Genomic DNA, 115,343 nt, shown 5'->3' with positions numbered 1-115,343 from the left:
TATTTGGCTCATTTTTGGGTGTGGCTTTAGGTGGTGTACTCGCACAGCATTTCGGTTGGCGTTGGGCATTTGGAGGAATTGCTTTATTTGGTCTCATTTTGGCCTTTCTATATCCAATTTTAGTGAAAGAAAACAGAATAAACGCAGCACCTCAAAATAAAATTCGTAGTAAAACCCAGCACATTAAAAGCCCTTTAAAAACTTTATATTCAAGTCGTTCAGTCATTGCCACTTACATTGGTAGTGGTCTGCAAATATTTGTTGGTGGCACAGTGATTGTCTGGATGCCGAGTTATCTCAATCGCTATTACGGCATGAGTACCGACAAGGCAGGCGTGATGGCAGCGGTCATTTTGCTATGTAGTGCAGTAGGCACAATTCTATGCGGCATGTTGTGTGATTATTTGGGCCGTAATTGTCCAGATCGTAAGGTCAGTTTAGCGATTACATACTGCTTGCTCGGTTGTGTTCTTTTATTAATTGCTTTTGCTATGCCTGTGGGACGTAACCAGTTACTTCTCATCTGCCTCGGAATGTTTATTGCCCTAGGAACCAATGGGCCATCTAGTGCCATGGTGGCCAATCTCACACATAACTCAGTTCATGGCTCTGCATTTGCAACACTCACCTTAGCTAATAATTTTCTTGGTTTAGCTCTTGGTCCTTTAGTGGTTGGCAAAGTATCTGATGTGATTGGTTTACATAGCGCATTTCAACTCATGCCATTGGTCAGTATTGTAGCTGCAGTCGTATTTTTTTATGCCAAACGCCATTATCACAAAGATATCGCACGCTTTGAGCAGCAAGCAATAACTGAGCTTAAAAATCATTCAGGTAACCAAATACAAAAATGCGGGATGAATAACAAATGATGATTCGGCAATTACACATTGATGTATTTTTTGACTTTATTTGTCCTTGGTGTTTGATCGGAAAACGTCAGTTACTGATCGCTATAAATAGATTTTATCAGCTTCACCCCAAAGTCAAAGTTATCGTGCACTGGCGAGGTGTCCAGCTTATACCTGACTTAGCTGTTGAAGGGGTACCGTTTCAAACGTTTTATTTGAAACGGTTAGGTAGCTTGACGGCAGTTCGTATGAGACAAGAACAGGTCAATAAAGCTGCAAATAAAGTTGGGCTCAAGATCGATTTTGAGCAAATTAAACGAATGCCAAATACGGCCAAAGCTCATCGCTTATTTGATAAAGCTTTAAAGATAGGAACTCCTGAGCAGTGCAATGCGTTGTTAGAACAACTCTTTGCTGCATATTTTTATAATGGGTTAGACATCGGAAATACCACCACTTTATACAAAATCGCCAAACGCTGTGGTTTCCCGCGTGAACTGATCAAAGATTTGCTTATTCAAGATCATCAAGATTTTATCTCTGCAAGTACAGGAGGTAATGGCGTGCCTTACTTTATTTTTGATCGGGCTTCTGCCTTGGTAGGCGCGCAATCAGCAGATGCACTTTATCAAGCGATGCAAGAGGCAATGCTGGCACAAGGAGAGTTGATATGACCAACCGATTTCAAGTGCCTTTTGAAAAAATTCCAAATTCAGGTGAGCGGGCTTTTTTTAAAATTGGAGATAAAACTCTCGCACTATTTAACGTTGCGGCTCAATTTTATGCAATCGATGACAGTTGTCCTCATCAAGGCGCATCGCTATTTAGCGGACGTCTAGAAGGACGAGTGATTCAGTGCTGTGCCCATGGTCTACGTTTTGATTTAACAAATGGCTGTTTAGTTAATTCTTCTTTGCTCAAAGTTGCAACCTATCCCGTAGAAGTGATCGAGGACAAGGTATTTATTGTGATGGGCTGTGGGGAAAATCATGAGTAGTTTAGTTTTGAAAAATTTTTCCCAGCGTACAAGAGAATTAGCACCAGGTTTTGTGGTCAGTTCGGTCGTTGCAGCAGCCGCCTGTTTCTTATCAGAGCACTATGGCGCGCCAGTTATGCTATTTGCACTACTGCTCGGCATGAGCGTGAATTTTTTAGCTGCTGAAAGTAAATGTAAGGCAGGTATCGAGTTTACCGCACGTAGTGTGCTGCGGATGGGCATCGCGTTACTCGGCATGCGTATTACTTTAGGACAAATTACCGCACTAGGTTGGCAACCTGTTGCGTTAGTTGTCACTTTGGTTATTGTCACAATCGCCGTTTCTGTTATTGCCGCTAAAATTTTAGGTTTCCAAAAACTATTTGGCATGCTCACTGGTGGATCAACGGCAATCTGTGGTGCTTCAGCCGCATTGGCACTATCGGCTGCTTTTCCAAATCATCCGCAAAAAGAAAAAGCGACTTTATTTACCGTGATTGGCGTGTCGGCACTTTCAACCTTTGCAATGATTGTCTATCCGATGATTGCGAAGTGGCTAGAGCTATCTCCACAAGCGGCTGGTGTGTTTCTTGGTGCTACGATTCATGATGTGGCGCAAGTGGTCGGCGCTGGTTATAGCATGTCTACTCAAACTGGTGATACGGCGACTGTAGTTAAACTTATGCGTGTGGCCATGCTGCTTCCAGTAATCGTTTGTGCAGCCATGATTACCCGCATGCAAGGAGCAGATTCAACCGGAGAGCGACCACCATTACTGCCTTGGTTTGCCGTTGGCTTTCTACTACTCGCTTGTATTAACAGTACAGGATGGGTGCCAACGATGGTTCAAAATGGAATCAATGATTTATCGCGCTGGTTTTTAGTCATCGCAATAAGTGCTTTAGGAATGAAAACTCAGTTAAAAGAATTAGCATCGGTCGGCATTAAACCGATTCTTTTAATGATCGGCGAAAGCATCTTTTTAGTGGTATTGGTTCTTGGACTTATGCGCTTGTGGTTTTAATTTTACAAATTAAATTTTTAAAGAAGTTATGGAATAGTTCTCCAGCTTCCTTATGTTTTAAATGACTTTATTTGGCTTTAAATAAAGAGAAATTAATTGAGCAGGGCTTTATTGTGACTACGCCACATATTCGGTGACATACCAAATTGGCTAATGAACCAACGCGTAAAAGAACTCGGCATTGAGTAACCTAAAATATCAGACACTTGAGCAAGTGAATAATTTAGATTTTTTAAATAACGAAATACGAGATCTTTGCGTACTTCATTCATTAAATCACTAAAACTCGTCTGAGCTTCTTCTAATCGACGTTGTAAAGTCCGTACGTGAATACCATGTGTTTGAGCGACTTGATCAATCGTAGCGCGGCCCATTGGCAAAAGAAGATAAATACTTTTACGAATATCAAAAATCATGGTCGATTCATTATTATTCTGCAAAATATCTAAATAACGCTGTGCATGGTTAGCCATCGCCAGATTTGCTTGAGGGTTTGTTGTATCAAGTTCGGCCGCCGTACAAACAATACCATTAAAGTCACTACCGAACTCGAGCGCACAGCCAAAAATTCGCCGATGCAAAGTTAAATCACTGGGCGGGTTATGAGTGAAGTGTACACTTAACGGCCGCCATTTTTGCATCATGAGTGCTGCACAAAAACGATGGGTGATTCCTAAAGCAAGTTCCGTCGCTTGACGACTATATCCGCAAGTTGTTGTCACTACTTCTTCTCGAATAACAACCGTATCGTCAATTTCTTCTATATATATTTCAAGTGAGTTATTGAGTAAATTCCTATAACGAACAATCGTTTGTAGCGCTTCTCTCAAAGTATATTGGTAACTTAATAATAAGCTCAGTTCACCAAAATCCGCGATTTCGCGTTGCTCTGCCATATGTAAACCGAAAACATCGCAGTTACTCATCTGTGCTGAGTCTTCAAGCAAGGTAATGGCTTTATCTACAGGAATACGTTGTTTAAGATCATTCAATTGAGTTTGGCTAAGCCCAACACGTGATAATAAATGGTAGGGATTTAGATCTAATTGCTGAGCAACTGCCAAATAATTTTTTAAAGAGGCGGTATGCGCAAGAGGCACCATTTTATTATCTCCTGTTCTTAATCAGCCATATTCCTTACAGCTCATATCTAGTTATAACTAAAATATCTGCATTACAAAAGCTTTTATTTAAAAGCCTCATCGTGATGTCGAATCAATTTTAAATCTGTTCTTTTAATTCATTTGTAATTACAAAAACTAATTTAATTAATTTACGAAATTTTAAAAAGATGTGTCGTCAAATGAAAAGTCCGTGACGTCTTATGTACACCATTAACTGAAATGAGCCTTTATTGTGAATGGAGTTTTATAAAAATTCTTACGCATTCTAGATGGCAAAATTCACAGGCGTTGAAATGGAAAAAATACAAACCAAAGCAACAATTTTAATTATTCCAGGGTTACGCGATCATGTTCCCGAGCATTGGCAAACAATCTTAGAAACAAAGCTAGCAAAGGTTCGCTCTGTACCACCTGTGCAAATTAATAAACTCAATTGTGAAAATAGAGTTGCTGCTATTCAGGCACAACTAGAACAAATACAAGGGCCTGTCATTTTGGTTGCACACAGCGCAGGCGTGCTGATGACAATATACTGGGCTGCAAAATATCAAAGACCAATTCAGGGTGCTTTACTTGTGGCTCCCCCTGACTTAAACGAAAGCTGGCCAGAAAATTATCCAAGCCCAACCGTACTTCATCAAGAAGGATGGAGTCCTTTACCAGATCAAGAACTACCTTTTCCCAGCATTTTGGTTGCAAGCACCAATGACCATTTAGCTCGTTATGAAGCTGTCAGTGAAATGGCAGAAAAGTGGGGGAGTCAACTCGTAAATTTGGGTGAAGTGGGGCATTTAAACCCTGCATCTGGCTTTGGCTATTGGCCTTTAGCTGAGCAATTCATTCAACAGTTAGATCAGGTTGAACAACCAGACTAGGGCAAAAAATACCTGCTTATGTAAACCATTTAAAGCCAATGGATGGCTTTGAGTAATAAGCAATAAATAAAAAATCATATTTATAGGGAGATAATATGATGGGTCATTACGTCTATTTAAATCAAAGAAATAATCACATTTTATATATTCAAAAAATAGGGGTTTCATTAAGCCTAATTTTATTCATGTCTAAAGCAAATGCAGCCAGTTTTGATATTGATAAAGACTGGAAGTTCGATACAAAGACGACATTAAGCGTAGGAGCCAGTTGGAGTACGCAAGATCCATCCGTTTCATTACTTTATCGGCCTGACGCAAACAAAATAGGTAAACAAGGCGCTAGCATTGATGTGAATGGTGATGATGGGCGTATGAATTTTAGTAAATATGATGCTATTTCACAGATTATCAGAGGTATAACTGAAGTTAAACTAAATGGAAAACAGCAGGGTGCGGTCATTAGCACTAAATACTGGTATGACCATGCTTATGAGACAGGACACGGAGACTTTAAACCCTTTAATGATTCAGCATGGCCAAGGCTCGCAAAGTTCAAAGGTATCGATTTATGGAATGCCTATATATGGAAAGATTTTGAATTAAACGATGGAAAAAGCATCAATTTAAAATTAGGCAAACAGACTTTAAATTGGGGGAAATCTCAGTTTTTTCAAAACGGTTTAAATTCGGTGAATGCCTTTGACTTTGCTGCAATCAATCGACCGGGTGGTGATGCAAAAGAAAGAATCATTCCAACCGAAATGTTTTCATTCGACACAAGCATTAATAAAAATTTGAAAATAGAAGGGTTCTATCAATTTAAATTTAGACCTTCAGTTGTTGATGGTAGCGGAACTTTCTTTGAGATTTCAGACTTTGTGCCTGAAAATGCAGGTCCAGTTCTGATTGCTGGAGGTGGAGATAAATTATCAGATACCGCAATTCGTTTACGTACCTATATTCCACGTGCAGAAAGTAGAAAAGCAAAGGATAATGGCCAATATGGTATTGCTTTAAAACAGACATTAGCCAGTTTAAATAATGCTGAGTTAGGTATTTACTATGCGAACTACCATAGCCGTAATGCAAACTTTGATGGAACGGCTGTAACAGCAGCAGGACCCGAACATTTTAATAGCGCAAGTTATTTTTCTATCTATCCTGAAAATATCAAAATGTTTGGATTAAGTCTGTCTGGGAAAGTTGGAACAACAACCATTTTTAGTGAATTAACCCACAAACCTAATCAACCTTTGCAGCTAAACGGCACAGACATTGTCTATGCTCAAGTGCTATTGGAAGGAACACCATTTGCGCCGCCGGGAAAAACTGTTGGATTGGGTCAATATATCCAAGGATATGTACGTTTACCCGTAACACAATTTTCGGTTGGAGCAACTGATAGCATATTCAATATTTGGGGCGCGAATTCGATGACATGGTCTACAGAGTTTGCCTTAAACCATATTGCAGATATTGGTAATCATCGGATTGGTCGGACTGGTGCATTTGGCCGTAGTGAGCTTTCAACAGGTGCTTATAATCCTGAAACAGGCGACTTTAAATGTACGCCGTATGGTACAGCCCATCTTACCAATGCAGAAATAGACAATTTAAATGAACGCTTTTGTAATAAAAACGGTTTTTTTAATGAATGGTCATTTGGCTACCGATTACGTGGAGCATTAAATTACCAAGATATTTTACCTTCTACCGTGATTACGCCAAGTCTTAGTTTTAGACACGATGTTTATGGATATAGCCAAAACTTTCAAGAAGGGCAAATGAGTGTAACTGGGGCGTTATCTATGACTTATCAGCAAAAATATACAACAGAGATTGCCTATAATAACTTTTTTGGTTCTAATGAATTTAGCACGATAGATGATCGAGATTTTGTATCATTAACATTTAAAGCTAATTTTTAGTTCAATTATTTTATAAAAAATATAGAAAGGCTCGTTATAAATGATATTTATACGTGGAGGATAACTTTGAAATTTAGATCAAAAATTGATTGGTGGCTTTTATTAATATTTGTTGTTGTCACTGCCAATATCGTTATGAAAATTTATGAAGCAAATTATCATTATTCTTTAGCTTCAAATTTTCCGCACCTCGTCATTTACAGTTTAGTCATTTTGGTTATTTGGCTGCCCATCTTTAATACCTATTATCTAGTAGAAAACAACACCTTAATTATTAGGAGTTTAGTGTTTCGATGGAAAATTAATATTAATGATATTACTCGCATAGAACCTACCCATAATCCACTTTCTTCTCCAGCATTATCGCTAGATCGGCTTAAAATTTATTATATGAAAGATGGCAGAGTGGCTACAGTAATGATCTCGCCAAAAGATAAAGAGGGTTTCTTAAATATTTTACGCAATAATCCTAACGCCAAGTATTAATGTGTAGTTGATAAATAGAGTCTTTTAAATATCTAGAAAACACTAGTTATGTATTAAAATTTTGAAAATATAGACGGTAATCCTTAGTTTTGTTAAATAAATAAACTATAAGTCTCTCTTCTAAAGCATTAATCTGTGCTTATTGCGAAAAAATAAGAAATGGAGATAAAAGATGCTTACACGTTTTTTAATGCCAATTTTAGGCACTACAGTTGTAGTTCTTGTTGCAGGATGTGCTTCATCCTCTCAATATCCAATTACTGATAGTTATGGGCCAGACCCAAAACTTCCTGAACCTAAATCAAGCCTATTACCAACTGTTAATATAGCTCCAGCAGAAGGCTGGCCTAATGGCGCTATGCCAACTCCAGCAGAAGGTTTAAAGGTCAAAGCATTTGCCAAAGGACTTGAACACCCACGTTGGCTTTATGTATTACCAAATGGTGATGTATTGGTTGCTGAAACGGATGCCCCGCCTAAACCAGAAGACAGCAAAGGGATTAAAGGTAAAATTATGTCTTTTGTGATGAGACGTGCAGGATCATCTCATCCAAGTGCAAACCGTATTAGTTTACTTCGTGACACTAATGGAGACGGAGTTGCCGATCAGAAAACAGTATTTCTTCAAAACTTAAATTCTCCATTTGGTATGGCATTGGTCGGTAATAACTTATATATCGCCAATACAGATGCACTGTTGCGTTTTCCTTATCAAGAAGGTGAAACTCAAATTACGGCCAGTGGAACCAAAGTGTTGGACTTACCAGGTGGCCCTTTAAATCACCATTGGACCAAAAATGTGATTGCTAACCCAGCTGGTACCAAGCTGTACATTACCGTTGGTTCTAACAGTAATGTTGCTGAAAATGGTTTAGATCAAGAAAAAGGCCGAGCACAAATTACGGAGTTTGACATCGCAAGTGGTCAGTCACGCCCATTTGCAACAGGTCTGCGTAATCCAAATGGTATGGCTTGGCAGCCTCAAAGTGGAAAACTCTGGACGGTTGTTAATGAGCGCGATGAAATTGGGAGTGACCTAGTACCCGATTATATGACGTCAGTTCAAGATGGAGCTTTTTATGGCTGGCCTTACAGCTACTATGGTCAACATGTTGATGTACGAGTTAAACCACAAAATCCAGCAATGGTTGCCCGTGCAATTAAACCAGACTATGCACTAGGCAACCATACGGCTTCTTTAGGCCTCACATTTTATGCAGCAGAACTGATGCCACAATTTAGAGGAGGGGCATTGATCGGTCAGCATGGTTCTTGGAACCGTAAGCCTCACAGTGGTTATAAAGTCATTTTTGTACCATTTAGAAGTGGTCAACCCTCTGGTCCACCACAAGATATCTTGACAGGATTCCTTAGTGATAAAGGCAAAGCGTATGGTCGCCCTGTGGGTGTAGCAATTGATTTTTCAGGTGCTGTGTTAGTTGCAGATGATGTGGGCAATACGATTTGGCGAGTTTCGCCAGTTGCAGAGACAACTTATGAAGCTCCAATGAAATATGCTATTGGAACCCCACCAGGCACATCATAAAGTGTTTTAACAATCATTTATTAGCACGGGCGGCCTTTAGGCTTTATAGAGGCTCGCCCAAATGCCTATTATTTAATTTTTAAATAATTGAACAAAAAAAATACTAATTGGACTTTATAAGCCAACTTCTCAAAAATGAATATGTGAAAACGATAATGATGTTTAAGGAACAAACACATGAATACACATATTCGAATTGCCGTGGTCGGTGGTGGTATTGCTGGTCTGGCTTTAGCAAGTAATTTAAGTAAACACGCCCATTTAGATGTCCAAATGTTTGAATCTGCACCTCAGTTTTCTGAAATTGGGGCAGGGATTTCTTTTGGTGCCAATGCAGTTAAAGCTATTGAATTGTTAGGTTTAGCTAACGAATATCATGCAATTGCAGATCAAGTATCACCACCATTTCAAGATGTTTGGTTTCAATGGCGCAATGGTTATACCGATGAATATTTATCGGCATCTATTGCGACAGGTGTAGGGCAGTCATCTGTTCATCGTGCTGACTTTCTTGATGCCATTATTCCTCACATGCCTACGCAAAATGTCCACTTTTCTAAACGGCTAGAGGCGATTGAAGAACAAGATGATCAGGTGATTTTGCACTTTAATGATGGTAGTCAGCATGAGTGCGATTATTTGATCGGGGCTGACGGTATCCGCTCGGTGGCGCGCCAATATGTTTTAGCTTCTCATCATTTACCACCAGTTCATCCACGTTTTTCAGGAACTTGGGCATATCGTGGCATTATTTCTCACGCTTCATTTAAAGAAGCTTTGCAGCAAATAAATGGCGATACAGATTTAGCAGATATTCCTCAAATGTTATTGGGCAAAGACAAACATATTTTAACGTTCCCGATTCGTAAGGGGGAGCAAATTAATATTGTTGCTTTCTGCTCAAACCGTGAAGATACAATACTACCAGCCGATACACCGTGGACTAAGCCTGTCGATAAAGCTCATATGCTTTCCGATTTTTCAGACTGGAGTGAAAGCTGCCAAACATTACTCGGTTTAATTGAACAGCCTACCATTTGGGCCTTACATGAAATTGAAGAACTTTCGACTTATCAAAGTACCTCAGGTCATGTCATTGTCATGGGCGACGCTGCACATGCCATGTTACCTCATCAAGGTGCTGGAGCAGGCCAAGGTCTTGAAGATGCATTGATTCTTGCGGCCTTATTGTCGAAAAAAAACTTACAAGCAGATCAATTAACCGATGTGTCTTCGATATATGAAAAGCTGCGTTTAAAACGTGCTTGTCGTGTTCAGCAAACTTCTCGTGAGTCTGGCGAAATTTATGAGTGTTATTCGATTCAGTACCCAACGTTTGCCGAAATTGGCGAACATCTTGAGCATCGTTTTGACTGGTTATGGCAACACGATCTAGAACAGGATGTTGCAGAAGCACAGCAACAATTACATCAGCTAGGAATGGCAACCATTTAAATAAATTTTTGTTTTACACACAATTTGCTAAGGAAAGCAATTATGGAAAAACTAAATGCAAATCAATTGATTGATGATGCAAGATTAACACCATTACATTGGCGGGTGATCTTGCTGAGTGCGCTCATTATTATTTTTGATGGCTATGACTTAGTCATTTATGGTGTGGCATTGCCTAAGCTCATGCAACATTGGCAGTTAGATAGTATGACTGCTGGATTGCTGGGCAGTGTTGCATTATTTGGCATGATGTTTGGTGCAATGATTTTCGGTAGTTTGGCCGACAAATTAGAGTCCTATGGCTTTAGCCGTAAGCGTTTAATTATACTGTGTGTCTTCATTTTTAGCGGTTTTACGGTGTTATGTGGTTTTGCCAACAGTCCTAAAGAGTTTGCCATTTATCGTTTTATTGCCGGCCTAGGTTTGGGCGGCGTAATGCCAAATGTTATTGCCATAATGACCGAGTTTGCCCCAAAGAAATTACGATCAACTTTGGTATCGCTCATGTTTAGCGGCTATGCGATTGGTGGCATGAGCTCCGCGCTTTTAGGCATGTGGTTAGTTCCTAAATTTGGTTGGCAAATCATGTTTATTCTGGCGGGTATTCCACTTATTTCATTACCTATTATTTGGAAGTTTTTACCCGAATCAATTGATTATCTGGTTCGCCAGAAAAAATGGAATGAGGTACGTGACTTACTTCAACAATTAGCACCAGGACAAAGTATAACTGATCATACGGGCATCGTATTACATCAAGAAAATCAACAAACTGCTACTCGGCCTTTAGTTGCTCTATTTACCGAGAACCGTGCTTTAGTCACTGTATTTTTCTGGTTGAGTGTATTTATGGCTTTACTGATGGTGTACGCGCTCGGTAACTGGATACCCAAACTCATGGTCGAGGCGGGATATGATTTATCAACCAGTCTTGTCTTTTTACTGGCGCTAAACTTGGGTGGGATGTTGGGTGCAATCGGTGGCGGTTACTTTGCTGATCGTTTTCATTTAGGTAAGGTCATTTGTTCACTCTTCTTAGCGGGTGCAATTTCACTTTACTTGCTGAGCTATGCTTTACCTATGGTCATTTTATATCTCTGTATTGCCATTGCAGGAGCGGCGTCTATCGGCGGGCAAATTTTATTGCTCGCTTATATGGCTCAGTTTTATCCTTCACCAATTCGCAGTACTGGGATTGGTATGGCTTTGGGTGTAGGTCGTATTGGGGCGATTTTAGGTCCGATTTTATGCGGTTGGCTTTTAAGTTTGCATCTACCGATTGAATATAATTTTATCGCGTTAGCCATTCCTTGCGTGCTGGCAACCTTAAGTGTTATTGCCATAAGTATTTATAATCGAACTAAACGTGTAATGCTGAATTCAAGTATATCTTCATAAGAATTAAGCGCTTTTATTCCCGTAAAGGAACTAAACTCTAAGCAAAGAAGTTAAAGTCTTTGTTTAGAGTATTTAAAGGATCAGAACCATGGATTTAGGTTTGATTAAAGTTTTTGTCTGTATTTATGAGTCTCGGCATATTAGTAAAGCTGCTGATAAATTAAATTTGAGCCAGCCTTCTGTAACTTATAATTTGAACCGTTTACGCCGTCAGTTAAATGATGAATTGTTTACCCGAAGCAGAGGTGGCGTCGAACCTACAAAAGTTGCACATGAGCTTTATCCGATTTTTCATCAAGCAATTTTTAATATTGAGTCAGCGATTGCTCAAGCACAGGAATTTCATCCTGAAAACTCAAATAAAACTTTCCGAATTGGACTCTCGGACGCTGGGGAGATTTGCCTCTTACCTAGTCTTATGGCTTTTTTGCAGAAAACAGCACCCTATATTCAAATTGAGATTGAAGAGATTCAGTCGTCTAAGGTTGAACAGTGGCTTATTGATGGCTTTTTAGATCTAGCCGTATTTAATAGTACGCAGACCATAATGCCTAAAATAGAAACACGTACTTTATTTGAAGAAAGATATGTATGCATTGCTAGAGCTGACCATCCACGGCTACAGCAGCAACTGACGTTAGAGCAATATTTGCAAGAAGATCATGTTGCCATCAAGTCATCGACAGGGCACATCCAGGTTGAGCAATATTTAAAAACAATGGATTTGAAGCGACGAATTCGTTTAGAAGTTCCACATTTTAGCGTTTTACAAGGTGTTTTGCAGAGTTCAGATATGTTGGTGACTTTACCATCGCGAGCAGCTCGGCATTATCTAGCTCATGGTAATGTCCAAATGTTTGAATTACCTTTTGCTATGGATTCTTTTAAAGTGAGCTTGAATTGGTTTAATCGTAGTGATGATATTATTGCCAGAAAATGGCTGATTCAATCTGTCGGTCAAATATTTGAAGTTTTATAAGAACAATTTACATCTATTTAAAATTCATTTTCAGATTAAGCGCTTTGATCTGAGAACTTAAAGTTCTTTCCAATTTATTATCAAATTTTGATAGCATTCGCGTTATACACAATAAGAACTGTATATGAATTATGACTGATCAATTAAGAGCAAAATTTGAGAATTTAGAACTTAACGCAGGTTTAGGGAAAATTAGCGCCTTTATTTCCATGTCACTCAGCTTACTTTTCTTATTTGGTGCATTATGTTTTTTATTTCCCAGTGTATTAACCACCCCAGAACTCCGTCCTATTTACGCAAAACACTATCATCTTTTTTATTATGGCCTGATCACAGGCATTATTGTTAGTGCAGGTTTTGGAGCATTTAGTGCCATTATCCGTCAAAACCGATATGGATTTTACGGGCTGTGTTTTTCACTTGTAGCAGCAGTTTTGGGGTGTGGGGTAATTGAAGCACCCGTTTTACCAAGTGTACCGTTTTATGCAGGTATCGATTATTTTGTACTGACCTTATTCATTTTAGCGTTCATTTTTATCCCCCTTGAAGGTTTTTTTGCTAAAAATCCTGAACAGAAAATATTAAGGGTGGGCTGGGTGACTGATATGAAATATTTCATGGTTAGTCATATTGGCATTCAATTATTTAGCTTTTTAACCGTTATGCCGATTCAATATTGGATTACGCATCTACCTGATAATCCAATTGTGCCTTATGTACAAGCTCAGCCGATTTGGCTGCAATTTATTGAACTATTAATTGTGGTCGACTTTACGGTGTATTGGTTGCACCGCGCTATGCATGAAGTTAATTTCTTATGGCGCTTTCACGCGATTCATCATTCAACTGAATATATGGATTGGTTAGCATCCTCTCGTTTGCATGTCATTGAAGTGCTAATGACTCGCTTTATTGCGACATTACCTATTTTTCTATTGGGTTTTCATACTTCAGCTGTTTTTGCTTATTTAGTTTTTATTTCGTTTCACGCTATTTTCATTCATTCCAATGTACGTTTTCGTTTTCCATATTTGCGCTGGATTATCGCAACGCCAGAGTTTCACCATTGGCATCATTCTTCAGAAAAACCAGCCATTGATAAAAATTATGCTGCTTTTATTCCTCTATATGATGTCATCTTCAAAAGTGTATATATGCCAAATCATCTAGCAAGCGTGTATGGCACGGTGGGTTATAAAATTCCAAATAGTTTTATAAAACAATTTACATGGCCATTTAAAAAGTATGTAAAGCGATTTTTAAAACCTTGGCGTGATCAATGAAATAAACATAGCCTCTATAGAGGCTATTTTTTATAGGCTTATTTACTTTTAAAGTTTTTAAAAATCAGAAGAAGCGCGACAAACGATAGTAGAATAATAAAACTAATATAACTGTTTGCTGTACTCATCAGCCCAATTTTCCCAACAAAATAGCCAGCTAAAATTGCAGGAATACTAAATGCTAAATAACTTTCAACAAAAAATGCAGCCATAAGTCCTGCGCGTTCTTCTGGTAAAGCTAGCGGCATTACTGTGCGGATTGCGCCCATAAAAGCTGTACCAAAACCCACACCCGTAATAATAGAACCGAGAAATAAAACTACTGCACTTGTAAGATTAATTGCTAAAAATAAAATGGTTGAACCAATAGCAATTGAAAGAGTACCTGTTAATAAAATACTGTAATTTGTCGACTTTCTAAGCGTCAATATACCTGCCGCACCAGAAAGGGCGAGCGCCATAAACATAATACCGTTTAGCCATGCCGATGAAGTATGGAAAATTTTTGCCAGTAAAGAGGGCATAAGTGATAAGAAAAAACCACTGACCATCCAAAGAGCAATATTAATTGGACTAATACTCAATAAAGCACTTTTTGTTTGTGGCGGAATAGCCATATTGGGTTTTAAAAAGACAAGTGCACCCGATCTTTTTTGGGCTGTTTCAGGAGTAAAAAAACTTAAAATGAGTTCACAAATAAGAAGAAGACATAAAAATTCAAAAACAAGCTGTAATGGTTGGGCAGAGAATTGCAAAATAGAACAAGTTAGAAATATACCAACAGCCATGCCGACCATTGGTGCGATACTATTAATAAGCGAACCCTGAAGCTTACTAAAATCTAAAATTGCTGCGCCTATAGCCGAGACAGCAAGCCCTGTTGCGATTCCTTGTAAGCCACGCGCAATAAATAACATCGAAACATCTGAAGCAAATAAGAAAAAGCTCATCGAAATAATTTGCAGAAAAATGGCTGCAATAATGACAGGACGGCGTCCAATATAGTCAGACAAAGAACCAATAATCAGTAATGAACCGAGTAAAGTAAAAGCATAAGTTGCAAAAATTAAAGTCAAAGTGACAGGTGAAAATTGCCAAAGCTGTTGGTATAGACGATAAAGTGGAGTCGGTGCACTAGACGCCGCCATAAAAGTCATGAGCGTGATTGTATTAAGTGTCAATGCACTTGCACTATCTAACTGAAAAACTGATCCAGACCGTTTTGAACTTGAATTGTTCATATAAGATGAATAACATAAAAGCGAATATTTAGCTTTTATACATTATTTTCACACTAAAGCAAATCCTTAGCTTTAGTGTATTTTGTATATAGATATAAATATTTATAAATTTTTTGATTCCTTTTACAGAGTTTATAAATGGCAAAAGTTGTTACTGGCTTACGTCCTGGCGGTCGTAGTGAAAGAATTCAAACTGCGGTGCACCAAGCGGTAAAAGAGCTTCAAAAAACCTTAGAGCAAAGCCAAATTACTATACCTATGATCGCTCATGAGGCAGGAGTAACACCTTCGACAATTTACCGCCGTTGGGGCGATATTAATCAGCTATTTTCAGATGTAGCCCTAAATGAACTTAAACCTGATATGGAACCAAAAGATTTAGGTTCATTTCAGCTAGATATCACTGCATGGATTGAACAATATTTTGAGGAGTATTCTTCTGAAGTTGGTCAAACATTATTGCGTGATGTGCTATATACAGCCGATTCTTCAAATGCAAGAAAATGTGAAACCTTAATTATTCAACAACTTGATATTATTCAAGCCAGAGCTAAATCGCGTAATGAACCCACTATAAATAATGAAGAAATTATCGAAGCTGTTATTGCCCCTATGCTATTTCGCATCTTATTCACTGAACGGAACTTAAGCTTAGATTACGTCCACATTTTATTGGAACGGTTATTTAACGCTCCCTAATTTGAATTAATCTATCAAAGCCTATTAGTGGGATTTTTTAACAAGAACGAGACACTTTATCTTGTTAAAAAATTATATATCAATTTTTCTTATTATTTTTAAACTAAATTTTCATAATTTATAATTTACATGTTTTTTATAAAATCATTTATTTAATAAATGTTGTGCTGATATGAGACAATGAAATTGCTACAGCCATTTTTGTGCATGTTTTTACTTAAAATATTAAGATTAAATAATGCTTTATAGAGAATTTTGGTTGTTTTTTTATTTTTTAAAATTAGAAAATTAAAATGATTTTATATAATTTATTGCATGATTATTGAATTTGACATTTTTTAAATTTATAACACAGGCCGTTTTTTATTCTTTACAATGGCGTTTCCTTGATAAAGCAGCTTGTGGTGCACGCTTTATATTTTATTTTTTTATCCCCATCGAAAAGGTATTTAGATAATGGATTTCAATACCCTTGACCAAGAAACGGTACAGAAAAAACAGAAGTTTCACCAAATTTTGTATGTACAGGTCATCTTTGCAATTATTTTGGGCATTTTAATTGGTCATTTTTACCCAGAACTTGGCGAAAGTTTAAAACCGCTTGGTGATGCATTCATCAAGATCGTTAAAATGATTATTGCTCCCGTAATCTTTTTAACCGTTGTTACAGGCATTGCCAGTATGACAAACATGAGCCGAGTTGGCCGTGTAACTGGTAAAGCTATGCTTTATTTCCTTACCTTCTCAAGCTTGGCTCTTGTGGTTGGTATGATTGTGGCAAATATTATCCAACCGGGTAAAGGCCTTAACATCGATCCTGCTACCTTAGTCAACGACAAAGTAAATACTTATGTTGAGAAGGCACATGCAACAAATATTACCGACTTCTTCATGAATATTATCCCGCAAACCTTAGTCAGTCCTCTGGCAGGTGGCGAGATTTTGCAGGTTCTGTTTGTGGCGGTATTATTTGGTATTTCTTTGGCTGCATTGGGTGATCGTGCACGTCCAATTACCGACTTCTTAAATAACTTAACAGCTCCAGTTTTTTACCTTGTTGGTATGTTAATGAAGCTGGCTCCAATCGGTGCTTTTGGTGCAATGGCTTTTACCATCGGTGCGTATGGAATCGAGTCAATTGGTAATTTATTACTATTAATTATGACGTTCTATATTACAGCGGTATTGTTTGTCATAGTGATTTTAGGAGCCGTAGCCCGTTACAATGGCTTCTCAATTATTCATTTAATCCGTTATATCAAAGATGAACTTTGGTTAGTTTTAGGAACAAGTTCTTCTGAAGCAGCTTTACCATCTTTAATGGATAAAATGCAAAAAGCAGGTTGTGAAAAATCGGTGGTAGGTTTGGTGATTCCGACAGGTTATTCATTTAACCTCGATGGTACAAATATCTACATGACTATGGCGGCTCTGTTTATTGCGCAAGCGTGTAATGTTGACTTATCAATTAGTGAACAAATTGCATTGCTTCTTGTGGCAATGGTAAGTTCTAAAGGTGCAGCAGGGGTGACTGGTGCAGGCTTTATTACTCTGGCTGCAACTCTATCGGTTGTACCGGCGGTTCCTGTAGCAGGTATGGCTTTAATTCTTGGTATTGACCGTTTTATGTCTGAGTGCCGTGCATTAACAAATTTAGTTGGTAATGCTTGTGCAACAATTGTTGTAGCACGATGGGATAAAGCTTTAGATAAAGATCTTTTAGATAAAGCTTTAAAGAATCCTAAAGCAGAATAATCTTATAAAAAATCTGTAGCTGAGGGCAATTTGGGAGAGTAGCCCCGCTACAGATTTTTTGTTTAATGTCTAACAATATATTTTAATTAAACCATTCTAAAGTTCTGCAATATTACTTATCTTTCAAAAAGACAATACTGTAAATCAAGTCGTAAAAAATTATGCTTTTAAGTGATCCTCAAACTCTTCACCTAATTGCATCGCTAATGAATTACCTGCTAAATCACAGGTCACTAAACCATATTCTTTTTTAAAACTAAAAGTAAAACCTTTTCCATCAGCAAGATTTTTAACCGAATACCCTAACTTTTCTAACCAAATACGAAACGCAATCAAATTTTTAGCTTTAACAACCTTTTTCACGTGAGAACTCCTTCTATCTGTGGCATTACATCTTATTTATTAATAGGGTTTTAATTAGATTTTTTAAAGGGGGAAAACTTTGTTTTATTTTGCAACTTGTAAAAAAAGTAAGATAGATAAAGAACAGTTTTCATTTTTATAAAAATATGGTGATGTTATGTAACTAAAAAATAAATACTTTTTATTTAGTGGATTGTTTGTTGATGTGTTTTTAAAAAAATATAAATTCGAGGGAATTTTTAAAAATATTAATAACTATGAAGATAGTAAATGTAAAAAATAATTACGATCAACGTGCACTATGCAAAAAGATACAGTTCTTAAAATGAAACTGTATCTCTTAAAGGAAAAGCTTTAACTTTAAAAATTATCTTTAAGTGCACGTAAATGAGCAAAGTCTTCAGCACTTTCTGCACGAAGAAAAGGATTGGTTGCTAATTCGAGTTCAATCGTACTCGGAAGGGTGATTGATCCTTTCTTACGTAACTCACGGACTTCTTCAGCTCGTTCAGATAAAGCATGGTTATACGGTTCTACTGTTAAGGCAAATTCGGCATTTGAAAGCGTGTATTCATGCGTACAATAAACTTTGGTTTGTGTGGGTAGCGCTGCTAAACGACAAAGTGAGTGATACATTTGTTCAGCCGTACCTTCAAATAATCGTCCACATCCCATTGCAAACAAAGTGTCACCGCAGAATACAGCTTCTAACTCTTCAATAAAATACACAATGTGCCCTAAGGTGTGACCTGGGGTCGCGATAATCTCTACTTTTAAATCATTAAATTTTAAATGATCGTCATGTTGTAAGGGGTGAGTAATTCCCGGAATTTTTGAGAGCTCATCACGTGGACCATAGACAGTAATATTCTGAGCTGTTGTCAGATCCGCTACACCACCTATATGGTCTTTATGCCAATGAGTGAGCCAGATTTGTTTTAAAGTGAGTTGATGATTTTGACAAAATTGAGTCACAAGATCAGCTTCTGTTGGATCAACTGCAACAGCCTCTTGGGTTTCAGTATCTTCTAAAATCCAGATATAGTTTTGGAGGGCATTCTGTACATCAATAAAATGAATTCTATAACGCATTGTTTTATCCTAAAACCAAATCCAAAGAGTAAGTAATCACTGTTTTTGATAATAACAGAAAATGGTAGTAAGCCACTCACTCAACCTTTTTATGAAAATGATGTATATAAAACAAAAAAGCCCCCATTTAGGGAGCTTTTTATATGAGTAATTTAACGGATCTTAGAGAGCCAGTTACCTAGCGTTTGTACAATCTGTACTAAGAGCAATAGAACAATTACTGTTAAAATTACAACGCTTGTATCAAAACGTTGGTAACCATAAGAGATTGCTAAGTCACCAATACCACCTGCGCCCACTGCACCAGCCATTGCTGTTGCACCAATCAAACTGATTGTCGCTGTTGTGAGGTTTAAAATGAGTGAACTGCGTGCTTCTGGCAAAATAAAGCGGTAAATAATTTGCCAAGGTGTAGCACCCATCGCCTGAGCAGATTCAATAATTCCTTCATTTACTTCGAGTAGGGAAGTTTCAATCAGACGTCCCATATATGGACCAACGTAAATTGTTAAAGGGACAATCGCAGCCCATGTACCAATTGAAGTGCCTACCAATAACTTGGTAAGAGGAATCACTGCAATAAGTAAAATAATGAATGGGAGAGAGCGTAACGCATTTACAATTGGGTTGAGTAAATGATAGACGAATCTATTTGGCAAAATACCTTCTGGTCGAGTTACAAGCAGGATAACCCCTTGAATGAAACCCCAAATACCACCAAATAACAGCGCAAAAAACACCATGTGAAATGTTTCTTGTAGAGCTGTTACAAACTGGTCAATTGAAAGAGAACTGTGCCAGAAAGGTTGAGTAAGTTCAGTTAACCACTGTACGATTAAATCTCTCATACTTGATCTCCTGATTGAACTACACTCACTTCATTTTTCTCTAAAAACTCGATAGCCTGTTTAATCAACTGTGGCTCACCTAGAAGCTGTACAAACATTTGACCAATGACAGTACCGTTAATTTCAGTCATGTTAGCGAATAAGATATTTAAACTAATATCAAATTGTTTAATCAGTGACTGAATTACAGGTTCTTGAGCAGAACGGCCCAAAAACTGTAAACAGTAGATGCTATGGTGATGCTGATTTTCGAGTTGATTTAAAATATTCACAGGCAACTGTTGATGTAACACAGTTTGAATAAAGTTTTTAGTCGTCGGATGTTGAGGATTACTAAAGATATCAATCGTTGAACCTTGTTCAATGACTTTACCTGCTTCCATCACAGCTACATGATCACAAACAGTTTCAATGACATCCATTTCATGGGTCACCATAACGATTGTGATTTTTTGCTCTTGATTGATTTTCTTGAGTAACTCTAAAACAGACTTGGTTGTTTGCGGGTCTAGGGCAGAGGTTGCTTCATCACACAAAAGAATTTTTGGATGATTTGCCAAAGCACGAGCAATACCGACACGTTGCTTTTGGCCGCCAGAAAGTTCATCAGGATAAGCATCTTTTTTGTGCTTAAGATCAATGAACTCCAATAACTCATTTAAGCGCTTTTCACGTTCTGCTTTATTGTAATTCAGCAGACGCATTGGCATTTCGATATTTTCAGCAACCGTTTTGGTTTGTAGCAAATTGAAGTGCTGAAAAATCATACCAATATTTGCACGTTCCTGACGTAATAAACGCGCATCCAAAGCAGTGAAGTCCTTTTGATTAATGATAACCTGACCTTCATTTGGTCGTTCAAGTAAGTTAATCAGGCGGATTAAAGTACTTTTACCTGCACCACTATAGCCAATAATACCAAAAATACTCCCTTCAGGAATTTCCAAATTAATTTGGTCCAGAGCTCGTATGGTTTGGCCTTTAAGCTGATAGTGCTTTGAAATGTTTTTAAATTGAATCATGTCGTCAAAAACTATGCTAAAAAGAAAAAACAGGCAAAGAGTCTTTGCCTGTTTCGCGTTGCAGCTATTATATTACTATTTAGCTTCCGTGAGGTAGCTGATTGGCTGATTCACGTCAACTTTTGTACCACCAAAGTGTTGTTCAACGTATTTTTTAACAGCTTCAGTGTGGTATAGCTGACCAACTTTCTGAAGAATTGGGTCATCTTTGCGAGATTCAGCTGTTGCAAGGATGTTTACATTCAGTTTAGTGCTTTGGTCAACAGGTTCATAGTAGATAGAATCTTTAAGTACGTTTAGACCACCTTCTAAAGCTAATGTATTACCTAAAACAATTGCATCAACTTCATCTTTTACGCGTACAGCTGTCGCCATTTGGATTGGTTTGATATCAATTTTTTTACTGTTATCGATAATATCGCTTGGTGTGCCTTTAGCAGGGTCGAAGTCAGCTTTAAGTTTAATTAAGCCAGCACTTTGTAATAACAATAATGCACGAGCTTCATTCGCAGCATCATTAGGAATTGCAATGCTTGCACCTTGTTGGAATTCTTCTACTTTTTTATGTTTACTTGAGTAGATCCCCATTGGCTCAAGATAAGTTGTAGCAACTGGAGCAATTTTATCTTTATTTGATGCATTGAAAGCCACCAAATATGCATAAGATTGGAATGCATTTAAGTCAACTTCTTTATTTGCTACAGCTGTATTCATTGCAACATAATCAGTGAAATTTTTCACCTCAAGCTTAACACCAGCAGCTTTAGTTTCTGGTAAAGTCGAAATATAACGCCAGATATCAGCGTCAGAACCAGTTGAGGCAATAACCACAGTTTGAAGTTGTGATGAATCACCACTCTTTCCAGCTTGTGGTTCACTTTGTTGTTTCCCGCAAGCTGCAAGTAATAGCACAGACACGCTTAAAAAAAGACTGATCAGCTTTTTCATGTAAAAAAAGTCCTGATTAAGAGAGATATCAACTATTTAGCTGGCTCTCTAGAAAAGAAAATGAGTTTTGTTGTCACGTCACAAAGTTTTGAATGCTAAAAGTTATAGCTTTTAGCTCTTTTCTAATTCCTCAGATACTTGTTTTACCGTTTTTGATCTGTACTAAATAAAACTATTTTCACAACAGTTCTATCATGAGTTGACAGTCTTTAAGCGATTTCTAAAAGTATTCAATGTTAAAAATAACTATTATCCCTAACAGAATTAGATGATGAGCCTCAATATTTAAAGGCACAATAACTTTGTGGAAAGTTCCAACGCTTTATCTAATCATATCAATAAAAACATATTCAATATAGTGGACATGTTTCGATCTTATTGTTTGGAAGTGAATAAAAACTGGGATTTATATAAAATTTTCTGATAAATAAGAATGAAATATAAAAAGCCCTCTTTAATAGAGGGCTTTTTATCAGTTGAGTGTTTTTTACTCAGCTTTTTCTCGTGCAATTGCGCGATAGCCAATGTCACTACGATATTGCATACCTGTAAAGGTTACTTGTCCGCATACTTCAAGTGCATTAATTTGTGCTTCAAGCACGCTGTCGCCTAGCGCAGTTACACAAAGAACTCGACCACCAGAAGTCACGATGTGACCATCTTCACGAGTTGCAGTGCCTGCGTGGAAAATTTTAGTATCTTCAGGTGATTGTCCAATACCTGAAATTACATCACCTTTGCGTACGCTATCAGGATAGCCTTCGGCTGCAAGTACGATACCGATTGACTTACGCTCATCCCATTCAGCTTCTTTTGGCAAATTGCCAGCAATACCAGCTTCTACCAATTCAACAAGAGATGACTTTAAGCGCATCATGATTGGCTGAGTTTCAGGATCACCGAAACGACAGTTGAACTCGATCACACGCGGTTGACCTTGTTCATCAATCATTAAGCCAGCATATAAGAAACCAGTGTAGACATGTCCGTCAGCAGCCATACCTTCAACAGTCGGACGCATGATTTCAGTCATAACACGTTCGAAAATGTCAGAAGTTACCACCGGAGCAGGAGAGTAAGCACCCATACCGCCAGTATTAGGACCTTGGTCACCTTCAAAAATACGCTTGTGATCTTGTGAAGTTGCCATTGGTAAAATGTTTTTACCATCAATCATACAAATGAAAGAAGCTTCTTCACCTGCAAGGAACTGTTCAATTACAACACGTGAACCAGCATCACCGAATTTGTTGCCTGCAAGCATGTCATCAATTGCTGCAAAAGCTTCTTCGTTGGTCATTGCAACGATTACACCTTTACCAGCAGCAAGACCGTCTGCCTTAATTACAATTGGTGCACCATTTTTTTCAACATAAGCTTTAGCTGCATCAACTTCCGTAAATACTTCGTAAAAAGCAGTTGGAATGTTATGACGCTTTAAAAAATGTTTAGCAAATGCCTTTGAGCCTTCAAGCTGCGCAGCATATTGAGTTGGTCCCCAAATTTTTAGACCTGCTTCGCGAGCAGCATCTACCACACCATTCACTAAAGGTGCTTCTGGACCAACAATAATAAGTTCAACATTATTTTCTTTAGCAAAAGCGATAATTGCAGGATTGTCTAAAATATCAAGCTGAACATTAACGCATTTGTCTTCAGTTGCAGTTCCCGCATTTCCCGGTGCAACGAAAACTTGAGTAACTTTGGTATCTTGCGCGATTTTCCATGCCAAAGCATGTTCACGACCACCACTACCTAAAACTAAAATATTCATTTTTAATTTGTTCCTTAACTTTAATCCTTTTCATCCCCCTCTATTCCTCAAGGTGGAGTTTAGCTCCATTATTGTGGAAAACCCTCCTGAATGAAAGGAGGGTTAGGGAGGACTAAATTTAAATTAGTGGCGGAAATGGCGCATACCAGTGAACACCATTGCAATACCAGCTTCATCTGCTGCAGCGATTACTTCTTCATCACGCATAGAACCACCTGGTTGAATGATGCATTTAATGCCAGCTTTAGCAGCATTATCAATACCGTCACGGAACGGGAAGAATGCATCAGATGCCATTACAGCACCTTCAACAACCAAACCAGCATGTTCAGCTTTAATGGCAGCAATACGAGCTGAGTTAACGCGACTCATTTGACCTGCACCTACACCAATAGTTTGGCGGTTTTTAGCATAAACAATTGCGTTTGATTTTACGTATTTCGCAACTTTCCAAGCAAAGATAAGATCATCAATTTCTTGCTCAGTTGGCGCACGCTTAGTAACTACTTTAAGATCATCTTTAGTGATCATGCCCAAGTCTTGATCTTGAACAAGTAAGCCACCATTTACGCGTTTATAGTCAAGTTGCGGTGCACGTGCATCAATTGCAGGTAACTCACCACATACTAAAACACGTACATTTTTCTTAGCGCCAGTAACTTCAAGCACGCCATCAGCAATACTTGGAGCAATAATAACTTCAACGAATTGACGCTCTACAATTGCTTGAGCAGTTGCAACGTCTAATTCACGGTTGAATGCAATAATACCGCCAAAAGCAGATTCTGGATCAGTTGCATAAGCTAAATCATAAGCAGCTTTAATGCCGTCTAAAGAAACCGCAACACCACAAGGGTTAGCATGTTTCACGATGACACAAGCAGGTTTTGCGAATGATTTAACACATTCAAGTGCAGCATCTGTATCTGCAATGTTGTTATAAGACAATTCTTTGCCTTGTAACTGTTTTGCAGTAGAAACTGATGCTTCTTTTGCATTAGCTTCGACATAAAAAGCAGCCGATTGATGCGGGTTTTCACCGTAACGTAAATCTTGTGCTTTGTTCAATTGAGTATTGAATGTACGAGGGAATAAGTCAGCTTCACCTTCGGTCTTACCAACGCGAGCGCCTAAGTAAGAAGCGATCATGCCATCGTATTGAGCTGTATGTTCAAATGCTTTAACTGCTAAATCAAAACGCGTTTCATAAGAAAGTGAACCAGCAGTTTTTAGTTCATTAATTACAGTGTCGTAATCAGAAGCATTAACTACAATACCTACTGAAGCATGGTTTTTAGCAGCTGCACGAACCATTGTAGGACCACCGATGTCGATATTTTCGATTGCATCAGGAAGAGTACAGTCAGGTTTTGCAACAGTTGCAGCAAATGGATAAAGGTTTACAACAACAAGATCAATCGGATCGATGTTGTGTTCTTCCATAACTGCTTCATCTAAACCACGACGAGCAAGAATACCGCCATGAATTTTTGGATGTAATGTCTTAACACGACCATCCATCATTTCAGGGAAGCCAGTATGTTCAGATACTTCTACAACCGCGATATTATTATCTTTAAGCAACTTATATGTGCCGCCTGTAGATAATAGTTCTACCCCTAGAGCTGCAAGGTTTTGAGCAAATTCGACAATTCCTGTCTTATCAGATACAGAAATCAAAGCACGTTTAATAGTCATGATGTTTAATTCAACAATTTCAAGTCTACGGATTAAAACCAATAAGCATAAAAAAATGCCCACGACGTCGTGAGCATTTTATCATTTATTCACTCATTAAACCGTGAGCTTTTAACTTTTTACGTAAAGTGCCACGGTTGAGTCCAAGAATTTCTGCAGCACGCGTTTGATTACCACGTGTATATTCAAGAACTACAGATAAAAGAGGTTTCTCCATTTCTGCTAGCACCATGTCATATACCTGAGATGGTTGCTCACCTTGCAATTGTGCAAAATAATGGCGAACTGCGCGATCCACGTGGATGCGAAGAGCAACATCAGATTGTGCAGTAAAAATAGGAGATTTGCTATTCATGCGAGTTAATCCGAAAATCAAATACTAGCTTGGGTAAAGTAGTATATAAATGTGGTCTAAAAATACGGAGTCCTGTTTTAGATCCTAAAACAGTGACTCTAAAACATAAGAACAATTAGCTTGCCATATTTCTTCGTATTGAATAAAAAATAAGCGTAACAATAATTAAATATTTGTTACAGCCCCCTCAAAAACAAAAAAAGTTAGGCTATGCGCTTAAAGTAGAAAAGCACACATGCTTAACAGTATTTTTTTTGGATTGAGAGCGAGGAGTATATGAGTCAAAGCTTTCGTGGCGCGTATCATACCATTGTCTAGGAAAAAGTGAGCAAATTAACTGCATTTTTTTTTATTTTTTTTTCACTTTTTTTACATTTTAGGGGTGGACAATTTCTAATCGATAATTTACTAGCCTTTTTTTGCTTTTGTTTAGCTCAAATTGGAATCGGAATGGAGTGTTTGATGGAATGCGTTGAATACCCCGTAAGTTTTCAACTAGATATTGTTGAGGAGTTAATATGATTTCCTTTGTTTTGTCTGGCTCTGTTGCAAAAATCAACTTTAGGTTAGGAAGCTCAATACTTTTATCATTCTGGTTGAGCAATATGCCTGAGAACTGGGTATGGTTCGCATCGATCTTGCGGACTTTTAACTTTTCTATATAGATAAGTTGATAAAGTTCTGCTGATTTGTTGCAGTGTAGTATTTGGCAAACGTAATTAAAAGCATGGCTAACGGTTGGGCTTGCATGCATGAGCTTAGGGTTAAACCAGAGGATTTGAAAAGTAAAGACTAAAATTAAAATAAGGTTGGCAGAGCTCCAGAGCGTATAGTACAACCAACTATGCTTTTTATTATTGTCTTGTTCTTGTGGGGATGCCTGCTCAGCTAAATTAAGGTTTGGTAGAGCATTAATAGGTTCGTTGTGAAAGTAATTTAAGTTGTTGAGATAAGTTAAAAGATCAATATTAGAGTTTTCTACTTTTTGGTCAAAGATATCTAGTACGTGAGAATGCGTCATATATCTTGTCTGCATTGAACCATTGGCTAACGTCGTTGAGTTGACCATAACTGGCTGTTCAATATTGATTAGATGGGTTAAGGCATTAAAGCTTGAATTACATTTAGGGCAACAAACCATACCCTGAGCAACAGTCAATTGAGTAAGAGATACTTTATAAACTGTTAAACACTTAGGGCAGCGGGTTTGTTTTTCATTCATGAGTTAAAAATCTCAATTTATTGTTTTACGTTTTCCTGAAATGCGACACCAGTTTTCTTCGCGCTTTTCGACATCTAATATATCAAAAAAATCAGAATAAACACGTGAAACATCAGCAACTTGCTCTTCAATCACACCAGCAAGTGCGAACTCGCCCTCAGATTTGATTAAATTTGCAAATTCAGGCGCAAGCATCATTAAAGGTCCTGCTAAAATGTTTGCAACTAAAACATCGGCTTGTTTAGGTGTGAATTCTTGATCAAACTCTTCAGGAAGACCTACATATAGTCGATCTAATACACCATTAAGCTCTGCATTTTGTTTCGTTGCTAAAACAGCTTGCGGGTCAATATCTGTGGCATATACTTTTTTAGCGCCTAGTAATAAAGCTGCTACGCCTAAAATGCCTGAACCACAGCCATAATCAATCACGATTTTATCTTTAACGTCAGTTTTACCCAGCCATTGTAAGCATAGGAAAGTACTTGCGTGATTACCTGTACCAAATGCAAGACCTGGATCTAACTTAATATTAGTTGCATCCGCTTCTGGGGGCTCTAGCCATTCAGGCACAATCCAGAACTTTTCCCCAATCTGAATTGGCTCATAGTAATCCATCCATGCGCGTTCCCACACTTGATCTTCAAGTTCTTCATGACGCATAGGAACATCTGGAAGTTGAGCTTTTAAGAAAGCTTCTAAAGTGTCGACATCAATTGGGTCTTGTTCGTCTTGTTGATAGATGCCTGTCACAATAACTTTGTTCCATAAAGGTGTTTCACCCGGTAATGGTTCAAGTAAAGCCTGATCTTCAGCATCATCCAGCGTTACGCTTACCGCACCTAGAGACATTAAAAGTGTTTCTGTGAACTCAACTTGTTCTTGATCAACGGTAATGTGTATTTGTAACCACTTCACGAAAAGGACCTAAAAATTTTATTTAAAGGCGTATTGTAGCGGACTAGACCATTTTAAAAAAGAAAGCGGCCCATCTTTAATGGACCGTCTTTGAAAATACTGATGAGATATAGCGGAAAATAAATGACTTCTTCTATACCTATGTCAAAACAGATTAAGGAGCAGGGGCCTTAAATTGTAACTTGCCATTTTCATTTGGTTGGCAAGTACCGTTAAAGGTCACACCATTGTGATTGTAAGAAACCCATTCACCTTGCTGTTTTTTTGCACAGACTCGAATTTGTTTTTGCATTTCGGCTTTGCTCGTGTCAGCAGCATGGGTAAAAGTTACGCCTGAAAAACAAATTAGAGATGCAGTTAAGATTTTTAACATGGTCGTTTTCATTTTGTATTCCTTCTCGTTGCGTTAATTTTAAAGTCATAGAAGTGCTGTACATTTTTTATTCTAAGATGAATTAATTTTAAAAACATTCACTTTGTATTGAATTCATGAAACAAAATGTCAAATCATGTGGCATAGCGTAAATTATGTGAAGACAATTTTGTAATTATGTACATCAATAAGCAGATAATTTTGCTATAATGTTCCGTCTTTTTTTTCTGGTGTTTTTGTACTCATGCACTATCCTAAAGTTTATGATGTTATCGTTATCGGTGGCGGTCACGCAGGTACGGAAGCGGCCCTTGCTGCAGCGCGTATGGGACGACAGACTTTGCTTTTGACCCATAACATTGAGACTTTGGGCCAAATGAGTTGTAACCCAGCAATTGGTGGTATTGGTAAGTCTCACCTAGTCCGTGAAATTGATGCACTTGGTGGTGCAATGGCTCTGGCTGCCGATAAAGGTGGTATTCAGTTCCGTATTTTAAATTCGCGTAAAGGTGCAGCTGTGCGTGCAACACGTGCTCAAGCTGACCGCGTGCGCTATAAAGCTGCTATCCGTGATACTTTGGAAAATCAAGCAAATCTTGACATTTTCCAGCAAGCAGCTGATGATCTGATTGTTGAAGGCGATACCGTTAAAGGTGTTGTTACCCAAATGGGTATTCGCTTTGATGCAAAAACTGTTGTGTTGACTACAGGTACATTCTTGGGTGGTGTAATCCACGTTGGTTTAGAAAAATCAAGCGGTGGTCGTGCGGGAGATCCTCCTTCTATTGCACTTGCTCAACGTTTACGTGAGTTAAAATTACCAGTGGGACGTTTAAAGACTGGTACTCCACCACGTATTGATGCACGTTCAGTTGATTTTTCAGTCATGATTCCGCAGCCGGGTGATTTCCCATCTCCAGTGATGTCATTCATGGGTGATGCTTCTATGCACCCTGAACAAGTAAACTGTTATATCACGCATACAAATGAAAAAACACACGACATTATTCGTGGTGGTTTAGACCGTTCACCAATGTACACTGGTGTTATTGAAGGTGTAGGTCCGCGTTACTGCCCATCAATCGAAGATAAGATTCATCGTTTCGCTGATAAAGACTCACATCAAGTATTCTTGGAACCAGAAGGTCTAGATACACATGAGCTTTATCCAAACGGTATTTCGACTTCTTTACCGTTTGATGTTCAGTTCGAGCTTGTACGTTCAATCCGTGGTATGGAAAATGCCCATATCTTACGTCCAGGCTATGCAATTGAATATGACTATTTCAACCCGCAAGCTTTGAAATTTACACTTGAAACTAAAGCGATTAATGGCTTGTACTTTGCTGGTCAAATTAATGGTACAACAGGTTACGAAGAAGCTGGTGCCCAAGGTTTACTTGCAGGTTTAAATGCTGCGCGTCGTGCGTGGGAGCAAGAAGAATGGACGCCTAAACGTGATCAAGCTTACATGGGTGTGTTGGTTGATGATCTCATCACGTTAGGTACTAAAGAACCGTACCGTATGTTTACCTCACGTGCTGAATATCGTTTGATGTTACGTGAAGATAATGCGGATCAGCGCTTGACTTCTATTGGTCGTGAACTTGGTTTGGTTGATGATGTTCGTTGGGCTGCTTATTGTGAAAAAATGGAAGCGGTTGAGCGTGAAACCTCTCGTTTACAACATTTATGGGCAGCACCAAATAACCCTATGGGTAAAAAATTCGTTGAAATGACGGGTGCTGATTTGAGTAAGGAATGTAGTGCGATTGATTTGCTTAAGCGCCCTAATATCACCTTCGGTCAAATTGCTGAACTTACTGGTTCTGAAGTTTCAGAACAAGTGGGTGAGCAAATTGAAATTGCTGTGAAATATGAAGGTTATATTAACCGTCAGCATGAAGATGTTGCTCAATTAAAGCGTCTTGAAGAAACCAAAATTCCTGCCGATTTTGACTATGATGTAGTGTCAGGCTTATCACGCGAAATCACGCAGAAGTTGAAAACAGTTCTTCCAGAAACTTTAGCTCAAGCAAGTCGTATTCCTGGTGTTACACCAGCTGCAGTTCAACTCGTAATGATCACAATTCGTAAGAATAATATGATTAAGAAAACAGCTTAATCATTTAAATGGACAAAAAGCCCAGTTAAGACTGGGCTTTTTTATTTTCTGTTCAAAAAATATATGGAAACTTCCTAAGGAAGAAAAGAGATTTTGCTTCCTTTTTTTCTTATTTCACATATTTTAAGTCGCCAGTTATATTGAATTCACGTTCAAACAAGAGGGCTTTAATCATGACAATGAAATCAATTCGCTACAATGGATATGAAATGGCATGCCAATGCTCATGTTCAAAATAGCGCAAAAGAAAGGGCAGATCTGTTTTGATGGGGGAGAACACATTGATCTGAAAACAGTAAAAAAGTAAGAACAATATAAAATTAAGAAAATTATAATTCAAAATCTAAAGAGAACCTTATGGTTCTCTTTTTTATATCTACTTACTATCAGTTTCAATTTCACGTACAGCGTTGTGTACTTGAAGTGGCTCAATATGCAGTAATTTCTTACCAAAACTACGTAGCCACCATACTAGTTGAGATGTAAAAGGTACGGTTGCTGAAACTTCTACAATATTTTCTTCAAGCGGAGTAATTGTTTGGTCTTTACTTAACTGACTTTCATAAAAGGTTTTCGCAGTTTGCTCTGTCATGGTTAAGGTGAGCTGAATTGATTCAGTTGGTTGGTTATAGTCCACTCTAAAGCCTAAAGCCCCTGAATCAATATAATGATCAATATCAAAATTAACTGGATGCAGTGCTCGGCTGTCTAATACTTTTGCTGATTTAAAACGGTGCAGAGCAAATGTTTGCACTTCAGTTTTGTCATGTCGTGTGCAAATTAAATAAATGACTGCACCTTTTTGTACCAAAGCCAAAGGATTTAAAACATAAGTTCTGTCTTCACCCTGATTGACTCGTGCCCGATAAACACATTCTATTTGCTTGTCTTGGAGCAAACCTTCATAAATTGCTTGTTGAGCATTTCGGTCAACTACAGGTGGAATTAACGGTTGGCTTGCCGGAACAATACGTACACGGTTAATCCACTGTCTCACATTATTTTGAGTAGAGAGACTACGTTTGGCCAAATCGAACCATGGTCCCATCTCATCAAGCAGGCTCGGAGGAAGTAGGTGCTTAAGGTGCTCCTCAACCATCATAAAGGTTACCGCTTGAGAACTGGTCATGTGAGGTAAGCTTTGAATAGGCGCATCTGATTGCCACCGCCAGCCTTGAGGTACGGCTTTATTACTCTCTATCGGAAAACGCTGAGCAATTTGATTTAAGTCACGCTGAATAGTCCTTAAACTAATATCAATACCTTCACGCTCAAGCATTTCTTGCAATTCTCGAGTCCCGATCCATTTGCCGGTCGGTAGGCGAGACAAGATCTGCCATTGGCGATATAAACTATTCGAAGTTTCTTTTTCTATTACAGACATAAGCGTAATACATCTATATCCAATTGCTTTGGTGTCAACACAATAAAAAATCTTTACAGATTTAGCAAGTTTGTCAGATTCAGTTTATAGCCCATTGGGTAAACGATGATAAGATTTAGAAGAAAGTTATAACAATGATGCCGTACAAGTATTAAAGATATATAAGTGGCACTGAAATTGCTTATTTAAAAATGAAATATAGATAAATGATAAGACGAGGTGGTTATGTCAGAACAAGAGCATGAATTACATCTAGATAATGATTTTTTTATACAAGAGCAGACAACAACGGCACTCATTAACCCAACCTCTTTTTTAGAACATATTTCTGTGCAAACCAATCTCTTTGAGCAACTTAAATCACAGTTCTTTAATGAGATGCTTGATGATGTAACGTCAAATGGTGCAGCTTCTAAAAAAATTGAACAATGGTTAAGCATCCGTACTTTAGATGAGTTAAAGGAGTTAAATACCCAAGCAAAACAGCATTTTCTTTATCATGGGATTACTTTTAATGTTTATGGTGATAAAGAAGGAACGGAGCGCACTATTCCTTTTGATTTAATTCCAAGAGTAATCGAGAAAAAGCAATGGGAAAAAATTGCCTCGGGCTGTGCACAGCGTGTTAAGGCATTAAATTATTTCCTAGATGATATTTATCATGGACAACATATTTTAAAAGAACAAATCATTCCCGAAGAACAAATTATGGGAAATGATGCTTTCCAACCCCATATGCTTAAACATTCTTTAAAGGGGAAAATTTATTCACAAATTAGTGGGATCGATATTATCCGTGATGGTGAAGGGGAGTTTTTTGTATTAGAAGATAATTTGAGAACACCTTCTGGGGTGTCTTATATGATTGAGAGCCGAAATATTAGCCAGAAATTAATGCCTGAGCTATGTACAGCCAATAATTTACAAGGGATTGAGCATTACCCAAAACTTTTAAAAGAAATATTGCAAGAAAATTCTCCTGCAGATCAACCTTTTATTGTGGTGCTAACACCAGGACGTTTTAATAGTGCTTATTATGAGCACGCTTTTCTAGCGCGTGAAATGGATGTGCCATTAGTTACAAATCGAGATTTATTTGTAGAAAATGATCAAGTATTTGTCAAAGCTATCCGTGGGCGTCAAAAAGTAGACGTAATTTACCGCCGTTTAGATGATGACTTTCTAGATCCTTTAGCATTTCGACCAGACAGTGCTTTAGGTGTAGCAGGTCTTATGTCTGCTTATTTACAAAAAAATGTCGTGATTGCAAATGCACCTGGAACAGGCGTGGCTGATGATAAATCAATCTATCCTTATGTAGATCAAATGATTCAATATTATTTGGATGAAACACCAATTCTAAAAAATGTACCCACTTATCAGTGCCGTAAAGAAGAACACTTAGATTACGTGCTCTCTAATCTTGATCAGTTAGTCGTTAAGGAAGCACAAGGTTCGGGCGGATATGGCATGTTGATTGGACCTAAAGCAAGCTCATGCGAAATTGATGAGTTTAGAAAAAAATTGATTGCGATGCCACATATGTATATTGCGCAGCCTACCTTAGCTTTATCTGTCGCTCCAACTTTAACGACAGGTGGAGTAGCGGAACGTCATATTGACTTGCGTCCATTTGTATTGAGTTCACCTTATCGTACAGAGATTGTGCCTGGTGGCTTAACACGTGTGGCCATGCAGGCGGGTTCTTTAGTTGTAAATTCGTCTCAAGGTGGCGGTATAAAAGATACATGGGTTGTCGAAACATTACATTCCTGATTGTGGGTTAAAGAGGAACTTTATGGTTTTACTCAATTCGAGTGCGCATCAAATATATTGGTTGGGTCGATATTTGATGCGAGTTAAATTTGCAGCCTCTCATTTACCCTTTACAGAAGATGAGAAAGCAACAAGATTTGCAGCAGCATTTGGTTTGGTCATAGAAAATGCTGAATTACTAAATCACTATATGTTAGACAAGAAGCAAACATTTTCATTACTGAACCAGCTCATTATTGCTAAAGATAATATTCAGGAACTAAGAGGTATTTTGTCATCACATGCTTATGCAGAATTAAATAATGTGATTAATACGCTTCAAGCTCAACCTGATGTATTGAGTAAAGCAGTCGAACAATGCACGCAAATACTAGAAGCGGAACATGAAGATATTCGTTTATTTTTGCATTTAGGCCAAAAAATAGAGCAATTTGATATAGAACTGCGTTTTGGAGAAGATTTATCCGTTCTCATATCAGAGCTAGATATTGTGGTGCAACAGCTTGCTAATTTAAATTGGGAAAATATAAATGAAAATTGGCAAGCACTAAAGCGGCAACTTACGTGGGACGCTTACTATATTTTTACACAGCAGTTGGAAAATATGTTTGAGGGCTGATTATGAAATTGATGGTTAATCATCAAACGCATTATAGCTATACTGAAACTGCTCGGAACAGCATTCAGTATATTAAAATGATGCCTCAAACATCGCCTCATCAACATGTTATGAATTGGGCAATTAGCGTGCCGGGTGATAAAACAATAAAGAGAGATATATTTAACAATATATGGATGACGGCTAGTCAGCGTTATCCATACCAGCATCTTACATTTATGGCCCAAGGAATTGTTGAGCTTCAAAATGTAGAAATGGGTTGTGTAAATCTCTCTATACCTACAAATTTGTTTTTGCAGATGACAGGTGCAACTCGATGTGATTCGGAAATGTTGGACTTTGCCAAACATATTGTAGTGGTCAAGGATCGACAGCATATTGCGTTATTAAGCGAATATATCTTGCAAAAAATACTTTATCAGCCTGAAAGTACTTCGGTTCAGACAACTGCGATCGAAGCATTTCATGCAGGTCAAGGTGTATGCCAAGATCATGCTCACATTTTAATTGCGATGTGTCGTGCGCTACAATTACCTGCACGTTATGTCTCTGGTTATCTATTTGATCAAAACTATCCGCACCTGGCCAGTCACGCTTGGGCGGAGGTATTTTTAGAAAATCAGTGGTATTGTTTTGATGTAAGCAATCAGTTGTTTATACCCAAACATCATATCTACCTTGCAGTAGGACGTGACTATCTCGATGTGGCACCTATTCGTGGCGTAAGAGAGCAAGGTGGAGTTGAGAACATGATGTCTGTGGTTCAAGTGTTGGCATGTTGAATGTAAAGAGAATGAAATGACCTATTGTTGTGCGTTAAGATTGGAACAAGGTTTAGTGTTTATTAGTGACACAAGAACCAATGCAGGAGTTGACCATATTTCTGTGTTCCGAAAACTGCATACTTTCGGCGTTACCGGAGAACGTTTTATTGCCTTGCAAACTGCAGGTAACTTAGCAACAACGCAAGCTGTTATAGGTCATTTGCAAAATGCCCTGACTTTGCAGCAAGAGCCTAATCTATATAGTGTTAATACGATGTTTGAGGCGGCTGAACTAATTGGCAAAACCTTAAAAACTGTTTTAGAGGATATTAGTTCGGACACCCAAGAACAAATGAATTATGCCTGTAGTATTTTGGTGGGTGGGCAGATTAAGGGTGGTGACATGCAACTTTATAATGTCTATCCACAAGGCAATTTCATTTGCGCAACTACAGATACACCTTATTTTCAAATAGGTGAAAGTAAATATGGAAAGCCTATTCTGGATCGAGCTTTATATTATGCAATGCCACTAGACGACGCATTACGTTGTAGCCTGATTTCTTTTGATTCGACTTTGCGTTCAAATGTTTCGGTTGGCTTACCACTTGATGCATTGGTATACATTAAAGATAGCTTTGTTATCCCCATGGGAAAACGAATAACCGAAGATGATCCTTATTTCTCACAGATTAGTAAACAATGGTCAGATACTCTTCGTCGGGGATTACAGGAAATGCCAAAGCCTACAGATGATTACTGGCGATAAATTTTGAATGTTTAAATAAAAAAATCCAAGCATGCTTGGATTTTTTTATATTTTATTATTTAAGTGCTTTTACGAGTGGGGCGATTACTTAAGCGACAGAGTAATTCATATCCTATCGTTCCGTTTGCATCCGCAACATCATCAACTAAGCGATGTGGACCCCAGAGTTCAACTGGAGTGCCTAATTTTACTTGCTTGCCTGTCACGTCGATTGCAATCATATCCATACTCACTCGCCCTACAACCGCACAGGGTTGTTTATCAATAGCGACATAGTTCGGTTTAATATAAGCTCGTGGATAACCATCACCGTAACCTATAGAAACAATTGCAATATCCATTGCTTGAGTGGCACAGAAAGTTGATCCATAACCGACATGTTCATTAGTTTGAATATGGTTGAGTGCAATTACTTCTGCTGAAAAAGTCATCACTGGTTTTAAGTCAAGATCATGGACTGTTTGATCTGCAAAAGGTGAGGCGCCGTAAAGCATGATACCCGGACGAACATAATCAAAATGTAACTCTGGCCATTTATAAATAGCAGCAGAATTACAGCAAGAAGCTAACACTGGATCACAAGCTTGTTTAACTTGTAGAAATTGTTGTTTTTGTTGCTCGTTAAGTGGATGGTCTACATCTGCATTTGCGAAATGCATTGCAAGTACACAAGTAAATCCTTCAGATTTTAAAGTCTTAATAACTTCAATAATTTCTGGATTTTTAAAACCTAACCGGTTCATCCCACTATTAAGTTTAACCCAGACTTTTAAACCTTGATTGATGTACGCTTGTTTGTGTTTAATCAACCATTCAAACTGTTGTTGATGGTGAATGATACATTCAAATTTTTGTTTAATTGCAATTGGCATTTCATCTTCAGAAAATACCCCTTCAATTAAAGTGACAGGTTGTTGAAATCCTAATTCACGAATTTCCAAACCTTCTTGTAGGCAGGCGACACCAAAGGCATCTGATGCATTTAAGGCTGCTAAACAGTCTTTGATTCCATGTCCATAAGCATTGGCTTTTACCATACTTACAATTTTTGAATTTGTTGCGAGTTGTTTGACACGGTTTAAGTTATATTGAAGTGCATTGCGGTCAATATAAACTGTTGCTTGGCGCACCCTCATTTACTCCTTTGGGCTAGAGATAGAGCTTATTCTTCATCATCATATTGGCTGTAATACTCAGGAGAGAGATTACTAAATCGAGTATATTGACCTTCAAAAGCAAGACGAACTGAACCAATTGGACCGTTACGCTGCTTACCAATAATAATTTCTGCAGTGCCGGCCTCTTTTGACTCTTTGTTATAAACCTCATCACGGTAAATAAACATAATTAAGTCGGCATCCTGCTCGATCGCACCGGATTCACGTAAGTCGGACATTACAGGGCGTTTATTTGGACGGTTTTCCAGACTTCGGTTAAGCTGAGAAAGTGCAATAACAGGACATTGCATCTCTTTCGCCAATGCTTTTAAGCTACGAGAAATTTCTGAGATCTCGCCTACACGGTTATCACCCATGCCCGGGACTTTCATGAGCTGCAAGTAATCGACCATGATACAACCGATTTTACCATCATGCATTTTGGCAACACGACGAGCACGGGCACGAAGTTCAGTTGGAGGTAGGGCAGATGAGTCATCAATATATAGATGCATTTGTTGAAGCTGCAAAATTGTGCCAGTCACCTTGGTCCATTCATCTGCATCGAGGTTACCAGAGCGTAAATGTCCTTGATGGACTTTACCCATTGCGGAAATAAGACGCATCGCAATAGAGTCTGCTGGCATCTCCATTGAAAAGACCAGAGCAGGTAACTTGTTATATTGCAAAACACTCTCAACCAAATTCATGGCAAAAGTAGTTTTACCCATTGATGGGCGTGCAGCAACGATAATTAAGTCACCAGGTTGCATACCAGATGTTTTATTATCAAGTTCTAAGAAGCCAGTCGTTAAACCTGTAATATTGCCATCTAATTTTGAAAGCTCATCAAGCTTACTAATTACGTCTGCGGTAACAGAACTAATAGATTTAGGACCAGCATCTTTTTTATTGTTATTGTGCTGTTCTGCTAATGAGAAAATACTTGTTTCAGCTAAGTCTAAAATTTCACTTACACCGCGGCCTTTCGTGTCATAAGCATTTTGCAAAATTTCAGTACTAACTTTAATCATGCTACGAAGCGTAGAAAACTCTTTAATTTTAGTGGCATAAGTTTCTAAGTTATAGAAACTTGAAGGTGAGTCAGCCATGAGCTGCATTAAATATTCTTCGCCACCGATAGCATCAAGTAAATTTTGTTTTAAGAGCCAGTCATTTACTAAGACAGCATCATAGGGTGAGTTTTCTTGTGCTAATTTCTCGATTGCACGAAAAATATATTTATGGCGAGTCGCGTAAAAATCATTTTCTTTGAGTACATCATTAACTTGTTCGAAAGATTCTGCAACTGTCATCAGGGCAGCTAGAACAGCTTGTTCAATAGCTAAATTGTGTGGGGGAGTGCGAAACTCTTTAAGTTGGCCTGATTCACTCGTTTTATTTTCTGTTGGAGATGAAAGCGCTAAAGAAGTGGCATTCGCCTGAGACATAATTAGACCTGATGATAAAGAAATGTGTACACAAAGAGGCTGTAAAGCCGAGAACTATCTTAAAACAAAATTAAATAAACTACCTAATTAAAAAACCAATTAAACTGAAGAACTGATCAGGAATTAATATATCTTATTTTAAAATTTGAAACATAAAAAAAGAGCATGCAAAAGCATGCTCTTTTTTTTGATGAGAAATTACTCAGATACGATAGTAACGAGAACTTCTGCAACAACATCATGGTGCAATTGGATTGCGATGTTGAATTCACCAGTGTGACGAAGCGCGCCATTTGGTAAACGAACTTCTGCACGGTCAACTGTAAGACCAGCATTCGTTAATGCGTCAGCGATGTCACGAGTACCGATAGAACCGAAGAGTTTACCTTCGTCACCAGCTTTAGCAGTGATAACGATGTTAACTTCGTTCAATTGTTCAGCACGTGCTTGAGCAGCAGCTAAAACTTCAGCTTCTTGCTTCTCAAGTTCAGCGCGACGAGCTTCAAAAGCAGCAGTGTTAGCTTCAGTAGCTGCAACTGCTTTACCTTGAGGGATAAGGAAGTTACGGCCGTAACCAGCTTTAACTGATACTTTATCGCCTAATTTACCAAGGTTCTTAATGCGTTGTAATAAGATAACGTCCACAGATCACCTCACTTATGGTTGTCAGTGTACGGAATCAAAGACAAATAGCGAGCTTGTTTGATAGCAAGTGCTAATTGACGTTGATAACGAGCTTTAGTACCAGTGATACGGCTAGGAACAATCTTGCCGTTTTCAGTGATGTACTGTTTTAAAGTGTCGATATCTTTGTAGTCGATGTACGCAACATTCTCAGCTGTAAAGCGGCAGAACTTGCGACGACGGTAAAAACGTGCCATTGATGTTCTCCTTATTCAGCTTCTTGAGCAACTTGCTGTGCTTCTTCGCGTTGAGCTTTACGCGCACGCTTTTCTTCAGCACTCTTAGCAAGCAATGACTCTTCAGTGATTGCGTGTTCACGACGGATGATAAGGTTACGAATGATCGCGTCGTTATAACGGAATAATTCTTCTAACTCATCAAGCGTAGTTTGACCACATTCAACATTCATAAGAATGTAGTGCGCTTTGTGAATTTTGTTAATTGGGTAAGCCAATTGACGACGGCCCCAATCTTCTAAACGGTGAATTTGACCTTCAGCTTCTTTGATCTGAGAGATATAGCGTTCAACCATACCTACAACTTGATCGCTTTGGTCTGGGTGTACCAAAAGTACGATTTCGTAATGACGCATTGTCAGCTCCTTACGGTTTAAACAGCCCCTAATAAAAAAAATTAGAAGCAAGGAGTCATAACTTAATAAGTTATGTCGCAAAAATTGCGAAGGCTGAATTATAGGTAAAAGTTCGACTAAAAACAAATCTTTTGATCAGAAAAGTAAAACTTCTTTACTATAAAGAGGAAATCCTCTCTTGTTTAAAAGAGAGGAAGATTTGGAGCAGGGGATTGATAGGTAAAGCTAAAGCTCAAACTTAACAGGGTAATTAATATGACCGAGTACAGGAAAAAACGTTTAGCCCACAATTGATCATTTACGGCTTTAAATCCAATAACTGATAAATATAACCAATATGCAGTCAAAGCATTAAAGGTAATTAAAAAGAATACATTGGTATAGCCAAAACAATATAACCCATTTAAAACAGCTGCAAATAATAGGATATAGATTACACATTCAATTTTCGTACGATAAATAGAACGTGCTACAGGCAAAATTGGAATTCCCGCATTTTTGTAATCATCAAAACGATAAATTGCAATTGCCCAAGAGTGAGGCATTTGCCATAAAGCGTATGCTAAAAACAAAAGCAAGGCTGCCACATCAAATTGATGAGTTACTGCTGTATAACCAATAACAGGAGGGCTCGCTCCGGAGATACTACCAATGACGGTTTGATGGATTGAAGTACGTTTGGTCCACAAGCTATAAAAACCGACATAGACAATAAAACCAATCATTGCAAACAAAAATGCATAACCATTTACACCGAACCACAAAATGCTAAAACCAATTACTCCAAGCACTAATGCATATATCAGCGCAACAGTAGGAGAGATTGTTTTTTTAACAAGTGCACGGTTTTGAGTGCGCTGCATCTTTGTATCAATATCTTGATCTATAACATTATTAACCACACAACCAGAAGCCACAACTAAAGTTGTTCCAAGTAGGGTGAGAAGTAATAATAAGATGTCTATAGAGCCTTGGGCGGCTAAGAAAAAGCCGCCCAAGGTGGTAATGAAATTACCGAAGAGAATTCCTGGTTTAGTCAGGAATAGATATTTTCTCAACATGACAATCAGTTTAGATCATCATATTGTAGTGAAGGTAATTCATAATCCACACAGAACCGATTAAAAGTACGGCGATACATAGGATTGTGTAGATGAATGCAATCATATTCCAACGTTGTTCAGATGATGTATTCATGTGTAGGAAGTACACAAGTTGTACAAGAACCTGAGCAACCGCAGTGATTGCAATCACTGTAACTAAAAGACCACGACTGAAACCACCCGCCATCACCATCCCGAAAGGGATGATGGTGAGGATAACAGAAAGGATAAATCCAACAGTGTATTGCTTAAAGTTACCGTGTGACGCACCAGCAGCATTATGCTCATGACTACTCATTAGAGAACTCCCAGTAAGTAAACGACGCTGAATACACAGATCCAAACGATGTCAAGGAAGTGCCAGAACAAGCTTAAGCAAGCAAGACGACGTGTATTCGGTAAAGTCAAACCTTTAGTTTTGATTTGATACATTAATACTAGCATCCACACTAAACCAGAAGTTACGTGGATACCGTGTGTACCAACCAAAGTAAAGAACGATGATAAGAATGCACTGTGAGTTGGACCATGGCCTTCATGTACAAGGTGATGGAATTCATAGACTTCCATTCCAATGAACGATGCACCAAAAAGGAATGTAATAAATAACCAAGTGATAACTTGATTTACATTCTTTTTATAAGATGCAAGTACAGCAAAACCAAAGGTTACCGATGAAATCAATAAGGCAAATGTTTCAGTTAACACGAAGCCTAATGAGTCATGGAATAGGTCATATGCGCTTGGAGTGCCTGCTGGAACATGACTGCTTAATACAGCGAACGCAATGAAGAGTGATCCGAAAAGAATCAAGTCACTCATCAAGTATGTCCAGAAACCAAAAACCGTTAAGTCGGTATCATCATGTTCATGATGACCGTCATGGCCGTGGTTGTCGTGATGAAGTACTTCAGCCATTTCCTTAGTCCTTCTTCAAGTGTTTTTCAAGTAAAGCATAGCGTTCGTTTTCAATACGCTCAACTTCAGCAGCAGGAACGTAGTAGTCAACATTCTTAGTGAATGAGCTTACGATCAAGCTAACAACAGCTGCAACGAATGAAACAACAACGAGCCACCAAATATGCCAGATGAGTGCAAAGCCAAGAAGAGTAATGAACATTGCAATGACAAAACCAGCAGCACGATCAGTCGGCATGTGGATGTCTTCATATTTAGTGTTACGTGCGTATGCTACACCATTTTCTTTGTCAGTCCAGAAACGGTCGATACCGCTTGCATCTGGTTCATGTGCAAAGTTGTAGAATGGAGCAGGGGAAGAGGTCGCCCATTCAAGCGTACGAGCATCCCATGGATCGCCAGTAAGGTCCATGTTGTCTTTGCGTTGTAAGAAACCAACGATGATTTGCATTAAGAAACATGCAATACCAATCGCAACAAGAACAGCACCAAATAATGCAATCGCAAGGTACGGATCCCATTCAGGGTTGTCATATGTATTCAAACGACGAGTCATACCCATGAAACCAAGGATATAAAGTGGCATGAATGCAAAATAGAAACCAAAGAACCAGAACCAGAACGCAGCTTTACCCCATGCTTCGTTGAGCTTCCAACCAAACATTTTTGGCCAGTAGTAAATGATGCCGGCAAACATACCAAACACCACACCACCGATAATTACGTTATGGAAGTGAGCGATCAAGAATAATGAGTTGTGTACCAAGAAGTCCGCAGGTGGAACAGCCATAAGTACACCAGTTAAACCACCGATACCGAATGTTACAAGGAAGCCAAGCGTCCATAACATTGGAGTAGTAAAGGTGATGCGACCTTTATACATGGTGAATAACCAAGAGAAGATTTTAACACCAGTAGGAATCGCAATAACCATGGTCATGATACCGAAGAACGCGTTAACGTTCGCACCAGCACCCATGGTGAAGAAGTGGTGAAGCCATACAACAAACGCAAGAACAGTAATCGCGATAGTTGCATACACCATAGACTTGTAACCGAACAACGCTTTACGAGAGAAGGTTGCAACGATTTCTGAGTATAGACCAAATGCTGGTAATACCAAGATATATACTTCAGGGTGACCCCATGTCCAGATCAAGTTCACATAAAGCATTGGGCTACCGCCAAGCTCATTTGTGAAGAAATGGAAGCCGAAGTAACGGTCTAGAGTAAGCATTGCAAGTGTACCTGTTAATACAGGGAATGATGCAATGATTAATACAGCCGTACAAAGTGAAGTCCACGTGAAAATAGGCATGTCCATTAATTTCATGCCCGGTGCACGCATTTTGATGATGGTAACGAAGAAGTTAACACCAGATAAAAGCGTACCTAGACCAGAAACCTGAAGTGCCCAGATATAGTAGTCGACACCTACACCAGGAGAATATTGAATGCCAGATAGAGGAGGGTAAGCCATCCAACCAGTCGCAGCAAATTCACCTAACACAAGTGAAAGCATCATCAAACCAGCAGCACCAGCGAATAACCAGAAGCTTAAAGAGTTCAATAATGGGAAAGCAACGTCGCGAGCACCAATCTGTAAAGGTACAGAGATGTTCATCATACCTACAACGAGACCCATTGCTACGAAGAAGATCATGATTACACCGTGTGCGGTGAAGATCTGGTCATAGTGGTCAGGATGTAGATAACCTTCGCCGCCGCCTTTAGCGAGGAAAAGTTGTAAACGCATCATGATCGCATCGGCGAAACCACGCAGAAGCATGACAACAGATACGATGATATACATGATACCAATCTTTTTATGGTCTACCGTAATAAACCACTCATTCCACAAATATCCCCATTTTTTGAAATAGGTGATACCGCCAAGCACTGCAATTGCACCAATTGCCATAAGGACCATGGTGACAAGTACGATTGGCTCTGTCGGGATAGAGTCCCAACCCAGTTTACCAAAAATCATATCCATGTCTTATTCCCCTTGAGCAGCATGTTCAGCTGCAGCATGAGTGTCAGCTGTTGCGTGTTCAGCAGAGTGGTCAACACCATGATAGTTACTCATATAGTGGTTGATAATTGTTTCAAACAATTTAGGCTCAACAGTAGAGTAATAAGTCACAGGGTGTGGCTTAGTCGGGAACGGTTTCATAGCTTCAGCTTCAGCAACTGCTTTTTCATCACCAGCAGCTTTAGCACGATTTACTAAATGCTCGATCTGATGCTTAGAACGGTTACCATCACGTAAGGTTGCCAATTCAGCTTGGTCAAGCGTAGTTTTTTGAACTGCTTCTGGGTTAATGGTTGAACCATTACCTGCTTTAACCGCTGCTACCCATTCGTTGAATTGTTGCTCTGTAACACTATGCGCCTTGAAACGCATTTGAGAGAAACCGTAACCTGAGTAGTTAGAAGAGAAACCACGATATACACCAGTTTCATTTGCTAACAAATGAAGGTGAGTTTGCATACCTGCCATTGCATAAATCTGGCCGCCTAACTGTGGAATGAAGAATGAGTTCATTGTAAAGTTAGAAGTGATTTTAAAGCTTAACGGAGTTTTTTCAGGGAAACGTACTTCGTTAACTGTTGCAATGTTTTGTTCAGGATAAATAAAGATCCACTTAAACTGTTCAGCAATAACTTGAATAGTTAAAGGTGCTTTATCTGATTCTAAAGGACGGTATGGGTCATACTTGTGGGAACCCCACCAAGTTAACCAAGCTAAAATACCAATAATAATGACAGGGATACCCCATACTACAACTTCAATTGCAGTTGAGTGTGCCCATGTAGGTTTATAGTCTGCATCTTTATTTGACGCGCGATATTTCCAACCAAACCATAATGCCATGATGATTGAAGGAATCACCACAAGTAACATTAAATAGATCGCAGTCATCATAAGGTCACTTTGACCTTGACCAACTGGACCTTTAGAGTTTAGAAGTACCATATCACCACCACACCCAGTCAAAAGTGCGGCAAGCGTTGATAAAGACAATACAGCTAAAATCGTTTGTCTCATTTTACAACCTCGGTGAAGAGTCCCATTCCCTAATTAAATATGGGATAGCGATTAAAGTGTCGCATGATTGAGAACGCTAATCCTTAAATTTAGACTTCTCAATTATATGACACCGCTACGTTGTAGGGCATTATGCCTCATATCGACAAACTAAGCTATACATAAAGTAGGCTGAAATAATTGTTTTAAAACCCGATTTTTTTTGTAGGGTATCTAATTTCAATAGAGCTTTTATTTAAATATCAACTCACTATAGAAAAAAGGAGGCAGGGTGCCTCCTCTTTTTTTAGACATTAAATGAATGAGTCATTCACTATCATTTGATCACTTTTGTTCTTGCAATTTTGTCATGTAAAGCTTGTCGCTTTTGTCCTAATGCAAAAGCATAGTCAATAATTGTACTGATCGGCATAAACAGTAAGTTTAATATGATAAAAACAATACTTCTTAATAAGAAGATGCGAGTTAAATTAACCTTGCTATTGTCCTCAGCATCTACAATTTTAATTCCAACGATTTTCTTACCTATACTCTGACCAAACTTTGTTAAAAGAACGGCTTGAATTGCAAGCATAATTACGACGTAAAGAAGCATTGAATGCCAAGCTTCTATTGGAATTAAAGTAAAAAGTTGCTGTTGCAATTCTGCAGCTTTAGTCGATGCGACTTCGGCAGATTGCATCTGTTTTTGCAACTCGAATAATTGCTTATATTGAGCTTCATTAAAGAAAAAAGAAGGAATTGCAGCGATTGGTAACCAAAGCAATAAATCAATAATTTTTGCTAAAGCCCGAGCCGGAATAGACGCAAGTTCATGAACTTTAGGTTCTACACGAATTTGACGAATAGTTTCATTAGTTGATGTATTCGTATTTATTGTAGGTACAGAATAACCGATAGGTTGATATACAAGTTTACCTTGGGTTAATTCTCCTAAAGCTTTCCATTCTGTCATGCCTTCATGCCAAGCTAAATCAGTTAACAAAATTTGTTGGCTAGCCAACATTTGATTTACTTGTTCTAAAGTATAAGGCCCAGCTTGTTGATTATTACGTGCCAAGTAAATTTGCATAAATAAAAATTCTCTATTCTAAAGATGAAAAAAGACCCACGGATGGGCCTTTTTTTATAACATATTAGATTTGCTTGATTTTTTCTTCAGCAAGGAAGAACCATGTATCTAAAACTGAGTCTGGGTTAAGAGAGACAGATTCAATACCTTGTTCCATTAACCATTTTGCAAGATCTGGATGGTCTGAAGGACCCTGACCGCAGATACCTACATATTTACCTGCTTTACGGCAGGCATGGATTGCCATTGAAAGAAGAGCTTTAACAGCTGCATCACGTTCATCAAATAAGTGTGAAACAATACCTGAGTCACGGTCAAGGCCTAACGTTAACTGAGTTAAGTCATTAGAACCAATAGAGAAACCATCGAAGTGCTCTAAGAATTGTTCAGCTAACAGAGCGTTAGTTGGTAATTCGCACATCATGATTACTTTTAAGCCGTTCTCGCCACGTTTTAAGCCATTTTGTGCAAGTAATTCAATAACACGTTTCGCTTCAGATACTGTGCGTACAAAAGGAATCATGATTTGAATATTGGTTAGACCCATTTCATCACGAACTTTCTTAAGTGCGCGGCATTCTAATTCAAAACAATCACGGAAGTTATCAGATACATAACGGCTTGCACCACGGAAACCGAGCATTGGGTTTTCTTCTTCAGGCTCGTATAACTTACCACCAATTAAGTTTGCGTATTCGTTTGACTTGAAGTCAGACATACGAACGATCACTGGCTTGTCTCCAAATGCAGCAGCAAGAGTCGCAATACCTTCAACCAATTTTTCAACATAGAAATCTACAGGTGAAGCATAACCTGCTGTACGAGTTAAAACCGCAGCACGAGTTTCACGAGGTAGGCTGTCAATGTTGAGTAGGGCTTTAGGGTGCACACCGATCATACGGTTAATGATGAACTCAAGACGAGCAAGGCCAATACCTTCATTTGGAATTTGAGCAAAGTCAAATGCACGGTCAGGGTTACCTACGTTCATCATAATTTTGAACGAAAGCTTAGGCATAGATTCGATTGAGTTGCGTTGAACTTCAAAATCTAAAGCACCTTCGTAAATGAAACCTGTATCACCTTCAGCACAAGAAACAGTTACTTCCTGACCATCAGTTAATACTTCTGTTGCGTTACCACAACCTACAATCGCTGGTACACCAAGTTCACGTGCAATAATTGCTGCGTGACATGTACGACCACCACGGTTAGTGATAATTGCAGCAGCACGTTTCATTACCGGTTCCCAGTCAGGATCGGTCATATCAGATACAAGAACGTCGCCTTCTTGAACTTTGTCCATTTCTTTAATTGAGTTAACAATACGGACTTTACCAGAACCAATACGTTGACCAATTGAACGACCTTCACAAAGAACAGTACCTCTTTGTTTGAGAAGGTAGCGCTCCATAGTACCTACATTTTGGCGGCTTTTTACAGTTTCAGGACGAGCTTGAACAATATAAATTTGACCGTCATCACCGTCTTTTGCCCATTCGATGTCCATTGGCGCACCGTAATGCTGCTCAATGATAAGCGCTTGTTTAGCTAACTCTTGTAACTCATGGTCATTTAAAGCGAATTGTTGACGGTCTTGTTTTTCAACATCAACAACAACAACAGATTTACCCGCAGAACCTTCTTCACCATAAATCATTTTTTGGTGTTTAGAGCCAAGGTTGCGACGTAAAACAGAATGTCTTCCTGCATTTAATAATGGTTTAGATAAGTAAAACTCATCTGGGTTAACGGCACCTTGTACAACCATTTCACCTAAACCGTAAGATGCAGTAATAAATACAACATCACGGAAACCAGATTCTGTATCAAGTGTAAACATTACACCCGCAGCGCCAGTTTCAGAACGAACCATACGCTGAACACCCGCTGAAAGTGCAACGATGTCATGATCAAAACCTTGATGCACACGGTAAGAAATTGCACGGTCATTATATAAAGAAGCAAACACTTCTTTAATCGCAATAAGTACGTTATCAATACCGCGAATATTCAAGAAAGTTTCTTGTTGACCCGCGAAAGAAGCATCTGGTAAATCTTCAGCAGTTGCAGATGAACGAACGGCAACCGCGATGTCAGGGTTGCCGTTAGAAAGTGCTGTAAAAGCGGCGCGAATTTCTTGTTCTAAGGTTGCAGTGAGTGGAGTCTCTACAATCCATTGACGAATTTTTGCACCTGTTTCTGCAAGAGCATTTACATCATCGACGTTGAGTTGAGCAAGTTCTGCTTGAATTCGAGCGTTAAGACCACTTTGGTCTAAGAACTCACGATAGGCAGCAGCAGTAGTTGCAAAGCCACCAGGTACCGATACACCAGCATTTGATAAATGGCTGATCATTTCACCCAAAGATGAGTTTTTCCCACCTACGAGTTCGACATCGTGTTTCCCTAATTTTTCTAGACCGATTACGCGCGCTTCCAAAGTTTTCACTCCACTTTTGCAGTATTAATGTCTATCTTGGCATGAAATTATAAAAATAAAGTGCTTAGTTGAGAATTATACTAAGCGACAGTCATGTAAGATCAGTTTACTATAAAGATTATATAGCACTAAGACAAATGTTTAAGGAGAATTTTAATGTCAGAAAGTAAACAATTTAAGCGGAGTGTTTTTTTTATTTCTGATGGAACTGCAATTACTGCCGAGACTCTTGGACATTCGTTATTAGCACAATTTCCCAATGTAGATTTTGATATTCACATCATGCCGTATATTACAACTGAAGAGGCGGCAATGGATGTGGTGGTTGAGATTAATCGATGCCAAACCAAAGACGGTTGCCTACCTTTAGTATTTGATACTTTAGTCGATCCGCATGTACGAGAGATTATTAATACGGCTAAAGCGGTTAATCTGGATGTGTTTGAAGGTTTAATTAGTAAGCTTGAACAAGAGCTTGGAACACCACCAACAACATTGGTCGGACAGACTCATGCGGTAACCGATTCTGAATATTATAAAGCCCGTATCGATGCTGTTCATTTTGCGCTTGATAATGATGATGGGGCACGTACTCGTCATTATGATAAAGCGGATTTAATCTTAATTGGAGTTTCCCGTTCGGGTAAAACACCGACTTCTATTTACTTATCTCTTCAATTCGGTATTCGCGTTGCAAACTATCCATTAACTGAAGAAGATTTAGATGATAACCGTTTACCAGCAGTATTAAGAGCTCATCGTAATAAGTTATTTGGTTTGATGATTGATGCTGAGCGTTTGGTCGCAATTCGTAGTGAACGTAAAGCGAATAGCCGTTATGCAAGTTTTAGCCAATGCCAAATGGAGCTAAGAGCAATTGAAGGGATTTATATTTCAGAAGGCATTAAATATTTAAACGTGACCGAAATGTCGATTGAAGAGATTTCAACTCGTATTTTGCAAATGACGGGATTAAAACGTCGTATTGGTTAAGTTAATCAATTGTTTATTTTAACCATTCAATTTTTGTATATTAATTTATAGATAAGTTGAATGGTTTTTTAATATATATCACATACAAAAATTAAAGTTTTATATATAAAACTAAATATTATTAAATAGTTTTTATTGGTTATAAGCCCGTAGTTATTTTGAAACTCATTTGTAAATTTAAATAACACTATTGAAAAGAAGTGTATGTTTTTTATTGTGCTGAAAAATAGTAATTCTTTATTTTTTATAAATATTTTTTAAAAGCATTCATGAAAAATCCACAATTTATAAAATGTTAAATAGATCACACTTTTTTGGTGTTGTGTGATTAGTTTTTGATTTTAATTATAATTTCCCACCTCGATATGGGACTATCCGATTATCAAAATGCTAAAAAAATGTGTTTTTTCATTGGCATATATCTTGCCTCTTAATTTATATGCTGCTCAAGTAGATGAATTGCGAGAGCAAGCTATTCACACTTATAAAGCTGGACAAACTCAACAAGCAATATTGCAACTAGATCAATTGCTAAATAAATACCCGCATGACCAAAAATTACTAGCTGATTATTTAGTTGTCATGTCAAGTGAAAAAAGAGATTTATTAACCTTTTCTCAGCATTTAGCAAATGTTAATTATGTGAATTTTCCAGAATATGGGCAGCTACCATTAATACGTAATTTTCGTGATTTTAAACACTTTAAAGATGCAATTGAGTGGTCGAATAAATTTAATATTCAAAAGACATCTGACGGGCAGATTTTATTAGCGGTTCTATATGCTGAGGCTAAAGACCCTGTAAATGCTAAGGTGCATTTATCTGGTATTAAGAGTAAAAATCTTACAGCAGATCAATTTGTTCAAATTGCTTATGCATATCGACTCATTAATTCACCTGTAGATGCTTTATCTGCAATCGAGCAAGCTTATCAACAGCAACCAAAATCTTTTGCGGTTTTGCAAGAATATAGTTACGACTTGGCGGCTGTAGGCGCTTATAAAAAAGCTCAGCAGTTGCTGCTTGCCAGCGATAAAAATACGCAAACAGAATCGTTACAACACTGGTTAAAAGTCAGCGAGTTTTCTCAACGTGTAAATAACGCAATTACTCGCTATAAATATTTGAATCGGGAAGGCATGTCGGACAGTGAAGGCTTTGCCGAGCTTGATGCTGTGTTGAAACAAGGTGAACAAATACAGCCTTTGATTCAACCGTCAGACCCTAATTATTTAAGATTTCATTATGACTATTTGTATGCTTTGGACTTTCGTGGGCGTAGCCGTACGGTATTAGATGAATTTACTAAATTAAATGTACCGTTAGAAAAGCTACCGGCTTATGTACGTCATGCGATTGCTGATAGTTATTTAGCTGAAAAACAACCCAAGCAGGCTGAACTCGCTTTTAAAACCTTACTTACCGAAAAAAACTACTCAGATATGACGGTATATACGGGGCTTTATTATTCTTATATTGAACAAGAAAAATATAAACAAGCTGAACAACTTTTAAGTGAGGTTGATCGTTTAATCCCTACGTATAAATATAGCCAAGCCAAAGGAGTAGATAAATCAAGCCATCCTGATCGTGATGATTATATCGCTTTACAAGGCATGCATTTAGCTTATGCAAATCATTTGGATAAATCAGAAAAGCATTTTCAAAAACAAGTAGATCTTGCACCTGCTAATGAAGGTTTAATTAACAACCTTGCTCGTGTTGAGCGCTGGAGAGATAAACCGTTACAAGCAAAGCAAACAATTGCTCGTTTAAATGGTTTAACACCCGTTGCTAAAGATACACGTATTAATCAAATGCAAAATGCTCAGGCTTTAGGAGATATTCCTGAATGGCGCAAAAGTACAGAAAGTCTTTTGCAATATTATCCTGAAGATAGCGGTGTAGTTAAAAGTCGAAAAGAGTTGGATGATCGTGATAGAGCAACCATCTCGCACTCAACGACTTGGGGCCAGAGTAAAGCAGAAAATAGCGATTCTGTGAGTGGGCAAAATGGCTTAAAAGATCGAGAAATGGAAACTCGTATTAATAGCCCTTGGATTAAAGATAATTATCGTCTATTTGCTTGGCATCAAGATCGTTACGGTGAATACCGTTTTGGTGATGTGCATGACCAACGTTACGGTGTTGGTGCTGAGTGGCAAGCAAACCGTAAGGCATTGTCGGCAATTTTGTCGCAAAGTACAGATGGTGGCCAAGCAGGTGTTCGTCTTGATTGGTCGCAATGGTTAAACGACCACTGGCAATATCAATTGCAATATGACAGTCAGGCTAATATTCCATTACAAGCAATTGATGCTGGTGAGGATGGACAAGCTTACCGCGCCGCTTTGACATGGCAAAAAGATGAGTCACGCCAAATTGGGGCAAGTTATGGCTTAACCGATATAAGCGACGGTAATAAACAACAAGAATTTTCGACCTTTTGGCGTGAGCGATTATTTGATGCGCCTCATCATATTACCTATGGAACGGTACGTGGATTTTATGGCAGCAATAGCCAAGATGAGACCGCTTACTTTAGCCCAAGTAATCATTACAGTGCTGAGTTGAATTTAAGTCATGACTGGGTCACTTGGCGAGAATACGAACGCTCATTTAAACAGCATTTTGAAGCTGGAGTCGGGCTTTATAAACAAGCAGATTACTCAGCTCGACCAACATATTCTTTGCAATATCAACATCAATGGCAGCTCTCACGGACTTGGCAACTTAATTATGGAGTTGGTTGGCAATACCATCCATACGATGGCCATGATGAACAACATACCTACGGTATTTTTGGATTTGAAGGGCGTTTTTAATGAATAATATGAAGTCAAAGATGTTGAGCTGTGTGTTTGCTTCAACATTATTACCCGTACAATTGTCCTATGCCCACATTGAAACTGAATTACCAAAAAATCATACGGTTTCTTTAACTTTTCATGATGTACGAGATGACGTGTTAAAGGAAGGTGATCGTGATATTTATGCGATTCAGACCAATAATCTGGCACAGTTTCTCGATTGGCTTAGCCAGTCGGACTGGAAACCGATTCGTCTAAAAGACATTGAAGAGGCACGTAAGCAAGGTAAAGAATTACCTCATAACTCTATTCTACTGACCTTTGATGATGGTGCTTTAAGTAGCTATAGCCGAGTATTTCCTTTACTGAAGCAATATAAAATTCCAGCAGTTTTTGCTCTTCCAACAAGTTGGTTAAATGGTAATACAAAAGCGGGTTATGAAGCCTATGGTCAAGGTAACTTGGTGAACTGGGCTCAAGTTCGTGAAATGCAAGCATCTGGGTTAGCCGAGTTTGCAAGCCATAGCGATGATTTACATCATGGGGTATTAGCCAATCCTCAAGGCAATGAGCAACCTGCTGCGACTTCTTATTCTTATTTAAAATCGCAATCACGTTATGAAACCGATGCGGAATATCAACAACGTATTTTGCAGGATTTAAAAAAATCTTATGCAGTTTTGAAAAAAGAAGTAGGGGTTAATCCTAAAGCAATTATTTGGCCTTATGGCGCCGTGAATGAGCAGTTAGAGAAGCTGGCACAACAGGCTGGTTTTCAGTTCTCATTCAGTTTAGGACGTGATGGTATGAATCGCGTGAGTGACTCAACTTTTAAGCGTAGCTTAGTCATTGATAACCCTACAGCCGAACAACTGACAGAAGGCATGTTAAATATTCTGAATTTCGAAGAGTCAGATTTATTTAAGCAATCGCGTCATTTTGTGAGTATGGATTTAAAGCACTTAGCAGCGCAACAAAACTCTCAGACTGATGAAAAATTAGGGCAGTTGTTATCAAAACTGTATAGCTTAAAAAACAATGCTTTAATCTTAAAGCCTTTAGAAGACAAAGATGGAGATGGGCAATATGATGTTGCCTATTTCCCTACAGATAAAATGTCTGTTCAACAAGATATTTTAAACCGTAGTTTATGGCAGGCTCAAACTCGCGCAGGTCAATCTGTAATATTAGAATTACCTGCTTATCCGCGAAAAGATAGACCATTTTTAGCTGTAGATTTGGCTAAAGATATTGCGCGTTTTAACAGTAATTTAAGTGGTGTTCAGCTTAATGCAGGATCATCTTTAAATTGCGCAATGCAAAAAATAACCGTGCAAGAAAGCAGTTGCATTGAACAATCAAAACAGCTGGAACAACTGAGTGAACTGACTAAAGAAGCGGTCAAACCTTATTTAAATATGAGTAATCAGGCACAGTTTAGTTTATTGCTTACACCTGATTTAGATCATGTGGAAAATCTACCTGAGCTTATAAAAACACTTTTAATGCAACATGACTTAGTCAATTTGAAGTTTGATGTGATTGGTAAGAAAAAACAATTTAATCAGTTGTTAACGCTATTAAATACACTTGATGAAAATGATAAGCAAAGAATAATGCTGACTTTAGTATTACCAGAAAATTCGCAAAAAAATGCTTGGGAAGATGTTCAGCAAGGACTCTTTTCTATTCAGCGAGTAGGAATCCAGAAATTCGGTATTGATGGCTATGACTTTGAAAAATCAAAAGATGTTCATCAGTACTTATATAATCCGCTTAGTCTGAATGCTAGCCCTGTGATGTATCAGCCTTTTGCTGGATTGGTAGAGGGGAAAAAGTAATGAGGGTATTACTCGATATTCTGTTTGCTTTTGCCTTTTTATATCCCTTACTGATGGCTTGGACATGGATGGTAGGGGGACTTTGGTTTTTCTTTAAAAGAGAATACCGCGAACAAGCGCTTCCTGAACCGACAGGTGAAGGATGCAGTATCATCATTCCGTGTTTTAACGAAGAAGCGCAAGTACGCCAAACAATTCGTTATGCGTTACAAACCAAATATCCTAATTTTGAAGTCATTGCTGTTAATGACGGAAGTAGTGATAGGACCGCCGAAATTCTAGATGAATTGTCAGCGCAAGATTCACGACTTCGGGTTGTACACTTAGCAGAAAATCAGGGTAAGGCCGTAGCTTTAAGATCGGGAGTACTGGTTAGTAAATACGAATATCTTGTTTGTATCGATGGAGATGCGTTGTTGCATCCGCATGCGGTACTTTGGTTAATGCAACCATTTATTAACTTCCCGCGAATTGGTGCTGTAACTGGTAATCCACGAATTTTAAACCGATCTAGTATTTTAGGAAAATTACAAGTTGGTGAGTTTTCTTCGATTATTGGTTTGATTAAACGTGCACAACGTACATATGGTCGTATTTTTACCGTATCTGGTGTGATTGCAGCATTTCGTAAAACTGCACTCGCTCGAGTCGGGTTTTGGTCAGACGATAAAATTACCGAAGATATTGATATTTCATGGAAGTTACAGCTCGACCATTGGGATATTCAGTATATTCCACAAGCCCTTTGTTATATCTATATGCCTGAGACATTTAAAGGTCTATGGAAACAGCGTCTTCGCTGGGCGCAAGGTGGGGTAGAGGTTCTTATAGAATATATTCCACAAATGTTCAAACTGCGTGTTCGAAGAATGTGGCCGGTCATGATTGAGGCGCTAGTCAGTATTATCTGGTCTTATGTGATGATCATGATCTTCACGCTATTTTTTGTTGGATTATTTGTTGAACTGCCTCAGCAATGGCAGATCAAAACGCTTATGCCACAGTGGTACGGTGTAATACTAGGCGGAACGTGTTTGATCCAGTTTTTAGTGAGTTTGTGGATTGATCATCGTTATGACCGAGGGCGTTTTTTTAGAAATTACTTTTGGGTGATTTGGTACCCGTTATTTTTCTGGCTACTGACTTTGTTTACAAGTGTTGTCGCGGTACCAAAAACTTTATTTAACACAAAAAAACGTGCCCGTTGGATAAGTCCAGATCGAGGCTTCCGTGGAGATAACCCATGAAACTTGAGGAAAATAAGGATATAGAGACTTTAGATATCCCTGAATATATTGATCAGCCGGAATATGTCAAAAATAAAACAGCAAACTATACATTACAAACCATTGGCTGGATTTGTTTAATGTGGCTGCTTTTCCCATTGGTTTCACTGTTTTTATGGGTTTTTGAAGGTCACTTAATTTATGATTACGTCTGGGTAGACCACTTATCAGAAGTTAAGACCTTATTACATTTAGCATTAATGATCGGAATTAGCGCGCTTATTTTAATTTTATGGGCAAGTTATAACTGGATTAGGTTTAGTGGTGAGGACCGACGTGCTAAGGCACCTAATAGTTCTGTAGAATTATTAGCGGCCCAATTTTCAGTTACTTCCGACATGCTAAATGATTTGCAAGAAAAACAGCGCATCATTTTGCATTACGATGATCATGGTAATTTGCAAAAATATGAGTAAATAAAAAAGCATGGCCTAAAACCATGCTTTTTTTTACTTTTATGGCATTGCTCTGATAATAATATCAACGGGTTGTTCTATACCATCCATGCTGTGAATAGATCTATTGGTAATTTTAACAATTGGCCATGTTTGCAATTTACAGTTGGGTTTTTGAAGTGCTGCATAATAACTGTCGGATTTAAAAAATACTTTTTTGGTGGTTGCAGTATTGGGAGTCAAAAGACGCTTAAGCCATGGTTCGTTTACTTGAGTTTCTAGAAACCGCAATGCCAGAATGCTCTTAACACGATTGTTAAATAACCTGCGGTTTTTGATAATAAGTGGGTGAGTAATTAACTTATGTGTACCCATCTGACTATGGGGCAAAATAAAATGAGGGGTGATTTGGAAGACAGTCACAAATTTTGCTTGCTGGCAGATTTTTTCAAGATGAGTCACGCTATCTTGATTTGTACCAATAATCGCGACAGATGAATGTGAAAAGTCAAACTCTTTAATTGATGTTGAGGAAATCACTTGACCAGTAAAATCTTCGAAATCTTGAGAGATATTCTGAAAAATCACTGATTTTGAAGTGTTATTTTTAATATTAATACTCATTTTCCAAAAATCCTTTTGGTTTTTAAATCATGATGTTTTTATCGTTTTAATATAAATAACCAAGCAGGCAGTTGGGGTAAAGTCTTTTCAGATAGATGGTCATCCCATACTCGAAATCAATTCAAGTATGGGAGCTTAAAGTAGAGTTTAATGTTCTGTTTTTACATTCATGAGTTGTGTAAAGCTTTCTAAACGTTTAGCTGTATCGTATACATCGCATGTAAAAATAAATTCATCAACATCGTATGTCGCTAATAAATTTTGTAAGCCAGAGCGAACCGTATCTACAGAACCAATTTGCGCCATTGCATAGAAGTTTTCGACAGAAAGTTGTTCTGCTGTATTCCATAATCCCTGCATTGATTCAACTGGTGGTTTCAGCTTCAAGCTTTCACCACGGATTAAACCTAATACGCGTTGGTAAGCACTAGTTGCTAAAAATTGTGCTTCTTCATCTGTATCTGCAACAACAACAGGCACACCCATTGAAACATACGGCTTATCTAGGTACTCAGAAGGTTCAAAGTTCTCCCGATAAAGTTGAATCGCTTGACCTAACATACGTGGTGCAAAATGTGATGCAAATGAGTAAGGAAGTCCAAGTTTTGCCGCGAGTTGTGCACTAAATAGGCTAGATCCAAGTAACCAAACAGGAACATGGGTGCTTTGCCCTGGTGTTGCAATAATTTTTTGTCCTGCTTGAGGTACATCGAAATATTTTAAGATTTCGGCAACATCTCGAGGAAACTGATCTTCTGTTTCTTGATGGCCACGACGTAAAGCTCGCATGGTGAGTTGATCTGTACCGGGAGCACGGCCTAAACCAAGTTCAATACGATTTGGATATAAAGTAGCAAGCGTCCCGAACTGTTCTGCGACAACTAAAGGGGCATGGTTAGGAAGCATAATTCCCCCTGAACCTAAGCGAATATGCTGTGTATGTGCTGCAATAAAACCGAGTAAGACAGCGGTAGCTGAACTTGCGATTCCATCCATGTTGTGATGTTCAGCAAGCCAGAAACGTTCATAACCTAGTTTTTCTGCATGTTGTGCCAATTCTAATGCGTGACGTAATGAGAATTCGATGGTTTTATCATTACGAATAGGAGCAAGTTCCAAAATAGAGAACTTGGTATCTTGAAGTGATCGCATGCGATATTCTCGAATAAGGATATATCGAAATAATACGATATATAGGGTGTGATGTATATCGTTTTTTTTCGATATTAATTTATAGCTATAAATAAAAAAGCACCCGAAGGTGCTCTTTTGATTTATCTGTGAATTAGCGGTTTTTATACCATCCACGGTGTAAGCCATTGTCATGGCGACGGCTACCACCTTTATAATAACGACGGTCACCATCGTAATATCTGCGGTCATCACGATCGTAACGATCACGGTCATAACGGTCATCGTAGTTACGATCTTCAGCAACTTTACGACCTAATGCAGAACCACCAGCTGCACCTACTGCTGCACCGATGTATCCACCGTTGGTGCCGCCCATATTTTTGCCGACTGTATAACCAGCACCACCACCTAAAGCACCACCAATTGCAGCTTCTGTACGATTACGACGATCACTTGCTGCAGCTGCACCACCAGCCCCACCTAAAGCAGCACCGATTGTTGCACCTGAGGTACCACCAATACTTTTACCAATTGCAGTACCCACTACACTACCTAAAGCAGAGGTTGCGGCAACACGTGTACCATTGTCAGCATGTGCAACTGTTACCATTGAAGATGTTGCAATTAATGCACTAGCCAACCAAATATTCATTTTCATCGTAGAACTCCATGTCCTTTTTACTCGAAGGACAGTTATCTTTATCTTGAGGTAAATGTAATAAAAAATTTCGTGATAATTATGGAGATGCCAAACGGAGATACGAGTGTTTTGTGTCGGTTTGTAGTGTTTGTATTAATTTGTGGATAAACCATGAGCATACGGAATATGAGCGTATAGCTTCATCACAATAAAAAAAGCACCCGAAGGTGCTTAAATATCTGTTTGTCAAATTTGATTAGTGATGACGACGGTGTTTTTTCTTCCAGTGTTTAGAAGATTTAGTTGTATAGCGGTCTTTAGAAATTTTATTACCTAAAGCAGAACCACCCGCAGCACCTAAAGCAGCACCGACATAACCACCATTTGTACCGCCCATGCTTTTACCAACGGTATAACCAGCACCACCACCTAAAGCACCGCCAATCGCTGATTCAGTACGGTGACGACGGTCGCTTGCAACAGCTGCACCACCAGCACCGCCTAAAGCAGCACCAATTGTTGCGCCAGATGTACCGCCCATGCTTTTACCAATTGCAGTACCTGCTACGCTACCTAAAGCAGAAGCGGCTGCTACATGTGTTGTATTGTCAGCATGTGCCACAGTAACCATTGAAGTTGCTAGAACAGCGCTACATAACCAAGCATTTAATTTCATTTTTGACTCCGTGTCCCTAGTTGCAGGACCCTATATCTTTTGTTACGGCAAATGTAACAAAACACTTCTCCTCAAATATGGAGAACCATCTTTTGATTATTGCAGTTTAGTGTCTGGTTTGTATGTTTTCTATTAAAATAGAATATTTAATACTCATATAGATAAATTAAGCTTTATTTAGTTTTAACGGGGTTACTCATGATCAGAACATAGAAAATTTATTAAAGCTCTTGTCGCAGACGACATATGTTTATGTTGTGCGTACAGTAAAGAAAAGGGCCGTGTGTGACCTGCATAACCCTCAAGTACGGGCTGCAATTTTCCTTGTCGGATCTTTTCATTAACAATAAAGCTATAACTCTGACATATTCCTAATCCACTTTCAGCAAGAGAAACTACTCCCAAAATATCTTCTTTTATTAAAATCCGATTTGATGGTATCCATTGAATTTCATTATCACCATTTTTAAAAAACCATGGAGTAACCTTACCCGTGCTCGGTAATTCAAAGGCAATACATTGGTGATGGTTTAAGTCTTCCAAAGTTTGAGGAACACCCATACGTTTTAAATAATCGGGTGAAGCAACAAGTTGAAGAGGGGCAAGCTCCAAAGGTCTGGCAATGAGAGTGCTACTAGGAAGCTGACCTTGACGAATAGCTAAATCAAATCCTTCAGCAATTAAATCGACGTTTCGATTAGAAATACTGACTTCAATTTGAATATCTGGATATTGCAAAAGAAATTTTTGTAGTAATTCTGGAAGGCGATAGTGTCCATAGGTGGTGGGTACGCTTAATTTAATTTTACCGGAAATTTGCAGTTGCTTACCTTGAATAGCACGCTCTGCATGGTCAATTAACTGAAATGCATGTTGCATCTTTTCATAATAAAGTTGACCAGCTTCAGTCAGGCTCAAATGACGAGTTGTTCTTCTAAAAAACTGAATGCCAAGTTTTTTCTCTAGCCGCGTAATTGTTCTACTAATGACTGAAGGAGTTGTTGCTAAATAAATTGCAGCTGCACTAATAGAAAGCTTCTCAGCCACAATTAAAAACACTTCAATATCGGCAAGATGGTCAAATTGGCGAGACATTTTGTCCTCAAACGCAAAAAAGATTTGTAAAAGTGGTTGTTTATCTACCTGATTGGCAAAAATAGAATATATCCATCCAAAATATAAATCCAGCAAATGGTTGGAATGAAGGTCGAATGATGAAATCTCTAAATAAAATAATGCTTGCAGTAGTTGCCGTTTCAGCAGCATTCAGTGCAAATGCTGCTCATGTGTTGGTTGTATTGTCTGATGAGACGCATTTAGAGCTAAAAAAAGGTCATATTTTTAAAACAGGCTTTTACTTAAATGAGTTGATGCAACCTACAAAAATGCTTTTAGATGCAGGTCATACAGTAACTTTCGCTACACCAAAAGGGAAAGCTCCAACCTTAGATGAATCATCAAATAATGCGATGTATTTTAACCAAGATGAAAAAGCATTAAAGCAATATGCTGGTTTATTGCATGATCTAAAATTAACATCTGCTCAAGATTCTCCAGTTGTGAGCCTATCTCGTATTGAACAAATTGGTGTGGGTCAGTTTGATGCTATTTATATTCCAGGTGGGCATGCACCTATGCAAGATCTATTAAAAGATAAACAACTTGGAAAAGTACTTACAGCTTTCCATAAAGCTGGTAAACCTACTGCGTTGGTCTGTCATGGTCCTATTGCATTAATGTCTACTTTACCTAATGCCTCGGAAGTAGTTGGTCAACTCGAACAAGGCAAGCTAGTAAAAACTGGCGAATGGATTTATAAAAATTATCGAATGACGGTGATTAGTAATCAGGAAGAAGAGCAGGCTAAAGCTTTATTAAAAGGTGGAGAAATGAAGTTTTATCCACAAACGGCTTTACAGTCACTTGGCGCTAAGTATCAAAGTAATACTACTGCGTGGACTCCAAACGTAGTGGTAGACCGTGAACTTATAACAGGACAAAATCCAGCGTCAGCTGTTTTGGTGGGCAAAACCTTATTAGAAAAATTAAAATAAGTAGGCGGGGCAAAAGAGGTTTTTAAACAAAGCCTCTATTGTCATATAGAGGAAAAAGATGACTTATTATTTCTTACAGAACAGCCAAATTATAGGCAAGTAAATAAAACTTATTCGAAATCATTATATTTATACGCCTCTACTTATTGGGAAAGTTGATGAATTGGCTGATTATATATGTCATTTAAGCAGCATAATCTGTAAACTATGCGCTATTTTTACGATTTTGCTTATCTTCTATACTTACATAGCCTTCGATAAGCTTTTTGGACTTTTGAGATATTTCCTCTTATGAAAGCGTCACTCCGTTTACGACTTGATCAACTCTGTGATCGACATGAAGAACTTACTGCATTGCTTGCAGATGCTGAAGTGATCTCCGATAACAAACGTTTCCGTAAATTGTCTCGTGAACATAGTGATTTATCTGAAATTACCGAAGTCTGGGGCAAATACCGTCAAGCAGAAGAAGATATTGAAACTGCTGAAATGATGAAGTCGGACCCAGACTTTAAAGATATGGCAGAAGAAGAAATTCAAGCCAATAAAATATTGCTTGAAGAATTAGAAAGCCAGCTCAATATTTTGATGATTCCAAAAGATCCAAATGACTCTAATGCGGCTTATTTAGAAATCCGTGCTGGAACAGGTGGTGATGAAGCTGCGATTTTCTCTGGTGATTTGTTCCGTATGTACAGCAAATATGCCGAGACACAAGGCTGGCGTATTGAAGTCCTTTCTGAAAATGAAGGCGAGCATGGTGGCTTTAAAGAAGTTATTTGCCGTGTAGATGGTGATGGCGTTTATGGCCGTTTAAAGTTTGAAAGTGGTGCTCACCGTGTGCAACGTGTCCCTGCCACTGAATCACAAGGTCGTGTGCATACGTCAGCATGTACAGTTGCGATATTGCCTGAAATTGATGTTGATACCAACGTTGAAATTAACCCAGCAGATTTACGTATCGATACTTACCGTGCATCAGGTGCGGGTGGTCAGCACATTAACAAAACTGATTCGGCGGTACGTATTACTCACATTCCAACCGGTACAGTCGTTGAGTGCCAAGAAGAACGTTCACAGCATAAAAACAAAGCCAAAGCGATGGCTCTTTTGGTATCGCGTTTAGAAAATGCAAAACGTGCAGCAGCCGATGCAGCAACTTCTGAAATGCGCCGTGATTTGGTTGGTTCTGGTGACCGTTCTGAACGTATCCGTACTTATAACTACCCACAAGGGCGTATGACGGACCATCGTATTAACCTAACTTTATATAAGTTAGACGCGATTATGGAAGGTGATTTGACTGAATTGCTCGATAGCTTACATCGTGAATATCAGGCAGATCAGCTTGCGATGCTTGCACAGGAAAATGGCGGCTAATGAATATTGCTCAAGCGCTTGCAATTCGCGGTGAGCCTGACAGTTATGAACGACAAGAAAATGCTTGGTTACTTGAGCATTTTCTAAAAATCAATTCGCTTGAATTAAAGTTTAGACTTGAGCAAGAGTTAACTGCCCAACAAGAGCAAGATTACTTGGCTGGTCTTGAACGTATTCAAAAAGGTGAACCTTTAGCTTATGTGACGGGTTCACAGCCATTTTGGACGCTCGATTTAAAAGTAACATCTGATACTTTAGTGCCACGTCCGGATACTGAGGTTCTAGTTGAAACCGTTTTAAATCTAAATTTGCCAAATACTGCAAATATTGTTGATTTGGGTACGGGGACAGGTGCAATTGCGCTTGCATTAGCGAGTGAACGTCCAGATTGGCAAGTCACAGCAACTGATATTTATGCGCCTACTTTAGAAGTCGCAAAAGAAAATGCACAAGCACATGATTTGCAACGTGTGAAATTTGCTTGCGGTGCTTGGTTTGAGGCACTTGAACTACAAAAGTTTGATTTAATTGTTTCTAATCCGCCGTACATTGACCCTGAAGATGAACACATGCAAGCTTTGGCTACAGAACCACGCCGTGCATTGGTTGCAGATCATCAGGGACTGGCTGATATTGAAATTATTATTGCTCAAGGGAAAAACTGGTTAAAACCACAAGGCTGGATTGCACTAGAGCATGGTTACGATCAGGGGCAAGCTGTTCGAAATATATTTGCTGAGCATGGTTTTAGCCAAATTAAAACTATTCAAGACTATGGCCAAAATGATCGAGTCACTTTGGCATGCTGGATTTAAAATTACTTTTGTAGTGTATCTCGCCAACCTAATAACCAGTTTTCGATAAGTTTCATTAAGGTATCGGTTACTTTACCCAATAGCGCCAATAAAATAATTGCAATGATAACAATATCTGGTCGAGACGTTTCTCGGCCATCACTGAGTAAATAGCCAATCCCTTGAGTGGCCGCAATCAGTTCAGCTGCAATCATAAACATCCAAGATAAACTTAAGCTGTTACGTAAACCCGTTAAAATTCCCGGAGAAGCTGCCGGTAAAATAATAGATATAATCCGCTGAAAAGCATTAAGCCGATAAACTTTTCCAACTTCAATGAGCTTTTTATCTACATTATGAATTGCTGCAACTGTATTGGTATAGGTTGGAAAGAATGCTCCGATTGCAATCAATGTAATTTTAGACCCTTCATCAATTCCTAACCAAAGCAATAACAGGGGAATCCAAGCAAGACTTGGGATCGATTTAATTGCTGAAAAAGTTGGTTCCAAATAAGCTTCTGCTTCTTTACTTAATCCAACCCAAATTGCAAAAATTAAACCTAAACCGCTTCCTATAATAAAGCCCAACAGAACACGCCATGTACTAATATAAATATGAGCAAACAAGTCGCTATGAGCTAAATCTAAAAAAGATTGCCATAAACTAGACGGTGCAGGGAGTAGATAAGCATCGATATAGTCATTTCTGACTAAAAACTCACAAGCTGTTAAAAAGATAAGTGGAATGAGTAGCGCTTTAAACCACCGTGTAAATTTATGGTTTAGATGCTTTTTCTGCGATTTTGAAGCCTGCTGAGCTAAGAAGTGATTTAGCTCAGCTTTGTTAAGTGAATCACTCATATACTATTTCACGACTTTTTGAGCAAAATGTGGGTCTAGCAACTGATCAACCACTTGATTGACGTTGGTACCTTTTCTAACCAAATCTTCTTCAGTCAAAATTTTCCCAGAACGTTTTAGCGCTTGTGCTTGAGTTGCTGATGGAATGCTCTGATCGAAGTTGGTTCGGCTCAGTTGTAGTTTAGCCACAGGTAGAGGAAGTTTTGATTCTTGAGCTAAAAGTGCTGCCACTTTATCTGGATTGGCTTTTGCCCATTTTCGGGCTTGTTCATAGGCTTTAATAATGGCCTCTACCGCTTCAGGGCTTTGTTTTGCAAAATCTTCTTTAACGCTCAGTACACTATAGCTATTAAATCCAACATTACGGTAAAGCAATTTGGCACCCGATTGAATTTGAGCAGAAGCCATTAATGGATCAAGTCCAGCCCAAGCATCTACTTGGCCACGCTCTAATGCAGTTTTGCCGTCTGGGTGTTGTAGATGAACCAGTTGTACATCACGTTTACTCAAACCGACTGTATCTAGTGCTTGTAGTGTAAATAAGAAAGGATCGGTTCCTTTGGTGGCTGCAATTTTTTTACCTTTTAAATCTTTTAGGCTTTTAATTGGTGAATTTTTTGCGACAACAAGCGCGGTCCATTCCGGTTGGCTTTGTACATAAACCGTTTTAATTGGACTACCATTCGCTCGACTTAATACAGCAGCTAATCCAGCGGTAGAAGCAAAATCGATGCTGTTACTGTTGAGATATTCTAATGAGCGGTTACTACCTTGACTAAAAACCCATTTAATTTGGGTATTTGGCAGTGCTTTTTCGAGAAGTTTTTGATCTTTAACGACTAAACTGGTCGGTGCGTAGTAAGCGTAATCAAGTTTAAGCGTAGTAGGAATTGCTGCAAAAGCAGATGAAGCAAATGCAAACCCCAATGTTGATGCTAACAAAGTCTTTGGTAGAGAAAATTTTGATTTTAAAGACATGATAAAAATAAAACCGAAATGAAATAGGAGATCATCCTTCCACGTGTTTAGAGGCTTATGAACTTAGTTATTTTGATTTATAAATCAGTTTGAAAGATAAAAGTTTGAATAAAAATATAAAACACTGTTTTTATGAATATTATTAAGTTTTAAATAAAGCGTTTATCTGAAATATTGAATTTAAAATACATAAATATCATAAGCTTAAGCTCTAAGCTTCATTTGATGTATATGTTATTGCTTGTGTCCAGTTAAATTATCTCGATATGCACCTGGGCTGACACCTGTCCATTTTTTAAAAGCACGGTGAAATGCACTTGGGTCATGGAAGCTTAAATCTTCACTAATATCTTGAATTGAGTCATTCGTTTTACTTAAGCGTTCAACAGCAATATCACAGCGGATTTCATTTTTAATTTGTTGATAGCTTACACCTTCATGTTTCAGTCGACGTTGAACGGTGGCTTCTGAAATATTGAGTTGGTGAGCTACATCTTTGAGTTCAGGCCATTGTGCAGGGTGGAGTTTCAATAAATGGCGACGAATAAGTACACTCAAGGCATTTTCATTTTTAAAGCGAACTAAAAGATTTTGCGGAGTTTGCTCTAAAAAATCATAAAGCGCTTTTTTATCTTTTTTAATTTTAATATCTAAATAGTGGGCATCGAACTCAACTCGATTTATCTCAGCATTAAATTGAATATCTTCACCAAAACGAACTAAATAGTCCTGAATATCGTTCGGTTTAGGACAACGTACCATAATAGTATTTAAACCAATGCGCTGGTCTACCAACCAGCACATAAGTCCGTGTACTAATATTAAAAAGGTTGCGTAGGTAAACATACGTTTAGGTTGTTCATGATCATGAATCACTAAATAAGCTTTGTCTTGTTCTCGAATGAGTTCTCCATGCATATCATCTAAAACAAAGTTAAAAAACTTCAAAATATCGTAGAGTGCTTTTTCTAAAGTTTCAGCCGTACTGACGAGTTTAGTCAGTAATTTATAGCTTCCACGACGCATGGGGTGGCTATCCATCCCAAAAAACTCATCGTTCATGGCATTGGCAAGCTCTATCCACAATTGGGCATAGGTTGTATCAGGCACACGTGCCTTTGGCGACATCAGTAATTCAGCGGGGATGCCTGCTTTATTTAGAATTATTTGTGTATTTAGGCCTTTGGCATAAGCCGCACTCAATGCTTCATGTACTAGTGCAATCGAAATTGTGCCTTTACTTAAAGAAGATTGGACAACCATGTCAAAGACTCATATTTTCTTCATATATTTCAAGTGAAATACTGCATATTTAAAATTTGGATTGATCAAAAGCTGCAAACATTTTGAGGCTTTTTGAAATTGTATCGGAAAACAACAACTTTTACTCTCACTACTAAGTTTAAAGAACATTTCTATAGGACATTACACAATGAAAATTCAAGGGAAACATTTCGTAATTACAGGTGGTGGGTCTGGTTTAGGTGCTGCAACAGCTGAGTATTTAGTCCAGCAAGGTGCTTCAGTTACCTTGGTAGACATGAATACAGAAGCAGGCGAGCAACAAGCAAAACAGTTGGGGCCAAAAGCTGACTTTGTAAAACTTGATGTGACCGATGAAGCTGCTGCTGAACAGTTCTTTAAAGATGTGTTGACAAAACATGGTCATTTGCATGGTTTGGTGAACTGTGCCGGTATTGGCCCTTCTGCGAAAGTGGTTGGCCGTGAGGGCGTTCATGACTTGGGATTATTTGCAAAGACTTTAAATATTAATGTTACAGGTACATTTAACATGCTGCGTTTTGCAGCAGATGCAATGAGTAAAAACACGGTTGAAGAAGGTGAAGAAGATCGTGGTGTAATTGTTAACACTGCTTCTGTTGCCGCATTTGATGGTCAAATTGGTCAGGCTGCGTATTCTGCATCAAAAGGCGCTATTGTTGCGATGACATTGCCGATTGCTCGTGAGCTTGCGCGACATGCTATTCGTATTATGACCATTGCACCGGGAATTATGGAAACCCCAATGCTTAAGGGTATGCCACAAAATGTACAAGATGCTTTGGGGCAAATGGTGCCGTACCCATCTCGTTTAGGAAAACCAGAAGAGTTTGCTCGTTTGGTGGCACATATTGCTGAAAACTCTTACTTAAATGGTGAAGTCATCCGTCTAGATGGTGCAATTCGTATGGCAGCAAAATAATAAAAATAAGGATGCTGAAATGATCTTAAATGCTGAACAAAGTATGGTTCAGGAGATGATGCGGAATTATGCGCAAAATCAGTTAAAGCCAACTGCTGCACATCGCGATAAAACTCATGAATTTCCAGCTCAGGAACTCAAAGATTTAGGTGCACTAGGCGCTATGGGGATGACCGTGCCCGATGAATGGGGCGGTGCCGGAATGGACTATGTATCTTTGGTACTCGCAATTGAGGAAATTGCCGCAGGCGATGGTGCTATTTCGACAATTGTAAGCGTACAAAACTCTTTGATTTGCGGTATTACACTGGCATACGGTTCAGAGCAGCAAAAACAAACATATTTACCAAAATTTGCATCTGGCGAATGGCTAGGATGCTTTTGTTTAACTGAACCACATGTCGGTTCAGATGCAAGCGCGATTTTATGTAAAGCTGAACGCGATGGCGACCATTGGGTGCTCAATGGCGTCAAACAATTTATCACCAGCGGTAAAAATGCCCAAGTGGCTTTGCTGTTTGCGGTCACAGATAAACAAGCTGGTAAAAAAGGGATTTCGTGCTTTCTTGTACCTACCAATACACAAGGTTACTTGGTGACTCGAATTGAAGACAAAATGGGCCAACATGCTTCAGATACAGCCACTATTACTTTTGAGGACTGCCGAATTCCTTTAGAAAATTTGGTGGGGCAAGAGGGTGAAGGTTATAAAATTGCATTATCTAATTTGGCAGCTGGACGTATTGGTATTGCTGCTCAATCGGTAGGTATGGCAAGAGCGGCTTTTGATGCAGCGGTGCAATATGCAAATGAGCGTAAAGCCTTTGGAGTCGAATTAGTTCAGCATCAGGCGGTTGGTTTCCGTTTAGCCGATATGGCGACTCAGATCGAAGCTGCGCATCAGTTGGTTTTGCATGCTGCAACTTTAAAAGATGCTGGGCTGCCTTGTTTAAAAGAAGCCTCAATGGCAAAGCTATTTGCGTCTACTATGGCTGAGCGAGTATGTTCGGATGCGATCCAGATTCATGGTGGTTATGGCTACGTGAGTGATTTCCCAGTAGAGAGAATTTATCGTGATGTTCGTGTAAGCCAAATTTATGAAGGTGCTTCTGATATTCAACGTTTGGTGATTGCTCGTGAAGTGGCTCAAGTTTAAGTATTAGATTTTAAAAAATGTCGTTGACTGCAAAAAACCGCAATTGTTATGCAGTTTTTTGCAATTAAATGAAACTCGCTTTTTAATGATTAAATTTGAGCTTTGACTTCCTCACCAATCAAATAAAAAGTTCCACCTGCAATATAGTGCAGGCTGTGAAGTTCTTTCGGCGCATCTTGAAAGTGCCAGTGCCCATCTATAAAAACGCGGCTATCTGCCCATGCACCTACAACAGAACCAATAAATAAATCATGAGCTGATTGATTATGCGGTTCAGGAATAAGTTTACATATAAGCCATGCAATGCAACCTGATACAAGTGGGCTCGTAAGACCTTCTTGATAGAATAGCTCAACACCGCAATGCTCAAGTTTTTCTGGATCATCCAATTTACTAATGGTGCCAAGTTGATGAGTTAGATCGAGCTGTGCATAGCAGGGAACTTGTAGTGTGAAATAGCCACTTTGCTCAACGAGCTGTCGGGTTTTAGTACTTTTGTCGAGAACAACGGACACTTTGGCTGGTTTGAACTCTAAGGCACATGCCCAAGCAGCAGCCATTACATTGCGTTCATCACCATGTTGTGCAGAAACAAGCACAGTTGGGCCATGATTTAATAAACGATAAGCTTTTTCTAACTCTACAGGTGCAATATATGATTGCGTCATATTTAGCCTAAGTAATACAGAAAACAGATAGCCTTATTGTTGCAGAAAGTGTGAGAGAAGTAATGTGATAGGGTATTAACCGAATAAAAAAGTTGTTTCCATTTTATAGCTTTCATAATGATTAACTTAGTCATAAAATCACTTGGCTTCTAAGTGAAAGGATTAACACGTGACCGAGCTTCAAGATATCGATTTTGTAGAGTTAAGTGATGAAGAAATGCATCTCTATAGCCGTCAGATTTTACTTGATGGATGGGATATTGAAGCTCAGGAAAAACTCAAACTTGCTAATGTACTGATTGTCGGTGCTGGTGGAATAGGCTGTAGCAGTGCAGAACTACTAGCGCGAGCCGGGGTTGGGAAAATTACACTGATTGATGCAGATACGATCGAGATAAGTAATTTACAACGACAAATCGCATTTGGTCATGAAGATATTGGTCGTTACAAAGCAGAAATTTTGGCTAAACGTTTACAGAAAATTAACCCTTATATCTGTGTTGAATACTATAACGAACGTTTAGACGAACATAACATTGATAGACTTGTTGAACACCAAGATGTGGTTTTAGATGGCTGTGATAATTTTACAACTCGCTATTTGGTAAACGCAGCTTGTAAGAAACATCAAGTCGCATTAATTAGCGCTTCAGCAATTGGTTTTCAGGCGCAAATGTTCATGGTTGAAGGAGATTCAGCTTGTTATGAGTGCCTTTTTCCGAAAGAACAGCATAGCAATGAAGGGCTGCGCTGTGCAGAGTCAGGGGTACTTGCAACTACTCCTGTAATGATAGCGTCATTACAAGCACATCACACTTTGCTGTATTTAGGTCTAAATCGTGTACCTTTAAAGCAGAAACTATTATTGTGGGATGGTTTAAATATGACACAACGTATTGTTAGTTTTGATAAAGATGTAAATTGCCCACTTTGTCAGGCAAGCTAATCAGTAAATTAAACAAAATTTGCTACACTCAACCTGAATGATTTGGTTTTGAAGAAATATGAAAAAAAATATTTTGTTTGATGGGCTGCGTTCAGTCGCCCGCATTGGTGAAACAGCAGTGGTTGCGGCCAAAGCTGGAATTAAATACGCAACTGAAAAACCAAGTAATGCCAAACTCATGCGAGAGACTTTTGAGTCACTTGGTTCAACTTATATTAAGCTTGGTCAGTTTATTGCGAGTACGCCATCGCTTTTCCCACGTGAATATGTAGAAGAATTTCAAGGTTGTTTAGACCAGACACCAACACTACCATTTAGTTATATTCAAGGTGTGCTTGCATCTGAATTTGAAGGGCGCGATTTAAGCCAGATTTTTAGCTATATCGATGAAAAGCCATTAGCTTCTGCGTCAATTGCTCAGGTTCATGCAGCTAAGCTGACCACAGGTGAAGATGTCGTTATCAAAGTACAAAAGCCTGGTGTTGAAACCATTTTATATACAGACTTAAGTGTAGTACATTGGGCTGCCAAGCTGCTCGAACGTGCTGTACCAAAGATCAAATTCGCAGCTCTTTCTGAAATTGTAGATGAAATTAAAAGCCGTATGGTCCGTGAAGTCGATTTCATTGAAGAAGCACAAAACCTAGATGATTTTGTGGAATATCTTAATATTTCACAAAATAAAGCAGCGACAGCGCCTAAAGTTTATCATCAGTTTTCTACACGCCGTGTCTTAACTATGCAGCGTTTATACGGTGTGTCTTTGACAGACTTTAGTGTTGTAAAACAATATGCTAAAGATCCATCGCAAGTATTGATTACTGCCATGAATACATGGTTTGGTAGTCTCATGCTGTGTAAGAGTTTTCATGCCGACTTACATGCTGGGAACCTAATGTTGCTTGAAGATGGGCGTATTGGTTTTATTGATTTTGGCATCGTCGGTCAGTTAAAACCTGAAGTTTGGACTGCATGTATTGCATTTATGGATGCCTTACAAAAAACTGATTATCAGGCAATGGCTGAAAATATGCTGAAAATGGGTATGACCCATAACAAAATTGACGTTCAGGTGTTGGCTCAAGATCTAGAGCGTTTGTTTAATGGCGTATTAATGGCCGATCCGCAACAGATCTTGTCTTCAAATCCAGCCGATTTAAATGACATCATGATGGATATGGTAGCGGTTGGTGAGCGCCATGGTATTAAATTCCCTCGAGATTTTGCCTTGTTATTTAAGCAAATGCTTTATTTCGATCGTTTTATGCGCGTACTCGCACCATATACTGATATTTATGCAGACCAACGTTTGAAAATGGTTCAAAATATGGAACCTGCTTCGTTATTAAAACACTAAGGTCAGTTTAAATTTATGGATGCCATTATTATTGAAGGCTTGAAAGTTGAGACAGTGATTGGCTGTTTCAACTGGGAAAGGCAAATCATTCAACCTTTAATGTTGGATTTAACCATCCATAATGATTTGAGCCGAGCAGCAGAGTCTGACAAGCTTGAGGACACTCTCAACTATGCGCAGATTTGTGAGTTATCGGCTCAAACCATTCAACAAGCAAAACCAGAATTAATCGAGCATGCAGCACATTTGGTTTTACAATGTTTGTTTGAAACCTTTCCATCAATTGAAAAAATTACCATAACCATCCGTAAGCCAGCCATCATTGCAGAAGCAAATGCTGTAGGAATTCGTCTTGAACGCACCAGAAATAATTTTTGCGCTCGCCCTAGCGAGTAATTTAGACGCAGATCAGCACTTTACTTTTGCTTATACGCAATTGGCAACTTTGGGGAAAGTGCAGTTTTCATCTGTTTATCAAATTCCATGCCGAGATGGTATTGGAGATGATTATTGGAATTCGGCATGTCTATTAAAAAGCAATTTATCGTGTGAACAAATTGAATCTTTTCTAAAGAAACTTGAGTCAGATTCGGGGCGTGTTCGTCCATCGCATCATATTTCTTTAGATGTAGATTTGATTGCATGGGGAAGTGATCTGGACCATATGCAATTTAATTCTAAAAAGCTACCTTTGGCACTCGATGTAAAAATTCCTTTATATGAACTTTGGCATTGTGAAACCTTAAAGGCTGATAGCATGATTTATCCAGTCGTTAATTTTAAAGTTTAATACCCTTCAAACTAAATTTTACGCAAACTTTACGCGGGCTTTGACTTCCTCAATAGAGAATTTACGGGCATTTTATCGATACTGAAATTCACTAAATTAGTGTTATTTCAGGACAATAAAGATGCTTATAAATTCTCAAATGCGCATCTTGCATCAGTCTGGCATTGTCTTATGCGGACTTAAAACAAATGATATTTCCTCATCTCTCCTTATTTCCAGTTTGGCAAATCAAGCCAAGGGGTATAGAGGAGAATAGCTATGTTAGAACTTATACTTGTTTTATTTATTGCTATTTTTCTAGCATGGTGCCTCAGTAAATATCTATCCAAAGTGATGGCAAATCAGCCGATGTGGGGTGATGGATTATTTCGTTGGATTGAAAATCCTGTATACCGCTTGTTAGGTGTATCTCCACAACAACAAATGAACTGGAAACAATATTCTTTAGCATTTGTTGTGAGCTGTATTTTTCTTGCTGTGGCTATTCTTGCTATTTTTATGACGCAAGCATGGCTACCATTAAACCCAAATCATGCACCAAATATGAGTTGGGATTTAGCGTTACATACGGTTATTTCATTTTTAACAAACACCAATCAACAGCATTATTCTGGCCAGGCTCAGTTATCTTATTTGTCGCAAATGACAGGTATTGTGGGTCTGCAAGTCATTACTCCAATGATGGGGCTGGCTTTGGTTGTTGCGACATTAAGAGCTTTCTTTTATCAGCGTCCAAGCCATATTGCGGCTGATGTTGCCGAGCAGCCAGATCAAATTTTAATTGGTAACTATTGGGCAGATGTAATTCGCCCTACAGTCCGATTCTTGCTTCCGCTCTGTTTTGTCTGGTCTTTATTGCTCAACAGCCAAGGTGTACCAGCAACTTTCCAAGGCGGGCCAGAAATACAGCTGATTGATAAAGCCAATACAGTACAAACCCAAAAAATTCCTTTAGGGCCAGTTGCGCCAATGGTAGCGATCAAGCAATTGGGTAGTAATGGTGGCGGTTGGTATGGTCCAAATAGTTCTGTGCCTTTAGAAAATCCAACACCATTTTCTAATTTACTAGAAATGATTGCGATCTTACTTATTCCAATCACAGTCATTTTTATGGTCGGGCATTTTACTCAGCGTAAAAAGTTTGCTTACTTTGTCTTTGGTAGCATGCTTTTCATGTCGATTATTTCAGGTGCAGCGGCTGTCTGGTCTGAGAGTATGTCATCGACAGCATCTCAATTTGCCGTAATGGAAGGTAAAGAACAACGTTTTGGACCAGCAGCATCAGCAGTTTGGGCAGCGCTTACTACACAGGTAAATAACGGCTCGGTCAATATGATGCATGATTCTTCTGCACCGCTTACCGGTTTAGTCGAACTCATTAACATGCTGATTAATGCCATTTGGGGTGGTGTGGGCTGTGGTCTGCAACAGTTTATGATTTATCTGTTACTCGCAGTATTTATTGCAGGTTTAATGACAGGTCGTACCCCTGAATTATTTGGGCGCAAGATTGAAGCCGCAGAAATTAAGTTGCTCGCGATTATTATCTTGATTCAACCTCTCGTTATTCTTGCATTTACCGCATTAAGCCTCAGCATTCCAGGCATATCTGGAATTAGTAATCCGGGACCACATGGCATTAGCCAAGTGTTCTACGAATATGTCTCTGCATTTGCCAACAATGGTTCAGGTTTTGAAGGTCTTGGAGACAACACTGTATGGTGGAATGTTACTTGTAGTATCGCTCTACTGTTAGGACGTTTCCCGACATTAATTTTGCCATTAATGATTGCAACACGTTTAGCAGCAAAAAGAAAAGCACCCGAAACAGCAGGTAGTCTTCAGGTTGAAACTCCAACCTTTGCTTTAACGCTGATTACGATTGTTGTGTTGCTTACCTTATTACAATTTATGCCAGTTCTTGTCCTTGGGCCTATTGCCGATCAACTTTTGTTGGTTAAAGGCTAAGGAGGCGAGTGAAAATGAATACGCAAACTCATGTAAATAGCCATAAAAAAACCATGGCAGTACCAAATTTTGAAGTTTGGAAAAATGCATTTGTGAAACTGCTACCGCAGCATGCAATTAAAAACCCAGTGATGGCAATTGTATGGCTTGGAACAGTGGTTACAGGCATTAGTACAATCTTAGGTTACACCACGCTGTTATTTGGTTTAGTGGTTACAGCAATTCTGTTTATTACCATTTTATTTGCTAACTATGCCGAAGCTGTTGCAGAGGCTAGAGGCCGTGGGCAGGCATCTTCATTACGTGCAGCAAGAGAAAATTTAACGGCTCGAAAGCTTAACTCATTAACAGACCGTCAAGCGACTCAAGTTGCTGCGACCGAACTTCATTTAAATGATTTTATTGAAGTACATGCAGGTGAGCTTGTTCCAGCCGACGGTGAGATTGTAGAAGGCTTTGCAACTATTAATGAATCGGCTGTTACAGGTGAGTCTGCACCTGTGCTACGTGAAGCTGGAACAGACCGTTCAGGTGTTATTGGCGGAACCAAAGTTCTTACAGATCGTATTGTTGTGCAAGTGACTGCTGAATCTGGTCAAAGTTTCTTAGACCGTATGATTGCTTTGGTTGAAGGTTCAAATCGCCAGAAAACTCCGAATGAGATCGCACTTGGCTTTTTGTTAATGGTAATGACAATCACGTTTTTAATTGTCGTGATTAGCTTGCCATTTATTGCCAAGTATTTGCATATTGAACTTGATCCAGTCGTGCTCGTGGCGTTATTGGTCTGCTTGATTCCTACAACCATTGGTGGCTTGTTACCTGCGATTGGTATTGCGGGGATGAACCGTGCACTCAAGGCCAATGTTTTGGCGAAATCGGGGAAAGCTGTCGAAGTTGCGGGTGACATTGATGTGCTTTTACTCGATAAAACAGGAACCATTACTTATGGTGACCGTCAAGCGACATCTTTTTATCCTTTAACTTCGGTAACCGAGTCTGAGTTGAGAGCTGCTGCTTGGGTAAGTTCACTTGCCGACCCAACACCAGAAGGGAAATCGATTGTTAAGTTAGCAAAAGAGCAAGGGCTAAAACAGCAAGAACCTGAGCAAGCCGAATTTATCTCTTTTAGTGCTTCTACCCGAATTTCTGGTGTGAATTTACCGAATGGTGACCAAATTCGTAAAGGTGCATTAGATGCAATCTTGAAATTTGTAGATGAAGATTATTCTCAAGATTTAGAATTAAAAGCGCGTGTTGAACAAGTTGCCAAAAAAGGAGCAACACCATTGGTTGTCGCAAATCAACATCATGTGTTGGGTGTGATTGAACTCTCAGATGTGATTAAACACGGCATTAAAGAACGTTTTGCACGTTTAAGAGAAATGGGCATTAAAACCGTTATGGTTACAGGTGATAACCCATTAACTGCGGCCGCGATTGCTGCTGAAGCTGGTGTAGATGATTATATTGCCGAAGCAAAACCAGAAGACAAATTGGCTTGTATTCGCACAGAACAACAACAAGGTCGTTTAGTTGCGATGGTCGGTGATGGAACAAACGATGCGCCAGCATTAGCGCAAGCTGATATTGGTTTAGCCATGAACTCGGGTACACAAGCTGCAAAAGAAGCCGGCAACATGGTCGATTTAGACTCTGACCCGACCAAACTACTTGCTGTGGTTGAGATTGGGAAACAGCAGCTGATTACCCGTGGTGCTTTAACAACATTTTCGTTAGCAAACGACGTGTCTAAATACTTTGCCATTTTGCCTGCATTGTTCGCTGCTGCGATTCCACAAATGCAAGTATTGAATGTAATGCACTTGGCAAGTCCAAACAGCGCGATTTTATCTGCATTAATTTTTAACGCGATTATTATTCCGCTATTAATTCCAATCGCACTCCGAGGCATCAAATTTAAACCTTCAACTGCAACTCAGTTACTACGTCGAAATATGTTGATTTATGGGGTGGGCGGTGTGGTTCTACCATTCATTGCCATTAAAGCAATTGATGTAGTGATTGTTAAATTATTTGGTTTGTAATCTGGAGTTTGAAATGAAAACTTATGTACAAAATTCAGAAGCAAATTTGGGTCAGACCTTAAGAGCATCTTTGGGATTATTAATTTTTACCTTAGTTGGCTGTGGCGCTGCTTATAGTGCTATCGCTACAGGTGCAGGACAGGTGTTATTCAACAATCAAGCAAATGGTAGTTTGATTGAAATAGACCATAAAGTTTTAGGGTCAAAATTAGTTGCTCAGTCATTTGTTGGAGAGGCTTATTTTCATCCACGTCCTTCAGCAGTCGCTTATGACCCGATGGCGATGGCAGGTACAAACTTAGCGCGTACTAATCCTGAACTACAGCAACAAATTGATGCTCAGATTCTTGCGGTAAAAAAACAAGACCACACGGGCAATACACCTATACCAAGTGATTTGGTGACTAAATCTGGTAGTGGTATTGATCCGCATATTAGTCCTGAATCTGCTCAGTTACAGGTTGCTCGAGTGGCTCAAGCTCGTCATTTAGACCCTAAGATTGTGGAAGAGCTTTTGCAAAAGTATGTTGAACCGAAGCAGTTTGGTGTATTGGGGCAAGCTCGTGTTAATGTATTACAGCTCAATATTGCTTTAGATCAATTACAATCTACACATTAACTTAAAAATAAAGTTGTTAGTTTACCGGATGATATCAAGTGCAAAGCAATCGCAAAAATCAGGCTGAGGCCTTATTAAATCATGTCAACAGATATCAAGCCGGTCGACTAACGGTCTTTCTCGGTGCGGCACCAGGTGTAGGAAAAACCTATGCCATGCTCGCTCGCGCCAAAGAATTATTTCAACAGGGCACAGATGTTGTTGTTGGTATTGTTGAAACCCATGGAAGAATCGAAACTCTAAAAATTTTGGAAGGGTTGCCTCAGATTGCTAGAAAAGAAATGCAATATCAGGGGCATACTTTAGAAGAAATGGACTTGGATGCTATTTTACTTAGGCATCCGCAAATCGTTTTGGTTGATGAATTGGCTCATCGCAACGTCCCAAATAGTCGTCATGAACGACGGTGGCAAGATGTTAATGAGTTGCTAGACGCTGGTATTGATGTATTTACCACTATAAATATTCAACATTTAGAAAGCCTAAATGATGTGGTCTATCAAATTACAGGCATTCGAGTAAATGAAACAGTACCAGATCGGGTATTTGACCGTATTCGAGACATTCGCTTAATTGATTTACCCGTTAGTGAGCTTATTGAAAGGCTCCATCAAGGAAAAGTCTATGTACCAGAGCAAGCAAATCTGGCATTACAAGGCTTTTTTAGCATTTCAAATTTAACAGCATTACGTGAACTCGCAATGCAATGCGTTGCTGAGCATGTCGATTCAGACTTAAAAGAGAGTTATGCCTCAAAGGGTTTGAAATCTATATCGTTGCAAAATGAATTGATGATTGCGATAGATGGGCAAGGCTCTTCTGAATATTTAGTGCGAGCAGGCTGCCGTTTAGCAGAACGTAATGGTGCTACATGGACTGTAGTGAATGTTGCTAGAAGTTTGGACTTTGGGCAGAGTTCAGTGAGCTCCTATAAAAAAGAATACATCGAGATTGACCGTGCGTTTGAGTTGGCTCGACAACTCGGTGGTCGAACCGAGGTTTTATATGGGCATCGAGTTGCGTCAGTGTTAATGGATGCCGCCGTTGATCGAGGTGTTTCCAATCTAGTCATTGGCAAAAGTATTTCACCGTGGTGGTTAAAGTTATTTAAGAAAAATTTAGCTCAGCAATTATTGAATCAAGAAAACTCGATTGCTTTAACGATATTGCATCCAGAACAAGGCACTAAAAAGATTAATCAGCTCGAAAAACCTTCATTTTTATCATTAAAAGAAAGCATTTTTGTTTTAGCTGTGACGTGCGGTAGCATTTTTCTAGCTCACTTCGCCGAAGTTCTATTTGGTATTGAAGATTTCTCTGTCATCTTTATTATTTCAGTTTTAATTGTAGCAACCAAAACTAGAATGCTCGCTGCTGTAGTGGCAGCCTTAATATGTTTCTTGGCCTATAATTTTTTCTTTATTGCACCGCGTTATACCTTTCAGATTTCAGCACACCAAGGGGTGGTCACCGTTGTTGCTTTTTTTGCAGCAGCTTTAATTGCCGGGCGTTTGGCTTCTCAGTTACGCCAGCAAGTTTTATCTTTAAAAGCTGCCAATGCCTACACTACCGTGATGCAAGACTTGGCGCGTAAGCTTTCTAGTGCTGTCAACCTTGAAGAAGTTATGCAAACAGGACGTATGACTTTAGAAACACAACTTCAAACTAAAGTGTGGATTTCTATTCGAGATAAGGTAATTTCTTCTGATATTGAGCTAAATGATAAAGAAAAAGTAGCCGCAGAATGGTGTTTGAAACACAAGCAGCCGTGTGGGCGTTTTACCGATACTCTGAGTCAGTCAAATTGGTGGTTTTTACCTCTTTTAGAACAAAAAAATAGCTTAGGTATTGTGGGAATTTACTTTAAGGATGAAGTGGTTTCCTTAAATTTTGAGCAAAAGAAACTGACTGAAAGTGTAATTGAATACATTGCACAAGCAGTACTTCGAACCCAATTGGTAAATGAGCTTGAACAAGCAAAAGTCACCAGTGAAACAGAGCGCTTACGTTCTGCTTTATTATCTTCGGTATCGCATGATTTACGCTCGCCACTCGCTTCTATTATTGGGGCAGCAGACACACTTGCCAATTTTAAAGCTGAAATGACAGAACAAGACCAACAAGATCTGCTTGAAACAATTCATTTAGAAGGTGAGCGCTTAGACCGTTATATTCAAAACTTGCTTGATATGACCCGTTTGGGGCATGAAGGTCTAACTTTAAAAAGAGACTGGATTGGGGTAGATGAATTAATTGGTTCGGCAACCCGCCGTTTAAAGCGTTATAAACCAGATACACAAGTGGTCGTTCAGTTACCTGAGCAACCGATTAGTTTATATGTTCACCCAGCACTGGTAGAACAAGCTATTTTTAATGTTTTAGAAAATGCCGCAAACTTTTCACCTCCAGATGAATCAGTCATGATTCGTGCTCATCTTGTGTCAGAAGATGAGGTGAAAATAGAAATTGAAGATAAAGGTGCAGGAATCCCTGAAGACGAAAGACACCGCATTTTCGATATGTTTTATACTATGGAGGGTGGAGACCGTGGAAAATTCGGTACAGGTTTAGGGCTAACAATTGTAAAAGCGATTATTGGTGCTCATATGGGTACAATAGAAGCATTTTCAGGGCACCAAAATAAAGGTACTTTAATTCAAATCAAATTACCCATTCATCCAGTAAAAGAATAAGTTGTAAATTCATGATAAGTTCAGAAACATCACCTGTAGAAACACGTATTGTGATTATTGATGATGAGCCTCAAATCCGTAAATTTCTAGACATTGCTTTAAGAACTCAAAAATACAAAACCACGCTCTGTGAAACGGGTTACAAAGGCCTAGAGGCATTGGCAAGCCAAGGGGCTGATTTGGTTATTTTAGACTTAGGTTTACCCGATTTAGACGGAAAAGAAGTGCTTCAAGAATTACGTAGCTGGTCGAATGTACCAGTTATTGTGCTATCTGTACGTGCTGATGAATATGAAAAAGTTGCTTTGCTAGATGCTGGCGCAAACGATTACATGACCAAGCCTTTTAGTGTGCAAGAGCTTTTGGCGCGCATACGTGTCATTTTAAGAAATCAACCGATTCAACAAGAAGCCCATGTATATGACGATGGTTATCTCAAGGTTGATGTCATGCAACGATTAGTTTGGATCGAGCAACAGCCAATTACGTTAACTCGAAAAGAGTTTCAACTTTTGACGTTATTAATGCGCTATCAAGGGCAGCTTTTAACACAGCCTCAGCTTTTAAAAGAGCTATGGGGACCCACCCATCAGGAAGATACGCACTATTTACGTATTTTAGTGGGCAAGTTACGCAGTAAACTGAGGGATAACGCAATTCAGCCACGTTATATTGCTACTGAACCAGGTGTTGGGTTACGTTTTTTAGCTAAACAGAAAAATCATTAATTAGATATAAAAAAAACCTTAGGGTATTTCTCCCTAAGGGTTTGCAAAGTGGTTTATAGTTTTTTTGCTCTTTTTATTTATATATCCCAATGTTGTTCTGCTTCAGTCATTTGACTATAAATACTTTGATATTCAGCCTGTTTAACCGTGTACCAATGTTCGACGAAGTCTGCCCCTAAATACCCTTTTAAAATAAGACATCCTTTAAATATTTTTAAGGCTTCCGGCTGATTGTTGGCTAATAAAATGTGCTCGTCTGGAAATTTTAAAAGATGTGCAGGTTTTGGCAGTGGTAATTTATGAGATAAGCCATAAGATACGCCCGCTAAAATAGTCGCTGTAACCAGATAGGGATTACAGTCCGCTCCAGCAACACGATATTCTAAGCGTTGATTTTGTACATCTGAGCATGGAATTCGGATTGCAACATTACGATTATTGGTATCCCAATTGGCTTCTAATGGCACATGATGACCAATTTTAAAACGTCTATAAGAATTAATATTAGGCGCTAAAATCGCCATAGATGCAGGCATTAACTCAATTAGGCCACTAATCGCGCTCAATAATTTGACTGAAAGCTCATCTTTTTCTACTTTTGAACTAAATATATTTTCATGGTATTGATTAAGCATGCTCATATGAAAATGCATACCACTACCAGCCTTTGATAAGTTCGGTTTCGCCATGAAACAGGCAGTTAGGTCATGCTTTCTTGCAACTTGTTTTACAATTCTTTTTAAGGCATTAATTTGATCACAAAGCTTCAAGATGTCATGGCTGTGTTGAAGATTTAATTCGTATTGTCCAGGGGATGATTCCGCAACAATAGCGGTAATTTCAATTGATTGTAGTAAGGCTGCTTTTTCAACTTCATCTAGGACTTGTTGGTAGTTATTTGGTGCATCTATATCAAAACATTGGTTTTCTAAACATGTCTCAGATTGTTGCTGAGGTGAGAAAAGGTAAAACTCTAGCTCGGCAGCCATGACAGGGAAATAATTATTAGCATGTAACTGATTTAATAATTTTTTTAATATATTACGTGGTTCATAGCGACATTCTGAACCATCTTCTTCTTGCATTGATAGGTAAAGCTGAGCATTTAATTCTGGGGATAAGGCACTGGGTTGCAAGCTACCTAAAATGGGCAGACAAAGTCTATCTGGTTCACCAATATATTTTCCTAGGCCTGTTTCTTCAATCACTTTTCCATCAAGGCTCATGGCATAAACAGAAAGCGGAAAATAGCATCCATTCGATAGATTTTTCAGGCTCTTAACGTCAATACGTTTGCCACGAATATGCCCGTTTAAGTCATGTAGACAAATATCAATGTGCTGAGTGTGTGGATATAAACTTAAATATTCATCAACTTCTTTTAAAAAAAGATCTGATTGGAAACTACCAGATTGTGTCGGAGGAATAAAATTATCTGATATTTTAAATGCCTTAAAGTGAGGATCTTTTAAGTTTAAATTTGGGTAAATAAGTGTACTCATTATAAAAAACCTTGGTGGTTATTTAGCTAAAATGCTAACGTAGCCTTTGAAGTTAATCTCGTAAAAAAAGAGTAAAATGATGAAAGGTTTTTTTATGAGGTTTATTATTTTTATTTATTAATAATCAATGTTTTGAGTCTAATTTTTATAATAAATTTTTAAAGTAAAATTAGCGTATAAGACCAGTCAGCGCATTACAAAATTCTACGGATTTCTCTTTTTTAAATTAAACAAAGCTAAAAATTTAAGCTACTCATTTGGTGAGATGGTCAAACTGCTTTAAACTTAAATGCTTATCCAGTTAAACATTTATTTATAAATCTTGAATTGAGCAAGGCTTATAAAGCACATGTACTGGAATTTTATTTTTTGCGTTTTTTTAATTTTTATTTTTGAGTTCTCTTAATATGAAAAATATCGGTTTAGCCATTTTAGCAATCAGCCTTTCAGGTTGTGCTGCAATGAGCGTAGAAGAATGTAAGACTGCGAATTGGTCATTAGTGGGTGAGAAAGATGGTTCGAAAGGTTCTTCGCCACGTTTAGATCAATATTACAAAGCATGTGGAAAAGCCAATATTGTTCCAGATCAAAAGTCATATGAACGTGGGTATAAAGAAGGTCTAGGGTATTATTGCCAGCCATCAAATATTTTTTATAACGCTTTAGAAGGTAACGGTAATATTAATGTATGCCCAGTTGAGCAGCGTAATCGTTTAAGACCTTATTATCGAGCAGCTTCCGATTACTACAATGCAAAAAATGAATATGACCGTTATGATGAAAAGTTTAAGCAATATTCTGATAATGCTTACAACGAAAAATTAAAGCCAGAAGAGCGCGAACGCTATCGTAAACTTTTAAGAGAATTACAAATTGATCGTGACCGTATTAACAGAAACTATTGGAACTCAATTCGAGATATCGAACGTTTCAAATATGATCACGGCTTAAAATAATATTTTAAAAAAGGATTGATCTGGATGAGATCAATCCTTTGTTTTTTTAAAGATAATAACTGGTTTTTGTCATTAACTTTGAAATAGCCGTCATCGTAATTTTTACTGCATATGGTAATTCAACACCGCCTGCTTCAAGTGCAGTATGACGGTGATGCAATTCATCTTCATTCATTTGCTCTAAAATTTTACGAGAGCGTTCATCTTGAGCAGGTAACTGGTTTAAGTGATCTTGCAAATGCAGACTAACCTGACGCTCAGTTTCAGCAACAAAACCTAAACTATATTTATCACCTGCAATACCAGCAAGGGCACCCATGCCATATGACAACCCGTACCAGATTGGGTTTAACAAACTTGTATGACTGTTTAATTCTTTTAAACGATCTTCACACCAAGCTAAATGATCTTGTTCTTCAATCGCTGCTTGTTGCATTTCTTGGCGTACATTTGGCAATTTCGCCGTTAATGCTTGCCCATGGTAAAGTGCTTGAGCACATACTTCACCACTGTGGTTAACACGCATTAAACCTGCGACATGGCGAGCATCTTCTACACCAAGTTTTGTTTCTACTGTTTCAGCTGGATTTTGACGCTGTGCTGCTGTTGCACCCGGAACAAGACTACGCAATGCCTGATCAAATGAGTTAATAAGTTGATCAATTCCAGTATAGTGGCGCATAAATTAGTCCTCTAAAGAAAGGTGGGCTGTGGCAAGCATTGGTTTTAGTCTAGCGAGAAGCCAGATACTAAAGATTGCACTAAGTACAGCTGTAATAATAAATAGTATTTTAATATCAATTTTTAAAACACTTAAGATTAAGATTGAGAAAATTGCAGAAGAAACCATAAAAACGGCATTTACGATGTTATTCGCTGCAACAACACGTGCACGATGTGAACGTGGTGAATAAGCCTGCATCATGGCATATAGGGGAACAATATAAAAACCGCCACTAATACCTAATAAAGTCACAGCAATCATGACATGGTAGTAAACCCAGCCTTGGGTAAAAACATCTTTTAAAGTCAGTAATGCTCCAGTTCTTTCAGGTACAAAAGCCAGACTGGCTGCAAGGTAGAGCGCAAAAACAGTAAGGCCAACTGCACCGATTGGCACCATTTTAATATTAATTTCTGAACCACCAATTTTGCGGCAAAGAAGAGAACCCACACCAATACCGACTGAAAAGAAAGTGAGTAATAGGCTAACCACATTTTCCGATGCATGAAGGTTTTGCTGAGTCAACTGCGGAATTTGGGTTAAATAAGTCGCTCCATAAAACCAGTACCATGAGTTACCTAACAAAATTGTAAACACTAATGGTAAGCTTTTGGCATCTTTAATGGTTTGAAAACTTGTACGAATAAAGTTCCAGTCAATATCTAAATCAGGTGCGGCAACTTTTTGTGGTAAGATGAAACGGCTGAATAAATAACCTATGCAAGCAATCGCTACTACAGTAATACTAATCCACAATAAGTTTCCATCTGATGATGCAATTACGGCACCACCCAAAATCATTCCGAATAAGATGGCCATGGATGTACCAGACTGAAACAGGGCATTGCCAGACATGAGTTCATGTGGTTTTAAGATTTCAGGCAAAATCGCGTATTTAATCGGGCCGAAGAACGTCGAATGCGTACCCATCAAAAATAAAGCAAAAAGAAGTAGCCATAAGTTTCCTAACAGGAAACCCGCAGTACCGATGAGCATAATGATGATTTCTAAAATTTTAATACCACGGACAAGGTGAGATCGTTCGTATTTGTCGGCGATTTGTCCAGCTGTGGCTGAAAAAAAGAAATATGGCAGAATAAACAAGAGAGCTGCCAAATTATTAAGTGTACTTACTGGAGCAGATTGCTGCTGAATCCATCCATAAGTAATCACCAATAATAAAGATTGCTTAAAAACATTATCATTTAATGCGCCAAAAAACTGGGTAAAAAACATCGGTACAAACCGACGTGAGGTCATCAGGTGCTCATCTTGTTTCATCATGTGCAAACTTCATTGTGTTTTATAAAAAAATGTGACCGAGTGTTAATTTGCATCGAAAACCATGTATGATATTTTTAACGCTTGATTAAATGAAAAATCAATGGTTTTGAGTGAGTTTTACACTCACATTGGTGCGTTTTATTAAAAAATAAGTTTAGAGTTTTCTATGCCTTCTAAAATTAAGTTTAAACAGTCAACTCTCACACATTCTATGCATTTAATTTTAAAAATGCAGGGCATTCCTAAACTTATTTGTAGCAGCTTGTTGTTAAGCGTTTGCGTAACGCCAAGTTTTGCTCAAACTTCTGTTGATAATAGTTCATCAACAACTTTAAATCAGACAGTATCTGATGAGTCAACTGAACAGTCAGCTCAGGTTAATGAGCAATATACTGCTCCAGTTACAGATATCGCTACACTTGTAACCCAAGCTCAGCAGCAACAAGATAGCTTGGCTATATTGCAACAACAAGAACAATTTCCAAATCAAATTGATGAATTTAAGCCGATTACTCTTGATAATCTTGAAGATTTACCCGACTTGCCTGTTGATCAAAACATGGCAAATGAAATTTATAGGGTAGCCGAAGAAGCTAAAAATGAAGCGCAGAACTTTCAAAATGGGACTCAAAAGCAGCCTGAAGTTACTGTAAGTGATGCAACGCAGTCTGAAATACAGGAAATTAAACAGGCACCTGTAAATATTGATCAGCTTATGCAAGAGATTAAGTCTGATAGTAAGATCGTAGTTGAAGCCAATGAGACTGGAAAAACACTGCCTGAATTGACACCAGAGGCCGAAGAACCGCCTGAGCAAGTTGGTTTCTTTAAGCGTATTTTAAATAAAGTACGTCCGCCGCGTGCAATTCCGATGGAACAAGTACCGCGTATTAGCGCAGAGGTAGAAGGTGCTTCAGATGTGTTGGCTAAAAATATTAAAGGTAAGCTTTCAACATTTACCCAAGAGTCATTTGAAGACTTCAATGCTGCTTTACCTCAGCTTAGAACATTAAGTAATCAGGCTGCTCAAGCTGTTGGCTACTATAATGCTGAGTTCCGATTTGAAAAATTAAGTCCGAGTCGTGTTCGTGTCAGAGTGACACCAAATGAACCAGTACGAATTAATGAGCAAAATATTGAGTTTACCGGTCCAGGCGAAAAGCAGCCGCAATTTCAGGTTATTCGTTTAGTTCCCGATCAAGATGTGGGTGATATCTTTAACCACGGTTTATATGAAACCACTAAAAGCCGTATTGTTGATGCCGCATCTAATAATGGTTATTTTGATGCTTATTGGCGATTGCATGATGTAAAAGTAAGTCAGCCAGAAAATAAGGCCGATATCAATTTACGCTACGAGACTGGTGAGCGCTATAAATTAGACAAGGTCGAGTTTCGTATGAGTGATCCTTCGAAACCTTTGCCATTAAACCAAAATATCTTAGAAAGTATGGCGCCTTGGAAAGAGGGTGATGACTATGCCTTCTGGCGTGTAAATGTGCTCGCAAATAACCTAACCAACTCACGTTATTTCAATTACACCTTGGTTGATAGTATTAAACCAGACCCAATTGAAAAGCCACTTGAGCTACCACCAGATTTACAAGCTTTGGTGGATGAACAAAATATTGATGTTGATGAGTCTAATTTACTTTCACCAGAACAACGACAACTTGCGAAAGCACGTCAATTAGCGACATCCAATAAAGAAGTTACGCAAAACGTAGTCGATGAAAAACAGTTTGCCGGAACACAAAATGCAAAACAGGCAGAGCCTCAAACTGCGATGTTGCAAAGCGCCGCAGCTCAGCATGATGAACAGGAAACTGAACAGGATCATTTACAAGCTCAAGCACGTGAAACAAAAAGAATTCCAGTTATTGTGACTTTAAATGCTGACAAGCTAAATAGTTTGGAAACTGGTATTGGTTATGGAACCGATACGGGTGCACGTTTACGTAGTCAATATCGCCGTTCTATCGTAAATAAATATGGTCATTCATTTGATGCCAACTTGGAAGTTTCTGAAATTCGCCAATCGATTGATGGTCGATATAGTATTCCCTATAAACATCCGTTAAATGACTATTTTAATATCGTCGGCGGTTATGAGCGTGAAACACGGGATGATATCGGTCCAGATGTAAGCCTGTTAACCGAATCTGCTGTTGTGGGTGGGGAGCGCGTAATCAAACGTCCATTAGGAAATTGGCAGCATACTATTGGTGTTCGTTATCGTTTAGATCGTTTGACCCAAAAAGGTAATGTTGATATTTCTGAATTACCAGATGCTTTTAAAACAGCTGCATCTGAGCAAGAAGCATTATTGTTTAGTTATGAAACATCTAAAACCTCAAGTAATACACGTTTAAACCCAACAAAAGCTTTTAAACAAACTTATAAATTAGAATTAGGCAGTGAGAGTTTACTCTCAGATGCCAATATGGCGATTGCGAGTGCAGGCTGGAGATTTATTTATTCTCTAGGTAAAAATGATGATCACCAATTTGTTGGAAGATCTGACCTTAGTTATATTTTTACAGATGACTTTGACAAAGTTCCATACAATCTTAGATTCTTTACGGGTGGTGACCAAACGATTCGTGGATTTGACTATAAAAGTCTTTCTCCAGAAGTAGATGGATATAAAATTGGGGGCCAAGCTTTAGCTGTAGGTTCTTTAGAATATAACTATCAGTTCAAAGATGGATGGCGAGCAGCTGTTTTCTCTGACTTTGGTAATGCTTACGATAAAGATTTCAGTAATCCAGCAGCTTATAGTGTTGGGGTCGGAATTCGCTGGAAGTCTCCAATTGGGCCAATCCGTTTAGATGTCGCTTCGGGTATTTCAGATGAGAACCATCCGATTCGTTTACATTTCTTTATAGGCCCACAACTTTAAAAATAAAATTTTATTAGGTTTATTTTATGGCGGAAGTAGAACAGCAGCCCACTTCGGCACCAAGCTCTCCTAAGAAGAAGCGTCGCATTTTGCGTAGCTTCTTGCTGACGATATTGATCATATTGTTATTATTGGCTTCTTCGTTAGTCATCATGATGTCAACGGATCGCGGAAGCCGTTTTTTATTAGATCGAGTTTTAGAAGCTCAGAAAATAATTAAATATGAATATGAAGGCGGCAACTTATTGCGAGGCATTATTCTCAAAAATGTGTTGGTGCAATTAAAAGATGTCGATGTTTCATTAGATCGAGCTGATGTAGGCTTAGGATGGCGTTCTTTATTATTAGAAAAAGAAGTGCATTTAAGCCATGCAGATGTACGCAACTTACGTATTATTAATAAAACTCCGCCCTCTGGTAAACCGTTTGAATTTAAACCAATCAAGTTACCCTTTGTTTTACGCGTAGATGAAGGTGATGTTGATCATTTAGAAATTAAGTTGGCAACCTCAGATGTAAGTTTTCATGACGTTCATTTGCAGGATGCACTTTGGTCAGAGACCAAACTGGAATTTGAAAAATCTAGTATGGATATGGGCTATCTTTCAGTCCATAACGCAACAGGTAAAATGGATTTCAGTGGTAAATATCCATTAGATGCCACAGCAGATTTAAGAATCCCATCTTTAAAAAGTCTAAATATTCAAAATATTAAAGTGGCTGCTCGGGGAAGTTTAGATACTATAAAAGCTGGGGTTGCAACAACCACTCCCGATCTATTAACAGGTTGGGTAATATTGCATCCTGTTCGCGATGAAGTTCCAATGCAAGGTGAACTATTATTAAAAAACTATCATTTACCTTTGCTACAAGAACAAAAACTATTTGCAAAAAATGGTGTGATTAAGTTTCAAGGTGATATTAAACAGCTTAATTTGGCACTTGATACAGATTTAAAGGGTGAGAATTTACCTGAAGGTCAGTACAACGCTTTAATGAATACTGATTTAGTTCATCAGCTTAATATTACCGATTTTAATGGTCAAGTTATGAAAGGTGCCGTTAATCTTAAAGGTCTGGTGAATTGGAAAGATCATGTGACTTGGGACATCAAAGGTCGTTTAGATCGCATTAATCCTAAAGACAAAGCGATTCCTCAGGTGGTTCAAGACTTCTTACCGCCAAGTTTAGATGCTGCTATTGCTTCAACTGGTTCTTTGGAAAAAGGCACAGAAGTATTTGCTAACGTTGATTTTGACCGTTATGAGTCTTGGAAACTCAAGCTTAATCAGGCGCCTGAAAAAAATAATAAACCTCAACCAATGCTCATGAATGTGGCGTGGGCGAATATAGACCGTGCAATGCCTTATATTGGATGGTTAAGTAGTGATAATGGTCAAGTTGATTTAACATTACGTGACGGTCAACAAGATATTAAGGTTGCTACAAAAGTATATCAGCATGAAAAAACTTTATTGCCAGCAGGACAATATCTAGCCAACCTGAATGTTAAAGATAATATCTTAAATGTGCCTAATTTTAGTTTTGCTGCTGAAAAAGGTAGCTTAACAGGTCAGGCTAAAGTTTTATTACCTACTGAAAAACGTCAGCTGGCTTGGAATGCTTTATTAAATGCAAACGATTTTAATCCGCAAAGTATTCAAGCAGCAGCGCCAGTTAATCTGTTAAACGGTTCGATTAAGGCAAATGGTTTCGCTAAACCAAACCAGCAAATTATTCAGTTTGAGAAAATTGATTTAACTGGTCGATTGGCTCAAGCAGGTCAAGAAACTGTAAGTTTAGGTGGAAAAAGTACAGCAGCATTATTATTTCATGATGTTAAAGCTGGTGGCGGCTTTAAAGGCTTTGCGGTTAATTATGACGGGTCTTTAAAAGCCTTAAAACAGGCAAATGGTTTGTTGAAGTTTTCTATAGCGGGCACGCCAGATTTTATTCGAATTAGCCAGTTACAACATGATGGTGTGGCTGGAAAAATCTATGCTACTGGTTCTGTCAATTTAAAAGACCGCATTGCATGGGATATTAATAGTTCATTAGTACGCTTTAAGCCTCAATATTTTGCCTCAACTGTTAAAGGTGAAATTTCAGGAAATCTGAAAACTCAAGGGGTTTGGTCTGATCACTTGAAGCGAATTAATATTCAGCAATTGAATCTTGCAGGCTTTTTAAATAATAAACCTGTTCGGGGTAAGGGTAATCTATCTCTATTGATGGATTCCAATCAAAATGGCTTTTTACCTCAGCAATTTGAAGCAAATAACTTATTTTTAGTGTATGGACAGAACCAGCTACAAGCTACTGGCAATGCACAAAATCTAAAAATTAAGCTGAATGCGCCAGCACTCTACGAGTTATATCCGGGACTGCGTGGTCGAGCTTATGGTGATTTGAATGTTCAATCACAACCACGTTTAAAAGCAACAGCCAATATTGCCGTAGATAATTTTGCTTTTAATACACTCGTAAGTGTGAAGAGATTGAGTATTCAGGGTGAGCTTCCAACATCGGAAACAACACCGACTCAATTAACCGCAAAATTAAATAATCTGCGTAGCGGAAATAGAGAAATCCAGTCCGCTGAAGTGAATTTGACAGGAACAAGAAAAGCACATTTATTAAAAGTACTTGGCAATAATAGTGTTTCCAAGTTCTATGTTCAGCTGGCAGGCGGGTTTAACCAAAAGAATGATTGGTTAGGTCAAATTCAGAAAGGAAGTTTTGATTCACGACGAATTCGTCTGGCACAAAATCAAAATGCTCCAGTAATTTTTTCTTCTGCGAAATCTGAGCTATATGTGGGCCAACATTGCTGGCAAAGTACCAATAGTCAGCTCTGTTTTGATCAGCCTGTAAGAGTGAGTAAAGCACGAGGGAATATTTCCTTTGTAACTCAGAACATGGACTTAAGTGATTTCGCGGCATTTATGCCAGAAGGCTTAGCGATGACTGGACAATTAAATGGTTACGCTAAGGCATCGTGGGTAAATGGCGGTAATCCAAAACTTGATGCGCGTTTAATTACGCGTAAAGGTGAAATCGGTTTAGCTGCTGAAGATCCACAAGATCCTGCAACGACTTTGGCTTATGATGAGTTAGGGGTAATTGCAAAAAGTGTATCAGAGGGTCTGTTATTTCGTGTTGATGTGAAAACACCAGATATTGGTACGGGTTACGCGAACGTTATTATCAACCCATTCCAGTCATCAATGCCAATGCATGGTGAAGTGGCCTTTAATGATGTTCAATTAAAAGTCTTGAAACCATTTATTCAAGATGTTCGCTCAATGAGTGGGACGTTAGCCTTGGCTGGTAAAGTCAACGGTACATTAACTCAACCTCAACTTACTGGTGAAATGCGCCTGAAGAATGGTGCGATCAGCATGATTTCTCTGCCAGTGAATCTAACCAATGTGCAGGTGTATTCATCAATTCGTCAGGATATGGCAACAATTGATGGAGCGTTTAATAGTGGGCAAGGTGTAGGCTTGCTTAAAGGTAGTTTTGAGTGGAAAGATGCGCCGCGCCTTCAATTAAATCTGAAAGGTGATAATTTACTGGTACGTCAAGCGCCATTAATTACAGCAATTGCTAACCCGAATCTGACACTTGATATGTATCCTTTTGATAAGCGGTTAAGCTTAAAAGGATCTGTAGATGTTCCTCGTGCACGTATTTCAATGCCAGAAACAACTGCTCCAATCATTAATACGTCATCAGATGTTCGCATCGTGCGCCAAGGTCAAGATCCACTTGCAATTTTACGGGCCGCTAAACCTTGGGATATTCGAGCTGACATTTCTGTTAATATTGGAAAACAAGTGATCTTCCAAGGCTTTAACAGTAATATTCCGTTAGTTGGTCGTCTAAACTTAAGCCAACGTGGCTATGAGACTGCAATGAGAGCTAACGGAGCGATTGGTGTTAGCCAAAAAGTAAAAATTGAAGCTTATGGACAAAGTCTAGACTTGAACCGAGCAATTGCCCGTTTTAATGGACCATTGGCTAACCCGACTTTAGATATCGATGCGAACAAAAATGTTCAGGGAAGCATGGTTGGCGTACGTGTTACAGGTACTGCGACATCACCAAACATTCAGGTCTATAACGATGCAGGTCTATCTGAGCAAGAAGCATTGAATGCGCTTGTTACTGGTCGTATTAATGAAGGTTCGAGTGGCTTGAGTAATGCAGAAGGTTTTAAATCTGATGTAAACAACACCATTGCTGCTGCGGGTATTAGTATGGGCTTGGGTGGTACACGTGCTTTAACTAACCAGATTGGACGTACGTTTGGTTTGAGCGGTTTAGCTTTAGATGCACAAGGTACAGGTGATGATACGCAAGTGAGTTTAACGGGTTATATCACACCAGATCTGTTTATTCGCTATGGTGTTGGGGTGTTTACTCCTGTAAACAAACTCACTTTACGTTATCAAATGAATCGACGTTTATATTTAGAAGCAAGTCAATCTCTAGAAAGAGCAATCGATCTTTTCTACAACTGGCGCTTTTAGTTAGTTGAAACTAATAATGAATGAATTAAGAGCTCACTATTGTGGGCTTTTAATTTAATAACGTCTTCATAACATTTAAAAAAGTTTAGTATTTATCATCTAAAGTATAGCTTCTCTTAAGAGTAAAGAAGCCTTGGATAGGTATTGATTAAAGAAAATTCACTTGAAAATTGCTGTTTTATAAATTAGTTTTCAGAAACATTAAATGAAATTAGATTGATATACCTTGTTGATAAATGCAAATAAGGTGGGTTTTTTCAAGGATATAGTAGTGAATATAGATACTTATGTTGAAATTAAAAATGGCAAGGAAAACGATATCAACATTAAATATCGTGGCCTAATTCAAAAATTAACAGCAACATTGTCATTGACGCTCTTGTCATTTGGATGGTGCTCCACCGTAAATGCTGCACAACAACCAATTGCTTTAGTAGGAACATGGACATCAATTCCTAATGCACCGCTTGCGCAAAAACCAAAACAAGCCAGTGAAGGTTTGTACCAGCTTCAAGTGAATAAGGATGGAACTTTAATTCCTGTTAAAGTGCTGAAAATGAAAAGTCCTTCTTGGATTGTGAAATCGAAAGATGGTCGTTTTGCATATACCACTAATGAAGAAAACGAAGGTGCGGTGACCGCATTATCTATTCAAAATGGAAAGGTGGAAGTGTTGAACACAGTGGATAGTCATGGTGGACATCCAACACATGCAACAATTAGTTTAGATGGTAAGTTCCTGTTTGTGTCGAACTATTCAGCGTTCGATAAAGGCCGTGGTGGTGTGGCTGTTTTGCCAATTTTACCAAATGGCCATTTGGGTGAAAAAGTACAAAATATTGTTTTTGAGGAAGGTTCTGGCCACGTCAAAGGCCGCCAAGAAAGTGGACATGCTCATTCCACAACTTTTAGTCCGGATGGTAAGTATTTATATGCTAGTGATCTTGGAAATGACAAAGTCTATGCATTTCGTTATAACCCGAACAAGGCTCAGCCACTTGAAGCGGATACCAACCGCGATGTAACTTTTACACATGGTTCTGGCCCGCGTCATATGGTCTTTTCACCAAATGGCAAACATGCGTATGTTACCGCAGAAATGCGAAGTGAAATTGTGACATTTAATGTGCAAGATGGTCATTTGAAAAAAGTGGCTGAGTTAAAACTAATCCACGAGGACAAAACACCTGAATTTAAGAGTGCGAGTGGAATTATCCTTAGCCCAAATGGTAAATATGTGATTGCTGCCAATCGAGGGGCAGACAACAAACTTTTAGTATTTAAAATTCAACAGAATGGATTGCTAGCTAAGCCAGTTGTTTATAAAGCGAATGGTATTGAACCACGTGCTTTCTCATTTGATGCATCTGGTAAATATCTATATGTAACCAATGTTTATAGTAACAATATTAGTTTATTCCGTTTTGATGCAAAAAATGGCACCTTAAAACCAGCTGGCGATGCAGCAAAAATATCAACACCTACGGATATTAAATTCTTTAATTAATCCAAAACATGAAACTGACCTTTCTAGTGCTTAATACAAAAGACCGAGATTTTGTGATCTCGGTTTTTATAGCAGTTTTGGCAAAAACGATGATTTTCCGTATGATATGGACAGCAATAATTAGTGTAGTGAAATGATGAAAAAGTTTTTATTGATTGCAATGAGTTTGCTCTTTGTAGGTTGTTCAGAAAAGAAACCATTAACACCGGAAGAGCAGTGGCATGGCTTTTGTACTAGCGTAGGAAATGCTGCAAGAAGTATTGTTTTTGATCGTCAGCAAGCAATTGAAAAAACGCAGGCAGTTGAGCATGCAAATAAGATTGAAGATGAGATAACTAAAAAATTCATTCTTAATGTTATTGAAAAAGTTTATGCAATTCCAAAAGAAGAACTGACAAAAGATCCTCAAGCAATTCAAGAAAAAGTTAGAAAGCAAATGATGGATGAATGTTTGGCAACCCCTCATGACAAAATGCCAAAATATAAATCATTCTAATTGTGGATGAGGTTATTGAATTTTCATCTGGCTGAAGCTCATTTTGCTTAAAAATAGCTCAATTTAGCCCAATATGCTCATTATTTAAACACAGGTATTTAGATACAAAATAATGGGCATCACGGAGAAACACCCCGCGCTCATTAACTTTTACCTTGAACTCTAGTAAACTTTTGTAGTCCATATTACTTGTGAAGCTTTTAAGAAAGCTGGAATTTGCAAGTAATTTTTCAAAAAAAGAGGAATGAACACCGTGCTAGAAGCTTACCGCCAACACGTTGAAGAACGTGCCGCACTCGGAGTCCCACCGAAGCCACTTGATGACGCTCAAACAGCTCAGCTTGTTGAACTATTAAAAAATCCACCAGCAGGCGAAGAAGCGTTCTTGGTAGATTTGCTTGAAAACCGTGTTCCTGCAGGTGTTGACCAAGCAGCTTACGTAAAGGCAGCATTCTTGGCAGCGATTGCAAAAGGCGAAGCAACTTCACCACTCGTTTCTAAAGAACGTGCAGTTTACTTACTTGGCACTATGCTAGGTGGTTATAACGTAGCACCACTTGTTGAACTTCTTGACAATGCTGAACTTGCAGGCTTAGCTGCTGAAGCATTAAAGAAAACTCTTCTTGTATTTGATGCATTCCATGATGTAGCAGATAAAGCAAAAGCTGGTAATGCAGCTGCTAAAGCTGTTTTACAATCTTGGGCTGAAGCAGAATGGTTCACTAGCCGTCCTGACGTTCCAGAAGAAATCAAAATCACTGTGTTCAAAGTAACTGGTGAAACAAATACTGATGACTTGTCTCCAGCTCAAGATGCTTGGAGCCGTCCAGACATTCCATTACACGCAAATGCAATGTTGAAAAACGAGCGTGATGGTATCAACCCTGAAAAACCAGGTGAAGTTGGTCCATTAAGCCAAATTAAAGAACTTATCGCGAAAGGCAATCAAGTTGCTTACGTTGGTGACGTTGTTGGTACAGGTTCAAGCCGTAAGTCTGCAACTAACTCTGTTCTTTGGTTCTTTGGTGATGAACTTCCACACATTCCAAACAAAAAAGACGGTGGTGTGTGCTTAGGTTCTAAGATCGCTCCAATTTTCTTCAATACTATGGAAGATGCAGGTGCATTACCTGTAGAAATCGACGTTGCTAACATGAACATGGGCGACGAAGTAGTATTGAAAATTGACCATGCTGCTGCAAAAGTAACTGCTTTTAAAGATGGCGTACGAATCTCTGAAGCAGATCTTAAAACTCCAGTACTTTTAGACGAAGTACGTGCGGGTGGTCGTATTAACTTGATCATTGGTCGTGGTTTAACTGCTAAAGCACGTGAAGAACTAGGTCTTGCACCTTCTACATTATTCCGTACTCCAGTACAACCTGCTGACACTGGCAAAGGCTTCACACAAGCTCAAAAAATGGTTGGCCGCGCATGTGGTTTACCAGAAGGCCAAGGTATCCGTCCAGGAACTTACTGTGAACCTAAAATGACTACAGTTGGTTCTCAAGATACGACAGGTCCAATGACTCGTGACGAGTTAAAAGACTTAGCATGCTTGGGCTTCTCATCTGACTTAGTGATGCAGTCTTTCTGTCACACTGCTGCGTATCCAAAACCAGTTGACGTAACAACTCACCATACATTACCTGACTTCATCATGAACCGTGGTGGTGTATCTTTACGTCCAGGTGACGGTATTATCCACTCTTGGTTAAACCGTATGTTACTTCCAGATACAGTAGGTACTGGTGGTGACTCACATACTCGTTTCCCAATCGGTATTTCATTCCCAGCGGGTTCTGGTCTTGTTGCGTTCGCAGCAGCAACTGGTGTTATGCCACTTGATATGCCTGAATCTGTACTTGTTAAATTCAAAGGTAAAATGCAACCTGGTATCACTTTACGTGACCTTGTACATGCAATTCCTTACTACGCAATTCAAGCGGGTGATTTAACTGTAGAGAAGAAAGGTAAGAAAAATATCTTCTCTGGTCGTATCCTTGAGATCGATTTATCAGAAATGGAAAATGACTTGACTGTTGAGCAAGCATTCGAACTTTCTGATGCGTCAGCTGAACGTTCTGCTGCTGGCTGTTCAATCACACTTTCTGAAGAGAAAGTTGCTGAATACCTACGTTCTAACATCACGATGTTGAAGTGGATGATCGCAGAAGGTTATGGCGATGCACGTACACTTGCGCGTCGTGCTGAAAACATGCAGAAGTGGTTAGATAACCCAAGCTTGTTAAAAGCTGATGCTGATGCTGAATACTTAAAAGTTTACGAAATCGATCTAGCTGACATCAAAGAACCAATTCTTTGCTGCCCGAACGATCCAGATGACGCGAAACTTCTTTCTGACGTTCAAGGCGACAAGATTGATGAAGTATTCATTGGTTCTTGTATGACTAACATTGGTCACTTCCGTGCAGCTGGTCAATTGCTTGACAAAGTACCTGGTGGTTCATTGTCTACTCGTTTATGGTTGGCTCCACCAACTCGTATGGACGAGCACCAATTAATGGAAGAAGGCTTGTATAACATCTATGGCCGTGCTGGTGCACGTACAGAGATGCCGGGCTGTTCATTATGTATGGGTAACCAAGCACGTGTAGCGCCGAACACAACTTGTGTATCGACTTCTACTCGTAACTTCCCGAACCGTTTAGGTCAAGGTGCAAACGTTTACTTAGCGTCTGCTGAGCTTGCATCTGTAGCTGCTGTTCTTGGTAAATTACCAAGCCCAGAAGAATATCAACAGTACGCGTCGCAAATCGACAGCGCTTCTGCTGACATCTACAAGTATTTAAACTTCGACAAGATGAGCGAATATACTAAAGAAGCTGATCAAGTTGATACTAAAAAAATCCAAGCTGCTCAATTGACTTAATACGTCGATTTAGTACAAAAAAGGAGCTGATTATTCAGCTCTTTTTTATTTTAAATGAGACTTTGTACATTATTAGACTTATAAAATAATAAATAGATCAAATTTTATTTAATGAAAATGTAAAAATAAATATTACTCTAGATATTAAATTGATTTTTGTTTTAAAATATTTGAACGAACTTGAAAATAATTAAAAAAAATATGAGTATTTTATATAGGGAACTTAAGAATGCTAAAGACAATTGTTGAATTTAAATTTGATGATTATCAATTATATGACCAAAAAACTTATACTGATGAAGGTGGTATTTTAGTTCAAAAAACTGAAGATATTGCACAATATATTTTTAGTATATTAAAGAATAGATATCATTTAAATGTAGAGTTATATAGTGAAAGCTGGGGGTGGGAAATTGAGATTCCCTTAGCTGAAATAACGATGTATCTCGGAATTAGTGTTTATGAAGAATATAGTAATGGATTCGCAATTTTTATTTCTCCAAATACTCCGATTCTAAGAAAATTTCTATTTAGAAAAATTGATATTACTCATCATATTATGGTGTTGCAAAATTATATAAATATTATCTTAAAATCGCATCCAGGCATCTATGATGTGATGTGGTGGGAAGAGAATGAATTTCGATGTGTAGCCACGAATTGATGAAAAAATTTAAGGCTCAAATATTGGGGTAAGTAAAACAAAAATTGTTAGAGACGATATTGGTGAATAGATGCGATGAGCTTACTATATCTACAATATTAAGTGGTCAGATCAATATGCATAATTCAGCTTGGAAGGGATTACGTAAGTTTTTTTATAATAATCTTCACAACCATGACTATGAAACGACGGTAAGTAAATGCATTAACTATTTTTTAGTTATTTTAATTATTGGTAACGTCGCTGCTGTTTTATTGGAAACAGTAAATGATTTGTACTCAAATTATCGTATTTGGTTTGACTACTTTGAGAATGTTTCAATCGTAATTTTTAGTATTGAGTATTTATTAAGGTTGTGGAGTGTTGCAGATCGAGATACGACGCAATCCGCATGGAAAACCCGCTTGAATTGGATGAAAAGTGGAGAAGCAATTATTGATTTGATGGCAATTTTGCCAGCTTACCTGAATTTCTTTGTACGAATCGATCTTCGTATGCTTCGGATTTTACGTTTACTTCGTTTATTAAAATTAACACGCTATTTTATCTCACTACAGATATTGTTATGTGTGATTAAACGCGAGAAGGGATCTTTTCAAGCAGTTATCTTTATTTTAATTATCATGATTATTATGACTGCTTCTGGAATTTATGTGGTTGAAAACAAAGCTCAGCCAGAAGCTTTTAGCTCAATACCTAAATCTATGTGGTGGGCAGTGGTTACCTTAACTACAGTGGGGTATGGCGATGTCACTCCTGTAACTAGCCTAGGAAAGTTATTAGGGGCGCTTATTACTATTTTAGGTGTGGGTATTGCAGCATTGCCTGCTGGTATTTTGGCGTCTGGACTTGCAAATGAGCTTAATCAACGGAATCAGAGACTAGAGCAAGAGTTTCGTGAGCTACTTCAAGCACGAGGTATTGATATTTTACATGATGAAATTGAAATAGAGCGGGTCCGTCAAAAAGTAGGATTGCCAAAAGAGCAAGCGCATAACCTGATTATTCAAATTATGCGTGAAAAAGTATTAGAGGAAGAAGAGACGGTTCGAGAGAAAAAATGTTATTGCCCGCACTGTGGTGGAAAGCTAACTGATTAGAAATAATAAGTTAGCCTTTTGTTTAATTAAGCTTTTTTGCTGGCTTTTTCTACTGCAAATGCGATAAGTAAGATAATCAGACCGCCAAGGCTTAAAACAAAACCTACCCAGATTGGAGCGATCCAACCCATTTGGTGGCTGAGTACCCAGCCCCCTAAAAATGCACCTAATGCATTGGCCATATTAAAGGCAGAGTGGTTTAGTGAGGCAGCTAAAGTTTGGGCATCACCTGCAACATCCATTAGACGAGTTTGTAATGCTCCGCCTAACCCCATTACCGTGAGGCCAATTAAAAATAAAGATGCGATGGCAGTATAGATATTACTCATTAAAAAACTAGTGACAACAAAAGCGATAGCTGAGCTAATTAATACACCCACTATAGTTTTGTTGAGGTTCTTATCTGCAAGCCATCCTGCCGCTAAACCACCAATAACCATACCTATACCCCAGATAGCTAAAGCGATAGGAACGATTTGGATATTAACTTCTGTGTATTCGGTCAAAATTGGAGAGACATAGCTATAAACTGAAAACATGCCTCCAAAACCGATTGCACCCACTGCTAGTGTTAACCACATGTTGATATTTTTAAGGCCAGCTAATTCAGTTTTTATACTGGCAGTAGCTTGAACTGGGATATTGGGTACAAAGAAGCCAACAGCAATTAAAGTGACGAAAGCAATAGTTGCTGAAAACTCAAAACCTGCTCTCCAACCAAAGTTTTGGCCTAACCAAGTTGCTAGAGGAACTCCAATTACTGTTGCGACTGTAAGCCCCATCATCATTTGGGCAACTGCAGAAGCTCTTCTTGACGGACCCGCTAGTTCAGCTGCAACTAACGCACCGACTCCAAAATATGCTCCGTGTGGTAAACCTGCAATGAAACGTGAGACTAGAACAGTTTCAGATGTATGAGCTAAAGCAGTACAGGCATTCGCAACACCATAAAACAGCATTAAGCCGAGCAATAAAGTTTTTCTAGGTACTTTGGCTCCGAGAATAGCGATGATAGGAGCACCAATAACTACACCCAATGCATAAGCACTAATAAAGTGACCAGCTTCAGGTACTGTAATATTTAAATTATTTGCAATTTCCTGAATTAGTCCCATTGCGACGAATTCAGTGGTTCCAATACAAAAACCACCTACAGCGAGTGAGAAAATTGCTAAAAAGAGAGAGTAATGTTGAGGTGTGGAAAGAGGAGATTGCGGGGACGCCATAATAAGTTAAGGGAAGACACAAAAAAGAGAAGTATAAGGGAAAAGAGAACAGAATAATAAAAAACTAAAATATTGAGAGAAAGATTACGTATTTCTTTTTAAAGTAAAATTAAATTTATTAATGATAATAAGAATTATTTTTATTTGTGTATACTGTATCCGCTTATATTTTGTCTGAAATTTTTAACTTTGCGTATAACAGGATTTTGTAATAATGAATAGATTTCTAATGACGTCACTTGCATTGATATGTACAACAGGCTTTGCTCATGAACCTTATGTAGCTCCTGTAGCTTATAAAACTGAACAGACTCAAGTACCCGTAATTGCTGGTTATGCGGAAGAAGCATTAAATAGTGAATATGCTTTAAAGGATGCTAAGCTTACTGTAATTACACCTAAAAATGAGCTTAAAACCGTCAATTCAGAAGCCCTGCATAAGTCTGCTACTGTTTTTGATGTAGATCTACCTGAAGAAGGCACATACATTGTTCAAACTCAGGCAAGTTATCCTTTGAAATATGTATATGACCAAAAAGAATGGCATTTATTTTTTGATATGCCAGCTGATAAAGCTCCACCGAAAGCAGAACGTGAATATTTGATTCCGACTGACCTTAAAACAAAAACAATTAAAACAGAACAAGTGACACGTGAGTGGATATTGCAGAGTTATCTTTCTAAAGGAAAAGTTTCAGATATTCAGCTTCCGAATACACCGATTAAAGTTAGTTTCTCTGTACATCCTAACCAGATTAAAGCTGCTCAACCTGTTAAATTAACCATAACTGAAAAAGGACAACCTTTAGCTTATGCTGAAGTGAATTTAAGAGAAAAGGGTGCAACTGATAAGCAAGCGCAGCAGTTTAAGGCGGGAGGCAACGGTCAAGTTGAGCTTAAGTTTCCAAAAGCTGGAGAGTACCTAGTAGAAGTAACAGCTCCTCTAAATTTGAAATTAAAACCTAAAGATCAGAACTATACGATTATTAGCTTAAATGTTTTAGCGCAATAGTTTTTAGTATTTAAAAAAATAGGTCTTTATTAGGCCTATTTTTAGTTTTCATATTCTTACTCATTAAAAAAACTTCATTAAAACATTTAATTTCACTTTAGTTTCAGAGGAAACAAAAATTCATTGCAAGTAAAAGATAATGAAATAAAATTCATGTTGAGACAAACTAACTAATTTTATGTTAAAGTGAATAAAATTCATTAATAAAGATTTGTCGAAAGTTTTATGGAAAAGCAAAGATGAGCTTTATCCATTTATAGATAAATCTGTTTTTTAGGCTTGGGCCCATGTTAGAAATACGCCACCTTAAAACTTTAGTTGCTTTACGTGAGCATGGTTCATTAGTTTCTGCAGCTAATGACCTTTGTTTGACGCCATCTGCTATTTCCCATCAATTAAAAGAATTAGATCATTGGTACGGGGTGGAAGTAGTTAATCGTCGAAGTAGACCTGTTAGTTTTTCTAATGTTGGACAGCGCTTATTAAAATTGGCTGATGATGTTTTACCTCAAATCCAGATTACACATAGTGATATCACACGTATTGTGCATGGACAGACAGGTAGAATTATTTTTTCATCGGAATGCCATAGTTGCTTTGACTGGTTAATGCCTTTATTAAATCAGTATCGCCAGCAATATCCTGACGTCGATTTAGACTTTGCTTCGGGGTTTGAAGCTAATCCACATGAACTCTTACAAAATGCAGAATTTGATTTATTGATTACAGCTGACCCAATCGCGTTAAAAGGAATTGAGTATTTTCCGATTTTTGAATATGAGTCACGGTTAGTCTTATCAAATACTCACCCTTTGGTGCGGGCTGAAAATATTACAGTTCAAGAGTTGGCTGAAGAAGTTTTAATTACTTATCCGGTTGATAAGCACCGTTTAGATATTATGTCTAAACTTTTCATCCCCGCAAATATTCAGCCTAAACAAATACGGACAACAGATTTAACTCAAATGCTTATTCAACTCGTTGCAAGTGGACGAGGTATTGCTGCTTTACCTGATTGGGTAGTCAATGAATATGAACAAAAGGGATGGGTTACTAGTCGTCGTTTAGATTGTGTTTCTCCTACAGGTTTAAGACGAACTTTATATGCGGGCTACCGAACTGAAGAAAAAGAGAAAAGTTATTTTGAAGGCTTTTTAAAGCAGTTAGAAAAGTTCTCTTTAAAACGAAACGCTTATTATTCTGGCTAAAAAATAATTTAGCCTAAGTGTTAAAAAGGCGCTTTATTGCACCTTTTTTATATCGATTTCTTATTTGCCAATGAATAAAGAGAGTAATCCTGCTGCAATTAGAGGGCCGACTGGTACACCACGGAGTAAAGCGACACCAGCAACTGTACCAATCAGTAAACCTGCAACTACGTCAGGTTGGCTCGACATTAGTTTTACGCCGCGACCACCCAACCATGCGACTAATAGGCCAATTGCGATAGCCATAATAGACTTAACACTAATAAAGGATTTTAAAATACTCTCTCCACTGAGTTTCCCACTGGCAATTGGAGTGAGTACGCCAATAGTTAAAATAAGAATTCCTAAATTAAGACCATGAGCTTGAATATAAGGGAAAAACTCATTTAATGGTGTGATTTTAACGACAATCAATACACCTGCTGCAATAGTTACAGCTGCATTTTGACTTAATAAGCCGCAGACAAGCAGAACGAGTAGAACAACTAAATTAACATCAAATTGGGCAAGCATGGCGAGCGGAGGGCATTATAAATAAATGGAATTGTATAATATTTAAGAGTTGGAATGTGAAAGCTTTAAAAGATACAGCTGATTTCAGCTCTTCTTAATTAAAAATTGAGTGTATATCTCTCAATGATAAGGAGTTTTAATTTTTGGTTACGCTTGGACACAATGTTATATAAATTAACAAGTTAAAAATTATAGCGTTTAAAAATTATGATATAAAAATAGTCATTACTCATGAGTACGGGATATTTTTATGGACATTATAGATATCAAGATCAAAGATCAGTTTGATAAGATTCATGATGCAAAAGCACAACTAAAGAAAAATTTAGTGGAACATGAAAATGAATATTTAAAACTAAGCCAACGTATTGAGCATATTATTGTTGATAATGAAATTATTTTGCCTACTACCGAATTATTATTTGAAAGCGAACAGAACGAAAATATTTATCGAGTCGTTGAAGAGTAAGGGTGCGAGCTAGTTCAAGTAGATGAAAACAGTAGCGAGTAGTGTTTAGTAAAAAATGGAAACTACGTTAAAATAACAGCTTAGTTCTAATGAGAAAACTTCATGCTGCTGGAAAAAATTTTACAATCACAAGGGTTTGGTTCTCGTAAATATTGTCAGCAGTTAATAAAAAACGGATCTGTAAGTGTTGATGGAGAGGTTGCAGATGATCTCAAAAAGCAATTCTCTCCAGAAAATTTAGAATTTTCTCTTTTCGGGGAAACTTATCAATATCGAGAAAAACTTTATCTTGCGCTAAAAAAACCGAAAGGTTTTGAATGTTCACACCAACCTCACCATCATCAAAGTGTGTTTAGTCTTTTACCGGAAATCATGATTCAACGTGGTGTGCAAGCCATTGGCCGTCTAGATCAAGATACAACTGGCTTACTTTTGCTTACCGATGATGGTAAATATCTTCAAGCTTTAACTCATCCCCGTAAGCATGTTCCAAAGGTTTATCATGTTACGACCATAGATCCGGTTACACCTGAGCAAATTGAAATGCTGAGCCAAGGTGTGAGTCTACATCAAGAAAAAGGCGTTTTCGCTGCAACGGATGTAGCGATATTAGAAACGCATCAATTAACCATGACGATTCATCAAGGTGTTTATCATCAAGTAAAAAGAATGATTGCAGCTGTGGGAAATAAAGTAGAAGCATTACATCGCCATCAAGTCGGGCAATTGGTTTTACCTGAACTTGAAGATGGTGAATGGGTTTATTTATCTGAACAACAAAAACAGCTTGCTCAAAATATCATTTGAGAAAACAATGGAAGGTTTGGAACTCACTATCTCGAATAAATCCCATTTGTTCATATAAGCGATGAGATTCATGATTGTTGCTTTGAGTTTCCAAACTAATCCGCAAAGCATTCTCTTGCTTTGCAAATAAGATTGCTGTATCGATTAGCTGTTTAGCAGAACCTTGACGACGAAAAACGGGCGTAACATAGACATCATCTAGGATATAGTAAGTGGAACAAGCAACTGAAGAAAAACCTAAATAGAGTAAAATAAAACCCGTAATTTTATCGTCTTTAATATGAATGAAGAACACACTTTCTCTATTCTCAAAACGTTGTTTAAGGAAGTGAAGTGATTCATTAAAATTAGAAGAGGCCCCATAAAATTGGCGATATTCATCAAATAAAACGGCGAGTTGCTCTAAATCTTCAAAAGTCGCTTGTCTAACGATCATTTGGCACTCCTTGTAACTTATCATTATGTTTTTACAAAGAGAGCATAACGAAAAAAAGAGCTTTTTGACGTTAAAACTTGTTTATAAATGCAACAGTGTTAAGTTTTGTCGCTTTCACCAAGAAGTGCATTCAACTCTTCAAATAAATCTTCATGGTCATCATCTTCAGCTATAGTTGATGAGTTTTGGTTTAATGAAGATGCTTTTGCTTTTCTCAGTTTTAATAATTGTTCCATATTAATATTCTGATTTTCGATAGCAAAAGGAATAGATTTAGTTAATACGACCTGTTTAAAAAAAAGTCGTACTGCTTGAGCAGGGGTAATTCCCAGTTGTTTAAAAACAGCAAAAGCCTGCTTTTTTTCTTGGGAGTCAAGTCGAACCTGATAAACTTCTGTTTTTCGCATGAATAACAAAACCAAATGATTTTAATTTTTAGGAATTTATTTTAAACCATCGCAATGTAATTTCAATGCTTTTTGGCATAAAAAATAATCTTTTTGTCATTACGATTACATTACAGTGTCAATTCAAACTCGGAATTAAAAGACATTCCCTCTTTTGTGAGGGGGTCTGTAAATGAAATATGCTTAGCCAGAAGCTGTAATGGTTCCGAGAAGTCATCCTCAGCTTTGTGCTGAACTGCTGGATAAAATGGATCATTTTTAATCGGAATTTCTAAGTAATTAAGATGCACTCGAAGTTGGTGCTGTTTCCCCGTTGTAGGGGTTAAGCGATATTTTGCCCAAATCTGGTTATGCTCGATAAGCTCAATATCAGTCTGGGTATTGGCTTTCGCATTTTCTATAACCTGCATCGTATAAAAAGGATGGCCTTTATCTAAATGCAAATATAATGTTTGAGGAAAATTTAAATCTTTTTTATAAGGTGCAATAGCGTGATAAATTTTATTGACTCGGCGCTCTGCAAATAATTGTTGATAAATACCACGCGACTCAACCCGCTTGCAAAATAGAACAACACCCGCGGTTTCGCGGTCTAAGCGATGAATAGGTGTTAAAAATTCATTGCCAGTTTGTTTTTTTAGCCGCACTAAAAGAGTTTCTTGAACATATTGTCCTGTCGGGCTAATTGTTAAAAAATGTGGTTTATCGACCACTAATAAATCATCATTCTCAAATAAAATCCGATGTTCAAATGGAACGTGGACTTCATAAGCAAGAAATCGATAATAAAAAATATGACTATTACTTTGGTATGGACTATCTAATGTTAGTTTTTGTCCATTTGCCCCATAAATAAGTCCGTCTTGAAATCTTTGTTTCCACTCATCTGTTCTAATATGTGCAAAGTGACCACAGAGATACTCATAAATCGTTTGAGTGTCTTTTTGTTGAGGAAGATAAACTTGGCTTGCGCTTACACCATCAATCATAGGTGGCAAAAAATCGTTTGGACTAGACATAAAAAAGTGTGAATATTTAAGAAAATTGATATAAAAAAAGCCAACTTCTAGGGCTTAAGTAGGCTTTTAAGGCAGGGCAATGTTATCATATCGATTATTTTGAATCATGTTATGTGTGCTATGTCGTATTCATTGAAATTGGTCTTAAATCATGAAGAAGATACTGAGCGTCTAGCTCGAGCTTTGGCGCAGCATGTTCAGTCGGGTGTAATTTATTTAATTGGGGACTTAGGTGCGGGTAAAACCACACTTACGCGCTATTTCTTACAGGCTTTGGGCCATAAAGGTTCTGTTAAAAGCCCAACTTATACGCTTGTTGAGCCGTATAAAATTAATGATAAAGAAATTTTTCATTTTGACTTATATCGTTTGAATGACCCCTACGAACTTGAATTAATGGGAATCCGTGATTATTTAGATATCACAGATGCATTATTTTTATTTGAATGGCCTTCTAAAGGTGGTGATGAAATTCCACAAGCGGATATCATCATTGACATTCAAAAGTCAGATGATGAGTTGACTCGTTTAGTAACGTTAACTTTACCAACAGAAAATTTATACCAGACTTTGCAGGAACAGCTTCATGACTGATGAAAAGCTAACACAACGTCGTATTCATACATTAGACGCAGCGTTAGCGAACCAGATTGCAGCAGGTGAGGTGATTGAGCGACCTTCTTCTGTGGTCAAAGAATTATTAGAAAACTCAATTGATGCAGGTGCAACTGAGCTGATTGTACGGATTGCTCAAGGTGGTTCGACTTTAATCGAAATCATTGATAATGGGCATGGTATTCATCCGGATGATTTAGCGCTTGCTGTCATGCGTCATGCCACAAGTAAGATTAAAACTGCTGAAGATTTACATGCGATTGTGAGTTTGGGGTTCCGTGGGGAAGCCTTAGCTTCGATTGCTGCGGTTTCAAGATTGACTTTGACCAGTAGCCAAGATGAAAGTGGTATTGGTCATCAAGTTGAAGTAAACGGTACAGCATTTGATCATCAAGAAGTACAAGCTGTTGCTGCTCAAAAGGGAACCCATATTCGAGTTCAAGATTTATTTTTTAATGTTCCTGCGCGCCGTAAATTCTTAAAAAAACCTACTACAGAATTTGGTCATATTGAAGAGATTGTTCGTCGTCTGGCTCTAACGCATTTCGATATACGTTTTGTGCTTGAACATAATGATAATATAAGAATTAATTTACCTATAGCGGATAGCGGAGAGCTACGTTTTCAGCGAGTTCAGCAATTATTAGGCTCACAATTTGTTCAAAATGCATATTGGATGGATGCTGAAAGTATTAGTATGCGTTTATCAGGTTGGCTTGGTCATCCTTCAGATGCACGTGCACAGGCTGATATGCAATATGTCTATGTAAATGGTCGTATTGTCAAAGATAAAACGATTTCGCATGCGCTACGCATGGCCTATGACGGTATTTTGCATGGTCATCAACATTCATCTTATTTACTTTTTTTAGAGGTTGACCCTGAAAATATTGATGTCAATGTTCATCCGACCAAACATGAGATTCGATTTTTAAATCAAAGAGAAGTGCATGAGTTTGTAAGACATTATGCAAAAGAAACTCTATCCCAATTTCAGACAGCGAGTGCTGATTTAGCTCAAGCGATGAAAGTAGATGAACAATCAGATTATTCAGTACAGCCGCAGCCTAAATATCAAGAACAATTTTCATTGCACCGTGCAAATGAAACTTTAAATTCAGACAGTGAAGCACGAACTCAGCCTGCACCGACAGAATTATTAACTGATTTTAACGCTAGTCGTCCGCAAGCTGTTCACTATGCAGATCAAACACCAAAATATAATGGTTCTGCTCAACTAAATAATGCTTTAAAAACTTATTTAGCCCCACTTCGCGACCAACCTACTAGTTTTTCGGTAAATGAGAATGTTGAGCCAGCTGCTAAAGTAGATGAATTTCCATTAGGTATCGCAATTGCTCAACTGCATGGAATTTATATATTAGCCCAAAATACCGAAGGGCTTATTATTGTTGATATGCATGCGGCCCATGAGCGTATTTTATTACAGCAAATGAAAAACGCTTGGGATAAACCTGAATTTTGGACATCTCAGCAATTGCTTATACCTAAGGTGATTTCCATTAGCCGTATGCAAGCCGTTAGGGTCGAAGAATTAAAACCTCAGCTTGAGCGCTTAGGTTTGGAAATTGATTTATATGGTGATGAGCAAGTTATTGTTCGCGGTGTGCCAGCCATATTACAAAAAGCTGATTTTGAAAATCTTATTCCAGAGCTTTTAAATGATTTAGATCCAAATGATGAAGCACAAGGATTACTTCAAAAAAGAGATGAGTTGTTAGCTGGAATGGCATGTCATGGAGCAGTGCGTGCGCATCGACAACTCAGTCTTTCAGAAATGAATGCTTTACTTCGTCAAATGGAACAAACCGAATTTGCAAGCCAATGTAACCATGGGCGGCCAACTTGGCGTGCATTCCCATTATCTCAATTAGATAAATTATTTGCTCGAGGAGAGTAGTTTTACATGTCAAATCAATTGCCCGTCATCAATTTAATGGGACCAACTGCGAGCGGGAAAACCGCTTTGGCATGTGAATTATACGAACGTGGAAATTTTGAGCTAATTTCTGTTGATTCTGCACTCGTATATAAAGATATGGATATCGGCACGGCTAAACCAACTCGTGAAGAGCAAGAACTCTATCCTCATCATCTTATTGATATTATTACTCCTCTTGAAGTTTACTCAGCTGCTCAGTTTGTTGAAGATGCATGTAAGTTAATTGATGAAATGCATTCACGTGGCAAAACTCCTATTTTAGTAGGAGGGACAATGTTATATTTCAAGGCATTGTTAGAAGGGTTATCTGGTAATTTGCCAAGTGCTAATGCTGAAGTTCGAGCTGCAATTGAAGAAAAAGCTCTAAACGAAGGATGGCAGGCAGTTTATGATGAGTTGGTTTCTGTAGATCCTGCTGCTGCTATAAAGTTTAATGTAACTGATAAGCAAAGAATTATTAGGGCTCTTGAAGTTTATAAAATTACTGGTGAACCAATTACTAAATTGCAGGCAGAACAACCAAAAAACGTACCATATCGATACATATTTCATAACTACGCTTTACTTCCGGATCGGGTAGAATTACATCAACGCATTGAGCAAAGATTAAGCAAAATGTGGGATATCGGTTTTTTGAGTGAAGTTGAAGCTCTAATTGAAAAATACGATTTAGACAAAAATTTACCCTCAATGCGTTCGGTGGGTTATCGACAAGCACTAGAATTTCTATTAAAAAGTGATCTAAGTCTCAAAAGTAAACGTGAAATGGAGGATAAAGCTTTATTTGCAACACGACAACTTGCCAAACGTCAATATACGTGGTTACGTTCTTTGCAAGAAATACACGATTTTAAAACTTACTTGACGATAAAGCAGGCGAAAGAAGACTTGCGAAACTCTTATGGATAAAGCAAAATTTGCACACTGTCTTTTTATAATTTTTAGTTGAAAAATAAAGATAGTTTTTTTGCGCTGATTTAAAAATTTTTTTTGGAGTTAAAAATGTCTAAAGGTCAAACTTTACAAGATCCGTTCTTAAATTCTCTCCGTAAAGAACGTATCCCTGTTTCTATTTTCCTTGTGAACGGTATTAAATTACAGGGTCATATTGAATCTTTTGACCAATATGTTGTTTTATTAAAAAATACTGTAAGTCAAATGGTTTACAAACACGCAATTTCAACTGTTGTTCCAGCACGTAATCCACGTCCAGCAGGCGCTCAAGGTACAGGCTTCCCAGCACAAGGCGGCACTCAAGGCGGTTTTGGTGGTCAAGGTAGCGGCTTTGGCGGCGGTCAAGGCGGTGGTTTCGGTGGCGCTCAAGGCGGCTTCGGTGGCGCTCAAGGTGGCTTCGGTGGTCAAGGCGGCTTCGGTGGTCAAGGTGGCTTCGGTGGTCAAGGTGGCTTCGGTGGTCAAGGCGGCTTCGGTGGTCAAGGTGGTTTCGGTGGTCATCAAGGTGGTTTTGACAACGATTCTAAATTTGAAGATGGTCAAGACGACGAAAATAATCGTTAATTGAAATCTTAAAAAAGAAACCAGTCAGACAATGACTGGTTTTTTTATGTGTATTTAAAAGTTGATTCAGAATATTTAACTAGTCATGGAGAATGATTTGCCATGATGACTAATTTTATTTAAATAAATAGGGCTTTAATGAATGCTATTAATATTAGCTGCTGCTTTTAGCAGCGTCTTGGTATCTATCCTATTAAAAAATTTAAAGAGAAAAGGTTATCAACCACTACAAATGATTGCATGGAACTATGCAAGCGCAAGTCTTCTTTGTTTTTGGTGGTTTCAGCCTGATATTCAACATGTTTCAATACAACATACTCCTTGGTGGTTAATCTTTGCTTTAGGAATAATTTTACCTAGTATTTTTTTATGTCTTGCTAAATCATTAGAGTATGCAGGAATTGTGAGAACCGAACTTGCACAGCGTCTTTCAGTTGTTCTTTCCTTACTTGCGGCATATTTCTTTTTTCATGAACAATTTAATACCTTAAAACTGTGGGGTGTAGGCCTAGGGATTTGTGCGGTCTTACTCGTATTATTTGGGCAAATCAGTTCTTCAGCAAATCACCAATCTCGAAAAGCGATCTTTGCTCTTTTAAGTGTATGGTGTGGTTATGCAGCAGTAGATATTCTCTTGAAATATACAAGTAGTTTAGGTCTGCAGTTTACACTTACTTTAAATCTTATTTTTATTACTGCTTTTATATTGTCGATTTCATATTTATTGCTACAGAAGACTCAAAAGTGGCAGTTTAAAAGTACGATAGCTGGATTAATATTAGGAATACTCAATTTTTCAAATATTGCTTTATATGTAAAAGCCCATATTCTTTTAAAAGATTCTCCTGCTATTGTTTTTGCAAGCATGAATATTCTTGTTGTGTTATTGGGAATTTTAAGCGGAGTGATTTTATATAAAGAAAAATTAAAATGGCCTACTATTTTGGGGATTCTTTTAGGAATAAGTGGGGTAGTTTGTTTAGCTAGCGCAATGGCTTGATAGTTCAAGAGAATAGAATCTCTTGAACTATAGAGATTTTTATAAATATGTGAAAATCACTTCATCTGGCAGACGTGATTTAGGAAGCTTAGCATTAAAGTCATTTTCACTGCGGTAGCCTAGAGAAACAATCACAGAGCTTCGTAAGCTTTTTTCAGTTAACCCGAGCTCAGTATTTAGAACTTCTTCATCAAATCCACCCATTGGAGTTGCATCGATGCCTTCTAAGCCAGCAGCAAAGAGTAGCTGTCCTAAAGCAATGAATGTTTGATTTTCCATCCACCCGAATAAATTTTTCTGTTCATTTCGGTAGAACTCGACGTAGCCATGGCGAGTATCTTTTTGACCTAATTTTGCTTTTTCATCTTTAAAACGGCCACTTAAATCATCTTGCTCAAGTAGTTGATTTAAGTACTCAGATGTAATATCCGTTTTTGTACAGAATACAAGTGTATGTGATGACTCAAGCACTTTAGGAGCATTGTAAGCATACTTTCCTGTTAATGCTTTTGCGATTCGTTCTTTAGCTGCAAGATTATCTGCAACTACAAAGTGCCAAGGCTGAATATTTACTGAAGATGGGGTAAAACGTAAAATTTCTAATAATTTATTAATTTTTTCTTGAGGAATTTTCTTTTCAGAATTATACGCTTTTGTTGTATAGCGGCTTTTAACAGAGTTCAATAAGTCCATAGGTGTGCTCCATATCAATCTTATGGCAATTGAGAGAATTTAATCTTTGCCATCATACGCCATTTTGTTCAAAAACATTTCGTATGTAGTTTGATAAAGAAATATAATGTTTATATAAAGTTTTAGTAATCTATTGAAAATGATTGATTTAATGCCAACAGATGCGAAGAGTAAGTTGCGGGAAATTAGAATTGTGAAAGCTTTTATCATTTTTACATTTGTTTTGAGTCTTTTGATTTTATACATTGAGTATCAAAAGTATGCACATATAAGCTGGAAATTTGTATTTATTGCCAGTATGTGTGCGATTTACGATTTTGATTTAAATAACAAAATTAAAGAATTGAAAGTTCAAATAAAAACTGACTAATTTTTAGTTAATAATGCCAGGTAACCAATTCAAGCTGTTGTGTATTGGAACATGGATCAATTTCCAAAATATAAGCTTGATCTTCACGCCAATCGCCAAGAACAATTCGTTGTTTAGCTTCTACCTGATGAATTGAAGGTCGATGGGTATGGCCATGAATAAGTATATCTACATCTGTTAAAGCAGAAAGTACAGCTTGCTCATTTACATCCATAATTTCATAGCTTTTTTGCTGTTTATCTGCGGAGCTTCTTTTTCGAAAGCCATTAACCAGTTTGGTACGAAAACTCAGGGGTGTACGGCGTAAAAAAGCCACTAAAAGTGGATTTCGAATAATTTTTCTAAATCTTTGATAGGAAACGTCATCTGTACATAGTGCATCACCGTGTTCTAGGCGGTACTGATGTCCAGCAATATTAAGATAATAAATGTCAGGTAGTAATACACCGTTAAATTTATTGAGGAAAACCTGATTTAAGGCAAAATCACGATTACCTACTTGGAAGTAAACCCGATTTCCTTTTTTGTTAAAGTCTTTTAATGCCTCAACAATTTCATCGAGCCATGGTGCTGAGTAATCATCGCCAATCCAAGCGTTAAACCAGTCACCTAAAATATAAAGCTGTGTTTGTTTATTTTGATAATGCGCCAATAAATCTAAAAACCCTCGAACAAGTCGAGGGTGTTCAGGTGACAAGTGTAAATCAGAGATAAACAGATAAGTCACAGCTTATTCCTAAAATTATTCAGAAATAATTTTAGCAGATTCGATTACAACATTTTCTAAAGGAACGTCAGCGTGGTAACCACGGTTGCCAGTGCGAACACCTTTGATCGCTTCAACAACATCCATACCTTCAACAACTTTACCAAATACAGCATAACCCCAACCTTGAGCAGTTTTAGAGGTATGGTTTAAGAAAGAGTTGTTTTTTACGTTAATGAAGAACTGTGCAGAAGCAGAGTGAGGTGCTTGAGTACGTGCCATAGCAATCGTACCAACATCATTGCTTAAACCGTTGTCAGCTTCGTTTTCGATAGAATCACGAGTTGCTTTTTCTTTGAAGTTTTCATCCATCCCGCCACCTTGGATCATGAAACCATCAATGACACGGTGGAAAATAACGCCGTCATAAAAACCGTCACGTACATATTCTAAAAAGTTTGCTACTGTTTTTGGTGCTTTTTCAGTATTTAGTTCAAGAACAATACGACCTTTATTGGTGTTTAATTCGACTTGAGGAAAACTCATTACATTAATCTCCTAAACATGGGCTTATGACCATGGGTTTTTGGTTGAGAGAAGCATAAGCAAACTGTAAACTACAAGGCAAGTAAAAAACGTTAAAATCTTTGTGAAAAATGAAGATAGCGTTTAAATTTTTCGAAATTTATCTACAAAGAAGTGATTGATACACTATGAAGCCTAATGATGTTGTCTCGAGCCTGCCTAATAACCCGACACCGAATACTCATGCCTCTGTCGATTCTGCGCAGCAAGAACAACAGGCTGGCTTAGATTTTGTTCGCCAAGTCATTACTGATGATTTGGCTACGGGACGTGCAAAGCAGATCGTAACGCGTTTTCCACCAGAACCAAATGGTTATTTACATATTGGCCATGTAAAAGCGATTTGCTTAAACTTTGGTGTGGCTGAAGAATTTGATGGTTTGTGTAATTTGCGTTTTGACGATACAAACCCTGATGCTGAAGAACAAGAGTATGTTGACGGTATTGCGAATGATGTGAAATGGCTTGGTTTTAACTGGAATGGTGAACCACGCTATGCATCAGGTTATTTTGATCAATTATATGCATGGGCAGTTCAACTTATTGAACAAGGCGATGCATATGTAGATTTACAATCTCCAGAAGAAATTAAGTTAAACCGCGGTAGCTTTGTTGAGCCAGGTAAAAACTCTCCATATCGTGATGCATCTATTGAAGAGAATCTTGCTCGCTTTGAAAAAATGCGTAGCGGTGAGTTTAAAGAGGGTGAAGCGGTTTTACGTGCCAAGATTGATATGGCAAGTACAAATGTACATATGCGTGATCCGATTTTATATCGCGTATTGCATTCAGAGCATCACCAAACTGGCGATAAATGGAAAATCTACCCAATGTATGACTATGCTCATCCATTGTCTGATGCCATTGAAGGAATTACCCATTCGCTTTGTACATTAGAATTCCAAGATCATCGTCCGTTTTATGACTGGATTGTTGAAAAAGTAAAATCTAAAGCTGTTCCGCATCAGTACGAATCTTCACGTTTAAACGTGGACTACACCATTACGTCAAAACGTAAATTACGTAAATTGGTGGAAGGTGCTTATGTAAATGGTTGGGATGACCCACGTATGCCAACCGTAGTCGGTATGCGCCGTCGTGGCTTTACTCCTGAAGGCTTACGTGATTTCTGTAAACGTATAGGCGTGTCAAAAACTGACGGTATTGTTGATGTTGCAATGCTTGAGTTCTGTATTCGTCAATCTTTAGAAAATACTGCTGCGCGTGGTATGGCTGTTTTAAGTCCACTTAAAGTGACTTTAACTAATTTACCTGAAGATATGGATCTTACGCATGCTCGCCATCCTAATGTTGATATGGGTGATCGTGTGATTCCTTTAACCAAGGAAATCTATATTGATCGTAAAGATTTTGAAGAAGTACCGCCAAAAGGCTTTAAACGTTTAATTCCTGACGGTGAAGTGCGTTTACGCCATGCTTACGTGATTAAATGTGATGAAGTCATTAAAGATACAAATGGTGAAGTGATTGAATTGAAATGTTCAATTGACCCTGAAACTTTAGGAAAGAATCCGGAAGGCCGTAAAGTTAAAGGCGTGATTCACTGGGTATCTGCAACTAAAGGGATTCCTGCTGAAGTGCGTATTTACGATCGTTTATTTACTGAAGCCGCACCTGATGCAGATGATGACTTCTTGGCAAATCTTAATCCTGAATCATTAAAAGTGGTACAAGCTGTCATTGAGCCAGCTTTGGCACAAGCGAATCCTGAAGATCGTTTCCAATTTGAGCGTGAAGGCTATTTTGTCGCTGATCAATATGATCATTCACCAGAGAAACCGGTTTTCAACCGTATTCTTGATTTGAAAGATAGCTTCAAGCCTGAGAAAAAGTAAGAGATTGATTATCTCTTACTTTTTCGCAAGACGAACAACATGTTGTGAGTAGACAGTAGAGATTGATTATCTCTTACTTTTTCGCAAGACGAACAACATGTTGTGAGTAGACAGTAGAGATTGATTATCTCTTACTTTTTCGCAAGATGAACAATATGTTGTGAGTAGACAGTAGAGATTGATTATCTCTTACTTTTTCGCAAGATGAACAATATGTTGTGAGTAAACAACAAATATAAAAAAGCCCAACTCAGTTGGGCTTTTTATTTAGATGTCTTCTCATATTTTCTTTTTCTTTATGATTAATATCCTTGGCAAATTAGCTTAGGTTGGATTAATCACATAAAAATAAAGAACCAAGATTATAAGGAGAATACATGAAAGCAATAAATAAGTATTGACCGTATTAAAGCTTTTAAGAAATTTCCAGATATCCATAGTAAATCAACGTATATTTTGTGTTACAAATGGCTTTGTTGCACAAACCTATCTCTAAAGGCTTATTCCACAATATAATTTTCAAATGAATAAGTCGACACCAAAAATTTATCGCACAACCAATTGGTCTTCATATAACCGAGCTCTCATTAATC

General features: G+C 38.3%; 103 protein-coding genes (1 of these 103 running past the window's edge). 57 read left to right on the top strand and 46 right to left on the bottom strand.

Annotation, left to right across the window (positions count from 1 at the left end):
- The 4 genes in view from ACO6UW_RS00515 to ACO6UW_RS00500 are tightly spaced (at most 14 nt apart) and all read left to right on the top strand, a layout consistent with a single transcriptional unit that may run on beyond the window.
- Nucleotides 1-872, top strand: partial view of an MFS transporter gene (locus ACO6UW_RS00515; RefSeq protein ID WP_057061934.1) — the 3' portion only. Its footprint begins 478 nt before the window's first position; the window shows 872 of its 1,350 coding nt (coding positions 479-1,350); the start codon falls outside the window, past its left edge; it ends in the stop codon at nt 870-872.
- The gene (locus ACO6UW_RS00510) at nt 869-1,525 is read left to right on the top strand and encodes a DsbA family oxidoreductase (protein ID WP_057061933.1); all 657 of its coding nucleotides are present in this window, start codon (nt 869-871) and stop codon (nt 1,523-1,525) included. Before ACO6UW_RS00515 ends, ACO6UW_RS00510 begins: the two co-directional genes overlap by 4 nt.
- A 14-nt stretch (nt 1,526-1,539) precedes the next feature.
- The gene (locus ACO6UW_RS00505; RefSeq protein WP_081037834.1) at nt 1,540-1,848 is read left to right on the top strand and encodes a Rieske (2Fe-2S) protein; all 309 of its coding nucleotides are present in this window, start codon (nt 1,540-1,542) and stop codon (nt 1,846-1,848) included.
- Nucleotides 1,841-2,851 carry a YeiH family protein gene (locus ACO6UW_RS00500; protein ID WP_057061931.1) on the top strand — a complete coding sequence of 337 codons (1,011 nt, stop codon included), beginning with the start codon at nt 1,841-1,843 and terminating at the stop codon, nt 2,849-2,851. The genes ACO6UW_RS00505 and ACO6UW_RS00500 overlap by 8 nt, the downstream gene beginning before the upstream one ends.
- A 92-nt stretch (nt 2,852-2,943) precedes the next feature.
- Here the strand turns inward: ACO6UW_RS00500 and ACO6UW_RS00495 are convergent, their stop codons facing one another.
- Nucleotides 2,944-3,954 (bottom strand): AraC family transcriptional regulator, encoded by a 1,011-nt coding sequence (locus ACO6UW_RS00495; RefSeq protein ID WP_017385470.1) that lies wholly within the window; start codon nt 3,952-3,954, stop codon nt 2,944-2,946.
- A gap of 290 nt (nt 3,955-4,244) precedes the next feature.
- Here ACO6UW_RS00495 and ACO6UW_RS00490 point away from each other — a divergent pair, with 290 nt between their 5' ends.
- The 8 genes from ACO6UW_RS00490 to ACO6UW_RS00455 all read left to right on the top strand — a co-directional run bounded on the left by ACO6UW_RS00490 (nt 4,245) and on the right by ACO6UW_RS00455 (nt 13,925).
- A complete protein-coding gene (locus ACO6UW_RS00490) occupies nt 4,245-4,850 on the top strand; it encodes an RBBP9/YdeN family alpha/beta hydrolase (protein ID WP_081037822.1) in 606 nt (201 codons plus the stop codon).
- Nucleotides 4,851-4,948: 98 nt separating this feature from the next.
- On the top strand, nt 4,949-6,778 hold the full coding sequence (locus ACO6UW_RS00485; protein WP_081037835.1) for a DUF1302 domain-containing protein: 1,830 nt from the start codon (nt 4,949-4,951) through the stop codon (nt 6,776-6,778).
- A gap of 66 nt (nt 6,779-6,844) precedes the next feature.
- Nucleotides 6,845-7,264, top strand: coding sequence for a PH domain-containing protein (locus ACO6UW_RS00480; RefSeq protein ID WP_057061929.1), 420 nt, complete (start codon nt 6,845-6,847; stop codon nt 7,262-7,264).
- A gap of 172 nt (nt 7,265-7,436) precedes the next feature.
- The gene (locus ACO6UW_RS00475; RefSeq protein ID WP_057061928.1) at nt 7,437-8,810 is read left to right on the top strand and encodes a PQQ-dependent sugar dehydrogenase; all 1,374 of its coding nucleotides are present in this window, start codon (nt 7,437-7,439) and stop codon (nt 8,808-8,810) included.
- Between the two features lie 177 nt (nt 8,811-8,987).
- Nucleotides 8,988-10,265 carry a salicylate 1-monooxygenase gene (gene salA, locus ACO6UW_RS00470; RefSeq protein ID WP_057061927.1) on the top strand — a complete coding sequence of 426 codons (1,278 nt, stop codon included), beginning with the start codon at nt 8,988-8,990 and terminating at the stop codon, nt 10,263-10,265.
- Between the two features lie 42 nt (nt 10,266-10,307).
- Nucleotides 10,308-11,663 carry an MFS transporter gene (locus ACO6UW_RS00465; RefSeq protein ID WP_057061926.1) on the top strand — a complete coding sequence of 452 codons (1,356 nt, stop codon included), beginning with the start codon at nt 10,308-10,310 and terminating at the stop codon, nt 11,661-11,663.
- Between the two features lie 88 nt (nt 11,664-11,751).
- Entirely contained in the window at nt 11,752-12,642 is an 891-nt protein-coding gene (locus ACO6UW_RS00460) for a LysR family transcriptional regulator (RefSeq protein ID WP_009391740.1), read from the top strand.
- Nucleotides 12,643-12,773: 131 nt separating this feature from the next.
- Nucleotides 12,774-13,925, top strand: a complete 1,152-nt coding sequence (locus ACO6UW_RS00455; protein WP_348891813.1) for a sterol desaturase family protein — start codon at nt 12,774-12,776, stop codon at nt 13,923-13,925.
- A 38-nt stretch (nt 13,926-13,963) separates the two neighbouring features.
- Here ACO6UW_RS00455 and ACO6UW_RS00450 read toward each other — a convergent pair whose 3' ends face one another.
- Nucleotides 13,964-15,166 carry an MFS transporter gene (locus ACO6UW_RS00450; protein WP_057061924.1) on the bottom strand — a complete coding sequence of 401 codons (1,203 nt, stop codon included), beginning with the start codon at nt 15,164-15,166 and terminating at the stop codon, nt 13,964-13,966.
- Nucleotides 15,167-15,304: 138 nt separating this feature from the next.
- Between ACO6UW_RS00450 and ACO6UW_RS00445 the strand changes: the two genes are divergently transcribed.
- Entirely contained in the window at nt 15,305-15,865 is a 561-nt protein-coding gene (locus ACO6UW_RS00445) for a TetR/AcrR family transcriptional regulator (protein ID WP_057061923.1), read from the top strand.
- A 456-nt stretch (nt 15,866-16,321) separates the two neighbouring features.
- Nucleotides 16,322-17,620: a dicarboxylate/amino acid:cation symporter gene (locus ACO6UW_RS00440; RefSeq protein WP_002119617.1), complete on the top strand. Its 1,299-nt coding sequence runs from the start codon at nt 16,322-16,324 to the stop codon at nt 17,618-17,620.
- 159 nt (nt 17,621-17,779) lie between these two features.
- Here the strand turns inward: ACO6UW_RS00440 and ACO6UW_RS00435 are convergent, their stop codons facing one another.
- The 11 genes from ACO6UW_RS00435 to ACO6UW_RS00385 form a co-directional block, all read right to left on the bottom strand.
- Nucleotides 17,780-17,983, bottom strand: coding sequence for a hypothetical protein (locus ACO6UW_RS00435; RefSeq protein WP_002119766.1), 204 nt, complete (start codon nt 17,981-17,983; stop codon nt 17,780-17,782).
- 360 nt (nt 17,984-18,343) lie between these two features.
- A complete protein-coding gene (gene gloB / locus ACO6UW_RS00430; protein ID WP_057061922.1) occupies nt 18,344-19,075 on the bottom strand; it encodes a hydroxyacylglutathione hydrolase in 732 nt (243 codons plus the stop codon).
- Nucleotides 19,076-19,227: 152 nt separating this feature from the next.
- On the bottom strand, nt 19,228-19,923 hold the full coding sequence (locus ACO6UW_RS00425; RefSeq protein ID WP_002119707.1) for a methionine ABC transporter permease: 696 nt from the start codon (nt 19,921-19,923) through the stop codon (nt 19,228-19,230).
- The gene (locus ACO6UW_RS00420) at nt 19,920-20,945 is read right to left on the bottom strand and encodes a methionine ABC transporter ATP-binding protein (RefSeq protein ID WP_057061921.1); all 1,026 of its coding nucleotides are present in this window, start codon (nt 20,943-20,945) and stop codon (nt 19,920-19,922) included. Before ACO6UW_RS00420 ends, ACO6UW_RS00425 begins: the two co-directional genes overlap by 4 nt.
- Before the next feature lie 75 nt (nt 20,946-21,020).
- Complete coding sequence (locus ACO6UW_RS00415) at nt 21,021-21,893, bottom strand: MetQ/NlpA family ABC transporter substrate-binding protein (protein WP_002119639.1); 873 nt, start codon at nt 21,891-21,893, stop codon at nt 21,021-21,023.
- A 487-nt stretch (nt 21,894-22,380) separates the two neighbouring features.
- Nucleotides 22,381-23,667 (bottom strand): phosphoribosylamine--glycine ligase, encoded by a 1,287-nt coding sequence (gene purD, locus ACO6UW_RS00410; protein ID WP_002119643.1) that lies wholly within the window; start codon nt 23,665-23,667, stop codon nt 22,381-22,383.
- A gap of 123 nt (nt 23,668-23,790) precedes the next feature.
- Nucleotides 23,791-25,365: a bifunctional phosphoribosylaminoimidazolecarboxamide formyltransferase/IMP cyclohydrolase gene (gene purH, locus ACO6UW_RS00405; RefSeq protein WP_025465553.1), complete on the bottom strand. Its 1,575-nt coding sequence runs from the start codon at nt 25,363-25,365 to the stop codon at nt 23,791-23,793.
- 85 nt (nt 25,366-25,450) lie between these two features.
- Complete coding sequence (fis, locus tag ACO6UW_RS00400; RefSeq protein ID WP_001086304.1) at nt 25,451-25,720, bottom strand: DNA-binding transcriptional regulator Fis; 270 nt, start codon at nt 25,718-25,720, stop codon at nt 25,451-25,453.
- Between the two features lie 376 nt (nt 25,721-26,096).
- Nucleotides 26,097-26,942: a zinc-ribbon and DUF3426 domain-containing protein gene (locus ACO6UW_RS00395; protein ID WP_032055631.1), complete on the bottom strand. Its 846-nt coding sequence runs from the start codon at nt 26,940-26,942 to the stop codon at nt 26,097-26,099.
- Nucleotides 26,943-26,954: 12 nt separating this feature from the next.
- Nucleotides 26,955-27,860: a 50S ribosomal protein L11 methyltransferase gene (gene prmA, locus ACO6UW_RS00390; protein ID WP_057061920.1), complete on the bottom strand. Its 906-nt coding sequence runs from the start codon at nt 27,858-27,860 to the stop codon at nt 26,955-26,957.
- 154 nt (nt 27,861-28,014) lie between these two features.
- Nucleotides 28,015-28,245 carry a hypothetical protein gene (locus ACO6UW_RS00385; RefSeq protein WP_002119672.1) on the bottom strand — a complete coding sequence of 77 codons (231 nt, stop codon included), beginning with the start codon at nt 28,243-28,245 and terminating at the stop codon, nt 28,015-28,017.
- Between the two features lie 232 nt (nt 28,246-28,477).
- Between ACO6UW_RS00385 and mnmG the strand changes: the two genes are divergently transcribed.
- Nucleotides 28,478-30,358: a tRNA uridine-5-carboxymethylaminomethyl(34) synthesis enzyme MnmG gene (mnmG, locus tag ACO6UW_RS00380; protein WP_017385460.1), complete on the top strand. Its 1,881-nt coding sequence runs from the start codon at nt 28,478-28,480 to the stop codon at nt 30,356-30,358.
- Between the two features lie 376 nt (nt 30,359-30,734).
- On the opposite strand, the gene ACO6UW_RS00375 is transcribed toward mnmG, so the two are convergent.
- Complete coding sequence (locus tag ACO6UW_RS00375; protein WP_057061919.1) at nt 30,735-31,742, bottom strand: helix-turn-helix transcriptional regulator; 1,008 nt, start codon at nt 31,740-31,742, stop codon at nt 30,735-30,737.
- 225 nt (nt 31,743-31,967) lie between these two features.
- Between ACO6UW_RS00375 and ACO6UW_RS00370 the strand changes: the two genes are divergently transcribed.
- The 4 genes from ACO6UW_RS00370 to ACO6UW_RS00355 are packed head-to-tail and all read left to right on the top strand — an operon-like array spanning nt 31,968 to nt 35,670.
- Complete coding sequence (locus ACO6UW_RS00370) at nt 31,968-33,518, top strand: circularly permuted type 2 ATP-grasp protein (RefSeq protein WP_057061918.1); 1,551 nt, start codon at nt 31,968-31,970, stop codon at nt 33,516-33,518.
- A gap of 22 nt (nt 33,519-33,540) precedes the next feature.
- Complete coding sequence (locus ACO6UW_RS00365; RefSeq protein ID WP_057061917.1) at nt 33,541-34,137, top strand: alpha-E domain-containing protein; 597 nt, start codon at nt 33,541-33,543, stop codon at nt 34,135-34,137.
- A gap of 2 nt (nt 34,138-34,139) precedes the next feature.
- A complete protein-coding gene (locus ACO6UW_RS00360) occupies nt 34,140-34,919 on the top strand; it encodes a transglutaminase family protein (RefSeq protein WP_057061916.1) in 780 nt (259 codons plus the stop codon).
- A 16-nt stretch (nt 34,920-34,935) separates the two neighbouring features.
- Nucleotides 34,936-35,670 carry a proteasome-type protease gene (locus tag ACO6UW_RS00355; protein WP_002119721.1) on the top strand — a complete coding sequence of 245 codons (735 nt, stop codon included), beginning with the start codon at nt 34,936-34,938 and terminating at the stop codon, nt 35,668-35,670.
- Between the two features lie 59 nt (nt 35,671-35,729).
- Here ACO6UW_RS00355 and alr read toward each other — a convergent pair whose 3' ends face one another.
- The 12 genes from alr to ppsA all read right to left on the bottom strand — a co-directional run bounded on the left by alr (nt 35,730) and on the right by ppsA (nt 48,151).
- Nucleotides 35,730-36,800, bottom strand: coding sequence for an alanine racemase (gene alr / locus ACO6UW_RS00350; RefSeq protein ID WP_081037823.1), 1,071 nt, complete (start codon nt 36,798-36,800; stop codon nt 35,730-35,732).
- A gap of 32 nt (nt 36,801-36,832) precedes the next feature.
- Nucleotides 36,833-38,278 (bottom strand): replicative DNA helicase, encoded by a 1,446-nt coding sequence (dnaB, locus tag ACO6UW_RS00345; protein ID WP_057061914.1) that lies wholly within the window; start codon nt 38,276-38,278, stop codon nt 36,833-36,835.
- Nucleotides 38,279-38,476: 198 nt separating this feature from the next.
- Nucleotides 38,477-38,923, bottom strand: coding sequence for a 50S ribosomal protein L9 (rplI, locus tag ACO6UW_RS00340; RefSeq protein ID WP_000382591.1), 447 nt, complete (start codon nt 38,921-38,923; stop codon nt 38,477-38,479).
- Between the two features lie 8 nt (nt 38,924-38,931).
- Nucleotides 38,932-39,159 carry a 30S ribosomal protein S18 gene (gene rpsR, locus ACO6UW_RS00335; protein WP_000090661.1) on the bottom strand — a complete coding sequence of 76 codons (228 nt, stop codon included), beginning with the start codon at nt 39,157-39,159 and terminating at the stop codon, nt 38,932-38,934.
- A gap of 11 nt (nt 39,160-39,170) precedes the next feature.
- The gene (rpsF, locus tag ACO6UW_RS00330) at nt 39,171-39,554 is read right to left on the bottom strand and encodes a 30S ribosomal protein S6 (RefSeq protein WP_002119610.1); all 384 of its coding nucleotides are present in this window, start codon (nt 39,552-39,554) and stop codon (nt 39,171-39,173) included.
- A gap of 182 nt (nt 39,555-39,736) precedes the next feature.
- Entirely contained in the window at nt 39,737-40,615 is an 879-nt protein-coding gene (cyoE, locus tag ACO6UW_RS00325) for a heme o synthase (RefSeq protein WP_005073589.1), read from the bottom strand.
- Between the two features lie 10 nt (nt 40,616-40,625).
- Nucleotides 40,626-40,955, bottom strand: coding sequence for a cytochrome o ubiquinol oxidase subunit IV (locus tag ACO6UW_RS00320; RefSeq protein ID WP_000094534.1), 330 nt, complete (start codon nt 40,953-40,955; stop codon nt 40,626-40,628).
- The gene (cyoC, locus tag ACO6UW_RS00315) at nt 40,955-41,575 is read right to left on the bottom strand and encodes a cytochrome o ubiquinol oxidase subunit III (protein WP_002119759.1); all 621 of its coding nucleotides are present in this window, start codon (nt 41,573-41,575) and stop codon (nt 40,955-40,957) included. Before cyoC ends, ACO6UW_RS00320 begins: the two co-directional genes overlap by 1 nt.
- Before the next feature lie 4 nt (nt 41,576-41,579).
- The gene (gene cyoB, locus ACO6UW_RS00310) at nt 41,580-43,571 is read right to left on the bottom strand and encodes a cytochrome o ubiquinol oxidase subunit I (RefSeq protein WP_005068497.1); all 1,992 of its coding nucleotides are present in this window, start codon (nt 43,569-43,571) and stop codon (nt 41,580-41,582) included.
- A gap of 3 nt (nt 43,572-43,574) precedes the next feature.
- The gene (cyoA, locus tag ACO6UW_RS00305; RefSeq protein WP_002119579.1) at nt 43,575-44,627 is read right to left on the bottom strand and encodes a ubiquinol oxidase subunit II; all 1,053 of its coding nucleotides are present in this window, start codon (nt 44,625-44,627) and stop codon (nt 43,575-43,577) included.
- A 316-nt stretch (nt 44,628-44,943) separates the two neighbouring features.
- On the bottom strand, nt 44,944-45,699 hold the full coding sequence (locus tag ACO6UW_RS00300) for an RDD family protein (protein WP_002119677.1): 756 nt from the start codon (nt 45,697-45,699) through the stop codon (nt 44,944-44,946).
- 64 nt (nt 45,700-45,763) lie between these two features.
- Nucleotides 45,764-48,151, bottom strand: coding sequence for a phosphoenolpyruvate synthase (ppsA, locus tag ACO6UW_RS00295; RefSeq protein ID WP_005803576.1), 2,388 nt, complete (start codon nt 48,149-48,151; stop codon nt 45,764-45,766).
- Between the two features lie 147 nt (nt 48,152-48,298).
- Here ppsA and ppsR point away from each other — a divergent pair, with 147 nt between their 5' ends.
- From ppsR to pgaD, 5 genes are all read left to right on the top strand, one after another.
- Complete coding sequence (gene ppsR, locus ACO6UW_RS00290) at nt 48,299-49,135, top strand: posphoenolpyruvate synthetase regulatory kinase/phosphorylase PpsR (RefSeq protein WP_016145814.1); 837 nt, start codon at nt 48,299-48,301, stop codon at nt 49,133-49,135.
- Nucleotides 49,136-49,522: 387 nt separating this feature from the next.
- Entirely contained in the window at nt 49,523-51,961 is a 2,439-nt protein-coding gene (pgaA, locus tag ACO6UW_RS00285; protein WP_065387963.1) for a poly-beta-1,6 N-acetyl-D-glucosamine export porin PgaA, read from the top strand.
- Nucleotides 51,961-53,787: a poly-beta-1,6-N-acetyl-D-glucosamine N-deacetylase PgaB gene (gene pgaB / locus ACO6UW_RS00280; RefSeq protein WP_057061912.1), complete on the top strand. Its 1,827-nt coding sequence runs from the start codon at nt 51,961-51,963 to the stop codon at nt 53,785-53,787. Before pgaA ends, pgaB begins: the two co-directional genes overlap by 1 nt.
- Entirely contained in the window at nt 53,787-55,034 is a 1,248-nt protein-coding gene (gene pgaC, locus ACO6UW_RS00275; RefSeq protein WP_057061911.1) for a poly-beta-1,6-N-acetyl-D-glucosamine synthase, read from the top strand. Before pgaB ends, pgaC begins: the two co-directional genes overlap by 1 nt.
- Nucleotides 55,031-55,489, top strand: a complete 459-nt coding sequence (gene pgaD, locus ACO6UW_RS00270) for a poly-beta-1,6-N-acetyl-D-glucosamine biosynthesis protein PgaD (protein WP_005073598.1) — start codon at nt 55,031-55,033, stop codon at nt 55,487-55,489. Before pgaC ends, pgaD begins: the two co-directional genes overlap by 4 nt.
- Before the next feature lie 39 nt (nt 55,490-55,528).
- Here pgaD and ACO6UW_RS00265 read toward each other — a convergent pair whose 3' ends face one another.
- From ACO6UW_RS00265 to ACO6UW_RS00245, 5 genes are all read right to left on the bottom strand, one after another.
- Nucleotides 55,529-56,092, bottom strand: a complete 564-nt coding sequence (locus ACO6UW_RS00265; protein WP_002119689.1) for a hypothetical protein — start codon at nt 56,090-56,092, stop codon at nt 55,529-55,531.
- A gap of 147 nt (nt 56,093-56,239) precedes the next feature.
- On the bottom strand, nt 56,240-57,244 hold the full coding sequence (locus ACO6UW_RS00260) for an LLM class flavin-dependent oxidoreductase (protein ID WP_057061910.1): 1,005 nt from the start codon (nt 57,242-57,244) through the stop codon (nt 56,240-56,242).
- Nucleotides 57,245-57,377: 133 nt separating this feature from the next.
- Nucleotides 57,378-57,884, bottom strand: a complete 507-nt coding sequence (locus ACO6UW_RS00255) for a hypothetical protein (protein ID WP_002119687.1) — start codon at nt 57,882-57,884, stop codon at nt 57,378-57,380.
- A 238-nt stretch (nt 57,885-58,122) separates the two neighbouring features.
- Entirely contained in the window at nt 58,123-58,542 is a 420-nt protein-coding gene (locus tag ACO6UW_RS00250) for a glycine zipper domain-containing protein (RefSeq protein WP_057061909.1), read from the bottom strand.
- Nucleotides 58,543-58,734: 192 nt separating this feature from the next.
- A complete protein-coding gene (locus tag ACO6UW_RS00245; protein ID WP_019767593.1) occupies nt 58,735-59,637 on the bottom strand; it encodes a LysR family transcriptional regulator in 903 nt (300 codons plus the stop codon).
- 119 nt (nt 59,638-59,756) lie between these two features.
- Here ACO6UW_RS00245 and ACO6UW_RS00240 point away from each other — a divergent pair, with 119 nt between their 5' ends.
- The 3 genes from ACO6UW_RS00240 to prmC all read left to right on the top strand — a co-directional run bounded on the left by ACO6UW_RS00240 (nt 59,757) and on the right by prmC (nt 62,791).
- Nucleotides 59,757-60,596, top strand: coding sequence for a type 1 glutamine amidotransferase domain-containing protein (locus ACO6UW_RS00240; protein WP_348891816.1), 840 nt, complete (start codon nt 59,757-59,759; stop codon nt 60,594-60,596).
- A gap of 291 nt (nt 60,597-60,887) precedes the next feature.
- Nucleotides 60,888-61,976 (top strand): peptide chain release factor 1, encoded by a 1,089-nt coding sequence (prfA, locus tag ACO6UW_RS00235; RefSeq protein ID WP_033847489.1) that lies wholly within the window; start codon nt 60,888-60,890, stop codon nt 61,974-61,976.
- On the top strand, nt 61,976-62,791 hold the full coding sequence (gene prmC, locus ACO6UW_RS00230; RefSeq protein WP_057061908.1) for a peptide chain release factor N(5)-glutamine methyltransferase: 816 nt from the start codon (nt 61,976-61,978) through the stop codon (nt 62,789-62,791). Before prfA ends, prmC begins: the two co-directional genes overlap by 1 nt.
- 2 nt (nt 62,792-62,793) lie before the next feature.
- Here prmC and ACO6UW_RS00225 read toward each other — a convergent pair whose 3' ends face one another.
- The 3 genes from ACO6UW_RS00225 to ACO6UW_RS00215 all read right to left on the bottom strand — a co-directional run bounded on the left by ACO6UW_RS00225 (nt 62,794) and on the right by ACO6UW_RS00215 (nt 65,874).
- Nucleotides 62,794-63,633, bottom strand: a complete 840-nt coding sequence (locus ACO6UW_RS00225) for an ABC transporter permease (RefSeq protein WP_057061907.1) — start codon at nt 63,631-63,633, stop codon at nt 62,794-62,796.
- A gap of 3 nt (nt 63,634-63,636) precedes the next feature.
- Nucleotides 63,637-64,611 carry an aliphatic sulfonate ABC transporter substrate-binding protein gene (locus ACO6UW_RS00220; protein ID WP_057061906.1) on the bottom strand — a complete coding sequence of 325 codons (975 nt, stop codon included), beginning with the start codon at nt 64,609-64,611 and terminating at the stop codon, nt 63,637-63,639.
- Between the two features lie 234 nt (nt 64,612-64,845).
- On the bottom strand, nt 64,846-65,874 hold the full coding sequence (locus ACO6UW_RS00215) for an AraC family transcriptional regulator (protein ID WP_348891812.1): 1,029 nt from the start codon (nt 65,872-65,874) through the stop codon (nt 64,846-64,848).
- Between the two features lie 169 nt (nt 65,875-66,043).
- On the opposite strand from ACO6UW_RS00215, the gene ACO6UW_RS00210 reads away from it, so the two are divergent.
- A complete protein-coding gene (locus ACO6UW_RS00210; RefSeq protein WP_017385444.1) occupies nt 66,044-66,814 on the top strand; it encodes a 3-hydroxyacyl-CoA dehydrogenase in 771 nt (256 codons plus the stop codon).
- Between the two features lie 19 nt (nt 66,815-66,833).
- Nucleotides 66,834-67,970, top strand: a complete 1,137-nt coding sequence (locus ACO6UW_RS00205) for an acyl-CoA dehydrogenase family protein (protein ID WP_057061960.1) — start codon at nt 66,834-66,836, stop codon at nt 67,968-67,970.
- An 89-nt stretch (nt 67,971-68,059) separates the two neighbouring features.
- On the opposite strand, the gene ACO6UW_RS00200 is transcribed toward ACO6UW_RS00205, so the two are convergent.
- Complete coding sequence (locus ACO6UW_RS00200) at nt 68,060-68,638, bottom strand: flavin reductase family protein (RefSeq protein WP_057061904.1); 579 nt, start codon at nt 68,636-68,638, stop codon at nt 68,060-68,062.
- Nucleotides 68,639-68,807: 169 nt separating this feature from the next.
- Between ACO6UW_RS00200 and ACO6UW_RS00195 the strand changes: the two genes are divergently transcribed.
- The 9 genes from ACO6UW_RS00195 (at nt 68,808) to ACO6UW_RS00155 (ending at nt 79,787) form a co-directional block, all read left to right on the top strand.
- Nucleotides 68,808-69,584 (top strand): HesA/MoeB/ThiF family protein, encoded by a 777-nt coding sequence (locus ACO6UW_RS00195; protein WP_002119624.1) that lies wholly within the window; start codon nt 68,808-68,810, stop codon nt 69,582-69,584.
- 58 nt (nt 69,585-69,642) lie between these two features.
- Entirely contained in the window at nt 69,643-70,941 is a 1,299-nt protein-coding gene (locus tag ACO6UW_RS00190) for an ABC1 kinase family protein (protein ID WP_057061903.1), read from the top strand.
- A gap of 15 nt (nt 70,942-70,956) precedes the next feature.
- Nucleotides 70,957-71,337 (top strand): dihydroneopterin aldolase, encoded by a 381-nt coding sequence (gene folB, locus ACO6UW_RS00185; protein ID WP_000338783.1) that lies wholly within the window; start codon nt 70,957-70,959, stop codon nt 71,335-71,337.
- A complete protein-coding gene (locus tag ACO6UW_RS00180) occupies nt 71,294-71,731 on the top strand; it encodes a 2-amino-4-hydroxy-6-hydroxymethyldihydropteridine diphosphokinase (protein ID WP_057061902.1) in 438 nt (145 codons plus the stop codon). The genes folB and ACO6UW_RS00180 overlap by 44 nt, the downstream gene beginning before the upstream one ends.
- A 258-nt stretch (nt 71,732-71,989) precedes the next feature.
- Nucleotides 71,990-73,699: a potassium-transporting ATPase subunit KdpA gene (gene kdpA, locus ACO6UW_RS00175; RefSeq protein WP_057061901.1), complete on the top strand. Its 1,710-nt coding sequence runs from the start codon at nt 71,990-71,992 to the stop codon at nt 73,697-73,699.
- An 8-nt stretch (nt 73,700-73,707) separates the two neighbouring features.
- Nucleotides 73,708-75,747 carry a potassium-transporting ATPase subunit KdpB gene (gene kdpB / locus ACO6UW_RS00170; RefSeq protein WP_081037825.1) on the top strand — a complete coding sequence of 680 codons (2,040 nt, stop codon included), beginning with the start codon at nt 73,708-73,710 and terminating at the stop codon, nt 75,745-75,747.
- Between the two features lie 13 nt (nt 75,748-75,760).
- The gene (gene kdpC, locus ACO6UW_RS00165; RefSeq protein WP_014207116.1) at nt 75,761-76,366 is read left to right on the top strand and encodes a potassium-transporting ATPase subunit KdpC; all 606 of its coding nucleotides are present in this window, start codon (nt 75,761-75,763) and stop codon (nt 76,364-76,366) included.
- Nucleotides 76,367-76,404: 38 nt separating this feature from the next.
- The gene (locus ACO6UW_RS00160; RefSeq protein WP_057061899.1) at nt 76,405-79,059 is read left to right on the top strand and encodes a sensor histidine kinase; all 2,655 of its coding nucleotides are present in this window, start codon (nt 76,405-76,407) and stop codon (nt 79,057-79,059) included.
- An 11-nt stretch (nt 79,060-79,070) separates the two neighbouring features.
- Nucleotides 79,071-79,787: a response regulator gene (locus ACO6UW_RS00155; RefSeq protein WP_057061898.1), complete on the top strand. Its 717-nt coding sequence runs from the start codon at nt 79,071-79,073 to the stop codon at nt 79,785-79,787.
- A gap of 77 nt (nt 79,788-79,864) precedes the next feature.
- On the opposite strand, the gene ACO6UW_RS00150 is transcribed toward ACO6UW_RS00155, so the two are convergent.
- A complete protein-coding gene (locus ACO6UW_RS00150) occupies nt 79,865-81,289 on the bottom strand; it encodes a glutamine synthetase family protein (RefSeq protein ID WP_057061897.1) in 1,425 nt (474 codons plus the stop codon).
- A 407-nt stretch (nt 81,290-81,696) separates the two neighbouring features.
- Here ACO6UW_RS00150 and ACO6UW_RS00145 point away from each other — a divergent pair, with 407 nt between their 5' ends.
- Complete coding sequence (locus ACO6UW_RS00145; protein ID WP_057061896.1) at nt 81,697-82,245, top strand: DUF2799 domain-containing protein; 549 nt, start codon at nt 81,697-81,699, stop codon at nt 82,243-82,245.
- A gap of 46 nt (nt 82,246-82,291) precedes the next feature.
- Here ACO6UW_RS00145 and coq7 read toward each other — a convergent pair whose 3' ends face one another.
- Nucleotides 82,292-82,927: a 2-polyprenyl-3-methyl-6-methoxy-1,4-benzoquinone monooxygenase gene (gene coq7, locus ACO6UW_RS00140; protein ID WP_002119684.1), complete on the bottom strand. Its 636-nt coding sequence runs from the start codon at nt 82,925-82,927 to the stop codon at nt 82,292-82,294.
- A gap of 3 nt (nt 82,928-82,930) precedes the next feature.
- The gene (locus ACO6UW_RS00135; RefSeq protein WP_348891811.1) at nt 82,931-84,253 is read right to left on the bottom strand and encodes an MFS transporter; all 1,323 of its coding nucleotides are present in this window, start codon (nt 84,251-84,253) and stop codon (nt 82,931-82,933) included.
- 166 nt (nt 84,254-84,419) lie between these two features.
- On the opposite strand from ACO6UW_RS00135, the gene ACO6UW_RS00130 reads away from it, so the two are divergent.
- The 7 genes from ACO6UW_RS00130 to ACO6UW_RS00100 all read left to right on the top strand — a co-directional run bounded on the left by ACO6UW_RS00130 (nt 84,420) and on the right by ACO6UW_RS00100 (nt 98,350).
- A complete protein-coding gene (locus tag ACO6UW_RS00130) occupies nt 84,420-87,155 on the top strand; it encodes an autotransporter assembly complex protein TamA (RefSeq protein WP_057061895.1) in 2,736 nt (911 codons plus the stop codon).
- 26 nt (nt 87,156-87,181) lie between these two features.
- Entirely contained in the window at nt 87,182-91,690 is a 4,509-nt protein-coding gene (locus ACO6UW_RS00125) for a translocation/assembly module TamB domain-containing protein (RefSeq protein WP_057061894.1), read from the top strand.
- A gap of 271 nt (nt 91,691-91,961) precedes the next feature.
- Nucleotides 91,962-93,197, top strand: coding sequence for a lactonase family protein (locus ACO6UW_RS00120; RefSeq protein ID WP_057061893.1), 1,236 nt, complete (start codon nt 91,962-91,964; stop codon nt 93,195-93,197).
- Between the two features lie 133 nt (nt 93,198-93,330).
- Nucleotides 93,331-93,693, top strand: coding sequence for a hypothetical protein (locus ACO6UW_RS00115; RefSeq protein ID WP_081038236.1), 363 nt, complete (start codon nt 93,331-93,333; stop codon nt 93,691-93,693).
- Nucleotides 93,694-93,946: 253 nt separating this feature from the next.
- Entirely contained in the window at nt 93,947-96,586 is a 2,640-nt protein-coding gene (locus tag ACO6UW_RS00110; RefSeq protein ID WP_057061957.1) for a bifunctional aconitate hydratase 2/2-methylisocitrate dehydratase, read from the top strand.
- Nucleotides 96,587-96,815: 229 nt separating this feature from the next.
- A complete protein-coding gene (locus tag ACO6UW_RS00105; protein WP_032004738.1) occupies nt 96,816-97,250 on the top strand; it encodes a hypothetical protein in 435 nt (144 codons plus the stop codon).
- A 116-nt stretch (nt 97,251-97,366) separates the two neighbouring features.
- Entirely contained in the window at nt 97,367-98,350 is a 984-nt protein-coding gene (locus tag ACO6UW_RS00100; protein WP_057061892.1) for an ion transporter, read from the top strand.
- A 26-nt stretch (nt 98,351-98,376) separates the two neighbouring features.
- Here ACO6UW_RS00100 and ACO6UW_RS00095 read toward each other — a convergent pair whose 3' ends face one another.
- Nucleotides 98,377-99,576, bottom strand: coding sequence for an MFS transporter (locus ACO6UW_RS00095; protein WP_057061891.1), 1,200 nt, complete (start codon nt 99,574-99,576; stop codon nt 98,377-98,379).
- Nucleotides 99,577-99,790: 214 nt separating this feature from the next.
- On the opposite strand from ACO6UW_RS00095, the gene ACO6UW_RS00090 reads away from it, so the two are divergent.
- Both ACO6UW_RS00090 and ACO6UW_RS00085 read left to right on the top strand, forming a co-directional pair.
- Entirely contained in the window at nt 99,791-100,588 is a 798-nt protein-coding gene (locus ACO6UW_RS00090) for a DUF4198 domain-containing protein (protein WP_057061890.1), read from the top strand.
- A 287-nt stretch (nt 100,589-100,875) separates the two neighbouring features.
- Entirely contained in the window at nt 100,876-101,796 is a 921-nt protein-coding gene (locus ACO6UW_RS00085; RefSeq protein WP_002122195.1) for a LysR family transcriptional regulator, read from the top strand.
- Nucleotides 101,797-101,856: 60 nt separating this feature from the next.
- On the opposite strand, the gene ACO6UW_RS00080 is transcribed toward ACO6UW_RS00085, so the two are convergent.
- A complete protein-coding gene (locus ACO6UW_RS00080) occupies nt 101,857-102,309 on the bottom strand; it encodes a DUF441 domain-containing protein (protein WP_017480868.1) in 453 nt (150 codons plus the stop codon).
- A gap of 250 nt (nt 102,310-102,559) precedes the next feature.
- On the opposite strand from ACO6UW_RS00080, the gene ACO6UW_RS00075 reads away from it, so the two are divergent.
- Together ACO6UW_RS00075 and ACO6UW_RS00070 are read left to right on the top strand one after the other, a co-directional pair.
- Nucleotides 102,560-102,778, top strand: a complete 219-nt coding sequence (locus ACO6UW_RS00075; RefSeq protein ID WP_348891810.1) for a hypothetical protein — start codon at nt 102,560-102,562, stop codon at nt 102,776-102,778.
- Nucleotides 102,779-102,880: 102 nt separating this feature from the next.
- The gene (locus tag ACO6UW_RS00070) at nt 102,881-103,585 is read left to right on the top strand and encodes a pseudouridine synthase (RefSeq protein WP_057061889.1); all 705 of its coding nucleotides are present in this window, start codon (nt 102,881-102,883) and stop codon (nt 103,583-103,585) included.
- On the opposite strand, the gene ACO6UW_RS00065 is transcribed toward ACO6UW_RS00070, so the two are convergent.
- From ACO6UW_RS00065 to ACO6UW_RS00055, 3 genes are all read right to left on the bottom strand, one after another.
- A complete protein-coding gene (locus tag ACO6UW_RS00065) occupies nt 103,578-104,021 on the bottom strand; it encodes a GNAT family N-acetyltransferase (RefSeq protein WP_057061888.1) in 444 nt (147 codons plus the stop codon). The genes ACO6UW_RS00070 and ACO6UW_RS00065 overlap by 8 nt on opposite strands.
- A 98-nt stretch (nt 104,022-104,119) precedes the next feature.
- The gene (locus ACO6UW_RS00060; RefSeq protein ID WP_005068595.1) at nt 104,120-104,428 is read right to left on the bottom strand and encodes a type II toxin-antitoxin system RelB/DinJ family antitoxin; all 309 of its coding nucleotides are present in this window, start codon (nt 104,426-104,428) and stop codon (nt 104,120-104,122) included.
- Between the two features lie 110 nt (nt 104,429-104,538).
- Nucleotides 104,539-105,447: a pseudouridine synthase gene (locus ACO6UW_RS00055; protein WP_057061887.1), complete on the bottom strand. Its 909-nt coding sequence runs from the start codon at nt 105,445-105,447 to the stop codon at nt 104,539-104,541.
- Between the two features lie 120 nt (nt 105,448-105,567).
- On the opposite strand from ACO6UW_RS00055, the gene tsaE reads away from it, so the two are divergent.
- The 5 genes from tsaE (at nt 105,568) to ACO6UW_RS00030 (ending at nt 110,540) form a co-directional block, all read left to right on the top strand.
- The gene (gene tsaE, locus ACO6UW_RS00050) at nt 105,568-106,041 is read left to right on the top strand and encodes a tRNA (adenosine(37)-N6)-threonylcarbamoyltransferase complex ATPase subunit type 1 TsaE (RefSeq protein WP_005068599.1); all 474 of its coding nucleotides are present in this window, start codon (nt 105,568-105,570) and stop codon (nt 106,039-106,041) included.
- Nucleotides 106,034-107,983, top strand: coding sequence for a DNA mismatch repair endonuclease MutL (gene mutL / locus ACO6UW_RS00045; protein WP_057061886.1), 1,950 nt, complete (start codon nt 106,034-106,036; stop codon nt 107,981-107,983). The genes tsaE and mutL overlap by 8 nt, the downstream gene beginning before the upstream one ends.
- 6 nt (nt 107,984-107,989) lie before the next feature.
- Nucleotides 107,990-108,934: a tRNA (adenosine(37)-N6)-dimethylallyltransferase MiaA gene (miaA, locus tag ACO6UW_RS00040; RefSeq protein WP_057061885.1), complete on the top strand. Its 945-nt coding sequence runs from the start codon at nt 107,990-107,992 to the stop codon at nt 108,932-108,934.
- Nucleotides 108,935-109,027: 93 nt separating this feature from the next.
- A complete protein-coding gene (gene hfq / locus ACO6UW_RS00035) occupies nt 109,028-109,540 on the top strand; it encodes an RNA chaperone Hfq (protein WP_002122267.1) in 513 nt (170 codons plus the stop codon).
- A gap of 142 nt (nt 109,541-109,682) precedes the next feature.
- Complete coding sequence (locus ACO6UW_RS00030; protein ID WP_057061884.1) at nt 109,683-110,540, top strand: DMT family transporter; 858 nt, start codon at nt 109,683-109,685, stop codon at nt 110,538-110,540.
- 39 nt (nt 110,541-110,579) lie between these two features.
- On the opposite strand, the gene nfsB is transcribed toward ACO6UW_RS00030, so the two are convergent.
- A complete protein-coding gene (nfsB, locus tag ACO6UW_RS00025; protein ID WP_057061883.1) occupies nt 110,580-111,233 on the bottom strand; it encodes an oxygen-insensitive NAD(P)H nitroreductase in 654 nt (217 codons plus the stop codon).
- Between the two features lie 139 nt (nt 111,234-111,372).
- On the opposite strand from nfsB, the gene ACO6UW_RS00020 reads away from it, so the two are divergent.
- Complete coding sequence (locus ACO6UW_RS00020) at nt 111,373-111,603, top strand: hypothetical protein (protein ID WP_057061882.1); 231 nt, start codon at nt 111,373-111,375, stop codon at nt 111,601-111,603.
- Between the two features lie 7 nt (nt 111,604-111,610).
- On the opposite strand, the gene ACO6UW_RS00015 is transcribed toward ACO6UW_RS00020, so the two are convergent.
- Nucleotides 111,611-112,330: a UDP-2,3-diacylglucosamine diphosphatase gene (locus tag ACO6UW_RS00015; RefSeq protein ID WP_057061881.1), complete on the bottom strand. Its 720-nt coding sequence runs from the start codon at nt 112,328-112,330 to the stop codon at nt 111,611-111,613.
- Between the two features lie 15 nt (nt 112,331-112,345).
- Nucleotides 112,346-112,855, bottom strand: coding sequence for a peptidylprolyl isomerase (locus tag ACO6UW_RS00010; protein WP_002122280.1), 510 nt, complete (start codon nt 112,853-112,855; stop codon nt 112,346-112,348).
- 167 nt (nt 112,856-113,022) lie between these two features.
- Between ACO6UW_RS00010 and ACO6UW_RS00005 the strand changes: the two genes are divergently transcribed.
- Entirely contained in the window at nt 113,023-114,750 is a 1,728-nt protein-coding gene (locus ACO6UW_RS00005) for a glutamine--tRNA ligase/YqeY domain fusion protein (protein WP_348891809.1), read from the top strand.
- Nucleotides 114,751-115,343: the final 593 nt, after the last annotated feature.

The organism is Acinetobacter sp. JADD-222 (assembly GCF_049310645.1).
The sequence above is the reverse complement of the archived record's forward strand: the minus strand, read 5'-3'. Positions and strand labels throughout refer to the sequence as shown.

What these genes read in the sequence shown, in the direction of transcription:
- ACO6UW_RS00510 (WP_057061933.1), top strand. Translation starts at nt 869, where the DNA reads ATGATGATTCGGCAATTACACATTGATGTATTTTTTGACTTTATTTGT.
- ACO6UW_RS00500 (WP_057061931.1), top strand. Translation starts at nt 1,841, where the DNA reads ATGAGTAGTTTAGTTTTGAAAAATTTTTCCCAGCGTACAAGAGAATTA.
- ACO6UW_RS00495 (WP_017385470.1), bottom strand. Translation starts at nt 3,954, where the DNA reads ATGGTGCCTCTTGCGCATACCGCCTCTTTAAAAAATTATTTGGCAGTT.
- ACO6UW_RS00490 (WP_081037822.1), top strand. Translation starts at nt 4,245, where the DNA reads ATGGCAAAATTCACAGGCGTTGAAATGGAAAAAATACAAACCAAAGCA.
- ACO6UW_RS00485 (WP_081037835.1), top strand. Translation starts at nt 4,949, where the DNA reads ATGGGTCATTACGTCTATTTAAATCAAAGAAATAATCACATTTTATAT.
- ACO6UW_RS00475 (WP_057061928.1), top strand. Translation starts at nt 7,437, where the DNA reads ATGCTTACACGTTTTTTAATGCCAATTTTAGGCACTACAGTTGTAGTT.
- salA (WP_057061927.1), top strand. Translation starts at nt 8,988, where the DNA reads ATGAATACACATATTCGAATTGCCGTGGTCGGTGGTGGTATTGCTGGT.
- ACO6UW_RS00465 (WP_057061926.1), top strand. Translation starts at nt 10,308, where the DNA reads ATGGAAAAACTAAATGCAAATCAATTGATTGATGATGCAAGATTAACA.
- ACO6UW_RS00460 (WP_009391740.1), top strand. Translation starts at nt 11,752, where the DNA reads ATGGATTTAGGTTTGATTAAAGTTTTTGTCTGTATTTATGAGTCTCGG.
- ACO6UW_RS00455 (WP_348891813.1), top strand. Translation starts at nt 12,774, where the DNA reads ATGACTGATCAATTAAGAGCAAAATTTGAGAATTTAGAACTTAACGCA.
- ACO6UW_RS00450 (WP_057061924.1), bottom strand. Translation starts at nt 15,166, where the DNA reads ATGAACAATTCAAGTTCAAAACGGTCTGGATCAGTTTTTCAGTTAGAT.
- ACO6UW_RS00445 (WP_057061923.1), top strand. Translation starts at nt 15,305, where the DNA reads ATGGCAAAAGTTGTTACTGGCTTACGTCCTGGCGGTCGTAGTGAAAGA.
- ACO6UW_RS00440 (WP_002119617.1), top strand. Translation starts at nt 16,322, where the DNA reads ATGGATTTCAATACCCTTGACCAAGAAACGGTACAGAAAAAACAGAAG.
- gloB (WP_057061922.1), bottom strand. Translation starts at nt 19,075, where the DNA reads ATGCGTTATAGAATTCATTTTATTGATGTACAGAATGCCCTCCAAAAC.
- ACO6UW_RS00425 (WP_002119707.1), bottom strand. Translation starts at nt 19,923, where the DNA reads ATGAGAGATTTAATCGTACAGTGGTTAACTGAACTTACTCAACCTTTC.
- ACO6UW_RS00420 (WP_057061921.1), bottom strand. Translation starts at nt 20,945, where the DNA reads ATGATTCAATTTAAAAACATTTCAAAGCACTATCAGCTTAAAGGCCAA.
- ACO6UW_RS00415 (WP_002119639.1), bottom strand. Translation starts at nt 21,893, where the DNA reads ATGAAAAAGCTGATCAGTCTTTTTTTAAGCGTGTCTGTGCTATTACTT.
- purD (WP_002119643.1), bottom strand. Translation starts at nt 23,667, where the DNA reads ATGAATATTTTAGTTTTAGGTAGTGGTGGTCGTGAACATGCTTTGGCA.
- purH (WP_025465553.1), bottom strand. Translation starts at nt 25,365, where the DNA reads ATGACTATTAAACGTGCTTTGATTTCTGTATCTGATAAGACAGGAATT.
- fis (WP_001086304.1), bottom strand. Translation starts at nt 25,720, where the DNA reads ATGAATAGCAAATCTCCTATTTTTACTGCACAATCTGATGTTGCTCTT.
- ACO6UW_RS00395 (WP_032055631.1), bottom strand. Translation starts at nt 26,942, where the DNA reads ATGAATGAAAAACAAACCCGCTGCCCTAAGTGTTTAACAGTTTATAAA.
- ACO6UW_RS00385 (WP_002119672.1), bottom strand. Translation starts at nt 28,245, where the DNA reads ATGAAAACGACCATGTTAAAAATCTTAACTGCATCTCTAATTTGTTTT.
- mnmG (WP_017385460.1), top strand. Translation starts at nt 28,478, where the DNA reads ATGCACTATCCTAAAGTTTATGATGTTATCGTTATCGGTGGCGGTCAC.
- ACO6UW_RS00375 (WP_057061919.1), bottom strand. Translation starts at nt 31,742, where the DNA reads ATGTCTGTAATAGAAAAAGAAACTTCGAATAGTTTATATCGCCAATGG.
- ACO6UW_RS00370 (WP_057061918.1), top strand. Translation starts at nt 31,968, where the DNA reads ATGTCAGAACAAGAGCATGAATTACATCTAGATAATGATTTTTTTATA.
- ACO6UW_RS00365 (WP_057061917.1), top strand. Translation starts at nt 33,541, where the DNA reads ATGGTTTTACTCAATTCGAGTGCGCATCAAATATATTGGTTGGGTCGA.
- ACO6UW_RS00360 (WP_057061916.1), top strand. Translation starts at nt 34,140, where the DNA reads ATGAAATTGATGGTTAATCATCAAACGCATTATAGCTATACTGAAACT.
- ACO6UW_RS00355 (WP_002119721.1), top strand. Translation starts at nt 34,936, where the DNA reads ATGACCTATTGTTGTGCGTTAAGATTGGAACAAGGTTTAGTGTTTATT.
- dnaB (WP_057061914.1), bottom strand. Translation starts at nt 38,278, where the DNA reads ATGTCTCAGGCGAATGCCACTTCTTTAGCGCTTTCATCTCCAACAGAA.
- rpsR (WP_000090661.1), bottom strand. Translation starts at nt 39,159, where the DNA reads ATGGCACGTTTTTACCGTCGTCGCAAGTTCTGCCGCTTTACAGCTGAG.
- rpsF (WP_002119610.1), bottom strand. Translation starts at nt 39,554, where the DNA reads ATGCGTCATTACGAAATCGTACTTTTGGTACACCCAGACCAAAGCGAT.
- cyoE (WP_005073589.1), bottom strand. Translation starts at nt 40,615, where the DNA reads ATGTTGAGAAAATATCTATTCCTGACTAAACCAGGAATTCTCTTCGGT.
- ACO6UW_RS00320 (WP_000094534.1), bottom strand. Translation starts at nt 40,955, where the DNA reads ATGAGTAGTCATGAGCATAATGCTGCTGGTGCGTCACACGGTAACTTT.
- cyoC (WP_002119759.1), bottom strand. Translation starts at nt 41,575, where the DNA reads ATGGCTGAAGTACTTCATCACGACAACCACGGCCATGACGGTCATCAT.
- cyoB (WP_005068497.1), bottom strand. Translation starts at nt 43,571, where the DNA reads ATGGATATGATTTTTGGTAAACTGGGTTGGGACTCTATCCCGACAGAG.
- cyoA (WP_002119579.1), bottom strand. Translation starts at nt 44,627, where the DNA reads ATGAGACAAACGATTTTAGCTGTATTGTCTTTATCAACGCTTGCCGCA.
- ACO6UW_RS00300 (WP_002119677.1), bottom strand. Translation starts at nt 45,699, where the DNA reads ATGCAAATTTACTTGGCACGTAATAATCAACAAGCTGGGCCTTATACT.
- ppsR (WP_016145814.1), top strand. Translation starts at nt 48,299, where the DNA reads ATGTCAGAAAGTAAACAATTTAAGCGGAGTGTTTTTTTTATTTCTGAT.
- pgaA (WP_065387963.1), top strand. Translation starts at nt 49,523, where the DNA reads ATGCTAAAAAAATGTGTTTTTTCATTGGCATATATCTTGCCTCTTAAT.
- pgaB (WP_057061912.1), top strand. Translation starts at nt 51,961, where the DNA reads ATGAATAATATGAAGTCAAAGATGTTGAGCTGTGTGTTTGCTTCAACA.
- pgaC (WP_057061911.1), top strand. Translation starts at nt 53,787, where the DNA reads ATGAGGGTATTACTCGATATTCTGTTTGCTTTTGCCTTTTTATATCCC.
- pgaD (WP_005073598.1), top strand. Translation starts at nt 55,031, where the DNA reads ATGAAACTTGAGGAAAATAAGGATATAGAGACTTTAGATATCCCTGAA.
- ACO6UW_RS00265 (WP_002119689.1), bottom strand. Translation starts at nt 56,092, where the DNA reads ATGAGTATTAATATTAAAAATAACACTTCAAAATCAGTGATTTTTCAG.
- ACO6UW_RS00260 (WP_057061910.1), bottom strand. Translation starts at nt 57,244, where the DNA reads ATGCGATCACTTCAAGATACCAAGTTCTCTATTTTGGAACTTGCTCCT.
- ACO6UW_RS00255 (WP_002119687.1), bottom strand. Translation starts at nt 57,884, where the DNA reads ATGAAAATGAATATTTGGTTGGCTAGTGCATTAATTGCAACATCTTCA.
- ACO6UW_RS00250 (WP_057061909.1), bottom strand. Translation starts at nt 58,542, where the DNA reads ATGAAATTAAATGCTTGGTTATGTAGCGCTGTTCTAGCAACTTCAATG.
- ACO6UW_RS00245 (WP_019767593.1), bottom strand. Translation starts at nt 59,637, where the DNA reads ATGTCTCGCCAATTTGACCATCTTGCCGATATTGAAGTGTTTTTAATT.
- ACO6UW_RS00240 (WP_348891816.1), top strand. Translation starts at nt 59,757, where the DNA reads ATGAAATCTCTAAATAAAATAATGCTTGCAGTAGTTGCCGTTTCAGCA.
- prfA (WP_033847489.1), top strand. Translation starts at nt 60,888, where the DNA reads ATGAAAGCGTCACTCCGTTTACGACTTGATCAACTCTGTGATCGACAT.
- prmC (WP_057061908.1), top strand. Translation starts at nt 61,976, where the DNA reads ATGAATATTGCTCAAGCGCTTGCAATTCGCGGTGAGCCTGACAGTTAT.
- ACO6UW_RS00225 (WP_057061907.1), bottom strand. Translation starts at nt 63,633, where the DNA reads ATGAGTGATTCACTTAACAAAGCTGAGCTAAATCACTTCTTAGCTCAG.
- ACO6UW_RS00220 (WP_057061906.1), bottom strand. Translation starts at nt 64,611, where the DNA reads ATGTCTTTAAAATCAAAATTTTCTCTACCAAAGACTTTGTTAGCATCA.
- ACO6UW_RS00215 (WP_348891812.1), bottom strand. Translation starts at nt 65,874, where the DNA reads ATGGTTGTCCAATCTTCTTTAAGTAAAGGCACAATTTCGATTGCACTA.
- ACO6UW_RS00210 (WP_017385444.1), top strand. Translation starts at nt 66,044, where the DNA reads ATGAAAATTCAAGGGAAACATTTCGTAATTACAGGTGGTGGGTCTGGT.
- ACO6UW_RS00205 (WP_057061960.1), top strand. Translation starts at nt 66,834, where the DNA reads ATGATCTTAAATGCTGAACAAAGTATGGTTCAGGAGATGATGCGGAAT.
- ACO6UW_RS00200 (WP_057061904.1), bottom strand. Translation starts at nt 68,638, where the DNA reads ATGACGCAATCATATATTGCACCTGTAGAGTTAGAAAAAGCTTATCGT.
- ACO6UW_RS00190 (WP_057061903.1), top strand. Translation starts at nt 69,643, where the DNA reads ATGAAAAAAAATATTTTGTTTGATGGGCTGCGTTCAGTCGCCCGCATT.
- folB (WP_000338783.1), top strand. Translation starts at nt 70,957, where the DNA reads ATGGATGCCATTATTATTGAAGGCTTGAAAGTTGAGACAGTGATTGGC.
- kdpA (WP_057061901.1), top strand. Translation starts at nt 71,990, where the DNA reads ATGTTAGAACTTATACTTGTTTTATTTATTGCTATTTTTCTAGCATGG.
- kdpC (WP_014207116.1), top strand. Translation starts at nt 75,761, where the DNA reads ATGAAAACTTATGTACAAAATTCAGAAGCAAATTTGGGTCAGACCTTA.
- ACO6UW_RS00155 (WP_057061898.1), top strand. Translation starts at nt 79,071, where the DNA reads ATGATAAGTTCAGAAACATCACCTGTAGAAACACGTATTGTGATTATT.
- ACO6UW_RS00150 (WP_057061897.1), bottom strand. Translation starts at nt 81,289, where the DNA reads ATGAGTACACTTATTTACCCAAATTTAAACTTAAAAGATCCTCACTTT.
- ACO6UW_RS00145 (WP_057061896.1), top strand. Translation starts at nt 81,697, where the DNA reads ATGAAAAATATCGGTTTAGCCATTTTAGCAATCAGCCTTTCAGGTTGT.
- coq7 (WP_002119684.1), bottom strand. Translation starts at nt 82,927, where the DNA reads ATGCGCCACTATACTGGAATTGATCAACTTATTAACTCATTTGATCAG.
- ACO6UW_RS00135 (WP_348891811.1), bottom strand. Translation starts at nt 84,253, where the DNA reads ATGATGAAACAAGATGAGCACCTGATGACCTCACGTCGGTTTGTACCG.
- ACO6UW_RS00130 (WP_057061895.1), top strand. Translation starts at nt 84,420, where the DNA reads ATGCCTTCTAAAATTAAGTTTAAACAGTCAACTCTCACACATTCTATG.
- ACO6UW_RS00125 (WP_057061894.1), top strand. Translation starts at nt 87,182, where the DNA reads ATGGCGGAAGTAGAACAGCAGCCCACTTCGGCACCAAGCTCTCCTAAG.
- ACO6UW_RS00115 (WP_081038236.1), top strand. Translation starts at nt 93,331, where the DNA reads ATGATGAAAAAGTTTTTATTGATTGCAATGAGTTTGCTCTTTGTAGGT.
- ACO6UW_RS00105 (WP_032004738.1), top strand. Translation starts at nt 96,816, where the DNA reads ATGCTAAAGACAATTGTTGAATTTAAATTTGATGATTATCAATTATAT.
- ACO6UW_RS00100 (WP_057061892.1), top strand. Translation starts at nt 97,367, where the DNA reads ATGCATAATTCAGCTTGGAAGGGATTACGTAAGTTTTTTTATAATAAT.
- ACO6UW_RS00095 (WP_057061891.1), bottom strand. Translation starts at nt 99,576, where the DNA reads ATGGCGTCCCCGCAATCTCCTCTTTCCACACCTCAACATTACTCTCTC.
- ACO6UW_RS00090 (WP_057061890.1), top strand. Translation starts at nt 99,791, where the DNA reads ATGAATAGATTTCTAATGACGTCACTTGCATTGATATGTACAACAGGC.
- ACO6UW_RS00085 (WP_002122195.1), top strand. Translation starts at nt 100,876, where the DNA reads ATGTTAGAAATACGCCACCTTAAAACTTTAGTTGCTTTACGTGAGCAT.
- ACO6UW_RS00080 (WP_017480868.1), bottom strand. Translation starts at nt 102,309, where the DNA reads ATGCTTGCCCAATTTGATGTTAATTTAGTTGTTCTACTCGTTCTGCTT.
- ACO6UW_RS00075 (WP_348891810.1), top strand. Translation starts at nt 102,560, where the DNA reads ATGGACATTATAGATATCAAGATCAAAGATCAGTTTGATAAGATTCAT.
- ACO6UW_RS00070 (WP_057061889.1), top strand. Translation starts at nt 102,881, where the DNA reads ATGCTGCTGGAAAAAATTTTACAATCACAAGGGTTTGGTTCTCGTAAA.
- ACO6UW_RS00065 (WP_057061888.1), bottom strand. Translation starts at nt 104,021, where the DNA reads ATGATCGTTAGACAAGCGACTTTTGAAGATTTAGAGCAACTCGCCGTT.
- ACO6UW_RS00060 (WP_005068595.1), bottom strand. Translation starts at nt 104,428, where the DNA reads ATGCGAAAAACAGAAGTTTATCAGGTTCGACTTGACTCCCAAGAAAAA.
- ACO6UW_RS00055 (WP_057061887.1), bottom strand. Translation starts at nt 105,447, where the DNA reads ATGTCTAGTCCAAACGATTTTTTGCCACCTATGATTGATGGTGTAAGC.
- tsaE (WP_005068599.1), top strand. Translation starts at nt 105,568, where the DNA reads ATGTCGTATTCATTGAAATTGGTCTTAAATCATGAAGAAGATACTGAG.
- mutL (WP_057061886.1), top strand. Translation starts at nt 106,034, where the DNA reads ATGACTGATGAAAAGCTAACACAACGTCGTATTCATACATTAGACGCA.
- miaA (WP_057061885.1), top strand. Translation starts at nt 107,990, where the DNA reads ATGTCAAATCAATTGCCCGTCATCAATTTAATGGGACCAACTGCGAGC.
- hfq (WP_002122267.1), top strand. Translation starts at nt 109,028, where the DNA reads ATGTCTAAAGGTCAAACTTTACAAGATCCGTTCTTAAATTCTCTCCGT.
- ACO6UW_RS00030 (WP_057061884.1), top strand. Translation starts at nt 109,683, where the DNA reads ATGCTATTAATATTAGCTGCTGCTTTTAGCAGCGTCTTGGTATCTATC.
- nfsB (WP_057061883.1), bottom strand. Translation starts at nt 111,233, where the DNA reads ATGGACTTATTGAACTCTGTTAAAAGCCGCTATACAACAAAAGCGTAT.
- ACO6UW_RS00020 (WP_057061882.1), top strand. Translation starts at nt 111,373, where the DNA reads ATGATTGATTTAATGCCAACAGATGCGAAGAGTAAGTTGCGGGAAATT.
- ACO6UW_RS00010 (WP_002122280.1), bottom strand. Translation starts at nt 112,855, where the DNA reads ATGAGTTTTCCTCAAGTCGAATTAAACACCAATAAAGGTCGTATTGTT.
- ACO6UW_RS00005 (WP_348891809.1), top strand. Translation starts at nt 113,023, where the DNA reads ATGAAGCCTAATGATGTTGTCTCGAGCCTGCCTAATAACCCGACACCG.